Source organism: Fredinandcohnia quinoae, from assembly GCF_022427965.1.
GTDB classification, from domain to species: Bacteria; Bacillota; Bacilli; order Bacillales; family Bacillaceae_L; genus Ferdinandcohnia; species Ferdinandcohnia quinoae.
Map to the genome: position 1 here is coordinate 57,672 of NZ_JAKTTI010000005.1, position 99,279 is coordinate 156,950.

At 35.1% G+C, this 99,279-nt stretch carries 113 protein-coding genes, 1 pseudogene, 1 riboswitch and 1 other annotated feature; of the genes and pseudogenes, 22 read left to right on the forward strand and 92 right to left on the reverse strand.

Annotated features, from left to right (window positions below; genetic code table 11):
* Window positions 1-65: 65 nt before the first annotated feature.
* The 9 genes from mtrB to MJG50_RS05455 form a co-directional block, all read right to left on the reverse strand.
* Window positions 66-296: a trp RNA-binding attenuation protein MtrB gene (gene mtrB / locus MJG50_RS05415; RefSeq protein WP_240253430.1), complete on the reverse strand. Its 231-nt coding sequence runs from the start codon at window positions 294-296 to the stop codon at window positions 66-68.
* 69 nt (window positions 297-365) lie between these two features.
* A complete protein-coding gene (gene folE, locus MJG50_RS05420) occupies window positions 366-932 on the reverse strand; it encodes a GTP cyclohydrolase I FolE (RefSeq protein WP_240253432.1) in 567 nt (188 codons plus the stop codon).
* Window positions 933-1,058: 126 nt separating this feature from the next.
* On the reverse strand, window positions 1,059-1,331 hold the full coding sequence (locus MJG50_RS05425; protein ID WP_240253433.1) for an HU family DNA-binding protein: 273 nt from the start codon (window positions 1,329-1,331) through the stop codon (window positions 1,059-1,061).
* A gap of 306 nt (window positions 1,332-1,637) precedes the next feature.
* Window positions 1,638-3,116, reverse strand: coding sequence for a stage IV sporulation protein A (gene spoIVA, locus MJG50_RS05430; RefSeq protein WP_240253435.1), 1,479 nt, complete (start codon window positions 3,114-3,116; stop codon window positions 1,638-1,640).
* A 209-nt stretch (window positions 3,117-3,325) separates the two neighbouring features.
* On the reverse strand, window positions 3,326-4,045 hold the full coding sequence (locus tag MJG50_RS05435) for a YphF family lipoprotein (RefSeq protein WP_240253437.1): 720 nt from the start codon (window positions 4,043-4,045) through the stop codon (window positions 3,326-3,328).
* Between the two features lie 32 nt (window positions 4,046-4,077).
* Window positions 4,078-4,278 carry a DUF2768 domain-containing protein gene (locus MJG50_RS05440; protein ID WP_240253439.1) on the reverse strand — a complete coding sequence of 67 codons (201 nt, stop codon included), beginning with the start codon at window positions 4,276-4,278 and terminating at the stop codon, window positions 4,078-4,080.
* 347 nt (window positions 4,279-4,625) lie between these two features.
* Window positions 4,626-5,660 carry an NAD(P)H-dependent glycerol-3-phosphate dehydrogenase gene (locus MJG50_RS05445; protein WP_240253441.1) on the reverse strand — a complete coding sequence of 345 codons (1,035 nt, stop codon included), beginning with the start codon at window positions 5,658-5,660 and terminating at the stop codon, window positions 4,626-4,628.
* Window positions 5,661-5,686: 26 nt separating this feature from the next.
* Window positions 5,687-6,997, reverse strand: coding sequence for a ribosome biogenesis GTPase Der (der, locus tag MJG50_RS05450; protein WP_240253444.1), 1,311 nt, complete (start codon window positions 6,995-6,997; stop codon window positions 5,687-5,689).
* A 154-nt stretch (window positions 6,998-7,151) separates the two neighbouring features.
* Complete coding sequence (locus tag MJG50_RS05455; protein WP_240253445.1) at window positions 7,152-7,751, reverse strand: YphA family membrane protein; 600 nt, start codon at window positions 7,749-7,751, stop codon at window positions 7,152-7,154.
* Window positions 7,752-7,873: 122 nt separating this feature from the next.
* On the opposite strand from MJG50_RS05455, the gene MJG50_RS05460 reads away from it, so the two are divergent.
* Window positions 7,874-8,017 (forward strand): YpzI family protein, encoded by a 144-nt coding sequence (locus tag MJG50_RS05460; protein ID WP_240253447.1) that lies wholly within the window; start codon window positions 7,874-7,876, stop codon window positions 8,015-8,017.
* Window positions 8,018-8,063: 46 nt separating this feature from the next.
* Here MJG50_RS05460 and rpsA read toward each other — a convergent pair whose 3' ends face one another.
* The 7 genes from rpsA to prsW form a co-directional block, all read right to left on the reverse strand.
* Complete coding sequence (gene rpsA / locus MJG50_RS05465; RefSeq protein ID WP_240253449.1) at window positions 8,064-9,200, reverse strand: 30S ribosomal protein S1; 1,137 nt, start codon at window positions 9,198-9,200, stop codon at window positions 8,064-8,066.
* Window positions 9,201-9,339: 139 nt separating this feature from the next.
* Window positions 9,340-10,011, reverse strand: coding sequence for a (d)CMP kinase (gene cmk / locus MJG50_RS05470; RefSeq protein ID WP_240253450.1), 672 nt, complete (start codon window positions 10,009-10,011; stop codon window positions 9,340-9,342).
* Window positions 10,012-10,094: 83 nt separating this feature from the next.
* Entirely contained in the window at window positions 10,095-10,277 is a 183-nt protein-coding gene (locus MJG50_RS05475) for a DUF5359 family protein (RefSeq protein WP_240253451.1), read from the reverse strand.
* Window positions 10,278-10,342: 65 nt separating this feature from the next.
* Window positions 10,343-11,005: a flagellar brake protein gene (locus MJG50_RS05480; RefSeq protein ID WP_240253453.1), complete on the reverse strand. Its 663-nt coding sequence runs from the start codon at window positions 11,003-11,005 to the stop codon at window positions 10,343-10,345.
* Window positions 11,006-11,119: 114 nt separating this feature from the next.
* Complete coding sequence (gene ypeB, locus MJG50_RS05485) at window positions 11,120-12,466, reverse strand: germination protein YpeB (RefSeq protein WP_240253454.1); 1,347 nt, start codon at window positions 12,464-12,466, stop codon at window positions 11,120-11,122.
* A gap of 18 nt (window positions 12,467-12,484) precedes the next feature.
* Window positions 12,485-13,585 (reverse strand): spore cortex-lytic enzyme, encoded by a 1,101-nt coding sequence (gene sleB / locus MJG50_RS05490; RefSeq protein WP_240253455.1) that lies wholly within the window; start codon window positions 13,583-13,585, stop codon window positions 12,485-12,487.
* A 139-nt stretch (window positions 13,586-13,724) separates the two neighbouring features.
* Window positions 13,725-14,369: a glutamic-type intramembrane protease PrsW gene (prsW, locus tag MJG50_RS05495; RefSeq protein ID WP_240253456.1), complete on the reverse strand. Its 645-nt coding sequence runs from the start codon at window positions 14,367-14,369 to the stop codon at window positions 13,725-13,727.
* A 144-nt stretch (window positions 14,370-14,513) separates the two neighbouring features.
* Between prsW and MJG50_RS05500 the strand changes: the two genes are divergently transcribed.
* Window positions 14,514-15,482, forward strand: coding sequence for an asparaginase (locus MJG50_RS05500; RefSeq protein ID WP_240253461.1), 969 nt, complete (start codon window positions 14,514-14,516; stop codon window positions 15,480-15,482).
* 68 nt (window positions 15,483-15,550) lie between these two features.
* Here MJG50_RS05500 and MJG50_RS05505 read toward each other — a convergent pair whose 3' ends face one another.
* The 5 genes from MJG50_RS05505 to MJG50_RS05525 form a co-directional block, all read right to left on the reverse strand.
* The gene (locus tag MJG50_RS05505) at window positions 15,551-16,516 is read right to left on the reverse strand and encodes a YpdA family putative bacillithiol disulfide reductase (protein ID WP_240253462.1); all 966 of its coding nucleotides are present in this window, start codon (window positions 16,514-16,516) and stop codon (window positions 15,551-15,553) included.
* Between the two features lie 237 nt (window positions 16,517-16,753).
* The gene (locus tag MJG50_RS05510) at window positions 16,754-18,034 is read right to left on the reverse strand and encodes a Glu/Leu/Phe/Val family dehydrogenase (protein ID WP_240253463.1); all 1,281 of its coding nucleotides are present in this window, start codon (window positions 18,032-18,034) and stop codon (window positions 16,754-16,756) included.
* Window positions 18,035-18,285: 251 nt separating this feature from the next.
* Window positions 18,286-18,876 (reverse strand): genetic competence negative regulator, encoded by a 591-nt coding sequence (locus MJG50_RS05515; RefSeq protein WP_240253464.1) that lies wholly within the window; start codon window positions 18,874-18,876, stop codon window positions 18,286-18,288.
* A 113-nt stretch (window positions 18,877-18,989) separates the two neighbouring features.
* Window positions 18,990-19,793 carry a metallophosphoesterase gene (locus MJG50_RS05520; RefSeq protein WP_240253465.1) on the reverse strand — a complete coding sequence of 268 codons (804 nt, stop codon included), beginning with the start codon at window positions 19,791-19,793 and terminating at the stop codon, window positions 18,990-18,992.
* Between the two features lie 9 nt (window positions 19,794-19,802).
* The gene (locus MJG50_RS05525; RefSeq protein WP_240253466.1) at window positions 19,803-20,195 is read right to left on the reverse strand and encodes a hypothetical protein; all 393 of its coding nucleotides are present in this window, start codon (window positions 20,193-20,195) and stop codon (window positions 19,803-19,805) included.
* A 175-nt stretch (window positions 20,196-20,370) separates the two neighbouring features.
* Here MJG50_RS05525 and MJG50_RS05530 point away from each other — a divergent pair, with 175 nt between their 5' ends.
* Genes MJG50_RS05530 through MJG50_RS05540 form a run of 3 tightly spaced genes read left to right on the forward strand, consistent with a single transcriptional unit; the run spans window position 20,371 to window position 21,473 of the window.
* A complete protein-coding gene (locus MJG50_RS05530) occupies window positions 20,371-20,601 on the forward strand; it encodes a spore coat associated protein CotJA (protein ID WP_240253467.1) in 231 nt (76 codons plus the stop codon).
* Entirely contained in the window at window positions 20,598-20,858 is a 261-nt protein-coding gene (locus MJG50_RS05535; protein ID WP_240253468.1) for a spore coat protein CotJB, read from the forward strand. Before MJG50_RS05530 ends, MJG50_RS05535 begins: the two co-directional genes overlap by 4 nt.
* A 45-nt stretch (window positions 20,859-20,903) precedes the next feature.
* On the forward strand, window positions 20,904-21,473 hold the full coding sequence (locus MJG50_RS05540) for a manganese catalase family protein (protein WP_240253470.1): 570 nt from the start codon (window positions 20,904-20,906) through the stop codon (window positions 21,471-21,473).
* A 31-nt stretch (window positions 21,474-21,504) separates the two neighbouring features.
* Here the strand turns inward: MJG50_RS05540 and MJG50_RS05545 are convergent, their stop codons facing one another.
* The 5 genes from MJG50_RS05545 to MJG50_RS05565 form a co-directional block, all read right to left on the reverse strand.
* Window positions 21,505-21,972, reverse strand: a complete 468-nt coding sequence (locus MJG50_RS05545; RefSeq protein ID WP_240253472.1) for a YpbF family protein — start codon at window positions 21,970-21,972, stop codon at window positions 21,505-21,507.
* Between the two features lie 101 nt (window positions 21,973-22,073).
* Window positions 22,074-22,724 (reverse strand): LysM peptidoglycan-binding domain-containing protein, encoded by a 651-nt coding sequence (locus MJG50_RS05550; RefSeq protein ID WP_240253474.1) that lies wholly within the window; start codon window positions 22,722-22,724, stop codon window positions 22,074-22,076.
* A 30-nt stretch (window positions 22,725-22,754) separates the two neighbouring features.
* Window positions 22,755-23,330: a CPBP family intramembrane glutamic endopeptidase gene (locus MJG50_RS05555; protein ID WP_240253476.1), complete on the reverse strand. Its 576-nt coding sequence runs from the start codon at window positions 23,328-23,330 to the stop codon at window positions 22,755-22,757.
* A 5-nt stretch (window positions 23,331-23,335) separates the two neighbouring features.
* A complete protein-coding gene (locus tag MJG50_RS05560) occupies window positions 23,336-24,847 on the reverse strand; it encodes a RecQ family ATP-dependent DNA helicase (RefSeq protein WP_240253478.1) in 1,512 nt (503 codons plus the stop codon).
* Entirely contained in the window at window positions 24,834-25,940 is a 1,107-nt protein-coding gene (locus MJG50_RS05565) for a YpbB family protein (RefSeq protein WP_240253479.1), read from the reverse strand. Before MJG50_RS05565 ends, MJG50_RS05560 begins: the two co-directional genes overlap by 14 nt.
* Window positions 25,941-26,218: 278 nt before the next feature.
* Between MJG50_RS05565 and MJG50_RS05570 the strand changes: the two genes are divergently transcribed.
* Window positions 26,219-26,467, forward strand: coding sequence for a ferredoxin (locus MJG50_RS05570; protein WP_240253481.1), 249 nt, complete (start codon window positions 26,219-26,221; stop codon window positions 26,465-26,467).
* 189 nt (window positions 26,468-26,656) lie between these two features.
* Window positions 26,657-28,231 (forward strand): phosphoglycerate dehydrogenase, encoded by a 1,575-nt coding sequence (serA, locus tag MJG50_RS05575; RefSeq protein ID WP_240253483.1) that lies wholly within the window; start codon window positions 26,657-26,659, stop codon window positions 28,229-28,231.
* 47 nt (window positions 28,232-28,278) lie between these two features.
* Here serA and MJG50_RS05580 read toward each other — a convergent pair whose 3' ends face one another.
* The 17 genes from MJG50_RS05580 to MJG50_RS05660 all read right to left on the reverse strand — a co-directional run bounded on the left by MJG50_RS05580 (window position 28,279) and on the right by MJG50_RS05660 (window position 44,660).
* Window positions 28,279-29,091: a histidinol-phosphatase gene (locus tag MJG50_RS05580; protein WP_240253485.1), complete on the reverse strand. Its 813-nt coding sequence runs from the start codon at window positions 29,089-29,091 to the stop codon at window positions 28,279-28,281.
* A gap of 81 nt (window positions 29,092-29,172) precedes the next feature.
* Window positions 29,173-30,135, reverse strand: a complete 963-nt coding sequence (locus tag MJG50_RS05585; RefSeq protein WP_240253487.1) for a M23 family metallopeptidase — start codon at window positions 30,133-30,135, stop codon at window positions 29,173-29,175.
* 210 nt (window positions 30,136-30,345) lie between these two features.
* Window positions 30,346-31,593: a hypothetical protein gene (locus tag MJG50_RS05590; protein ID WP_240253489.1), complete on the reverse strand. Its 1,248-nt coding sequence runs from the start codon at window positions 31,591-31,593 to the stop codon at window positions 30,346-30,348.
* Window positions 31,568-32,119: an RNA polymerase sigma factor SigX gene (gene sigX, locus MJG50_RS05595; RefSeq protein ID WP_240253491.1), complete on the reverse strand. Its 552-nt coding sequence runs from the start codon at window positions 32,117-32,119 to the stop codon at window positions 31,568-31,570. Before sigX ends, MJG50_RS05590 begins: the two co-directional genes overlap by 26 nt.
* 201 nt (window positions 32,120-32,320) lie before the next feature.
* The gene (locus tag MJG50_RS05600; RefSeq protein WP_240253493.1) at window positions 32,321-34,105 is read right to left on the reverse strand and encodes an ATP-binding protein; all 1,785 of its coding nucleotides are present in this window, start codon (window positions 34,103-34,105) and stop codon (window positions 32,321-32,323) included.
* Complete coding sequence (locus MJG50_RS05605; protein WP_240253495.1) at window positions 34,102-34,818, reverse strand: response regulator transcription factor; 717 nt, start codon at window positions 34,816-34,818, stop codon at window positions 34,102-34,104. Before MJG50_RS05605 ends, MJG50_RS05600 begins: the two co-directional genes overlap by 4 nt.
* 227 nt (window positions 34,819-35,045) lie before the next feature.
* Entirely contained in the window at window positions 35,046-36,218 is a 1,173-nt protein-coding gene (ccsB, locus tag MJG50_RS05610; RefSeq protein ID WP_240253496.1) for a c-type cytochrome biogenesis protein CcsB, read from the reverse strand.
* 2 nt (window positions 36,219-36,220) lie between these two features.
* Complete coding sequence (locus tag MJG50_RS05615) at window positions 36,221-37,858, reverse strand: cytochrome c biogenesis ResB family protein (RefSeq protein ID WP_240253498.1); 1,638 nt, start codon at window positions 37,856-37,858, stop codon at window positions 36,221-36,223.
* 13 nt (window positions 37,859-37,871) lie between these two features.
* Complete coding sequence (gene resA / locus MJG50_RS05620; protein ID WP_240253500.1) at window positions 37,872-38,393, reverse strand: thiol-disulfide oxidoreductase ResA; 522 nt, start codon at window positions 38,391-38,393, stop codon at window positions 37,872-37,874.
* Between the two features lie 124 nt (window positions 38,394-38,517).
* Window positions 38,518-39,255: a 23S rRNA pseudouridine(2605) synthase RluB gene (rluB, locus tag MJG50_RS05625; protein ID WP_240253502.1), complete on the reverse strand. Its 738-nt coding sequence runs from the start codon at window positions 39,253-39,255 to the stop codon at window positions 38,518-38,520.
* Between the two features lie 121 nt (window positions 39,256-39,376).
* On the reverse strand, window positions 39,377-39,910 hold the full coding sequence (locus tag MJG50_RS05630; protein ID WP_240253504.1) for a spore maturation protein: 534 nt from the start codon (window positions 39,908-39,910) through the stop codon (window positions 39,377-39,379).
* Complete coding sequence (locus tag MJG50_RS05635) at window positions 39,907-40,506, reverse strand: nucleoside recognition domain-containing protein (RefSeq protein ID WP_240253506.1); 600 nt, start codon at window positions 40,504-40,506, stop codon at window positions 39,907-39,909. Before MJG50_RS05635 ends, MJG50_RS05630 begins: the two co-directional genes overlap by 4 nt.
* 1 nt (window position 40,507) lies before the next feature.
* Window positions 40,508-41,659 (reverse strand): D-alanyl-D-alanine carboxypeptidase family protein, encoded by a 1,152-nt coding sequence (locus MJG50_RS05640; protein ID WP_240253508.1) that lies wholly within the window; start codon window positions 41,657-41,659, stop codon window positions 40,508-40,510.
* 125 nt (window positions 41,660-41,784) lie between these two features.
* Entirely contained in the window at window positions 41,785-42,681 is an 897-nt protein-coding gene (locus MJG50_RS05645) for a superoxide dismutase (protein ID WP_240253510.1), read from the reverse strand.
* A gap of 143 nt (window positions 42,682-42,824) precedes the next feature.
* The gene (locus tag MJG50_RS05650; protein ID WP_240253512.1) at window positions 42,825-43,238 is read right to left on the reverse strand and encodes a hypothetical protein; all 414 of its coding nucleotides are present in this window, start codon (window positions 43,236-43,238) and stop codon (window positions 42,825-42,827) included.
* A 72-nt stretch (window positions 43,239-43,310) separates the two neighbouring features.
* Window positions 43,311-43,901, reverse strand: coding sequence for an SMC-Scp complex subunit ScpB (scpB, locus tag MJG50_RS05655; RefSeq protein ID WP_240253515.1), 591 nt, complete (start codon window positions 43,899-43,901; stop codon window positions 43,311-43,313).
* 6 nt (window positions 43,902-43,907) lie between these two features.
* Complete coding sequence (locus MJG50_RS05660) at window positions 43,908-44,660, reverse strand: segregation/condensation protein A (RefSeq protein WP_240253628.1); 753 nt, start codon at window positions 44,658-44,660, stop codon at window positions 43,908-43,910.
* Window positions 44,661-44,843: 183 nt separating this feature from the next.
* Between MJG50_RS05660 and MJG50_RS05665 the strand changes: the two genes are divergently transcribed.
* Window positions 44,844-44,939: a YjcZ family sporulation protein gene (locus tag MJG50_RS05665; RefSeq protein WP_240253516.1), complete on the forward strand. Its 96-nt coding sequence runs from the start codon at window positions 44,844-44,846 to the stop codon at window positions 44,937-44,939.
* A gap of 138 nt (window positions 44,940-45,077) precedes the next feature.
* Window positions 45,078-45,596 carry a DUF309 domain-containing protein gene (locus MJG50_RS05670; protein WP_240253517.1) on the forward strand — a complete coding sequence of 173 codons (519 nt, stop codon included), beginning with the start codon at window positions 45,078-45,080 and terminating at the stop codon, window positions 45,594-45,596.
* A 25-nt stretch (window positions 45,597-45,621) separates the two neighbouring features.
* Here the strand turns inward: MJG50_RS05670 and MJG50_RS05675 are convergent, their stop codons facing one another.
* From MJG50_RS05675 to MJG50_RS05700, 6 genes and pseudogenes are all read right to left on the reverse strand, one after another.
* Window positions 45,622-45,981: a GNAT family N-acetyltransferase gene (locus MJG50_RS05675; RefSeq protein ID WP_240253518.1), complete on the reverse strand. Its 360-nt coding sequence runs from the start codon at window positions 45,979-45,981 to the stop codon at window positions 45,622-45,624.
* 176 nt (window positions 45,982-46,157) lie between these two features.
* On the reverse strand, window positions 46,158-46,628 hold the full coding sequence (ribH, locus tag MJG50_RS05680; RefSeq protein ID WP_240253520.1) for a 6,7-dimethyl-8-ribityllumazine synthase: 471 nt from the start codon (window positions 46,626-46,628) through the stop codon (window positions 46,158-46,160).
* 37 nt (window positions 46,629-46,665) lie between these two features.
* Window positions 46,666-47,262 (reverse strand): annotated as a pseudogene (gene ribB, locus MJG50_RS05685) (3,4-dihydroxy-2-butanone-4-phosphate synthase); the annotation flags it as partial.
* 24 nt (window positions 47,263-47,286) lie between these two features.
* A complete protein-coding gene (ribE, locus tag MJG50_RS05690; protein ID WP_240253522.1) occupies window positions 47,287-47,940 on the reverse strand; it encodes a riboflavin synthase in 654 nt (217 codons plus the stop codon).
* A gap of 5 nt (window positions 47,941-47,945) precedes the next feature.
* Window positions 47,946-49,040 carry a bifunctional diaminohydroxyphosphoribosylaminopyrimidine deaminase/5-amino-6-(5-phosphoribosylamino)uracil reductase RibD gene (gene ribD, locus MJG50_RS05695; RefSeq protein WP_240253524.1) on the reverse strand — a complete coding sequence of 365 codons (1,095 nt, stop codon included), beginning with the start codon at window positions 49,038-49,040 and terminating at the stop codon, window positions 47,946-47,948.
* Between the two features lie 166 nt (window positions 49,041-49,206).
* Window positions 49,207-49,380: riboswitch (FMN riboswitch) on the reverse strand.
* Between the two features lie 228 nt (window positions 49,381-49,608).
* Window positions 49,609-50,043, reverse strand: a complete 435-nt coding sequence (locus MJG50_RS05700; RefSeq protein ID WP_240253525.1) for a peptidylprolyl isomerase — start codon at window positions 50,041-50,043, stop codon at window positions 49,609-49,611.
* Window positions 50,044-50,228: 185 nt separating this feature from the next.
* On the opposite strand from MJG50_RS05700, the gene MJG50_RS05705 reads away from it, so the two are divergent.
* A complete protein-coding gene (locus MJG50_RS05705; RefSeq protein ID WP_431307260.1) occupies window positions 50,229-51,110 on the forward strand; it encodes a DUF1002 domain-containing protein in 882 nt (293 codons plus the stop codon).
* Window positions 51,111-51,148: 38 nt separating this feature from the next.
* On the opposite strand, the gene lysA is transcribed toward MJG50_RS05705, so the two are convergent.
* The 21 genes from lysA to MJG50_RS05810 all read right to left on the reverse strand — a co-directional run bounded on the left by lysA (window position 51,149) and on the right by MJG50_RS05810 (window position 68,498).
* A complete protein-coding gene (gene lysA, locus MJG50_RS05710) occupies window positions 51,149-52,468 on the reverse strand; it encodes a diaminopimelate decarboxylase (protein WP_240253526.1) in 1,320 nt (439 codons plus the stop codon).
* A 157-nt stretch (window positions 52,469-52,625) separates the two neighbouring features.
* The gene (locus MJG50_RS05715) at window positions 52,626-54,098 is read right to left on the reverse strand and encodes a spore germination protein (protein ID WP_240253632.1); all 1,473 of its coding nucleotides are present in this window, start codon (window positions 54,096-54,098) and stop codon (window positions 52,626-52,628) included.
* On the reverse strand, window positions 54,085-54,663 hold the full coding sequence (spoVAEA, locus tag MJG50_RS05720; RefSeq protein WP_240253527.1) for a stage V sporulation protein SpoVABEA: 579 nt from the start codon (window positions 54,661-54,663) through the stop codon (window positions 54,085-54,087). Before spoVAEA ends, MJG50_RS05715 begins: the two co-directional genes overlap by 14 nt.
* A 6-nt stretch (window positions 54,664-54,669) precedes the next feature.
* Window positions 54,670-55,020, reverse strand: a complete 351-nt coding sequence (gene spoVAE, locus MJG50_RS05725) for a stage V sporulation protein AE (RefSeq protein ID WP_240253530.1) — start codon at window positions 55,018-55,020, stop codon at window positions 54,670-54,672.
* A gap of 3 nt (window positions 55,021-55,023) precedes the next feature.
* On the reverse strand, window positions 55,024-56,040 hold the full coding sequence (gene spoVAD / locus MJG50_RS05730) for a stage V sporulation protein AD (RefSeq protein ID WP_240253531.1): 1,017 nt from the start codon (window positions 56,038-56,040) through the stop codon (window positions 55,024-55,026).
* An 18-nt stretch (window positions 56,041-56,058) separates the two neighbouring features.
* Complete coding sequence (gene spoVAC / locus MJG50_RS05735; protein WP_240253532.1) at window positions 56,059-56,517, reverse strand: stage V sporulation protein AC; 459 nt, start codon at window positions 56,515-56,517, stop codon at window positions 56,059-56,061.
* Between the two features lie 30 nt (window positions 56,518-56,547).
* The gene (locus MJG50_RS05740; protein ID WP_240253536.1) at window positions 56,548-56,967 is read right to left on the reverse strand and encodes a stage V sporulation protein AB; all 420 of its coding nucleotides are present in this window, start codon (window positions 56,965-56,967) and stop codon (window positions 56,548-56,550) included.
* Complete coding sequence (locus MJG50_RS05745; protein ID WP_240253538.1) at window positions 56,957-57,577, reverse strand: stage V sporulation protein AA; 621 nt, start codon at window positions 57,575-57,577, stop codon at window positions 56,957-56,959. Before MJG50_RS05745 ends, MJG50_RS05740 begins: the two co-directional genes overlap by 11 nt.
* A gap of 124 nt (window positions 57,578-57,701) precedes the next feature.
* Window positions 57,702-58,460 (reverse strand): RNA polymerase sporulation sigma factor SigF, encoded by a 759-nt coding sequence (sigF, locus tag MJG50_RS05750; protein WP_240253540.1) that lies wholly within the window; start codon window positions 58,458-58,460, stop codon window positions 57,702-57,704.
* 12 nt (window positions 58,461-58,472) lie between these two features.
* Window positions 58,473-58,913, reverse strand: coding sequence for an anti-sigma F factor (gene spoIIAB / locus MJG50_RS05755; protein WP_240253542.1), 441 nt, complete (start codon window positions 58,911-58,913; stop codon window positions 58,473-58,475).
* Window position 58,914: 1 nt separating this feature from the next.
* Complete coding sequence (spoIIAA, locus tag MJG50_RS05760) at window positions 58,915-59,265, reverse strand: anti-sigma F factor antagonist (RefSeq protein ID WP_240253543.1); 351 nt, start codon at window positions 59,263-59,265, stop codon at window positions 58,915-58,917.
* A gap of 107 nt (window positions 59,266-59,372) precedes the next feature.
* Complete coding sequence (locus tag MJG50_RS05765) at window positions 59,373-60,536, reverse strand: D-alanyl-D-alanine carboxypeptidase family protein (protein WP_240253544.1); 1,164 nt, start codon at window positions 60,534-60,536, stop codon at window positions 59,373-59,375.
* A gap of 115 nt (window positions 60,537-60,651) precedes the next feature.
* Window positions 60,652-61,953: a pyrimidine-nucleoside phosphorylase gene (locus tag MJG50_RS05770; RefSeq protein ID WP_240253545.1), complete on the reverse strand. Its 1,302-nt coding sequence runs from the start codon at window positions 61,951-61,953 to the stop codon at window positions 60,652-60,654.
* A gap of 15 nt (window positions 61,954-61,968) precedes the next feature.
* Entirely contained in the window at window positions 61,969-62,790 is an 822-nt protein-coding gene (locus tag MJG50_RS05775) for a purine-nucleoside phosphorylase (protein WP_240253548.1), read from the reverse strand.
* Window positions 62,791-63,987 carry a phosphopentomutase gene (deoB, locus tag MJG50_RS05780; RefSeq protein ID WP_240253549.1) on the reverse strand — a complete coding sequence of 399 codons (1,197 nt, stop codon included), beginning with the start codon at window positions 63,985-63,987 and terminating at the stop codon, window positions 62,791-62,793.
* Between the two features lie 226 nt (window positions 63,988-64,213).
* The gene (xerD, locus tag MJG50_RS05785) at window positions 64,214-65,104 is read right to left on the reverse strand and encodes a site-specific tyrosine recombinase XerD (protein ID WP_240253550.1); all 891 of its coding nucleotides are present in this window, start codon (window positions 65,102-65,104) and stop codon (window positions 64,214-64,216) included.
* A gap of 6 nt (window positions 65,105-65,110) precedes the next feature.
* On the reverse strand, window positions 65,111-65,338 hold the full coding sequence (locus tag MJG50_RS05790) for a YqzK family protein (RefSeq protein ID WP_240253551.1): 228 nt from the start codon (window positions 65,336-65,338) through the stop codon (window positions 65,111-65,113).
* Between the two features lie 101 nt (window positions 65,339-65,439).
* A complete protein-coding gene (gene fur / locus MJG50_RS05795; protein WP_240253552.1) occupies window positions 65,440-65,910 on the reverse strand; it encodes a ferric iron uptake transcriptional regulator in 471 nt (156 codons plus the stop codon).
* A gap of 112 nt (window positions 65,911-66,022) precedes the next feature.
* The gene (spoIIM, locus tag MJG50_RS05800; RefSeq protein ID WP_240253555.1) at window positions 66,023-66,673 is read right to left on the reverse strand and encodes a stage II sporulation protein M; all 651 of its coding nucleotides are present in this window, start codon (window positions 66,671-66,673) and stop codon (window positions 66,023-66,025) included.
* A 96-nt stretch (window positions 66,674-66,769) separates the two neighbouring features.
* Entirely contained in the window at window positions 66,770-67,942 is a 1,173-nt protein-coding gene (locus MJG50_RS05805; protein WP_240253559.1) for an endonuclease Q family protein, read from the reverse strand.
* 4 nt (window positions 67,943-67,946) lie between these two features.
* Window positions 67,947-68,498 carry an NUDIX hydrolase gene (locus MJG50_RS05810; protein WP_240253561.1) on the reverse strand — a complete coding sequence of 184 codons (552 nt, stop codon included), beginning with the start codon at window positions 68,496-68,498 and terminating at the stop codon, window positions 67,947-67,949.
* Between the two features lie 118 nt (window positions 68,499-68,616).
* Between MJG50_RS05810 and MJG50_RS05815 the strand changes: the two genes are divergently transcribed.
* Window positions 68,617-69,522, forward strand: coding sequence for an aldo/keto reductase (locus MJG50_RS05815; protein ID WP_240253563.1), 906 nt, complete (start codon window positions 68,617-68,619; stop codon window positions 69,520-69,522).
* 217 nt (window positions 69,523-69,739) lie between these two features.
* On the opposite strand, the gene MJG50_RS05820 is transcribed toward MJG50_RS05815, so the two are convergent.
* The 4 genes from MJG50_RS05820 to MJG50_RS05835 form a co-directional block, all read right to left on the reverse strand.
* Window positions 69,740-69,988: a YqkE family protein gene (locus MJG50_RS05820; RefSeq protein ID WP_240253565.1), complete on the reverse strand. Its 249-nt coding sequence runs from the start codon at window positions 69,986-69,988 to the stop codon at window positions 69,740-69,742.
* Between the two features lie 90 nt (window positions 69,989-70,078).
* Window positions 70,079-70,735, reverse strand: a complete 657-nt coding sequence (locus tag MJG50_RS05825) for a CoA transferase subunit B (protein WP_240253566.1) — start codon at window positions 70,733-70,735, stop codon at window positions 70,079-70,081.
* Window positions 70,736-70,756: 21 nt separating this feature from the next.
* Window positions 70,757-71,446, reverse strand: coding sequence for a CoA transferase subunit A (locus tag MJG50_RS05830; protein ID WP_240253569.1), 690 nt, complete (start codon window positions 71,444-71,446; stop codon window positions 70,757-70,759).
* A 9-nt stretch (window positions 71,447-71,455) separates the two neighbouring features.
* On the reverse strand, window positions 71,456-72,649 hold the full coding sequence (locus MJG50_RS05835; protein WP_240253570.1) for an acetyl-CoA C-acetyltransferase: 1,194 nt from the start codon (window positions 72,647-72,649) through the stop codon (window positions 71,456-71,458).
* Window positions 72,650-72,820: 171 nt separating this feature from the next.
* Here MJG50_RS05835 and MJG50_RS05840 point away from each other — a divergent pair, with 171 nt between their 5' ends.
* From MJG50_RS05840 to MJG50_RS05845, 3 genes are all read left to right on the forward strand, one after another.
* On the forward strand, window positions 72,821-73,711 hold the full coding sequence (locus tag MJG50_RS05840) for a hydroxymethylglutaryl-CoA lyase (RefSeq protein ID WP_240253571.1): 891 nt from the start codon (window positions 72,821-72,823) through the stop codon (window positions 73,709-73,711).
* Between the two features lie 62 nt (window positions 73,712-73,773).
* A complete protein-coding gene (locus MJG50_RS22110; protein WP_275695515.1) occupies window positions 73,774-73,899 on the forward strand; it encodes a hypothetical protein in 126 nt (41 codons plus the stop codon).
* Between the two features lie 189 nt (window positions 73,900-74,088).
* On the forward strand, window positions 74,089-74,922 hold the full coding sequence (locus MJG50_RS05845; protein ID WP_431307261.1) for an alpha/beta hydrolase: 834 nt from the start codon (window positions 74,089-74,091) through the stop codon (window positions 74,920-74,922).
* A gap of 26 nt (window positions 74,923-74,948) precedes the next feature.
* On the opposite strand, the gene MJG50_RS05850 is transcribed toward MJG50_RS05845, so the two are convergent.
* Window positions 74,949-75,191 (reverse strand): DUF2552 family protein, encoded by a 243-nt coding sequence (locus MJG50_RS05850; protein ID WP_240253574.1) that lies wholly within the window; start codon window positions 75,189-75,191, stop codon window positions 74,949-74,951.
* The gene (locus tag MJG50_RS05855; RefSeq protein ID WP_240253576.1) at window positions 75,175-75,525 is read right to left on the reverse strand and encodes an iron-sulfur cluster biosynthesis family protein; all 351 of its coding nucleotides are present in this window, start codon (window positions 75,523-75,525) and stop codon (window positions 75,175-75,177) included. The genes MJG50_RS05850 and MJG50_RS05855 overlap by 17 nt, the downstream gene beginning before the upstream one ends.
* A gap of 165 nt (window positions 75,526-75,690) precedes the next feature.
* Between MJG50_RS05855 and MJG50_RS05860 the strand changes: the two genes are divergently transcribed.
* Together MJG50_RS05860 and MJG50_RS05865 are read left to right on the forward strand one after the other, a co-directional pair.
* Entirely contained in the window at window positions 75,691-75,897 is a 207-nt protein-coding gene (locus MJG50_RS05860) for a CDGSH iron-sulfur domain-containing protein (RefSeq protein ID WP_240253578.1), read from the forward strand.
* Window positions 75,898-75,982: 85 nt separating this feature from the next.
* Window positions 75,983-77,794, forward strand: coding sequence for a dihydroorotate dehydrogenase (locus MJG50_RS05865; RefSeq protein WP_240253579.1), 1,812 nt, complete (start codon window positions 75,983-75,985; stop codon window positions 77,792-77,794).
* Between the two features lie 23 nt (window positions 77,795-77,817).
* Here the strand turns inward: MJG50_RS05865 and MJG50_RS05870 are convergent, their stop codons facing one another.
* The 5 genes from MJG50_RS05870 to MJG50_RS05890 all read right to left on the reverse strand — a co-directional run bounded on the left by MJG50_RS05870 (window position 77,818) and on the right by MJG50_RS05890 (window position 83,244).
* Entirely contained in the window at window positions 77,818-80,403 is a 2,586-nt protein-coding gene (locus MJG50_RS05870) for an ABC transporter permease (RefSeq protein WP_240253580.1), read from the reverse strand.
* Window positions 80,400-81,083 carry an ABC transporter ATP-binding protein gene (locus MJG50_RS05875; RefSeq protein ID WP_240253583.1) on the reverse strand — a complete coding sequence of 228 codons (684 nt, stop codon included), beginning with the start codon at window positions 81,081-81,083 and terminating at the stop codon, window positions 80,400-80,402. Before MJG50_RS05875 ends, MJG50_RS05870 begins: the two co-directional genes overlap by 4 nt.
* A gap of 93 nt (window positions 81,084-81,176) precedes the next feature.
* Window positions 81,177-82,178, reverse strand: coding sequence for a sensor histidine kinase (locus MJG50_RS05880; protein WP_240253585.1), 1,002 nt, complete (start codon window positions 82,176-82,178; stop codon window positions 81,177-81,179).
* Complete coding sequence (locus tag MJG50_RS05885; RefSeq protein WP_240253587.1) at window positions 82,179-82,862, reverse strand: response regulator transcription factor; 684 nt, start codon at window positions 82,860-82,862, stop codon at window positions 82,179-82,181.
* Between the two features lie 25 nt (window positions 82,863-82,887).
* Window positions 82,888-83,244, reverse strand: coding sequence for a MerR family transcriptional regulator (locus tag MJG50_RS05890; protein WP_240253589.1), 357 nt, complete (start codon window positions 83,242-83,244; stop codon window positions 82,888-82,890).
* A 93-nt stretch (window positions 83,245-83,337) separates the two neighbouring features.
* Here MJG50_RS05890 and MJG50_RS05895 point away from each other — a divergent pair, with 93 nt between their 5' ends.
* Window positions 83,338-83,658, forward strand: coding sequence for a hypothetical protein (locus tag MJG50_RS05895; protein WP_240253591.1), 321 nt, complete (start codon window positions 83,338-83,340; stop codon window positions 83,656-83,658).
* A 47-nt stretch (window positions 83,659-83,705) separates the two neighbouring features.
* Here the strand turns inward: MJG50_RS05895 and thrS are convergent, their stop codons facing one another.
* Together thrS and MJG50_RS05905 are read right to left on the reverse strand one after the other, a co-directional pair.
* Window positions 83,706-85,622, reverse strand: coding sequence for a threonine--tRNA ligase (thrS, locus tag MJG50_RS05900; RefSeq protein WP_240253595.1), 1,917 nt, complete (start codon window positions 85,620-85,622; stop codon window positions 83,706-83,708).
* Window positions 85,623-85,861: 239 nt separating this feature from the next.
* Window positions 85,862-86,102 (reverse strand) — a binding site (T-box leader).
* Window positions 86,103-86,588: 486 nt separating this feature from the next.
* On the reverse strand, window positions 86,589-87,188 hold the full coding sequence (locus MJG50_RS05905; RefSeq protein WP_240253596.1) for a hypothetical protein: 600 nt from the start codon (window positions 87,186-87,188) through the stop codon (window positions 86,589-86,591).
* A gap of 219 nt (window positions 87,189-87,407) precedes the next feature.
* Here MJG50_RS05905 and MJG50_RS05910 point away from each other — a divergent pair, with 219 nt between their 5' ends.
* The gene (locus tag MJG50_RS05910) at window positions 87,408-88,055 is read left to right on the forward strand and encodes a DUF3885 domain-containing protein (RefSeq protein ID WP_240253597.1); all 648 of its coding nucleotides are present in this window, start codon (window positions 87,408-87,410) and stop codon (window positions 88,053-88,055) included.
* A gap of 141 nt (window positions 88,056-88,196) precedes the next feature.
* Here the strand turns inward: MJG50_RS05910 and MJG50_RS05915 are convergent, their stop codons facing one another.
* Entirely contained in the window at window positions 88,197-88,811 is a 615-nt protein-coding gene (locus MJG50_RS05915; protein ID WP_240253599.1) for a hypothetical protein, read from the reverse strand.
* Between the two features lie 173 nt (window positions 88,812-88,984).
* On the opposite strand from MJG50_RS05915, the gene murG reads away from it, so the two are divergent.
* Window positions 88,985-90,052: an undecaprenyldiphospho-muramoylpentapeptide beta-N-acetylglucosaminyltransferase gene (murG, locus tag MJG50_RS05920; protein ID WP_240253601.1), complete on the forward strand. Its 1,068-nt coding sequence runs from the start codon at window positions 88,985-88,987 to the stop codon at window positions 90,050-90,052.
* Between the two features lie 68 nt (window positions 90,053-90,120).
* Here the strand turns inward: murG and MJG50_RS05925 are convergent, their stop codons facing one another.
* The 4 genes from MJG50_RS05925 to MJG50_RS05940 all read right to left on the reverse strand — a co-directional run bounded on the left by MJG50_RS05925 (window position 90,121) and on the right by MJG50_RS05940 (window position 92,655).
* Window positions 90,121-90,570: an NUDIX hydrolase gene (locus MJG50_RS05925; RefSeq protein ID WP_240253603.1), complete on the reverse strand. Its 450-nt coding sequence runs from the start codon at window positions 90,568-90,570 to the stop codon at window positions 90,121-90,123.
* A gap of 131 nt (window positions 90,571-90,701) precedes the next feature.
* Window positions 90,702-91,022, reverse strand: a complete 321-nt coding sequence (locus MJG50_RS05930; protein WP_240253605.1) for a YolD-like family protein — start codon at window positions 91,020-91,022, stop codon at window positions 90,702-90,704.
* Window positions 91,019-92,275: a DNA polymerase IV gene (locus MJG50_RS05935; protein WP_240253607.1), complete on the reverse strand. Its 1,257-nt coding sequence runs from the start codon at window positions 92,273-92,275 to the stop codon at window positions 91,019-91,021. The genes MJG50_RS05930 and MJG50_RS05935 overlap by 4 nt, the downstream gene beginning before the upstream one ends.
* Window positions 92,276-92,277: 2 nt before the next feature.
* Window positions 92,278-92,655 (reverse strand): YhjD family protein, encoded by a 378-nt coding sequence (locus MJG50_RS05940; protein WP_240253609.1) that lies wholly within the window; start codon window positions 92,653-92,655, stop codon window positions 92,278-92,280.
* Window positions 92,656-92,781: 126 nt separating this feature from the next.
* Here MJG50_RS05940 and MJG50_RS05945 point away from each other — a divergent pair, with 126 nt between their 5' ends.
* Both MJG50_RS05945 and MJG50_RS22440 read left to right on the forward strand, forming a co-directional pair.
* A complete protein-coding gene (locus MJG50_RS05945; protein WP_240253611.1) occupies window positions 92,782-93,459 on the forward strand; it encodes an SOS response-associated peptidase in 678 nt (225 codons plus the stop codon).
* 33 nt (window positions 93,460-93,492) lie between these two features.
* On the forward strand, window positions 93,493-93,603 hold the full coding sequence (locus MJG50_RS22440; protein ID WP_490374911.1) for a YqzH family protein: 111 nt from the start codon (window positions 93,493-93,495) through the stop codon (window positions 93,601-93,603).
* A gap of 12 nt (window positions 93,604-93,615) precedes the next feature.
* Here the strand turns inward: MJG50_RS22440 and MJG50_RS05950 are convergent, their stop codons facing one another.
* From MJG50_RS05950 to MJG50_RS05965, 4 genes are all read right to left on the reverse strand, one after another.
* A complete protein-coding gene (locus tag MJG50_RS05950) occupies window positions 93,616-94,386 on the reverse strand; it encodes a MerR family transcriptional regulator (RefSeq protein WP_240253612.1) in 771 nt (256 codons plus the stop codon).
* 729 nt (window positions 94,387-95,115) lie between these two features.
* Window positions 95,116-95,961, reverse strand: coding sequence for a phosphotransferase family protein (locus MJG50_RS05955; protein ID WP_240253614.1), 846 nt, complete (start codon window positions 95,959-95,961; stop codon window positions 95,116-95,118).
* A gap of 124 nt (window positions 95,962-96,085) precedes the next feature.
* Entirely contained in the window at window positions 96,086-96,880 is a 795-nt protein-coding gene (locus tag MJG50_RS05960; RefSeq protein WP_240253615.1) for an SDR family NAD(P)-dependent oxidoreductase, read from the reverse strand.
* Between the two features lie 29 nt (window positions 96,881-96,909).
* A complete protein-coding gene (locus tag MJG50_RS05965) occupies window positions 96,910-97,866 on the reverse strand; it encodes an MBL fold metallo-hydrolase (protein WP_240253617.1) in 957 nt (318 codons plus the stop codon).
* A 479-nt stretch (window positions 97,867-98,345) separates the two neighbouring features.
* Between MJG50_RS05965 and proI the strand changes: the two genes are divergently transcribed.
* Window positions 98,346-99,191: a pyrroline-5-carboxylate reductase ProI gene (gene proI, locus MJG50_RS05970; RefSeq protein ID WP_240253619.1), complete on the forward strand. Its 846-nt coding sequence runs from the start codon at window positions 98,346-98,348 to the stop codon at window positions 99,189-99,191.
* Window positions 99,192-99,279: the final 88 nt, after the last annotated feature.

The following is a 99,279-nucleotide window of genomic DNA, read 5'->3' on the forward strand; positions in this document are numbered from 1 at the left end:
TTATAACATAGATAATAGGCTTTTGCCCATTTTCATAATGAAAAGCAGGGAATCAAACCCTGCTTTTATTTTCTTGTTTCTGATTCAATTTCTCCATGAGTAGTTTGGATGACTGCTTTTCCGCGTACTTTTATAGCAGATGTATGCTCGGTAAATTGAGCAATCATAACTTCACCCTTGTCTAGTTTTTCAGAATGGTGAAAACGTGTATCAGAGCCCCTTGTAAGTCCGATAACGTTGACACCATCTTCAATTGCTTTTATCACAATAAAATCTGGATTTGTATTATTATTCATTTTTTTCTCCCCTTTGCTTATACAACGAAAGGTAATCTTTCATTAATATCTCTTAATTTATACGTAATGTCAATTGTTAATTAGTGATAATACCTCACTTCTAGCAGCAGGATCCTTTTGAAATATTCCTCTAACAGCAGAAGTAACTGTTTTAGCTCCAGGTTTTTTAATGCCTCGCATTGTCATACACATATGCTCTGCTTCGATAATAACCATTACACCATGGGGATTTAAAGTTTCGATGATTGAGTCAGCGATAGTAGAAGTAATTCTTTCCTGCAGCTGTGGTCGCCTTGAAACAGCGTCTACTACACGTGCAAGTTTGCTAAGTCCAGTAACTTTCCCATCACGCGGAATATAGGCAACATGTGCATGTCCAAAAAATGGGACAAGATGATGTTCACACATTGAATAGAAGGAGATGTCTTTTACAAGAACTAGTTCCTCATGATCTTCTCCAAAAACCGTTTGAAAATATTCTTTTGGATCTTCATGTAGACCCGAGAAAACTTCAGCATACATATTAGCTACACGCTTAGGAGTTTCAAGTAACCCTTCTCGATTTGGATCTTCTCCAATCGCCTCTAATATTAATTTGACTGCATATTCAATCTGCCCATAATTAATCGGAGTCATAATAACCCCTCCTTCATTCCCACTATCAATAATTTCTGATTCTAGCATAAAAATGGATTAAAAACAAAAAAGAGTCGCTTGATACGACCCTTTTCTACAATTCTTGCACATAGCTTGTCTATGTAATTATTTTACTGCGTCTTTAAGTGCTTTACCTGGTTTAAATGCAGGAACCTTACTTGCTGCGATTTCAATTTCCTCACCAGTTTGCGGGTTACGTCCTTTACGTGCTGCACGCTCACGTACTTCGAAGTTACCAAAACCGATTAACTGTACTTTATCACCATTTTTAAGCGCTTCAAGAATTGAATCAAAAACAGCATCAACTGCTTTTGTAGCATCCTTTTTAGAAAGTTCAGAGCTTTCAGCTACTGCGTTAACTAATTCTGTTTTGTTCATGCTATTCACCTCCTCCCAAAAAATATAGCTCAAATTTAAAAGAAATAAATCTAACTTACAGGTATCATACATTTTAACTAAGATTTTGCTAATTCTATACAATTTTATGAACTAGTTAAATCCTAACACGCTAATATTAAACGATAATTTGACATTGTTCAATATATTTCAACAAAATTCTTTCCTTTTTAGGTATTATTACCCAAATATGCAGAGAATGATTGCTAAAAGATTATCATACTTCTTCTTATAAATGCAAGAAAGTAAATGAAAACAAAATAGACTCCCTTTTGAGGAGCCTAAAACCTACAATATTATTGCGATTAATCCACCGGAGCCTTCATTAATAATTCGCTCTAACGTTTCTTTTAATTTATATCTGGCATTCTCTGGCATTAATGATAGTTTTGCTTGAATTCCTTCTCGAACGATGGAACTTAGTGATCTTCCAAAAATATCAGAATTCCAAATGGATAGTGGGTCATCTTCAAAATCCTGCATTAAGTAACGTACGAGTTCTTCACTCTGTTTTTCTGTACCTATAATTGGCGCAAACTCTGATTCAACATCCACTTTAATCATGTGAATTGATGGAGCAACTGCTTTTAAGCGTACACCAAATCTTGAACCTTGACGAATAATTTCCGGTTCATCGAGACTCATATCCGAAAGTGCCGGTGCAGCAATTCCATACCCTGTTTGTTTTACCATTTTCAATGCATCTGCTACTTGATCATACTCTGCTTTTGCATAAGCAAAATCTTGCATGAGCTGCAACAAATGATCTTTACCGCGAATTTCAACTCCAACTACTTCCTTCAGTATTTGATCATATAGATCGTCCGGAGCATACAAATCTATTTCAGCTACTCCCTGACCCATTTCAATACCTGCCAAGCTTGCTTGTTCAATAAAATCATATTCACTAAATTGCCCAACCACTCTATCAACATCTCTTAATCGTTTAATATCTTGAACTGTGTCTTTAACAGCATCTTGATAACTTTCTCGTAACCAGTGATCCTCCCTTAAAACCATTACCCAACTTGGCAAATTCACATTCACCTCTAAAACTGGGAATTCATATAATGCTTCGCGAAGTACATTATATACATCGGAATCTCGCATACTTTCAACACTCATCGCCAGTACAGGGATATCATATTTTTCATTTAGCTTTTGTCTTAATGAATCTGTTTCTGGATGATGTGGGTGCACCGTATTGATCACCATTATAAACGGTTTACCAACCTCTTTTAATTCGCCGATTACTCTTTCCTCTGCTTCTATATAATCCTTACGAGGAATTTCTCCTATTGATCCATCGGTCGTAACCACAACGCCTATTGTGGAATGTTCTTGGATTACTTTTCTCGTTCCTATTTCAGCGGCTTCATGAAAAGGAATTGGTTCCTCATACCAAGGAGTGTTAATCATTCGAGGACCATTTTCGTCTTCATACCCCTTTGCTCCTGGAACGGTATATCCAACACAGTCAACTAAGCGAATATTTACATCGAGGCCCTCTTCAACATGTACAGATACCGCCTGATTTGGGACGAATTTTGGCTCTGTAGTCATAATGGTCTTTCCTGCTGCACTTTGTGGTAATTCATCCTGTGCACGCGCTTTATCTGCTTCATTACCGATATTCGGTAAGACTACTAGTTCCATGAATTTTTTTATGAAAGTAGATTTACCGGTTCTTACTGCGCCAACTACTCCTAAGTATATATCGCCACCAGTTCGCTCAGCGATATCTTTGAAAATATCTACCTTTTCCAAGTGATCCCCTCCTGATTTTAGAGTTCTTGGGATAATTTTATCCGTTTACTACATATTCTAGGACATTATATTTGTATGACGTTGTCCTATTTAATTATGACTATTTCTTTTTAAAAATTTCTCTATAATGATATGTACCATTACAGTCTCTCTTTTTGAATAAAAAAACCCTTCTTTTAGAGTTTATTCCTAAAAGAAGGGTTCATGACTTATTTAATTAAAAAAATTGGTTCATTATTATTATCAATTGTATATGACAATGAATTTGTGGGAACAAACATTGAGTTATTTACAAGAATGTCCCGAATATCATCACCTTTATTATATTTACTCTCGTACTTATTTAAATATTCATATAAATCCATTCGATAGTCGATAAATATTTCGCCAGTGTTCGAAATGACTAAGGGAAGATTTTTACCGGTGAAAGGACTAACAACAAACGGCTCCTCCTTATATCCCAGTTTTTTATAATCCAATGTAAAAACAGAAGTATCAATCTTATCTTTAAATGGTGGATATTCGTTCGATGATTTGTATATATCTACACGTAAATTTAAATCACGTATTTCTTCCGTTATTTTCAAATCTAGTAGCTTTACAGTTGGGTTAGTCTCAACATCTACTAGAACATAAATATATACCCCGCCACTTTCATATGCATTTCCCGGTGGTTCTGCCATGTATTTTGGTGATATTTTCTTAAAATCAATTGGATACTTTTGGTAAATAGGTGTTTCCATATCTCTTGTTTTAATTGGAAGTAAGCCGTTGCTTTCCTTCTGGTATTGGTCGACAGCTGATTGTACTGTGGCCAATTGGTCTTTATATGGGATTTCGTTTTGCTTTAATCGTTCTTCAGGATACAAACATCCTGAAAGCAAAAAAATAGTAGATATGATTATCAAAAACTTAATAGTTAACTTCATATTTATATACTCCATCCTAACGTTATGTATCCCTATTCATTTACTGGTCCACTAAAAACAACGAAAAAGATGATGATTCCTGCTAGAATCATAAATATGTATGCAATCGTTGCAATAAGCGGTTTCAGAAAGCCTTTTAACTTATATCTGCTAAAATAAATAGAAATGATAGCAATAAACATAAATCCCATTGCTGCAAGAGCAAACCACATTTTAATAAGCCCTGGTGTCAATATCCTCACCCCTTGTCCAACACTCACACTTTATATTCGTCAAGTATTATACCATAGAATTGATATATAAACTAAAAAAACTGAAGTAAAGAGGGGCATCTCTACTTCAGTTTCTAAAAACTAAATACTCCCTTGACCCGAAAAGTTCAACTCACAATGTAGTACGTTGCATTTTATGCGAAATAAGCAATAAATGTATCGTCTAATGCCCATATTTCAAGAATAGCACTGATTTTATCACATATTTATTAGTATCGGGGTTTTAAAATCGCTACACCGAGATTTCTATTCTCAGATTTATGATATGCATTGTAATTCAGGACTGTGAAGTATGTTTTAGCCTTCAATTAAAATTTCTCACCTAATATATTTGTAAGATCTTCCATTTCATTCGTCTTACCTCTAGACATAAGCGAATCAACAGCTACCTTTGTTTCTTTATCATTGAATAACACATCATACAGTGCAAATGTAATTGGCATACTAACATCCATCTTTTGCGCTAATTGATAAGCAGCTTTAGTCGTTCGAACCCCTTCTACAACCATTCCCATATTGTCCAGTACTTCTTGAAGGCTATGTCCTTTCCCTAATAGATTTCCAGCTCGCCAATTTCTTGAATGGACACTTGTGCAAGTAACAATTAAGTCACCTATACCTGTCAACCCAGAAAATGTTAACGGGTTGGCCCCCATCTTCGCCCCTAATCGAGCAATTTCAGCTAAACCTCTTGTAATTAAAGCAGCTTTTGCATTATCCCCATAGCCAAGACCATCCGTAATTCCAGCTGCTAGTGCAATGATGTTTTTTAGAGCACCACCAATTTCCACACCAATTACATCTGGATTCGTATAAACTCGGAAATGTTGATTAATAAATAAGTCCTGAATATACTCAGCGGCTTTCATATTCTTCGAAGATGCCGTTACGGTAGTAGGATGTCTTAAACTTACTTCCTCCGCATGACTTGGTCCAGATAAAACCACCACATCTTGTAATAGGTCTGGTGGCATTTCCTCTTCAATTATTTCACTAATTCTTTTTAATGAATCTGGTTCTATCCCTTTACTAACATGGACTACTGTTAATGGTAAAGTAGTTTCCTTGCAAATTTGTTGAAGAACTTCCCTAATTGCTTTAGTGGGAACAGCCAAAATGATTGTTTGTACGCCGGATAATGCTTCTTGTAGGTTTTCGAAGCCAATAATAGATTCCGGTAAATGAATGGATGGCAAATATTTCGAATTTGTATGATATGTATTAATTTCTACAATTTGCTCTTTTCGATGCCCCCACAGTCTAACCTCATGGTCATTATCTGCTAATACAAGCGCTAATGCAGTTCCCCAACTACCCGCACCAATTACGGTAATTTTCTCCATACTTTTCACAATCCTCCCCTACAAACTTATTTTCTTGCTCTGGCGATGAGTTTGATTGGAGTACCCTCAAAACCAAAAGCATCTCTAATTCGATTTTCTAAAAATCTTTCATAAGAAAAATGCATAAGCTCAGGATCATTCACAAAAACCACAAAGGTTGGTGGTTTGACAGCAACTTGTGTTACATAATAAATTCGTAGACGAACACCTTTATCTGTAGGAGCAGGATTCATAGCTACCGCGTCCATTACAACATCATTTAATACATTAGTTTGAACCCTCATCGCATGATTTTCACTTGCCAAATTAATCATAGGAAGTAATGTATGTGTACGTTTCTTCGTTTTAGCAGATAGAAAAGTAATTGGAGCATAATCAAGAAATTGGAAATTATCTCTAATTTTCCCTTCAAATTCCTTCATTGTTTTTTCATCTTTGTCAATTACATCCCATTTATTAACAACAATTACTACTGCCCTACCCGCTTCATGAGCATAACCAGCAATCTTTTTATCTTGCTCAATAATCCCTTCCTCAGCATTTAAGACAACTAGAACAACATCAGATCTTTCGATAGCTTTGAGAGCTCGTAAAACACTATATTTTTCCGTAGTTTCATAAACCTTACCTTTTTTTCGCATCCCAGCTGTATCAATTATTACATACTCTTGGCCTTCTTTTGAATAGGTTGTATCAATCGCATCTCTTGTTGTTCCTGCTATATCACTAACAATAACTCTTTCTTCTCCAAGTAACGCATTTACTAGTGAAGATTTACCTACATTAGGTCTACCAATTAAAGAAAATTTAATGGTTTCATCATCATAATCATCAATAATTCCTTCTGGAAAGTGTTTGATGACCTCATCTAATAAATCTCCTAATCCTAAACCATGTGACCCTGAGATAGGAATCGGGTCTCCAAAGCCAAGTGCATAAAAATCATAGATAGACTCACGCATTTCAGGGTTGTCAACTTTATTGACTGCTAAAACAACCGGTTTTTTTGAACGGTAAAGGATTTTTGAAACTTCCTCATCCGCACTAGTAACACCTTCACGACCACTTGTCATAAAAATGATAACATCCGCTTCATCAATGGCTATTTCAGCTTGATGTCTGATTTGCGCAAGAAAAGGCTCATCACCTATATCAATTCCACCTGTATCAATAATATTAAATTCTTGATTTAGCCACTCTCCAGAACTGTATATACGATCCCTAGTTACCCCTGGGACATCTTCTACGATTGATATTCTTTCTCCTACTACACGATTAAAAATTGTTGATTTCCCTACATTTGGTCTTCCAACAATTGCTACAATTGGTTTTGCCACAATTTTTCTTCCCTTCTAACAACTTGTCTTATTAGTTATATCACACAAATACATTTCTATGTAAAAAACCCTTCTAAAGAAAGAAGGGGTCTAGATATCTTAGTTTATCAAAAATGTATGTTTACAACAACGATAATCTACAATATAAGGTTCATTATCCGTGTTTCTGTTTCGAATTCTTTTGAAAAAGAAGATCAAAGTGTTTGAATAATTCCTCAAGACCAGTCCACATAATTATTATAAAAGCACTGATAGCTGCTACATCAAGAAATACAAAAGAACCAATTACATATTGAAACTGTAATTTACTTAATACAAATCCAAATAAAATATCACCTTGAATTGCACCAATTAACAAACCAATTATTCTGGATTTTATATCTTTAAAAATCATTAACGTAATATATATTAAAATGACAGAAAACATCCACTTTCGGTCAAAGAGTAACCATACAGGATCAAATAATTCAAATAATTGAAAACTTCCATACGCCATTGAAATTGTAAAAACACATATAAATATGTACAGTTGTTGTTTCATTGTTTTTACCGATAATTCTTTGTAGCAAAATAATAGAATGATGATGAGATTTACGTTTAATTTTGTATTTCCTATATCAATATAGTGTGGAGATAAAATAATTAATAGTAATAGCAAAATGGCTATATTCGTTCGTTGCTTTCCTTTATTCATAAAGAATGTACATATTACCCATGCCAACCATGAAATCCAATAAAAATAAGCCCCTTCCACATGACCACCTCCTGCTATCCCCAGTATAGGTAGAATTTATTAAAATTAATCCAGAAATGAGAAATGAATATGAAATTATCAATTACGACACAATAAGAATGATGAAAAGGAGGGCTCAAATCATGGGAAAGGATAGACAAATGAAAAAACTCAAGAAGTCACATAGGGTTGAATCAGATAGAGACCAATCTATTAACTATCCGGGAGCAACAACATTGGATACGCCTAAAGAAGCACGAGAAATAAATAAAGAAAATAATATTTAAAAAGCATACAAAAGGCTCTCACAAAAATGTGTGAGAGCCTTTATTATTATTTTAATTTATTCAACTGATCCCCAATCATTTCTCCAAGTTGAAATCCGGATGATTCTTCTTGTGGTTCATAGTTTCGATAATCTTCTTCCAAATTTTCTTCCAAGTCTTTAATGCTTAATGAGATTCGCTGGTCTTTTTCATTCACTTCAAGTACTTTAACCTTAACTTGTTCACCTTCTTTTAGCACCTCATGTGGGGTACCTATATGCTTATTTGAAATTTGAGAAATATGAACAAGTCCTTCCACTCCTGGTAACACTTCAACAAAAGCACCAAATGAAACAAGTCTCCTTACTTTTCCATCAACAATATCCCCTACCGAAAGCTTTTCGGAAATATTAGCCCACGGTCCTGGTAATGTTTCTTTTATTGATAAAGAAATACGTTCATTATCGCGATCGATTGATAATACCTTTACATTAACTAATTGTCCTTCATTAACTACATCTGACGGCTTAGAAACATGATCGTGTGAGAGTTGGGATATATGTACTAACCCATCAATTCCACCTAAATCAACAAAAGCACCGAAATCAGTTATTCTCTGTATCTTACCTTCTACTATTTCCCCAACTTTAATTGAAGCTAAAACTGCTTGCTTTTGATTTTTTTGTTGTTCCTCGACGACTGCTCTATGTGACAAAATAACTCTATTTTTCTCACGGTCTAATTCAACAACCTTTACTGTTAACACTCTGTCTTTATATCCCGAAAAGTCATCAACGAAATAGTTTTCTACTAATGATGCTGGAATAAAACCACGAACGCCAAGATCAATAACTAGACCACCTTTTACTACATCCTTAACAACACCTTCAAAAACCTCTCCTGATTGATATTTTTCTTCAAGCTCATCCCATGCTTTGTTCGCTAATACTGCTCTTTTAGATAAAATCAAAGCATTTTCTTCAACTTTTATAACAATTAATTCTATTTCATCGTTCTCTGAAACAATATCGCTTGCCTGCTCAACATGTAGGCTAGACAGCTCACTTATTGGGATGATTCCATCTAATTTACTATTTTCAAGCTCAACATAAACTTGTTTTTCTTCAATCTTTGTTACTTTACCAGTGATGACGTCACCTACGTTAAATTCTTTAACCTCTACTTGATTCATGTCCTCTGCCATTCCTATACCCTCCAACAAAGCAAATTATAAAAATATTCTTTTAATTAACTTCTAATAAATGATACTATTTGTCAAGTAGAAACTCCTAATCTACTTATTTTTTTAAGTTATTATTGAATCAAGGATAAACTCATATGTATCAATTTTTACCCTCAACAATTTCCATTATCCGCGATACAACCTCTTGTATACTAAGAGATGTTGTATCAATTTCTATTGCATCCACAGCTTTTTTTAATGGGGCAACTTCTCGTTCCGAATCTAATTTATCTCGAAGTGCAATTTCCTCTTTCAGCTTTTCTAAATTTGAATTGTACCCCTTTGCTGTATTCTCTTCGTGTCGACGTAGTGCTCTCTCATCAACTGATGCTAATAAAAATATTTTCACCTCAGCATGAGGAATGACATGGGTACCAATATCTCGTCCATCCATTACTACTCCACCATTTTTCGCAAAATTTTGCTGGCGACGTACCATTTCTTCTCTCACTTTACGATGTTTTGCAACAATTGAAACAGCACTTGTAACATCCTGATCACGAATTTTGTCCGTAATATTTTCTTGATTAATAAAAACAAGTTGCCCATTTTCACTCGGCTTTAACTCAATTTCAATAATTTGTAAAGTATTAATTAATTGTTCTTCACATTCCAAATCTAATGATTCCTGTATAGCCTTGTATGTTAAAGCACGGTACATCGCACCAGTGTCTATATAAATATAAGATAATTTTTCAGCAATAATTTTTGCAACAGTACTTTTTCCTGCTGCTGCAGGTCCATCAATTGCAATCGAAATTTTTTTACTCATAATTTCAAGTATTCCTCCTAAAAAAGTGACCATTAATTTTTACAACATATACGAAAAAAAGCAGGTTTCCCCTGCATTTTATTCTAATTGTTCTGATGAAATGTTTCAATTATTTCGGTAGACTTTGATTGATTAACTCCTTCATACTCAATCATTCGTGTAATATAAGGAGTTAGTGGACTATATAATAATAGAAACTGGGCAAGAAGTAAGAAGATTAACTGGATAATTGCAAGCTTTACTAAAATACGTTCAACCTTTTTCATTTTGCATAATCACACCCTAAAAAGCTTTTTATATTTATTATGCAAAATTAATGCAATATTTATTCCTAATTTTGAATTCCTCTTTTTTTCATTTCTAATTGCCTCTCAAAACAAAATCTAATTAATAGTTGTTGCTCATTTTCTGTTGTATCTATAAATTGGGTAGAAATTTTATTCCTTTCCCCTTTTTTCCCCTCCACCTTTCTGATAACTTTACTATTTAAAGTAATGTATTGGTTATCTTCAGATAATGAGGGCAATACAAATAGGGTTTTAATTACTGTTCCAGGCTCGACATCTACTTTTGTAGGTAAGATTAGCGATGCCCCACCAGCACTAATATCATGGGTAATTGAAACAAAAGGATTAAATTCATTTTGTATGCTTTCTATTGCAACGTCCACTGGTGTTTCAACTCTAACATATTGTCTCCGTTGAATACGGAATAAGCTTTCATCTTCAGGGTAAGAAATAACAATCATTGGAATACTCTGCTTTACTCTTCCTAAAACAGTTGTATCAAAAAAATATACAGATGTATTATTCTCTATAAAAAAGGCTTTTAATTGTGTTCCATTCAATAGATATACTGTTTTCCCTGTTTCCTCATTTATGGGATAGTCAATATATAATTTGTTATCTATTCTCTCAACTAACCTGCATTTGTATTTTTCACCACTTGGATTATAAATTGGCTCAAGGTTTATTGTATCTCCAATTTTCAACAATTTAATCACTCACTTTACAGAATAAAATCACTTGTTATACTTTAATTAAATCATTTTATAAAAAAAAGGGAAAGCAAAAGATTGCTTTCCCACTTTCAAATTTATTACTTAAAGTTACATTCCATCATACACACGTTCTGCATTTTTCAACTTCTCTACCTTTTCTTCAAACCCATTTTCTGCATTAATAAAAATTCTGTACGTATCATTTTCGATTGTTCCTAAAAATTCATAGCAAAGGACATCTTCATTTAATTCATTTGTGACAATTGCCAAACGATCTTCCATTATATCAAGATTTTGATTGAGTTGTTTTTCCGCTTCCGTCTTTGTAATTTTTGGTTTTGGGATAGAGTAATTTTCCTTTGCCATTAAATAGTCTCTAGCTGTAAATCCAATTATATTCCCATCATCAAGTGCTACCTTCATTTTTATTGAATCAGGATACACACGTACTCCATCAATTGATCTTACAAAATTAAACACTCCGATATTATCATATTGAGCGCTCTCGAAAAGCTCTTGATTCTCAAATTTATTTTCCTTCAAAAATTTTGATGCATTGTTTGATGCCTCATTTAAGCTTAACTTCCCATTTTTTACATCCCGATTCCTTAAAACCCATATTGGATATCCACCCTTTTTAGTGATATCCATATAAGTATCGATCTTCGTATCCGGCTCATTAATAGTTAAGCTGTAAAAATCATTTTCTGAGCCTTTTCCATTTTCAACAACAGATATTTCTACATTACTTTTTAGTCGAAGGAATTTTCTTGCAATTTCCTTCGCCTTTTCTTTGTCAATTGTTTCCCCCTTGATATTTGTAAACTTTCCATTGTTCTTCTTCATACTTGTAAATGTTGCTCCAAAATCACTTTCAGCATATGCTGCAACATTTTTTTCAACTGTTTTTAATCCATCAATTATAGTATTATCTGCCTGTTTTTCGCCTGAAGCAAGAGCCAATTCTACATCCATCCATCGTAAATTGTTTTTCATAACAAGATGTTGAACTGTACGAAGTTCCTTTTGAATATCCTCAGCATTTGTATATAACTGTTTTAAAGTTTTGTATTCCTCTTCTGATAGTGGTTCCTTAGAAAGATCACGTACAGCGGTTCGATAACTAAAGTCACCGATATCACTTAAAAACTCCTCTGTTTTATTAAATGGTAGAAGAGCAAGAGGCAATTGACCTACATCAGAATGTGCAGCTGACGTGATTCTCCATACTTCAGCTAATGCTGGAGAAAGTGAGTTTCTCGAGTTCATTGCTAATGTAGTACCGATCTTATCATGTAATAGATCCACTTGATAAGTTAAATCATGAAAAGCCCTTTGATAATTATTCTCTGCTTGAATTAGAACTGCATTCTTTTCTTGATGCTCCTTATAGCCCCAGTACCCAGTTCCAATAATTCCTATCGTAAGTATCGTGATTAAAATACCTCGTACCATAGTCACACACCTTTCAATCTATCTACAGAATATATGCTTTCCAATCCGCTTGATTTGAGGTCTACCCCAAATCCACTTACTTGTAGCTGTTGCAGGATTAAAATAGTAAGTAGCTCCCCCAGTTGGATCCCACCCATTTAAAGCATCAACAACTGCTTTTTCAGCTTTCTCATTAGGAGTCAGCCATATTTGTCCATCTGCTACTGCTGTAAAGGCTAGCGGCTCAAAAACTACACCTGAGACTGTATTTGGAAAACTTGGGCTATTGATACGATTTAATATAACCGCCGCTATTGCAACCTGACCAATGTAAGGTTCTCCTCGTGCCTCTCCATAAACGGCATTGGCCAACAGTTTTATATCATTTTGTGAAAATCCACCCGGCATATTTACTGCTGCTGGACCTTGTTTTTTTGGTTTCGTTTGTTTTTCTTGAATTTTTGCGGTAGGTTCTTTAACCGGTTGTTTTTGCTGCTTTTCGGTATTTTTTTGTGAATCTAGTTCTTGTTTTTTTTGATTTCGCTCTTTCAGTTGCTGATTTTGTTCTTTTTCTGGACTTTTCTTCTGTTGCAGATTATTTGTTTGCTTTTCATTTTGTTGTTGTTGATTATTTTGCGCTTGTTGATTTTGTGTCTGTTCCGGTATTATTAATTTCTTTTCAATTTCATTTTTTCTTTCTTCTGCACTAATCTTTGCTTTTTCTATATTTGCTTTTGAAGGTGCTGTTTGTATTTCCCACTGCACACCTCCATAATGGGTAAAACGATTACCCTTTTTTAAATTATCATACACAAACTGTTTATTATATTTCGTTGCACGTAATAACATTTCCTTTGTTTTCTCACCTACTAATCCATCAACTGCCTCTAGACCAAACGCTTTTTGAAAGTTTCTAACTGCCCAATACGTACTCCATCCATATACACCATCGATGATACCATGGTAATAACCGTTATATTGTAATCTTGACTGCAACTCGATTACATCATCGCCTGTTGCCCCTTTTTGAATCACTTGTCCCGTAAACGCATTGACATTACTATTGTCACTAACTCCAAAAATGATAGAGCTAAATAGAATTAGTAGTACAGGGAACATTACCATCTTTCTAATGTTCATAGCTAATTTACCTCCCTAACCATTTTTCTATATATACTTACAAGTATTTTCTGTAGAGAATGGTATTTTATTCAGAAGTTTATAATGAATAAATAGAAAAACGCCTAACATATAGTCAGGCGCATGATTCGAGATAAGATTATCTAGTATGATTGGCTAATTTGAGACGGCGCAGTCCAAACCACCATAAAAAAATCATAAATGGAACCATAAAATACATCCATTTTTCTTGGGTCATTAAAATATAGTCATATAAACCATGAAGAAAAAATGGAATCAATAGTGCAAGAAATATCCATTTTCTCCTTAATTCTAGCTTTGAAAACTTCCCCTTCCCTAAATAAAAGCCCATTATAACTCCGAATAGAGCATGGCTGGACACCGGGAGTAGCGCACGGCCTACCGCAAACTCAACACCATTTGCAAGTAAATATAAAATATTCTCTACTGTAGCAAACCCCAATGAAACAGCTGAGCCATATACAATTCCATCATATGGTTCATCAAACTCAATATGCTGAAAGACCGTATAGTATAAAATAAACCACTTAAAAAATTCTTCCAACAAACTTGTTGCAAAAAATGCTTGTAAAAAGCCTGATTTTACGATTCCTTCAACCTCTAAAATATATTGAATAAACATAATTGGAAACACAAGTATTGCACCAAATATAAAGATTCGAAAGACCATCACAAAGGGTTCTGTATCATATCTATCTTTCAAATAAAAATAACTTAATAAGGCGAGCCCTGGTGCAACTCCTGCGGCTATAACCGCCAACATATCTGTCCTCTTTTCTTCCCTCTATTAATATTTTTTTATGAGTCGCTTTTTCTTTTATCGTAACATGTTATTATTAAAATGAAAATATAAGAACAAATGAATTGGATGAATTTTCTATCTTAGAATTAGGGAGCGAAGAATACGATGAAAAAAATTCTAATAATCCATACTGGAGGAACAATCGCGATGATGGAGGATATAGATGGTACTGTTCACCCAGATAATCACAATCCTCTCCATCAATCCACAAAATTGCTTTCTTCCATCGCAAATATTGAAGTGAAGGAATTATTTCATTTACCATCGCCACATATTACAAGTAAAGAGATGCAAATACTAAAAGAGAGTATCGAATCAAGTATTATTCAAGATAAGATTGATGGCGTCGTGATTACACATGGCACTGACACACTTGAAGAAACAGCATATTTTTTAGATATAACTGTTCAATCTGATATTCCAATCGTTGTCACGGGTGCAATGCGGTCAAGTAATGAGCTTGGCGCAGATGGTCCATATAACTTAATTTCTTCTGTTAGGGTGGCTGCTTGTGATAGTGCAAAAGGCAAAGGGGTTCTAGTCGTTTTAAACGATGAAATACATACTGCGAAGAATGTTACTAAAACTCATACAAGTAATATTGCAACCTTTCAAAGTCCACAATATGGACCAATTGGAATCGTCTCGAAAAGAGGTGTTTCATTCCACCATATACCGATTGACAGAGACACATATGGTATTAAGAAAATTAAGAAAAATGTTGTTTTATTAAAGGCGTATGCTGGTATGGATGGATCAATTATTCAAGCTGTTAAAACGATGAATATTAACGGTCTAGTGATCGAAGCTCTAGGTCAAGGAAATCTTCCTCCAACGATGGTTAGTGAACTTAAAAAGTTGATTGATAGTGGTATACCTGTTGTTTTAGTATCTCGGTGTTTTAATGGTTATGTCCAAGATGTTTACAGCTATGATGGTGGTGGTCGACAACTAAAAGAACTTGGTGTCATATTCTCAAATGGGTTAAATGGCCAAAAAGCAAGGATTAAGCTCTTAGTAGCATTAGAAATTACAAATAATCATCAACAATTACAAGAAATGTTCTTAAGATAGATAGTTGACAAGTCTAGCTTATACGTTTGAAAATACATATCATACGTATAAGCTAGAAATTTATAGATTTATTCTTTGTCCGCAAGATATTCCGCAATTAAATCTCCATGGAATCTCCCGTTCTCGATGAAAATTTCGTTTGCATTATTACCCGCTGCAATGACACCTGCGATAAAAATACCACTTATATTGGATTCCATTGTATCTGGATTATAGGACGGTCTTCCCGATTCAGAATCAATTACTATATTCATTTTTTGGAGGAATGATTGGTCTGGGTGATACCCAGTCATTGCAAAAACAAAATCATTTTTAATTTTCTTTTCTTCATTATTTATCGAATACCGCACACTCTCTAATGTAATGTCTATTAATTGTGCATTAAATTCCATGGTGATTGTTCCATTCCGAACATGGGCATCAAACTCAGGTAAAATCCACGGCTTAATGCTTGGTGAATATTCTTTGCCTCGATATAATACAGTAACCCTTGCCCCCGCCTTTGTTAGTTCTAACGCTGCATCAATGCTTGAATTTTTACCACCAATTACTATTATATCTTTATCAAAATACGGATGTGCCTCTTTAAAATAGTGAGAAACCTTAGCAAGATTTTCACCTGGTATATTCATGTAATTAGGATTGTCGTAATAACCAGTTGCAATTACCACGTATTTTGAAATATATTGAGCTTTCGTCGTATTTACTTGAAAATGTCCAGTTGCCAGTTTTTGTACTTCTTGAACCTTTTCAAATGCATTCACCTTTATTTTTTTTCGTTTTACTACCTCGCGATAATAAGCCAATGCTTGATTTCTTACTGGCTTTCGATTTTCTGTGATAAAAGCGACATCACCAATCTCGAGCTTTTCACTAGAGCTGAAAAATGTTTGATGTGTTGGGTAATTATAGATGGAATTAACAATATTCCCTTTCTCTATGATAACCGGTTGGAAACCTTTATTTTGAAGTGCGATTGCCGCGGCCAAACCACAAGGTCCTCCACCGATAATAATGACTTCCTCAGTTTGCATATATTTATTCACTCCTAATTAGAAAAGCGCAAGCGCATGGTTTAGGCCCGACAAGCGAATGTTCTGATGCAAATAAGTCGCACTATGACTTTTCTTGCATCAGGTTATTTGACCTCGAGGGCCTAGGCGCTGGAGCTGGACCTTTATGTACATAAATTTTATACTTCTTTTCTTATTAAAAAAATCTCCTACCTTAAAAGGATAGGAGATTTTATTATTATATGCAAATGATATACCCTAAATCCAACCTCTGAAGCGAGAAGCTTCAGCCATTTTTCTAACCCCAACCATATATGCTGCAAGTCTCATGTCAACTCGACGATTTTGTGCAGTCTCATATATATTTTCAAATGATTTCACCATTACTTTTTCAAGTCTTTCCTCGACTTCTTCCTCAGTCCAGTAATATCCTTGATTATTTTGAACCCATTCAAAATAAGAAACAGTTACACCACCGGCACTTGCTAATACATCTGGTACTAATAAAATTCCGCGTTCAGTTAGAATTTCAGTCGCTTCCAAAGTGGTTGGACCATTCGCTGCTTCTACTACAATACTCGCACGAATATTATGGGCGTTTTCTTCAGTAATCTGATTTTCGATTGCTGCGGGAACAAGAATATCACAGTCTAACTCTAATAATTCTTTATTTGTTATTGTATTATTAAATAATTTCGTAACCGTACCAAAGCTATCACGACGGTCAAGCAAATAATCTATATCTAACCCATTAGGGTCATATAAGCCTCCATATGCATCTGAAATACCAATTACTTTTGCACCAGCATCATGCATAAATTTAGATAAAAAGCTTCCAGCATTACCAAAACCTTGAACTACGACACGTGCACCATTGAGATCAATACCTCTCTTTTTTGCAGCCTCTCTAATTACAAGTGTAACACCTTTTGCTGTAGCAGTTTCCCTTCCATGTGATCCGCCTAGTACGAGTGGCTTTCCAGTTATAAATCCAGGTGAATTAAATTCGTCAATTCTACTATATTCATCCATCATCCAGGCCATAATTTGTGAATTTGTAAATACATCCGGTGCTGGAATATCTTTTGTTGGCCCTACAATTTGACTAATCGCACGAACATAACCGCGACTTAATCGTTCAAGTTCTCGGAATGACATATCTCTTGGATCACAAATAATTCCGCCTTTACCACCACCATACGGTAAATCAACAATTCCACATTTTAAACTCATCCAAATAGAAAGCGCTTTAACTTCCTTTTCTGTAACATTTGGATGGAATCTAATTCCACCTTTTGTAGGTCCAACAGCATCATTGTGTTGTGCTCGATAACCAGTAAATATTTTAACTGAACCGTCATCCATTCTAACAGGAATCTTTACTGTCATCATTCGGATTGGCTCTTTTAGTAATTCATATACTTCTTCAGGGTACCCTAATTTTTCTAAAGCCTTATGTATTACTGTTTGTGTAGATTTCAGGACATCCAATTTATCAATATTATTTTGTGAGTTGTCCTTATTGTTTTCGGCTACCATTTGTAAACCTCCCAAGATTTTTCACTGTATTCCCAATAATAATAAAAAGGTGATACATCGAAAAAATTCCAGATACTATTATTGTCCACCTTTTCAGTCACTAGTATACACCTTCCAATTGTTTATGCAAAGATGAAAAATAAAAGAATTTGTTTTTAACATTAAATAATGAAAACGGTGCCAAAAAAATGTTTGTTTTATACAATAAATACCTATCCACTAAAGAAGAACCCCTATATAGTAGAGATCCTTCATCTTCGAATAAAATAATGATAGATATCTTTCATAGCATATTCTTGAAAAATAATCTTTCCATATTCATGAACCCTATGCTTTGTAATTGTAGCTGGATTTCCAAACTCGGCTAATATTGCAATTAAATTTTCAGTTATCAATTTTGAATCCTCTTCAATCAATAGATAAAACAAATTTTCAAATGAGTATAATCTTCCTCCTAAAATGGAGAGTTCAAATAATCTCGACGAAAGCTGGATTACATCTTCAAAAGTATGAAACTCGTAAAATATATCGTTGCTTTCATCAAGTGTAACTTGCATTTCTATATAATCATCAAGGAATTCTTCATCCTCTTCCTGTTCTGTAGAACCTTTCGTAACAATAATTACCATACCCTGTGCCTGTAATGAATACACTTCAACAGCGATAGGTCCGTCTGCTTCAAATCCAAGTTCAGAACTTGCTTCTTCAATCATATCCCGAAATAATTGATGGACTTTAAGTGAATCCGACATAAGATCTTCTCTACTCAGGCCGCGTTCAAATAAATCATCAAAAGTTAAAAATATCTTGATTTTATTATAGTTTAAGCGCTCAAGACGCATTAGGAACCCTCCCTCACCGTCACACATTGCATCCTTACTGTAGTTTATGAAAATTCAACGATATTGTTCTTAGATTTATTGATACATTCCTTTATATAGGCATTGTATATTGCTTAATGATGTAATATATCATTTTGAGATGGTCTAATCGTTATTAAATGTGTTTCAGGTTGAACACCTAGTCGCAAAGGCAGTCTTGATGTGCCATACCCGTTGCTGATGAGCATTGTTGTCTGTCCAAACTTTTCAATGCCACCTTTTTTATACATCCCTAAATTAAACAATCTTATTTGTCCACCATGTGTATGACCTGAAAGGATGAAAGATATTTGATGCTCAGGTTGAATAATTCTCTTTATTGCTGGATTATGACATATTAATATCCTAAATATGTTCTGTTCACTTGAATCGGATAGTGCAACATTTAAATTGCTCCTCCCGTATTTCAAATCATCTATACCGAGTAGCGCAAACTTTTCACCTTCTGCGGATTCAAATAATGCTGCTGTATTATCTAATATCTTAATTCCATGCTCCAGCATTAGTGAATCCAACATGTGATAATCTACCTCATAATCATTATTACCCCAAACAAAATAAGTTGGTGCAATCTTTTTTAATTGTAGAAGATTATCCTTAACCCGTTCAAATGGAACCCCTTTTTCTGTCAGGTCCCCTCCAATTACTACGATATCTGTCTTCCCTTTTACTTCTTGTACAATTTTTTCAGAAATCTTCCTTCTATGTATATCCGAGATAAAAAAAATCGATACTTCTTCAAAGCTTTTAGGAAAAGTATCAAACGATAAAGTATGTTTGCATACGTTATTTTGGTTTGCCATTCTCCACATATAATAAAGCAATGAACAGCCAATTAAAAATAATAAAATAAAAATGAATATAAAAAAGAGTATCATCTGTTCCCCCTACCCATCAATTCCAAATACAGTATCCTTTTTAAAATCTACTGATATGATACCATATATCAATGAAAAAACTAAAAGTAAAAATGTTTGCAACCATCCTAAAATAAATAAAAAAAGATAACTTATCAATACACTATAACACATTAATAATTGTGGAATTGAAACATTAAAACCCTTAAATAATTTATAAGTCCCCTCAATTATACCTTTGATTAAAATGGAGTTAGTAAGAAATCCAATCAAAAAGCAGATCATTACGATAAAAAAGAAGAATGGATTTACAATAAATTGAATAAATAAAGAGGAAAGTTTAAATGAGTGATCAATTGGAACAAATAAAATAAATAAATAACCTGAAATAAAGCCGATGATTCCATTAATTAATTTCCACACCACATTATCCTCCTCCCCTTAACAAAATATGAAAAAAGTTTGTATTTCATACAAAGTAAATGGATGGTACCATACATATTCTTAGTATAGTAGAAACATTGTCATTTTTTTGATGTATACACCATAAATTAGAATGACATCAATTTGTTATCAGACATCTAAGGGAGGTTTCAAAATGTTTACACTTAGAAAACAATGGTATCCATTTGTAGGACCATTTGATCCATGTAAGCCGATTACGTGCAAATCATACTCTACCCCACCTCAACTATATATAAACTTCCAACCCCCAAATCTACCTCAATTTTCCCCAAAAGAAGCACTATGTAAAGGTACGCTTTGGCCAATTTTTTACGATCCGTGGTATAACCCGTATGAAAAAGCTAAGAGGGAGGAGAAATTATGAAGCAATTGCCTCCTGAATATTACACGTTATTAGAGGAACTTCAGGCTGTTGATTTTGTACTTGTCGAGCTTACCTTATACTTAGACACCCATCCAAATGATTATGAGGCCATACAACAATTTAATCACTGTTCACAGCAGCGAAGGAAACTTGCAAAAGTATTCGAATCCAAATTCGGTCCATTGCTTCAATTTGGTCATAGTTATTCTAATTATCCTTGGGATTGGAAGGATGTACCTTGGCCATGGCAAGTTTAATTGTAGAAATCAAAAAATAGATTAGCAGAGGAGGAAGCTTCAAAAATGTGGATATACGAAAAAAAACTACAATATCCCGTTAAAGTAAGTACATGTAACCCAACTTTAGCAAAGTACTTGCTGGAACAATATGGGGGAGCAGATGGTGAACTTGCAGCAGCTTTGCGTTATTTGAATCAAAGATATACGATACCTAACAAGGTAATCGGGCTATTAAATGATATCGGGACGGAAGAATTAGCCCATCTGGAAATGATTGCAACAATGGTATATAAGTTAGTAAAAGACGCTACCCCAGAGCAAATAAAAGCAGCTGGCCTTGCACCACATTATGTTGATCATGACTCTGATTTATTTTTTCACAATGCGGCAGGTGCCCCTTTTACTGCTACATATTTCCAGGCCAAAGGCGATCCGATTGCAAATTTATACGAGGATATCGCTGCTGAAGAGAAGGCGCGCGCGACATACCAATGGATCATTAATATGAGTGATGACCCAGATTTGAATGATGGCTTACGTTTTCTACGAGAACGTGAGATCATACATTCAATGAGGTTCAGAGAAGCGGTTGAAATTCTGAAAGAAGAAAGAGACAAAAAGAAGTTCTTTTAATAATATATAAATAGCTGAACGGGATGTTCAGCTATTTGCTTTCATGGTACAGATTGACATCAAATTCACGCTTCATCATTTCAAACACAAACTCGCGTTCCTTCCATTGATCAGGCTGCTTCCAAAGATCTTTACTTTTATCAATAATTTCACATCGAATTGCATGGTATTTATCCTCTGCCTCGTCCTTCTTCTTATCTACAAATCGAATCCCACCATAAAGCCCCCCTATTAGTATAACTACAAAAAAGTGAAAACCATTATTCAGAAAAATACTAACAATATTACCAGCAGAGTGACTATTTGGTTTGATAATAGCAACCATTATATAGATAAGAAAACAAGTGAGTAAAAATAGAGTCAATAATTTCAAGTTAGTTGATCTTCTTTTTAGCATTTCGTATTTCCTTTTTCGTTTAAGTGAGTGTTGAAGCATATGTTTAGTCACTTCATCCGTACAATCATTAAGATCCTTAATTTGTTTCTCGATACGACCCACCCCTCTTCATAAAAGTTGTGTACTACTATTATTTAAAGTATGAGCCCGTCCATTTTTATATGTCACTCAAACGAAAAATCGAGAGTTAGCCTCTCGATTACTTAATTTCCACTTGAAATTTTTATCGGTATTCTCAATACCTGTCCTTCGTAAATTGTATCCCCATTAATATCATTCCACTGTTTAAGCAACTCTTCTCCATCCCTACTATTATAGTATTTCTTCGAAACTCTAAATAAGGTTTCATTTGCTTTTACTTTATGGTATTTTATTTCATATTCAACTTTTCGTTTTTCTTTTTTTGATTCTGGAGGAGTGCTTTTGGATACATCTACCTTTGGTTTCATTTGATTTTGATCAAGCAAATCTTCATCAAGCTGTTTATTTATATTTTCAACAGATGATTTCTCTATATCTTCGTCTTTTTTTACTCCATCGACCGGGACTACCTTTTCTTCATTTTTAGTATCCTCATCATATTGAAGGAGATCATTATTTTTTTCATAATCAAAACTCTCAAATGGTGAATTATCTTTAGGGATTGAGCTTTTCACCGTTTTATCATCATTCATATAAAAAAAGCTTAAAATAGCTATTGGCAATAATACAAAAAATAGTGCCAACAATCGTATAATCGGGTATTTGATTCGAAATTTTGTCTTTTTCTTGATATCCTTATGCACTTCACTTCTCGGTGGTAAGGATGTACGTTTTTCATGTATTTCTTCTTCTGTATGGTCCTGTTGTTCCAAAGTAAAGTCACCTCGTCCTTATGAATTTCTTCACCGGTTCTCCATCCTAATTTTTACAGCAAAAACAAAATCAATCATAAAATGTGCAAAAACAGTTATCGCCAAATTACCTGTAACCTCATAAATATATCCTAATAAAAAGCTTAAAAGAACTACCGAAATCAATAACACCCATTTATATAAATAACGTATATGTAGAAGTGCAAAAATGATACTAGCAATCATAATTCCGAAATGGGTCTGAATGACACCTCTAAATAATATCTCTTCGGCAAGAGCAATTAATAAACATAATCCAAAAATATGAGCGATCCCTCTATTTTGAAAAATACGTTCGTTAATTCCACCATCATCATACATTGATTTAGGAAGGTACTTCATTAACATAAAATCAATCATAATTACAATCACAGCTGTACTTCCGCCGACCAAAATAATATTAATATCCTTAAGGTCCCAGAGATTTAGAAACGAATCGATATTGTCAAATAGCAAATATCCTATTATAAGCGAGACAATCAATACCACTATTTGAGTAAGATATAAATGAAATAATACTTGCTTATCGGTTAATTCTTTTATAATGTCAGCTTGACGCTTCCCCATATCTTTCACTCATTTCTATGGAAAATATGATATAATTCTTGTCTCCAATTTGGCGGTTTCCAACTATCGTTATTTTCTATCTCTTTTCTGTATAGATCCCAATTAATCGTGCAGTGATCACAACATGAGCTTGGCTTATCCATCATCTCCTCATCAAAATAACGAAGCATTTCCTTACGCCTACAATTCTTTGTATGAATCCATTTCCTCATAGCCACTAATTTTTTTTGTTTATACAAATAACGTTCTTTTACTGCTTGCTCAATAATTATAAGTGCTGCCTCAATTGTAATTTCCTTATCGATTACGTTATTTAATTGTAAATAGTTCTTGATGAACCTCCATTGTGTTTCTGATAAACCTATGAAAGTAAGTAATTGTTCTTCTACAAATTTAGTTAATGTTACTGATCCTTCTAATTGTATTTGATGATTCAAATTTTCAAGTAATTGCTGAGTTTGCACCACTGTTGGTAGTTCATATTTTATCAAACTTTCGGGAATTTCATCATCGAATTCATTATAGAGTAGGATTGCTATGCTATCTTTTCCATCTCTGCCGGCACGACCTACCTCTTGCAGATAGCCTTCAACCTGACTTGGAAAATGAAAATGAATGACATAACGAATATCAGATTTGTTAATTCCCATTCCGAAGGCATTTGTACAACAAATTATCTTGATTTGATTATTAACAAATTGCTGTTGAATTAACATACGTTTTTCTTGTTCCATTCCACCGTGATAGAAGGCAACTTTATTTTGACCGTTTTCCCGTAAAAATTCAGCGATATTTTCTGCCCAGAGGCGACTCGAAAAATAAATTGCACCTGGTCCTTGTAATTGTTGGACTAGCTTCAAAAGTTCACTTTTCTTATCGTTAATTGTTTGTACATGTTTAACAACCAAAGCTATATTTTTTCGATCAACTGAGTAAATATGCATTTTCGTATTTTCAAGAAGGAGGCTTTTCTCGATATCTATAAGGACCTCTTTCGTAGCTGTTGCTGTTAATGCTAGGCAAGGCGGATTACCAAATTTCTTCCTAAATTGACCAAGTTGTGAATAATCGGGCCTGAAATCATGCCCCCATTGTGAAATACAATGGGCTTCGTCAACTACAAATAATGAAATTGAAATTGACTTTAGACCTTCATAGACACGTTTTGACTGAAGAATTTCGGGTGAAACAAATATATATTTATATGTATGAAGCTTGGCTAAAACTTCTCTTTTATCAAAATAGGGAAGGAAACTATTTAAAGCAATGACACTTTTTTCTCCCATTTTTTTCAGCTGTATGACTTGATCCTCCATCAACGCTATAAGTGGAGAAATAATGAGAACACTTCCCTCATTCACATATGCTGGAAGTTGATAGCATAACGACTTTCCACCACCAGTCGGTAACATTGCAATTACATCATGTTTTGATATAACATCCGAAATGATTTCTTCCTGCCCCTCACGAAATGAAGGATAATTAAATTTCTCTTGTAGAATCTTATTTAGATTCATGTACTACACCACATTTCGCTAAAACAAGTCTTATTTCAAAATACGTAATTCCGTCCCCCACCGATTCTTTTAATAATCTAAGTTGTTTCGTATCTATCTGTTGTAAGCTTGTTATAATTTTAAGTTCATGCTTTTTTGATACATACGGCTTTATTGAAAAGTTTGGTACATTATAAGTAATCTCAACTACATGATCTTCAATTGTATTTTTTTTAAGTTTACGAATACTGGCAATTTCCTCAATAGTCTTTCCTTGTAATAGAAAATGATAAGTTTTTCTAGTGGAGGATGTTAAGGTTAACATGTCGTTATGAGTCACAACTAAAAGAGAAAGGATGGAGAAATCCAATGTATTTTCTTCAATATAGGCTAGAATAGAATGAAGTGAATTGATAAAAAGCAAATGAAACCATGTTTCATCCTCACCATAAAAAGCACTTACCTGTTCTATTGTATAGCCAATTTTATTAGAACTCGTTAACCTCATAACAAATATACTTGCCTCTAGTTCAGTAACTTGTTCCAGACAAAGTAGACATTCGTTATACAGTTTTATTGCTAAATCAGCACGATTTAATTTTTGAGTTGCTAAAAAATGCTTCACCCATTCCAATAACTCTTCATCTTGTTGAATAGTAACATAATCTTTATTTGTATAAACTAAATTTGATAATACTTGAGTTAATAAAGATAGTCTCTTCCAAAATAAACTAGATTTATCGAAATATTTCCATCCGTTTAATTCCTTAGGTAAGGGCTTTTGGTCTAATATATCTGCCAGAATGTTTTCACCTTTGTTCGTTAGAGAATACTTATATGAATTTGGGTCAATTTCATAAATAAATGTATTCTTTAACAGAAAATCAGCACTCTCTTCAACTTGTTCTCTTGTAAGATGATTCAATGTACCAAATAAATGAGCGAGCTGATAAAGTTGTCCATCAGAAATTGTTTGTGATGATTTTTTTCCTACAAGTAAATGAAAGGCTCCAAAAATTGAACGTTCCCCGTTCAATTTTTGTAAACAATAGAGGATAATTAATGATCGATAATTCATGTCCACTTCATCACCCTTCACCTTTTCATTCGACAAATAAAAAGGAATTTGTCGAAGTAGTAACTCATTTCTATTCTAACAAATATTACAATAAAATGGTGATGTTTTCGTATGAAAGTAGTTTGCTTATCATTGTTTTATAAAACCCTTATATGATAAGCATTCTCACTGTATATTTCTATTGAAATGTTTGTCAAACAGTTTTACAATAGGAATGAGGAATTCGTTTCCATCTTACCGACATCAGTGGGATGAGGGACTTATACAAGATTATATATAAATAAAGGTAATGATATTTGGGAGGTAATTTATTCATGGCAAAGTATACGATTGTAGACAAAGAAACATGTATTGCTTGTGGAGCATGCGGAGCCGCAGCACCAGATATTTATGATTATGACGATGAAGGAATCGCATTCGTAACATTAGATGATAACCAAGGAATCATTGAAATTCCTGATGTATTAGAAGAAGATATGATGGATGCTTTCGAAGGCTGTCCAACAGATTCCATTAAAGTAGCTGATGAACCATTTGACGGTGATGCACTTAAATTTGAATAGAACGATACATTCATTGTCTAAAGCCCTTTTTAAAGGGCTTTTTTCTTTGTAAAAAAATATTTTTCATTAAACCGCTTACATCCCAAAAATGAGCTTATAACGCATTGACATGCAATTCTTATTATGTTAAATTATCAGAAATTTAAGAGTTCCGAGATAAAATAATTTCAACTGTTAGGAGTCGATTTGATGTTTCATGTATTAGTTTCTGATTCAATGAGTAATGAAGGATTAGCTCCCCTTCTAGAAAACCCCCACCTTCAGATCATTCAAAAAAATATCAATGAAGTTAGTGAATCATTACATCAATATGATGCACTAGTGGTACGAAGTGCAACAAAAGTAACTGAAGACCTTCTATCAAAAATGTCAAACCTCAAAATTATCGCACGTGCAGGTGTGGGTGTTGATAATATCGATGTTGAGGCAGCTACGAAACATGGTGTAATTGTTATTAATGCACCAGATGGAAATACAATATCAACTGCTGAACATACATTTGCAATGATGGCTTCCCTAGTGCGCCATATTCCACAAGCAAATATATCGGTTAAATCTCGAGAGTGGAACCGTTCTAGCTATGTAGGAACGGAATTGGCAGGTAAACACTTAGGAATCATCGGCTTTGGTCGTATAGGTTCTGAAATTGCAAAGCGTGCTCGTGCATTCGATATGCAGGTTCATGTGTTTGATCCATTTTTGCCAAAAACAAGAGCAGAAAAATTAGGTGTAGATATTTGTACACTCGAAGAAGTTTTAAAAATTGCTGACATTATTACTGTACATACACCATTAACTAAGGATACTAAGGGACTTCTAGGTAAAGAAAATTTGGCAAAAACAAAAAAAGGGGTATACCTCTTAAATTGCGCGCGTGGTGGAATTATTGATGAAAATGCGGTCATCCATTTCTTAGAAAGCGGCCATGTGGCAGGAATGGCATTAGATGTGTTTGAAATTGAACCACCTACTAATCAAAGATTAATAGAATTTGAGCAAGTAATTGCCACTCCACACTTAGGGGCATCAACTAAAGAGGCTCAGCTCAATGTCGCAAGCCAAGTTGCAAGAGAGGTTTCCGATTTCTTTAATGGAAAACCTGTCACATCTTCAATTAATTTACCTGCAATGTCGAAGGACGTATATGAAAAGATTCAACCATACTATGAATTATCAAAAAAGATGGGGTTAATTGTATCACAATGCATGAATGAACCAGTTCAAGAAATTTCGATTACCTACGCTGGTTCTGTTACTGATTTAGAAACCTCCTTTATAACAAGAGGTTTATTATCTGGATTCCTAACTACAAGAATTGATACGACTATTAATGAGGTAAATGCAGCGATGATTTCGAAAGAACTTGGAATTACCTTTGGAGATAAAGTATCATCAAATACGTATGGGTATTCTAATAGTATTACAGTGGTAGCCATTGGAGAAACTAAAACCTTTGAGATTCGCGGTACGTACGTTGCACACTACGGTGGAAGGATTGTTAGTTTAAATGGATTTAATATCGATTTTTCGCCTGAAGGAAACCTACTATACATCCAACATACAGACAGACCTGGGGTTATCGGAAAAGTAGGAAACATTTTAGGGGATAATGAAATTAACATTGCAACAATGCAAGTGGGCAGAAAGGAAATGGGTGGAGAAGCAATTATGATGCTTAGCTTTGATAAACCTATTCAAGAAAATGTCGGCCATGTTCTAAAAAATGTCGGTGATATAGTAAATATCCGTAAAATAGATCTATAAAAGAAAGCAGGCAAATGCCTGCTTATTTTTTTTAGATTAGATTGGATTTAGTCTAGTGGAACCTCTTTCCTGTCACCCTTATTGAATGTCATTAACGACTTATATCCTACACTTTTAGCAAGTCTAATGGCTTGGTCGTAATCTGCACCAACGTGTTCTGGCTTATGTGCATCAGACGACAAAACAATTGGGATCTTTTTGTCATAACACATTTGAAGAAGCCTTGGATCAGGATACAGCTTTCCTATCGGTTTACGTAAACCTGCAGTACTTATTTCAACACAAGTCTTAGAATTTGCAAGTGCTGTCGTTGCTCTATCGAACTGTTCTAACAAAAATTCTTCATCATCTGGGATATATTTAAATATTTTCACAAGATCTATATGACCGATAATATCAAATAAATTTGATTCAGCTAAAGTAACCACTTGATCATAGTATTTTTCATATGTATCGTGTAAGTCACGTCTGTCCCACTCTTTGCGAAATTCCGCCAAGTCAATCCCAAAATCATTAATCCAATGAATGGATCCTATTACATAATCAAAATTATATGAGCGGATAAACTGCTCCATTTCTTTATGTTTACCTGGTGTATAATCCATTTCAATTGACATTTTCACATCAATATTCCTATTCCAGGCATCCATAAACAGAGCCACGTAATCTTTCATGTCATAGTAACGTCTTTCATCCACCCAAGGATTTCGTAAAATATCCTTTGTCTGATAAAAATGATAAGCATGTTCTGAGATACCGAAATGTTCAATCTTTTTTTCATTTGCAGTGTTCACAAATTCCATTAGATAATCATTTGTTAGTGTTCCAAGCTCTAGGTGATTATGATAATCAGTAAGCATCGAACTCCCCCTCTAGTTTTTTATCATTATAACCGAATACTTACTATGAGGGAAAGGATAAGTTCTCCATAAATCGCAAGATTACGACTTTTCAATTATTAGGACTTGCATTGGGAAAATTAAATCCTCAGTTAGATTATTTAGTGCCTTTAATTCATTGACTGACATTCCATAATGATTTGCAATAACTGATAAGGATTCACCTTCTTTTACAACATATGTTTTTTCTTTGTTATGATATATATCCAGCGATTGTCCGACTAAAAGAAGTGAGGAATCTAGTTGATTCCATGTCATCAGAGAATCAATAGTAACATTATATTGTTTTGAGATATCCCAAAGAGTCTGACCCTTATCGATTGTAATATTTGTAACTGCTTCTTCATTGTTTTGCATATTGGCTACTTCAATATTTCCAACTAAAGTTTCTTCATTTTCAATATGATTAGGCTCCTGATAATTATAGCCTTTACTGAGTGTAAGTTTCAGTTGTGACTGTCTTTCCTTTTCTTCCTCAATCTTTGTTGTAATTAATACTGGTTCATCTGTTAAAATTGTTAATGGGTTAATCGCATTATTTCTTGCAGAATTCCATTCTCCATTATGTACTTCAAAATGTAAATGTGGACCTGTGGATCTTCCGGTACTTCCGATATCACCAATGATTTGTCCGCGTTCAACCATATCTCCTTCTTCGACACTTCTTTTACTTAAATGAGCATACACTGTTTCATACCCATTTGGATGCTCAATAAAAATGACATTTCCATATGATGAAGAAGAATAATAAGATTTTTTTACCTTACCTTCTATAACTGCATATATTTTATCTCCAAAAGGAGCTGCAATGTCTAAACCTCTATGTGAACCATGCCTTGAGCCGAAAGTATCTGTAATTGTTCCAATAACAGGCCATGCCCATTGTTCAGTATTTTCTTGATTGGAAATCGTTTCTGCGGATACATCATGACTTCCTACAAATAATAAACCTAAACAAGCCGCCATTACGACAACCACTACAATTCGCTTTATTGTTTCTAGCATCAATATCCTCCTCAAAGTTTCGCTTTGGTTGCTATGTATCTTATGTAAGCCCGTCTATGAATAGAACATGCATTAATTTGTTAGATTACACCACCTTTTTAGTTAAATGCTTTTATATAGAGGTTTTTACAAACACCTTTCTATTGTCTGAAATATATTCTTAAAATATGTAATAAAAATAAAATAAAAAAGAGACTAGATGTCTCTTTTTTATTTAAACTTTATTGGGTTGGGTGCTAATGGTACTGGTTCTGGCTTTCCGAATGTGACGTCACCAATTTGTTCTATTCCGCCATTGAATGTTACTGTTTCGTATCCAAATTCCTTTGCAGTCATCATAATGGCATCTAGCATTAGGATGCATGTGTCATTATTTCCAAGATTGGCATTTTCATCAAAGACAATTTCGAGACTACTTCCTTCGGGGTTAATCTCTTTAATTGAGGCTGAATCTGGTATTGTTGCATGATAATAATCACCCTCTTGTTGCCATTCACCTTCCTGTTGTCCCTTCATTCTTTCAATTGCATCCTGGATTGTTTCAAAAGAATTAAATGTTTGTGCCAATACTTTATAATCTGATCCTTCTTTCTTATAGTATAAATACGCTTTTTTGTTTCCTTTTTGAACTTCTATGCTGTCTTCAATAATTCCGGTTTGGCCTCTCGCGATCCCTTGTTTGTCACTCTGAAAAAATTCAACTTGCTCATAATCTGCACCTAATAAATTGAATGAATTGAGTGCAATATTAAAGGAAAAGGATTCAGCAGATGTAAAGGATCCTGTTTCAAGCTCACTTGGGATATCTATTCTAATAATCTTTGTTCCAGCAGGACTTGTTACCTCTGTGAAATCAGAGAAGTATCGGGTTGGAAACTCATCTATTCCCCATGTTATATGAGTACGAATAAGTTCATTGAATTGTGGTATATGCTTCTCAAATTGCTCAATGATGTTATTTCCATCTGATTTTACGATGATACTTACTATTGTGGGAAAGGACACCTCTTCAAGAGTAACACCGTATGTTAATAAGGTTTCATCTTCTTCGATATGACGTACAACATACTCCTGTTGTTCTTCACTATACTTAGCAATCTTAGCCTCACTTTTATTATCTTTATCCTCACCAGAGTCCATCTTTTTGCTTATTTCAATATTTTCATCTTTTTGAATCATTGTCTTCGCTTCTTCAAGCTCTGCGCTTTGATCGGCTGTATCATTTTCACTCGCTATATCTCTTGTCTGATCATTCATTAAGGGAGGAACTAATAGTAATAATAATAAAGCAACTGCTGCCGTTGCGAGAGAAGGAACAATCCAGCGCTTCTTCTTTGTCTTTTTGATCTTATAGGAAATATTTTGATAAATTTCGTGTGGATTTTGGCTGTCTTTTATTTGTGGCATTTGCGTAAGCAATTGCTCAAGCTGGTCATCGTTCCACTCTGATTTTCTCATCATCTACTCCCTCCCTTATCCCCATTTCTTCCATGTGTGCCTTCAATATCTTTAATCCACGATGCTGTGTTGTCTTTACCTTGCTTTCAGTCCAGCCTAGACTTTCCGCCGTTTCAACGATCGATAAAGACTGGATGTAGCGTAAGATTAACACCATACGCTGATCAACTGAACACTTATCCAAACAGTGATACATGATTTGTACTTGTTCATTTTGAAGCGCTATTTCCTCTGGAAGTGGTGCAAAATCTTTTACATCTTGTTTATTCCAATCAAAGGAATCTATTATTCTTTGTTTCCAGCCCTTTTGCTTTCGAAATGAATCAATCGCAACATGTCTTGCAATTGAGAATAACCATGTTTTCTCACTGCTTTTCCCTTCAAATCTATCATAAGATTTCAGCACTCGTATATACACTTCTTGAACGAGGTCCTCAGCTTGTTCACGATTTTTAACCATGTAAAACAAAAAGGAAAAGACATCGTGATGATATTTTTCATAGAGTTCTTGAAAAACGGTTTCCATACTGCTTCCTCCCGTTCAATTTATTAGTCGCATCTTTTTAAAAAAAGTTACACTCCTCATAATATAGTATGTTTTATATGAAAAAGGAAGAATATTTCAGTATATTCTTCCTTTTTCATTCTTTATTTAGTTTGAATTGATAAACAAATTAGTTCTGAATTGTTTCTTATGAAACAAGAATCTTCGCCATGATGCTTCAAATTACTCGTTATTTCGAGGTAAAAAGAATGTAAAAGTTGTTCCTTCATCAATTTTACTATGAACGGATATATTACCTTGATGTGCATCAATAATATTTTTTGCGATTGCAAGTCCAAGGCCAGTTCCTGACTTCCCACGTGTCCTCGCTTTATCCGCTTTATAAAATCTTTCAAATACAAATGGCAAATCATCTTCGGGTATTCCTGCACCCGTATCTTGAACATCAAGAAGTAACCCATTTTCCTGGGCTGTAATCCGGAGCTCTACTTTCCCGCCTTCTAATGTATGCCTGATTGCATTATCTATTAAATTGGTTAACACTTGTTCGATTCGATCTGGATCAAGTTGATATTGTCCAATATTCAAATTTTTAGAATAAGTGAGTGAAATGTTCTTTTCCTTTGCAAGTCCTTGAAATTTTCGAATTACTCTTTCTATATAATGATCAAAATCAATTTTTTCGATATTAAGTGTAATATGTCCGGCCTGAATTCTCGCTAAATCTAATAATTCATTGACCAATCGACCCATTCGAAGTGATTCTTCATAAATGACCTTGGCTATTTCCTTCTTTTCCTCTTCAGAGCTAGCAATATCATCGATTATTGCCTCACTATACCCCTGTAGCATTGCAATTGGCGTTCGAAGCTCATGTGAGACATTAGCAATGAAATCCTCCCGTAATTTATCTAATCGTCTCTCCTCTGTCATATCACGAAGAACTGCTACAGCTCCCCTAATATAAGTCTGATTGTATAGAGGACTCATCAAAATAACCCATGTTCTACCTTGAAGGCTAATTTCAACAAATTGTTCTTTTTCAAAGGATACAGCACGATGAAATAAATCTTTTACTTCTGGCGGTAGTTCTTCTCCAACTTCTTGATACATCCCTTGCTGATAATACCATGCTTGAAGAAAACGGTCTGCTGGTGGATTTGTAATTAAGATTGTACCGTCACGATTTAACGTGATTACACCATCAGCCATACTGCTAAGTATACTTGATAATTGCTCTTTTTCTTGATTGAGAGCATTAAGATTATACTTTAACTGCCTTCCCATTTGATTGAACGCCATCGCTAATTCACCTATTTCATCATGTGTGAGAATAGGAACTTTAGTATCGAACTTTCCTCTTGAGACTTCAAATGCTGCTTCTCTCATTTTTCTTAATGGGGCAGTTACTCGTGTTAATAAAAAGAAAGCAAATACAGTAGTTAACACTATTGCTATTCCTGCAGCTAATAAAATAAACTTAGTCGTATGCTTCGTAGTTTCTTGTACAACATCTAAGGATTGATAAAGAAATACGGCACCTTTTTTATCTTCTTCAATATGAAGAGGAGCACCTACTACAAATAATTCAGTTGGATTATTAATTTTTTGATTTTTATCAGGCAAATAGATTTTTTTACTCTCTCTCTTATCATTTGTAAAAACTTTTTGCAAATCTGAATCATTTGTTAATGTAGAAATAGGTATATTGGGGATTGAACCACGATCTGGTGAAACCCAATATGTTTTTTCGTCAGCGATAATAATTACCTTTGTAACCTTATCAACTAACTCCCACGATATTGATCTTGCTACATCCTTATCCTCATGCTCTTCCATAATTGTAGCAATCTTGGATGCTACCTCTTTTAAATTTGCCTCAGCTTCCTCATCATGGTAATTCTCGAAAAAACCTAATAGTAAAATAGTGAGAATAAATAGCACAAAAGAAATTAATAAGAGAATGGTAATCCATAGCTTACCAACTATACTTCTCCAAAACATCATCCTTGAGTTACCTCAAATTTATAGCCTACACCCCAGACTGTAACAATCATTTTTGCTGCATCGGGTGAAACCTTATTAAGTTTTTCACGCAATCTTTTAACATGTGTATCAACTGTCCGCAAGTCTCCGAAAAATTCATAATGCCAAACCTCTTTTAATAATTGCTCACGATCGAATACTTTGTCTGGTGATTTTGCTAAAAAGCATAGAAGTTCATATTCCTTTGGCGTAAGATTTACTTCCTTTTCATCAGCTGTAACTCGGTGAGCATCATTATCAATCATTAAATGTGGAAAAACAATTACATCCTTAGTTGTTGTTTCAGTTTGTAAATACGATGTATTTGAGGATCTTCTTAATAAAGCTTTTACCCGTAAAACAACCTCTCTTGGACTAAATGGCTTTACAATATAATCATCTGTTCCAACCTCAAATCCTTGTACACGATTAACCTCTTCTCCTTTAGCGGTTAACATGATAACAGGTGTAGATTTTCTTTCACGTAGTTCACTACATACTTGTAAGCCATCTTTTCCTGGCATCATAAGATCTAATAATATTAGATCATAATCTTTTTGTAATGCTTTCTCAAGTGCTTGTTCTCCATTTTCTGCTTCTTCTATTATATAATCCTCACGCTCTAAGTACATTTTAAGTAATCGTCGGATTCTTTCTTCATCATCAACAACGAGAATTTTTGCTTCTTTTTCCATCGTCTCATTCCCCCAATAACACTAATATTCAATATTTCTACTTAAAGTACATATTGTATGCTAACCATCATTCTACGAATACTATCTAAACTTCAACACTATCGTACATAAACTTGATTATAATATCTATACTATTTATCACAAGTATAAACTTTTTATCAAAGACTTCACAAATTAGACAAAAACCTTCATCAAAAAGATGAAGGCTTCGTAATTATATTTCATATTTAAGCATAGGAATGAAGGCCAGCAATAACAAGGTTTACAAATATCGTATTGAACATGATGATGAAGAATCCAACGACTGCAAGCCAAGCTGATTTTTCTCCATGCCATCCTTTTGATAGACGTAAATGGAGAAATGCTGCATAAAAGAGCCAAGTAATAAGGGCCCATACTTCCTTAGGATCCCATCCCCAAAATCTTGTCCAAGCGATTTGAGCCCATATCATTGCAAATATTAACGCGCCTAAGGTGAAAATAGGAAAACCTATCGTAACAGAACGATATCCAATTTCATCGACTAGGTCTAAATTCACCTTTTTAACTAAGGGCTGAAGTGCTGCAGAAATACGCTTACGTAATATTAACCTTAATAATCCGTACAAAATAGTACCAGCTAAAATTGACCAAATTACTGAATTCGTCTTCCTTGCACTTAAAATTGGCGGTAGCTCAACACTTGATGCAAATCTATCCTTCGTAAGTAATTCTCCCTCATTTGGGGTTACTAACGCTGGTAAATGGTACACCATCTCTACAGTTTTATCGTTTTTATCAATCCAAGTAAATTTCGACTCATATTGCATTGCACTAAATACAGAGGAAACTCCAACAAAACCAACGACTATAACTAAAATATACATAATTGTTTCTAGCCAGAATGTTTTTTTACTTCTTACTGTTTGGTCCACAACCTTAAGCAAGTATAAAATTCCAGCTACAAAGCTGATTGCTAATATCGCTTGGCCCAAAGCAGCTGTTGTTACGTGTATGTGAAGCCAATAACTTTGCAATGCAGGTATTAAAGGAGAGATTTCCTTTGGAAACATACTTGCATAAGCAATAATTAATAACGCGATTGGTAGAGCAAATACACCTAATACGCTTGTTTTATAGATAAAATAAATAATAATAAATGCTAAAACCAACATCATCCCAAAGAATGTAATGAATTCAAATAGATTACTAACTGGTGCATGACCTGCTGCAATCCATCTCGTAATAAAATAACCCAATTGACAAATAAAACCAATTATTGTGAGGACAATACCTACTTGTGACCAGCGATTCCTACCATTTGTACTTTTTTTATCACGGATGGCTCCGCCAAATACGAATGTAGAAATTAGGTAAAGGATGAAAGCCCCGAATAATAAATTACCACTAAGTTCAGCCACAATTATCCCTCCTTATGTTCCTTTTTATTATCTACCTGATCGATAGGTTCTGCTATTTTTGTATCTGTAAGTATGTTACGGATTTCATTTTTCAAGCCATACCAGTTTTTATTTGTATGTCCGGCAACCATCACTTCATTATCTTTCCTTTGGATCCAAATACGGCGATGGTTCCAATACATTCCTTGAATAACACCAATCATGAAAATCGCACCACCAAGGGCAATTATCCATAATGTGTAATCTCTTCTAACAGTTAAACCTGAAATATTTCTTGTCTCAATACCGGCAAATGACATCTTATAAGCATTATCTCCAAAAGGTTCAATATTTTGTTGAATCGCTACAAAGCTAATTTCGCCTTCCTTATTATCAGGTGTAACCATTTTAAAGACAAATGCAGGATTATTAGGTACTCTTGATTTTGTGTTTGGCTCCCCCTTATCATCAAAATAAAAATCAGGGAAATAGCTAGACATCTCAACTGAATATCCATTACCTAAATCATATTCTTTTTGTGGTTCATCTAAATTAATCGTAATCATTCCAAAATCTTTATCAGTTGCTTTTTCAACTAATTTAAATGACATCTTACTAATTTCATTTAATCGATAGTCTACTTGATAAAAAGCATAGTGATCATGTTTTAATGGCTCATTAACACGAATTTCGTGACTTTTAATTTTCTTTAATTCCGGTTCGGCCCCGAGAACTTTATCGTCTATACGTTCATACAAAGTTGCACTCGTTTGAAAGTTTTTAACAACCATACTGTTTCCAGCACGTTCAAGTGCATCATCGAATACATCTTTTTCATTTTCTTTATCATAAACATCCATTTGAAATTTATCACTATGTAAGTAATATTTTTCATTCGTACCTGGAACACTCTTTGTTTCACCTTCACGAAGCCATAGAGTCTCATCAATATACATTCCAGGAACAAATCTAAGCATAGCTCCTATTAAAAATATAATTAAGCCTACATGGTTTACATACGGACCCCATCGTGAAAAACGACCTTTTTCAGCTAATATATTTCCATTTTCCTCAAGTACTTGATAGTGTCTCTTTATTAGCTTTTGTTTTACATTTTCAAAATCTTCATCCACTTGTTCAACAATCGTACTACTATAAAGGCGTTGACGCTTTAAAAAACTTTCGTGACGAGTAACTCTTTGCCTTTTCAACGCTTTATATAGCGGAACGACTCTATCTATACTACAAATAACTAGTGAAATACCGAGTGAAGCTAATACTATCATATACCACCAGGAGCCATATAAATTATGAAATCCAAATTGATAATACAATCTCCCTGTTATTCCGTATTCTTGTTGATAATAATCTAAAGGATCAACATTGGGAGGGATATACATTTCCTGCGGGTAGATTGTTCCAATTGCTGATGCAACAAGAGTAATAACAATAATCCAAATACCAACCTTTACCGAAGAGAAAAAGTTCCATATTTTATCAATTATTGTCTTATTATACGTTTGGGAGCGCCTAGCACTACCTTCATAACGCATATCTAATAGCTTCTTATCTTTCTCTTCAACAATTGGTTTTCCGCATGCTTCACAAAAAATTGTACCGTGTGGGTTTACATGACCACATTCGCATTTTACATTTTCCATCAAAACAAACTCCCTATGGCTTTATTTGCTCCATATATTGTTGTATTACTTTTTCAGACATCTCACCTGTAATAATTTTAACAACTTTGCCATCTTTATCGATTAATAATGTAGTTGGTAATGGGTCTATTCCATATGCATTTTGCAACTGATTCCCTTTGTCAATTGCCACAGGGAATGTTAATTCATATTTTTTTATAAAGTTTTTCACATTAAATTCAGGTTCTCCTACATTAATTGCGATAACCTGTACACCTTGATCTTTATAATATTGATACATCTTATCAATGAATGGAAATTCTCGCTGACAAGGTTTACACCAAGTTCCCCAGAAATTTAAAAATACTCCTTGACCCTTATAATCCGATAATTGATGACTTTCACCATTCAAGTCAGTTACAACAAAATCTGGTGCTTTATCCCCTACTGCCACTTTTTCCTTATCACTAAAAATTGCATTATATAGTGTGTAAACAAGAGCAACAGCAAGTAAGAATAGAATAATTGTCCGTATAACTAAACGTCGCCTTTTCATTTATAAATCTCCCTTTTCAAAGGTACTTCAAAAAGTTCTGCACTAGTCATTATAGCATTTAATAACATGGTGATATTGTTAATATTATGAAGGTTATGTGACAATTGGTTCAATTAACCAATTTTTACACTAATCGATTTCCCTCTGTGCTAGCGAGGGCACGAAGTTGTTTTACTTCATGTGGTGTTAACTCGCGATGACCACCAGTATTCAATCCATTTAATGTTAAAAATCCGTATTTTTCTCTCTTCAATTTCAGAACATCGTGTCCAATCGCCTCAAACATTCTTCGAACTTGTCGATTTCTACCTTCGTGTATAGCAATTTCGATAATGGATGTTTGCTTACGTTTATCAGAAGAAAGTAATTTCACACGTGCGGGGGCAGTTTTCCCGTCTTCTAGCTTAATTCCTTTTTCTAATTGTTTGATCTTTTCTCTTATTGGGATTCCTTTTACTTTTGCGACATAAACTTTTTCAACCTCATATTTTGGATGCATTAAGACATTAGCAAAATCCCCATCATTTGTAAGTAATATTAGACCTGAAGTATCATAATCCAACCTTCCGACTGGATAAATTCGTTTTTTATTTTCGGGGAAAAAATCTGTGACAACCTTTCTACCTTTGTCATCACTTACACTTGATATTACGCCACGTGGTTTATAAAGCAAAAAATAAACAGGCTCTTCTCTTTCTAGAGGAATCCCGCTTACTTCAATTCTCTCGTTAGATCCTACTTTAGTACCTAATTCTTTTACAACTTTACCGTTCACTTTTACATGTCCATTAAGAATAAGCTCCTCTGCCTTTCTTCTTGAAGCCACTCCAGCATGTGCAATAACTTTTTGCAATCGTTCCATCAATGTTCACCTCATTAAACATCTTACTTCTTAATCTTTTATTTCACAAGTTAAAATATCATATAGTATTGCCTTAAAGCATTGTAATTAATAGAAAAAGGACCTTCCTTAATGGTAGGTCCTAGTAACCAAACACGATTGTAACTACAATAATTGAGATAATAATTCCAACAATGTCTGCTATCAATCCAACCTTAAGAGCGTCCCCCATTTTTCTTATACCAACAGCACCGAAGTACACAGTAAGCACATAAAATGTCGTATCCGTACTCCCTTGCATAATCGATGCTAATCTTCCAATAAATGAATCAGGACCATATGTGGCAATTAAATCTGTTGTCATCCCTAATGCTGCAGTACCTGAAATCGGTCTTATGAATGCTAACGGTGCAATATCCGCTGGAAAACCAATCATATCAAGTGCAGGCCTTAAAAAATCAACAATAAAATCCATTGCACCTGATGCTCTAAAAATTGAAATAGAAACTAACATTCCGACTAAATAAGGGATGATTGAGAATGCGATTTTAATGCCTTCTTTACCACCCTCTACAAATGATTCATACGTAGGAACTCTTTTAAATGTACCATAAACTAAGATAATACCAATGATTGATGGAATAAGCCAAAGGGAAATGCTATTAATAAGACTCATTTATCTGATTCACCTCTTTTTACTCTCCGATAGTAAAAGTAGCGGTCAATCATTATTGCTGCAATTGCTGATAAAATGGTCGTAATCAATGTTGCACCAACAATTTCAGTAGGATTATCTGAGTGATATGTCATTCTAATTGCGATTACAGTTGTTGGTACCAGTGTTATGCTCGCAGTATTAATCGCTAAAAATGTAATCATTGAACGACTCGCAGATATTTTACCTCCATTAAGCTCCTTTAATTGCTCCATCGCTTTAATCCCCATTGGAGTGGCTGCATTTCCTAGACCAAACATATTTGCAATCATATTAGAAAGCATGTAACCCATCGCAGGATGATTGACTGGAACTTCTGGAAAAAGCCTTCTAACAATGGGGTGAAATAGTTTTGATAATTTTTCTAACAGACCTGCTTCTTGTGCGATCCTCATTAAACCTAACCAAAAGACAAGAACACTAATAAGACCTATGCATATCGTAACTGCTTCTGTTGCTCCTTTAAAAATAGCCTCATTCACTTCATTAATTGTGCCGTTTATGAGCGCGAAAACAATACCAATAATTGTCATTAAAACCCAAATTAAATTAACCATATTACTTAACTCCTATAGAAATTAAAAAAATACTTTTTAATGTTTCCCAATAGGATAAATTAGGTTTCTTTCCTTTTCCATTTTGAAAATAGATTGGAATTTCTGTTATGGTATCATCAGCTAAGTTTACAGTCAGAGTTCCTACTATATCAGGTACATCGTTACGATCTTCCCAATCGTTTTCTTTCGGATTCATAAGGCTAATATGAACCTTGATATTAGCCCTTTCTTCCTCTGTAAGTGGGTATAAATAATCATGATCTATAAACACTTTATTTTTATAAAATTGTTGATTTATATTTTTTAGTTTTCCTTTTTTAACAATTTTCACAAGGTCATATGCTCCAAAGCCATGATTAAACATATTCATATGATCATTCCAATCATTTGAAGCATTTATTGTGACAGCAATCAAATCTAGACCATCTTTTGATGCCGTAGATACTAATGTTCGCTTCGCTCTTTTTGTATAACCAGTCTTTCCACCAGTACTATATGGGTAAAGTTTTGTTAATAATTTATTTTTATTTCTCCAAACACGATCCCATTTTTCATTAGGATTTGGTGACCGGTACACCTTTGTCCCAGATATCTCTCTAAATCTCTCATTCTTCATTGCATATCTCGTTAGAATAGCCATATCATATGCGGTAGAATAATGATTTTCATGATCATCTAATCCATGTGGATTTGCAAATTCTGTACTTCTCATGCCGATTTCCGCAGCTTTTTGATTCATTAAGAAAACAAACCCCTCTATACTCCCTCCAACATGCTCTGAAATTGCTACAGCAGCATCATTACCCGATCTTAGCATTAATCCATATACTAAGTCCTCAAGCTTGATTTTCTCATTTGGTTGTAAATAAAGGGAAGATCCTTCTGTTCCTACCGCCTTACTACTTACTTTTACCATATCTTCCATCTTTCCAGATTCGATTGCTAAAATAGCCGTCATTATTTTCGTGATACTTGCAATCCTCATTTTTGTATAGGCGTTCTTTTCATAGATAATTCTCCCAGATTCCTGTTCTATTAAGATAGCACCTTTAGCACTAATTGAACTGACGGCATTCACCCTTTGTGGTGTTAGTATTGCTGTGAGAAGTACAACTGTAATTACTAAGATGACTCGTTTTCTAAACAACGTCATTAGATCCCCGTCCCTTTTGCTGGTTTGTAAAAGTGTATGCATGACATGTCCACATATATGAATGAAAAATATGTTCAAATTAAAATACAAAAAGGCTGACCTTAGGATCAGCTCTACATCACTCTTTAGTATTCCTTCCAATTAAGCTTAGAAGCTTGTTGGAATCTGTGCTCTACCTCTTTCCAATTTACAATATTCCACCAGTTATTCACATATTCTTCTCGTCTATTTTTATATTGAAGGTAATAGGCATGTTCCCAAACATCCAATACTAGTAAAGGAATTGTATCCCATTGCGTCATAAATTGATGTCTTTCAGCCTGTAATATCTCTAATCGACCAGATCGAGGTGCCCACACTAAAATGGCCCATCCTACACCTTCTACCTTGTTTGCCGCTTCACTAAAATGTTTCTTAAATCGGTCAAAACTCCCAAAATCTTTATTAATTTGAGTAAGTAAATAACGACTAGGCATACCCCCACCTTCTGGACTCATTACATTCCAAAAAATAGTGTGTAAATAGTGACCTGAACCATGAAAGGCTGCTTCTCGTTCCCAATGCTTTATTAATTCAAAATCACCAGTTTCACGTGCCTTCTGCATCATTTTTTCTGCCTTATTTAAACCTTCAACATAGCTTTTATGATGTTTATCATGATGTAATTTCATAATTTCTTCTGAAATATATGGCTCTAATGCGTCATAGTTATATGGTAAGGGTGGCAGTGTATGTTCACCTATCTTCACTCTTCGATAATCTGTCTGTCTATCAATCGATTGCTCTGACATCATAAGTAAACCTTCATTATATAATGATTCCATATTCGACTTAAGACGTGACAATAGCTCTAGGTCCATATTGTCATCTAAGGATTCTAATAAAATGGAAAACTCATTTATTTTTTCTAACAATCTAGGACTATTATTTTCGTTCAATTGATTTTTAAATAATTTATCGATTTCTAAGAACCATTGCCTAACTTCCTCGATATATTCCCTATTCGATCCTTGATGAGTCATTTAAATCCTCCTTGAAATATAATCGACATATCCTATGCGCTTTATCCATATACGTGACAATGAAATAAGAAGTTATATCATGAATGAATCCAATCTACCGAATAATTAAGAAAACCACAGGTTTCTTAAACCTGTGGTTTTGATTATTGCTGGATAAAAGCTAATGGTGAAGCTAAATCATATTTTTTATTTTGTTCTAGATTCGCAAAAATATCAATCAGTTTATCATATTGAATTCCTTTAAAATATTCTTCAAATTCTTTTTGATTATTAATATAAACTCTTTTTCTGTGGCGAAATCCGGGATTTTTCAATAAACACACTAGCGCCACAATATCTTTAAAATGAACATCTCTTGAACCTACAGTGAAAATAGGATCATTTTCATATGGTGTAAAAGAAGAAAATAGTTCATCGAAATAACGAATATATAATACATGAAACGTCTTTTCTTCACCTTCTTCTAAAAAGGTTAATTCTGATCGGTTAAAAAAATCCTCAGATGTATTTGATTTTGCTTTCTCAAGTTCATAACCAATGCATTCTTTTACTATCATCATTCCACCTCTTTTATATATGCCGATATTTATATATTTTCATATTAACATATAACAGAAAGCATGGCATTCTTAATTTGATTCATCAAATGTATCTTGAAATCTTTCAAAAAATAAATCTGCTTCTTCCTGTACATATTCGTCCTCTAATTTTTCAGGTAGTGGTGGTAGTTCCTCAATTGTCTTAAGTCCAAAATACTCTAGAAATTCCTTCGTTGTTCCATAGAGAATCGCCCTGCCTGTACCTTCAGCTCGTCCCACTTCTTTAATTAATGCTTTTGCAGTTAATGTGTGGATTGGTCTTTCCGTTTTTACGCCCCTAATTTCTTCAACCTCTGTTCTCGTAATCGGTTGTCGGTATGCGATAATCGCTAGGGTTTCAAGTGCGGCTTGTGACAATGAAGTGTTCGAAGGTGATTCAACTAGTCTTTTTAAAAATCCTGCATGCTCTTTTTTAGTAGTTAGCTGAAATGTCCCCGCGATTTCGATGAGATGGATTCCTCGTTGTTTTTTTTGATAATCTGTCTTCAACTCATTCACTATATCCATAGCCGTACTTATTTTTATTTCTAGTACAGCCGCAATTTGTTTTAGTGTTAAACCTTCATCCCCTGCTGCAAAGAGCAAACCTTCAGTAATTGCCTTCCAATCTATAAGTTTCATTTAAGTTTAGCTCCCTTCCAGACTTGATATGAATATATCCGAAAAGTTGTTTTCCTGTTCAATTAAGATTACATTCTTCTTCATTAATTCAAGAATCGCTAAAAATGTAACAACAATGTGATTTTTTTCGGAGTATGGAAATAAATCTGTGAATCTCTTTTTACCTTTAAAACCATGTAATTCCTTAATAATTTCTTCCATTCTAGTTTCTATTGGAATTTCTTGTCGGGTAATTGTTGTTGCTAATGGTTTCTGTAATTTTTTTCGCCGTAACAACTTCTGAAATGCACCAAGCATATCATAAAGACTTACATCTAATGATTGATAGTCAGTCTTGATTTCCTTTGAATATTCACTCAAATCACTTGGAGGTTTCGTAAATATTTGCCCTCTTTCTTCTTCTAATAGTTTTAAATCTTGGGCGGCTTCTTTGTATTTTCGATATTCGATTAATCGTCTCATTAACTCTTCTCGAGGATCTTCTTCCAATTCAAAATCCATTTCTTCATCTATTAGTTCTTCCTCTTGTTTTGGAAGTAGCATTTTACTTTTAATGGCTAACAATGTTGCAGCCATTACTAAATATTCACTTGCTATATCTAATTGAAGTTCATTCATCGCATGTATATATAATAAATATTGTTCAGTAATTTCAGCAACTGGAATATCATAAATATCTATTTCTAAGCGATTAATTAAATGTAAAAGAAGATCTAAAGGACCTTCAAACGTATCTAACTTTACATTGTAATGTTCCAAATTCATCCCACCAACTAAAAATAACATCGAGCTTTTAATTTTATCAATTCATTGTACCACACTACTAACATTTTTCTAATAGAAAATTTGCACTTCACTTGTGTCTATAGCCCACACATCATTTTTTTATCCACATAAGATAACTGTGTATCAAAGATAATTGAAAATAAGGAGGTATTACTAATGGGTGAAGTCGGTTGTAATAATTTCGGAGGCGGTTTTGCGTTAATCGTAGTTTTATTCATTCTGTTAATAATTGTTGGGGCTTCTTGGTTTTAAAGAAAACCATAGGATCTATTAATTCAATAATTTATAGATAGTGTTCAGTATTTACTGGACACTTTCCTACTTTAACAATGAAATAGAATGCTAAACTATGCTACACTATTGTTACATAATATCGAGGAGTGTTCATTCATGTACCCAAAAGCATATGTTGATTTTCTCATACATTTCCATTGTGATCGCGATTATTTTGAATGCCATGAGATTTTAGAGGAGCATTGGAAGGCGGATATACGTCCAGAAAGAAAGCCGTATTGGGTCGGTTTAATTCAAATAGCTGTTTCTCTATATCACCATCGTCGCGGAAACTTTACAGGAGCATTAAAAATGATAAAAAGTTCAATTTCAATCATTGAAAATCAAAAAAAAGAGGTAAGCAAATTAGGTTTGCATGTTGACAATTTATTAAAAATACTCAATCAAAAATATGATGATATAAAAAATAAATTACCTTATAAGAGTATTGATTTACCTATAAATGATCATGAATTATTTACTACTTGCACTTCATTGAGTCAAAGTAAGGGAATGATTTGGGGGAAGCATAGTGCCATTACGGATCATGAACTTATTCATAAACATATCCTTAGAGATAGGAGCGAGGTAATTGCTGAAAGGGAAAGGCAATTACAAAAGCGTAAAATGAATTAAAAATAAAGGGACAGTAAATCTGTCCCTAGCAATCATGATCGGTAAAATCGCATCTTTCGAAAAAGGAAGCAGTATGCTCATTAGGCTGTAATTGTTTTCCAGGAAAAACTTCTTTAAGTGCTTTAATCATATTTTTACCAATCCCTTGATATCTGTGAGATGGATTAACACTTATATGCTGAATTTCTACTGTTTCCTCACCAAGAAGTGAGGTGCCAATAATACCTACTATATCGTCTTCCTTCCATAAGAAAAGCTGCATTGAATCCTCTACCTCGTATTGTTTCATCGTGGCTTGGAGATTCTTCAAGTCTTTCTCGGTCGGCATAAATGATAGTAGCCCCATAGCTATTTTCTCATAATTCTTTTTGTAACGAATTAGCATAAAAATCCCTCATTATCAAAAAACTTTCCTAGTGTTTAAATTTAATTCAATATAATAATTAAGAGTACCATGTTCTTTCACTTTTTACCATAGCCTTTTTCCATATCCTACTAATTAATCACTCTCAAATATACATTATACCCATTGATAGGTTGAATTAAACTTTTGTTTTGATTTTATGCTTCAAAGGAACGAGATAAATTTGCCATTTCGATAGCAGAAACTGCTGATTCCCAGCCTTTATTTCCTGCTTTAGTACCAGCCCTTTCAATAGCCTGTTCAATAGTATCTGTTGTTAAAACACCAAATATGACAGGCTTTCCTGTTGAAAGTCCTGTAGCAGCAACTCCTTTTGCAACCTCATTACAAACAAAATCATAATGTGAAGTTGAGCCTCTAATCACAGTTCCTAAGGCGATAATAGTATCGTATTTATTTGATTCTGCCATTTTTTTAGCAATTAGCGGAATTTCAAAGGCACCCGGCACCCAAGCAACCTCAACATCTTCATCCGCAACTCCATGTCGCTTTAATGCATCTAATGAACCACTAAGTAGCTTACTCGTAATAAATTCATTAAAACGTGCTACAACTATCCCAACTTTTAAACCAGTTCCAACTAAATGTCCTTCATAAATTTTATTCATCATAATCCTCCAATGTTCATTTATTTTATACTTTCATTTTGCTTCGATATTGTACTAAGTCTTTTATCGTGATCATTTTTAATCCTAATTCATCCGCAATTATCCTTAAATCAGGAACCCTAGCCATTGTCCCATCATCATTGATTATTTCGCAAATCACTGCTGCTGGCTCAACTCCACAAAGTCTTGCTAAATCAACTGCTGCTTCGGTATGACCTGCTCTTTGTAATACACCCTCATTTTTTGCTATTAAAGGAAAAACATGACCTGGTCTTTTAAAATCAGCTGCTTTTGAATTTGGATTTAATAACTCAAGAACAGTTGTTGACCTTTCGTATGCACTTATCCCTGTCGTTGACGATATATGATCGATACTGACCGTGAAAGCAGTTTTATGTGGGTCAGTACTGTTGGCAACCATTGGGTCAAGTTTTAATTTTTTTGCTAAATGTTCAGTTATCGGTGTACACACAAGCCCGCGGCCATGCTTAATCATAAAATTAATAACCTCGGGTGTAGCTTTTTCAGCTAGTGCGATAAAGTCTCCTTCATTTTCACGATCTTCATCATCACATACAATCACTACCCTTCCTTTATTTAGGTCATTAATTGCTTCTTCAATCGAATCAAACATGTCAAGCTCATCCCTTCGTTTTATTTATTTAAAACCGTGTTCCTCTAAAAAGCTTGCTGATAGAGATGATTTCTTACTGTCTTCGGTTTTTGTCTGTACAACAAATTGCTCTATATATTTTCCAAGTAGATCACACTCTATATTAACGATATCCCCAACACCCTTCTCACTTAAAATAGTTTCTGTCAATGTGTGCGGAATAAGAGAGATTGTAAAGGTATGATCTGTTAACTTAAAAATAGTTAAGCTCGTACCATCAACCGCTATTGAACCTTTCATAATCATATATTTGTGTAATACTTTAGGAACTTCTATTTCATAATAGATCGCATTTTGATAACGATCCTTTTTTACGATTGAGCCAATGCCATCTACATGTCCAGAAACAAAATGTCCACCAAAGCGCCCTTTCGCTGACATTGCACGTTCTAGATTTACTGAGCTATTTCGGCTTAATGTTTGTAGCGATGTTGTTCTTACAGTTTCTGGCATTACATCAACAGTAAATCCTTCAGAGGTATATGAAGTAACTGTTAGACAAACACCATTGACAGCAATACTGTCACCTAACCTTACATCCTTCAAAATTTCCTTTGCTGTTATGGACATTTCGATTGAATCTGTTGAACCACTCATTGACTTTATCTTCCCGATTTCTTCAATAATACCAGTGAACATTTAATTCACCCCAATCTTATTGGTTCAGATACAATTTTGATATCATCACCTAGCTGTTCTACTGACTTCACCGATAATTGGAATACATCAGCCATGTGTTCTATTCCATTTCCCCCTATTGATGTTGGGGCTCTTTTACCTCCAATTAACTTTGGAGCAATATAGGTTAATACTTGGTTAATAGCTCTTTCCTTGAGGAAGCTTCCGTTGATTTCTGCTCCCCCTTCTACAAAAACAGATGATATACCATTTTCAACTAATAGTTTTAAAACATTTTTAATGGATCGAATATCGTCTTGAATTGGAATAATCCTTATTCCCTTTTCTATGAAAGGTTTCATTTTTTCTTGTTTCACACTTTTATTCACAATAATCCAAGTGCTTGCTAGGTCATCTTGTATTACATTTGAATGAAGTGGAGTACGAAGTGATGAGTCTAAGATAACACGGATAGGATTTCTGCTATTCCCATTTGGTAATCTAGTTGTAAGACTTGGATTATCTGTTATAACAGTGTTTACTCCAACTAATATAGCATCATGTATTTGTCGATACATATGTACATCAAGCCTCGCACGTTCTCCGGTTATCCATTTACTTTCTCCTGTACTTGTTGCAATTTTTCCATCTAAGCTTATCGCTGATTTTAAGGTTACATATGGCATCCCAGTGTCCATATAATGATAATAGACGGGATTTAATTCGTCCGCTTGTAATTTCATTATACCTAAGTCTACTTCTATCCCTGCCTCTCGTAGTTTTTTGATACCTTTTCCAGATACTTGTGGGTTGGGATCCGTTGTTCCAATAACAACTCGTTTCACTTTACTTTTTATTAATAAATCTGCACATGGTGGTGTTTTTCCAAAGTGACTACAGGGCTCTAATGTTACGTATATCGTTGAGTTTTTTGCCTTGTCTCCGGCCATTTGTAATGCATGAACTTCTGCATGTGCTTCACCAGCTTTTAAGTGAGCACCTATACCTATTACTTGGCCATCGTTTACAATTACTGCACCGACAACTGGATTTGGATTTGTTTGTCCTATCCCTACTTTCGCAATATTAATCGCAAGTTGCATATAATCCTCATCTTTCATACCATCGACTCCTTTAAGATGAAGTTCAAAAAACCAAAAGACCCAAGGAACATTTAATTCCTTGGGTCTTTTAAAGAAAAGTTCACAACAAAGAAACCGGTAGCTTTACTATTTTTCTCATCACAAATAAACGGTATAATGTGTGATTTTTTTTGCATACCAATACTTTGTCCTTCTCCCATCCAGACTATACTGTCGGCCTCGGATTCTCACCAAGTCCACCACCCTAGGCTTACAAAGAATCAAGTAAAGTTACCTGATATGCTAGGATGGGTCACGGGCTTAGAAACTTTGTTTCATCACCGCCGGTTAGGAATTTCACCTGACCCCGAAGGAAAATATTAAATTTTGACCATTATATCATAATAGTATCTACTATTGTTGGATTTTGTTTTCATTAGACAATTACGCAATAAAGATCCAATAAACAACGCCCCATATAAGACATAAACCAAGAATAATTCCAAAAAGTGCCCAATCTTTTTTCTTCAAACCTATCCCACCTCTTGCTATGGTCCTAGAAAAAAGACACAACAAGAATTCATTTGTTGTGTCTTTTTATCCATACTTACTCTTCCCAAACTTTTACTTCCTTCATCACATCACCTTGATGAATGCGTAAAACTGAATCTATTCCTTCAATTACTTGTCCAAATACTGTATGTACGCCATTTAAATGTGGCTGTGGCTCATGAACAATAAAGAATTGGCTTCCACCAGTGTCTTTTCCAGCATGTGCCATTGAAAGAGCACCTGGGATATGCTTATGTGGATTTCCATTTGTTTCACATTTAATTGTATAACCTGGTCCACCTGTACCATTTCCAATAGGGCAGCCGCCTTGAGCTACAAATCCAGGAATAACTCGATGGAATGTTAAGCCATTATAAAATCCTTCATTTGCTAATTTTTCGAAGTTTGCAACCGTTCCCGGTGCTTCACTTGGATACAATTCAATAATTATTTTTTCCCCATTTTCAAATTCAATGCTAGCCTTTTTCATTTGAAACCTCCACTCATTTCTTTTCGTCAATATATATTGAACGGTTTTTATTTTACTATATTCACCATCAATTATCCAACCACAAGGGGGTATTTTTCAAAATTGTATTAAAAAAGATATATTTGGTAAGATTTACTGTATAATATGAATAATCGAATGCTTGTCTAAAAAAGGAGGTTGCTATTTTGAAGAATAAATGGATTCTATCATTTATACTAGTTTTCACTTTAATGTTTCCATCGCTTAGTCTTGCAGATGCTGTTCCAGGAGATGTCATTATTACTTTAGGAGAGGATCTAACCGAGGCTGAAAAAGAAAAAATTTTAAAAGAAATGAACGCACCAGAGAATCCCCAAATTGTTATAGTGACTAATAAAGAAGAACATGAGTATCTTGGCAACTATATTCCAAAAGCTAAAATTGGTAACAAGGCATTATCTTCTGCTTCTATTACAATTGGAGAAGAAGGCTCTGGACTAGAGATTGAAACAACAGATTATATTAAAACAATTACAGATGGCATGTACGTGAATGCTCTTATTACTGCAGGTGTAAAGGATGCAAAGGTTTATGTAACAGCACCAGGTAATGTCTCAGGAACAGCTGCATTAACAGGTATTATAAAAGCGTATGAACTATCCTCAGATGAAGCCATTCCAGAAGATGTCAAACAGGCTGCTAATGAAGAAATGGTTGAAACTACCAAGCTTGGGGAAAAATTTGGTGCAGAAGATGCAGCTGCATTAATGGCTAAAATTAAAGATGAAATTGCAAATAATGCACCAAAAAATGATGAGGAATTACGTAAAATTATTGAAAGTGCTGCAAATGATTTAGGTATTACATTATCCGATACAGATATACAACGTCTAATGGATTTATTCAATAAACTTATGGACCTTAATATTGATTGGAGCCAGGTTGGAGATCAATTAAATTTAGCAAAAGAAAAAATATCAAATTTTTTAGATTCAGAAGAAGGTCAAGGATTTCTTGCTAAATTGAAGGAATTCTTCGTCAATATAATCAATGCAATAGTGGATTTCTTTAAAAGCCTTTTTTCATAAGCAATAGGAAAAGCGAAGAGTTTCTCTTCGCTTTTTTATTATTTTATTACTTGTGTTTTTATTGGAATATCTAAACGTACGAGATCTTCATAGCTCTCCCGTTTGACAACTAATTGTGCCTCACCATTTTCAACAAACACGACTGCTGGTCTTGGAATTCGATTATAATTGTTAGACATTGAATAGCCATAAGCTCCCGTACAAAACACTGCTAATAAATCATTGGAGTTTGCTTTCGGCAAAGGCAAATCCCATATAAGCATATCTCCTGATTCACAGCATTTACCCGCGATCGAAACCGTTTCCTCTATTTCATCATTCACTCTATTTGCCAACACTGCTTCATATTTTGCTTGATATAGGGCTGGTCTTATATTATCACTCATCCCTCCATCAATTGCTAAGTATTGCCTAATATTAGGAACTTCTTTTCTGGATCCTACGGAATAAATTGTCGTTCCCGCGTCACCAACAAGTGAACGTCCTGGTTCAATCCAGATTTCTGGGATGTCAATCGATAGATCATCTGAATGTTTTTTAACTTCAGCAATTATCTCCTCAACATATTTTGAAACTGTAATTGGGTTATCATCCGCAGTATATCGAATGCCAAATCCGCCACCTAAATTCACTACAGTCGGAATAAAACCGTGTCTTTCTTTCCATTCCTTCATTTTCGTAAATATTCTCTCAGTTGCTAAAAGAAAGCCAGTTGTTTCAAATATTTGCGATCCAATATGACAATGAATTCCCAATAACACAATATTTTGAGATTCTAATGCTATTTCAACTGCTTTATCTGCTTGGCCATTAATAAGTCCAAATCCAAATTTAGAATCTTCTTGTCCTGTCAGAATATAATCATGTGTATGTGCTTCGATTCCTGGGGTTACTCGCAGTAAAATTTGTACATTCGTGTTATTTGCATTACATACTTCCTCTATTAATGATAATTCATAAAAATTATCAACAACAATACAACCAATACCATATTTTATTGCCATATCTAACTCTTCATAGCTTTTGTTGTTTCCATGAAAGTGAATCCTTTCTGGAGGAAAGCCTGCTTGTAATGCTGTAAATAATTCGCCCCCGGAAACCACATCTAACGACAGTCCTTCCTCATCTGCAAGTTGAACCATTGCTATAGTTGAAAAGGCTTTACTTGCATATGCAACTTGTGCGTTTATATTAAGCCTTTTAAAGGTTTCACGAAAACTTCTCGCTCTTTCACGAATTAACGCCACATCATACACATATAAGGGAGTACCGTAAGTGTTTGCTAAATCTACTGTATCAACACCACCAATTTCCAAATGATTTTGTTCATTTATTCGACTAGTCCCATGAAAATACATAAAATCCCCTCTTTTCGTATAAGTATGTAAATAAAACCCAAAAAAGCAGCTAATATGATAGTCATCAGCTGCTTTAAAACGATCATTTCTTTAGCACTGTGCTACATTAAAAATTCTTTAAAAACACATTAACACAACATTCTATATTGTGCAATATTTACTGCCGTTTCGGATCTTGAGGACGTACAATACTTGGTCTTAATTTCGCACCTGCAATCGGAGTACGAATTATGATCTGTAATAATGCCTTCGCATTGAATGGCAAAAATGGCCATAAATATGGAGTATTTAACGAACGGATACTAGCTAAAAATAAAACATACAAGGTAATTCCAATAATAAATCCTGGAGTTTTGAAAATAGCAACGATAATCAATAAACATAACCTGGCAATTTTATTTGCTTGCCCCAATTCATAGCTTGGAGTTGCAAACGTTCCAATTGCTGCAATGGCTACATATAGAATGACTTCTGGGACAAATAAACCTACATCAATTGCTATTTGTCCAATTAAGGCTGCTGCTATTAATCCCATTGCAGTAGACAAAGGAGACGGAGTATGAATGGCCGCCATTCTTAGAAACTCAATTCCTATATCTGCTAGGAAAATTTGAATGATAATTGGTATATTAGAATCTTTTTCAGGTCCAATATAGTTAATGGCTTCTGGGATTACATTAGGCTCTAATACCATTAATAACCAAAGTGGTAGCAGAAATAGTGATGCAACAATCCCTATAAAACGTACCCATCTTAAAAATGTTCCTATCGCAGGGTCCTGACGATATTCCTCTGCATGCTGTAAATGATGGAATATCGTTGTAGGAGTAATAATAACACTTGGCGATGTATCCACCATTATTATTACATGACCTTCAAGTAAATGTGTTGCAGCAATATCGGGGCGTTCTGTATACCTTACAAGTGGGTATGGATTAAAACTTTGTTTAACAAGAAACTCCTCAACCGTTTTATCTGCCATCGGCAAGCCATCTATACTTATATCATTTAGTTCTTGTTTAATAATTTTCACTAAATCTGGATCAGCAATATCTTTTATGTAAGCAATACAAACATCGGTTTTGGATCGCTCTCCAACCTTCATCATTTCATATCTTAATCGTTCATCTCTTATCCTTCTTCGCGTTAGTGCACAATTTTCTACAATATTTTCAGTATAACCATCTCTAGCGCCTCTAACGACTTTTTCGGTATCTGGTTCTTCAGGAGACCGTCCTGGATATGTTCTTACATCAACTATTAATCCTGTATCTTCACCATCAATTAAGACAATCATTAACCCTGATAAAAGTTGGTCTACAGCCTCATCTAATGTATTTACAGTGCTGACCTGTTGATGAACAAGTCTATTTTTGATAATATCTAACATTTTATTCGAAGGCTTTTCTTTTTCATTTAGATTTACAATTTCTTTAATGATTTGAATGATGAATACCGTATCATTTAAACCATTCAGAGAGTAAAAATGAACATCCTTTTCTAAAACTTTAACCTTCCTAACTCCAACATCAAAGTTTCCAGAGTCGAGTCCAATATGCTCTTTGAAAAATTCATAATTATCATTAATATTTGGAAAAACAGATTGTTTTGTTGATTTATTTTGTTCGATTGTAACCACTCCTTTCCAGGATAAGACTAACTGCTTTTTTAGTGATTGGGGATCCGTTTTTTAAATTATCCTTTCTTGCCATCTTACCAATATCACCGATACCAACGATAATGGGAACATTTAGTTCATCTAAGCAATAGACCGTATCCCCATTTATTCTTCCCAACTCATACTCAGCTATGCCACTTTTATCTACACCCTGTGCGGTAAGTTCACCATACCGATCAATACTTATATCCACTTTCGCCCATTCTATTTGGTGTGTTTTCGAAGCTACAGCAATAACACCAAGAACCTCAATTTGATGATGGTTCGCAACATACTTCAACGCTCTCTCTCCAGCGCCTTCACCAAGATAACCACTATCATCAAACATTACAATTACTGGTTCATTCGGGGTTTGCAGGATTAATTTTACAATCTCACTTCCTGTTAATGTAGTTGGATTCCCTTGTGATTTTGAAATACAGCGCCCACCAATTTCTTTTGCAACAAACTCTAATGTCTTTAGCGCATATTCATCTCCATCTGTTACTAGAATTACTTTTCTTCTAGTTTGGTTCATTGTAGATTATCCTTTCGGTTTGAAGATTAATGCGACGATAAAAGAAAAAAGGATAGCTGCTGAAATACCAGCAGATGTTAATTCAAAAATTCCCATTCCAATTCCGATGAATCCTTCTTCCTCTGCTTTCTTCATTGCACCATGTAGGAGTGAGTGACCAAAGCTTGTTATTGGTACTGTTGCACCCGCACCAGCAAATTCAATTAGATTATCATATAGATTAAAGCCATCAAGGATAGTCCCTAGTACGACAAAAATACTCATTACATGTGCTGGGGTTAATTTTGCAAAATCAAGGAGGAGCTGCCCCACTACGCATATTGCACCACCGACTATGAATGCTATTAAATATTCCATCCGTCATTCACCATCCTGTACACGTTCCATGACAACACCGTGTGCGATTGTAGGTATTGATTCTTTTTGCTGAATCATGATTGGACTTAGTAATGCACCTGTTGCAACAATAAAAATTTTATTAAGATTTCCTCGAATTAGTTCATTTACAAGATAACCATAGGTAACAACAGCAGAGCATGCACAGCCACTCCCACCTGCAAAGACATCTTGATCAGCACGATATATCATTAAACCACAATCATTATGTCTAGTTGTTAAATCATATCCTTCATCTTTCATTAATTCCTTTAAAATAGGACTCCCAATACCTGATAAATCTCCAGTTACAATTAGGTCATAATCATCTTCCTTACAATTCATGTCCTTAAAATGCTGTAGTATTGTATCTGCTGCTGCAGGCGCCATTGCCGACCCCATATCAAATGGGTTTGTAACTCCTAAATCTACAACACGACCAATTGTTGCAGCTGTTATTTTAACAGGGCTAGGTTCTTTACTCACCAAAGCTGTTCCCGCACCAGTGATTGTAAATTGAGCTGTATCAGGCTTTTGTCCCCCATATTCGGTTGGGTAGCGAAATTGACGCTCTGCTGTTGCATTATGACTGCTAGTTGATGCAAGAATCCGATTTGCAAATCCCCCATCTACTAATGCTGACCCTACGGCTAAGGTTTCCATTGATGTTGCACATGCCCCAAACATGCATAATAATGGAATTTGATTTTGCCTAGCTGCATAATTAGCGGTAACGTTTTGATTTAAAAGGTCGCCTGCAAGAAATAAATCGATATTTTCCTTTGAAATATTTGCCTTTCGTAAACATACATCAATTGACTCTTCCATTAATCTTCTCTCTGCAAGTTCCCAGTTGTCTTCCCCACAATGTAAATCTTCATGACAAATATCAAACTTATCTCCCAACGGACCTAATGCTTCCTTGGGACCAACTGCAGTTCCTGTAGAATTTATATAAATGTTATTTTCAAAAACCCATGTTTGTTTTCCTGTCAGTTTCATATTTATCACTTCCACTCGTTAAGAAAATGTAAGGCCGAAAAAATAGCGGATAATTCCTACAATATAAGCGGAAACAACACCGAATACGATTACACTACCTGCTAACTTAAACATATTCGTTGCAATACCTAGAACAATACCTTCACTTTTATGTTCTAGCGCTGCACTAGTCATTGAATTCGCAAATCCTGTAACCGGAACAGCTGATCCCGCACCTGCAAATTGCCCCAATTTATCATAAACCCCAAAACCTGTTAAAAGTGCAGCAATTAATATCAACGTCGCCACTGTTGGATTGCCAGCATCTTGCTTAGAAAAATCAAAAACAGATATATAAAAATTCTGGATACCTTGTCCAACCAAACAAATCGCCCCACCTATGAGAAATGCTTTGATACAATTAACAACATATGGTGTTTTTGGCTGATATTGTTTTACGCTATTTTTATAATCATCCTTAAGCTTTTTTTTTGCCATGAAAGTAACACCCCTACAACATGTAATCATTTATTCCACAAAATAGACCCATTGAAACAAAGAACCTACAATTTTCCCAAATACAATTGCCATTAATAAAATTGTGATTTTTCCATCTATCCCAATTCTTTTTGCTAAAATTGGTAAAACATTCAAAACCTCTGTTAGGGCTGCAGCTAACAAACCAATATAGATTCCACTAGCTAACCCTATGGGAATAACCCATATTTCCCATAGATTAAAAAAGATGTTATAAAGACTACTCCATCCCCCTGCAACTGCACCTAAAACAACACCCCATTCATAATAATGAATAAACTTCATCGTCTTTGTTAATTGGGTCAATCTGGGAATCACTCCTAAAACTGTTAAAAATGCAACGAATCCTGCACCTACTGCAAGTCCACTTGCGAAACCAATGAAGATAATTAGAAGTATTTTAATGATCATCGATTTGCTTCATACTCTCTTTATTTTCTGTCATAATTAAGTAATTATCTAAGTCTTGTTGATAGTTAAACATTTCTACCTCAAGTGGACTAGGCTCTTCATTAATTCGTTTTCTGAATATATGATTGAAAAACAAAATCATCCCTAAACCGAGACCCAATGAATAAGGAATTTGAAATAGAAGTGGTTTTTTTACTTCTTCTCCAGTGATCATAGAATAAATTCGCTGTTGTACTTCCCTCATTGAAACATCTTCATGAAAATTCATCATTGTTAAGGCTGCACCTATAAATAATAAAAACCAAACAGCCACAAAAAAGATGGGAGTAAATCGCCTTTTTTTAAATTTTATTTCAACGATTGTTTGGGCTGGACCAATTGATTGAATATCATGCTCCGGAAACTCTTCTTGAATTTGGAAAATGACCTTCATCACATCTATGATTACAATATTTTTATCGCTCATATTGATTTGATGAACGATAATCTTTTTAATTGCATCTGATACTTCATCTTCTGCGATAATTTGTGCGATTTCTTCAATAGTCACCGTATCATTCGGTTTGACCATTACGCGATGGCGCATTCGGATATATACTGATTTTTCCATCACATTCACACCCTATACAATTTTCCCTCGTATATGTAGTATGGTTTTTCTGTTTTATCTAATTCAAATAGACCATAAACTCCAGTACTTACCAAGTTTTATAAAGTTAAAAGACCAAATGGAATTATGCATCCATTTGGTCTTTCATTTGTTGTAATATCTTTTTTTCAAGCCGTGATACTTGTACCTGAGAAATACCTAGTCTTAAAGCAACCTCGGATTGGGTTTGATCCTTGTAATATCTTAAATATACAATTAGCCTCTCCCTCTCATCAAGTTCGCTTATCGCTTCTTTTAATGCAATCTTATCAAACCATTTCATTTCACTATTATCAGCAATTTGGTCCAATAAGGTAATCGGATCTCCATCATTTTCATAAACCGTTTCATGAATCGACGACGGGGCCCTGCTTGCTTCTTGTGCGAGAACAACCTCTTCCGGAGTAATCTCTAAAAATTCAGCAATTTCAACAATTGTAGGTACCCGACCAAGTCTTTTAGATAACTCATCTTTTGATCTGCGAATTTTATTTCCTGTTTCTTTTAATGATCGACTAACCTTTACGGTTCCATCATCTCTTATAAAACGTTGAATTTCACCAATAATCATTGGTACCGCATATGTTGAAAACTTAACATCATATGATAAGTCAAATTTATCTACTGACTTTAATAATCCAATACAACCAATTTGAAACAAATCATCAGGCTCATATCCACGATTCAAAAAACGCTGAACAACAGACCATACTAACCTCATGTTTTTTTGGACAATGAGATCCCTTGCTTCTTGATGCCCCTCTTGACTTTGTTTAATTAAGTTCTTTACCTCATTATCCTTTAAATACGTTTTACTATTATCGTTCTTGACCTCCACATCCATTGGCAAGTCTCCTTAATTGCATAACGCTTTACTCTTTGATAAATGCTTGGTTAACCTTAATGTTGTTCCCTTAGTTGTATGTGTCTCGATTTCGACTTCATCCATGAAGTTTTCCATAATGGTAAAGCCCATTCCAGATCTTTCGAGTTCAGGTTTTGTTGTGTACAATGGCTGTCTTGCCTCATCAATATTCGTAATTCCAATTCCTTCATCTCTAATTGTTAAATGGACAATACTATCTTCAATCATGCAAGAAATATAAACGATACCATTTGGGTCATTTTCATAACCATGAATGATTGAATTTGTTACGGCTTCAGAAACAACAGTTTTTATCTCAGTTATTTCATCCAACGTTGGATCAAGCTGTGTGATAAAAGCTGCAACTGTTACACGAGCAAATGATTCGTTTTGACTAAGTGCAGAAAATTGAAGGTGCATTTCATTCTTCATACTATGCCACCCCCAACGTTTCTAGCGCAAAATCTTCATTACGCTCTAATCGAATAATCTTAAAAAGCCCAGACATTTCAAACAAACGCTCAACTTGAGGAGAAATTGAGCATACTACCATTTCCCCACCAAGATTTTTTATTTGTTTATATCTTCCTAAAATAACTCCTAAACCTGAGCTATCCATAAAAGTTAGCTTTTCTAAATTAAGTAAAATGTGTTGAATTGTAGTACTGTCGAGCACCTTTGTGACTTTAACACGTAATTCTTCAGCTGTATGATGGTCAAGCTCTCCTGATAGCCGAATGCATAATACATGATGTTTTACTTCAAGTTCGATTGTTAGACTCACTTTACTTTGCCTCCTTTTTTGCGTATAGTGAGTCTTTTCGCTATTAATAATCAAGAATCCTTCTTAATGACAAAACTAGTGTTGATTCGGCAAAAGTATTTAATTTTCTATGATGATTTTGTAATTGAACCGACAGATCTTTTAAATAATTTCCACCAACTTGCAGCAGTTATTTCCTCACCTGCGACAAGAGGACTTTCGCTCAGAACCTTGCCATCTTTCTTAATAACTAACTTTCCAAGCTCTTCACCTTTTTTAATAGGTGCATTTACCTTTTTGTCCACAACTATTTCCTTTTGTATATGATCAATTTTCTCACCTTTTTTAGTTAATAGTGAGATAGGTTCAGATGTAACTAATTGAACTGTCTTTTTACTACCTTTACTAACCTTAACATCTGATACCTTCTGATTTCGCTCAAATAATGGATGTGTTTTAAATTGACTAAATCCGAAATCCAACATTTTTGTTATTTGCGCATTTCGATCCTTAGGTGTTGGCGCTCCATAAATTACACTAATCAAGCGCATATTATCCTTTTCAGCAGTAGCGGTTAAACAATATTTCGCTTCTGTTGTAAAGCCAGTCTTTAACCCATCTACACCAGGATAAAATTTAACAAGTCGATTTGTATTAACTAGCCAGAATTTATTTTCAGAGTTCTCCCTCAAATAATCGTCATATTTTCCGGTAAAATTCGTAATATCTTCATACTTTAGTAATTCTTTTGAAATAATTGCCATATCATACGCGGTACTATAATGGTTATTCGCCGGAAGACCTGTTGGATTTTGAAACAATGTATTTTTCAATCCTAGTTCCTTCACTTTTTTATTCATTAAATCGACAAACGCTTCTTCAGAACCAGCTATTTTTTCTGCCATTGCAACTGAAGCATCGTTTCCTGAACCAATTGCAATGCCCTTTAACATTTCCTCAACTGTCATTTCTTCACCTGGTTCCAAGAAGATTTGTGAACCACCCATTGATGCTGCATGTTCACTTGTACGAACTTTTTCATTGTAGGTAATACTCTCATTATCAAGCGCTTCCATAATCAATAGCAATGTCATCACCTTTGTCATACTGGCAGGTGGTAATTTTTCATTACTATTTTTTTCATAGAGTACTTTACCTGTGTCACGTTCAATTAATATTGCAGATTTCGCATTATTTGCTAATTCCACTGACGCTTCTTTTGCAGAAGCAAAGGGTGTGCTAACAGAAAATATCATAGTAACAAGAAGTAAACTAATTAAATAACGTTTCATCTCCAAACCCTCCATTCTTTATACTTTCCCATTTTTTCCAACAAATTAAAAATTATACAATTTCTTTAGTTTAAATTTAAAAAAGCTGAGGATATTTTTCTCCCCAGCTTTCCTTTTATATAATATTTTCGATAATTAATTTCGGTGCTTTAACTTCGCTTGAGATGATCTTCATACTACTTAGTAATCTTTTCTTTACCTCTTCGACATTTTCAAAGTTACTGTGAATCGTCACCAAACTTTCACCCTTTGCAACTTTGTCACCAATTTTTTTACGAAGTACTAATCCAACTGCTAAGTCAATTGTAGATTCTTTAGTCGCTCTTCCAGCACCTAATAGCATTGCAGCAGTACCGATTGAATCTGCCTCAATTTCGGAAATGAAACCTTCCTCCTCTGCGATTAGTTCAATTTGATATTTTGCTTGAGGAAGCCTAGATGGGTCATCAATAACACTTGCATCCCCACCTTGTGATGATAAAAATGTTTTAAAAGATTGTAATGCAGAACCGTTCGAAATTGCATCTTGTAAGAGTTTTCTTGCATCTTCTAGTGTAGTTGCTTTTTTCGCAAGTACTACCATTTGACTACCCAATGTCAAGCATAGTTCTTCTAAATCAGCTGGGCCATTACCCTTTAATGTATCAATTGCTTCTTTTACCTCAAGTGCATTGCCGATTGCAAACCCAAGTGGCTGACTCATATCCGAAATAATTGCCATTGTATTTCTTCCAACATTCTTTCCGATGTCAACCATTGTACTTGCCAAATCTTTCGCATCTTCCAAATTTTTCATAAATGCACCGGCACCCGTTTTTACGTCAAGAACAATCGCATCTGCTCCGGCAGCAATTTTCTTACTCATGATCGAGCTAGCTATTAAAGGGATACTATTAACAGTTGCTGTTACATCCCTTAGTGCATACAATTTTTTGTCAGCAGGAGTCAAATTACCACTCTGTCCAATTACCGCGACTTTATTTTGATTAACAAGCTGTATGAACTCTTTATTGCTAATTTCAACATGAAAGCCCGAGACAGATTCTAATTTATCAATTGTACCACCCGTATGCCCTAATCCACGGCCTGACATTTTTGCAACTGGTACCCCTACTGATGCGACAAGTGGCGCTAGAACAAGGGTAGTCGTATCTCCAACACCGCCTGTACTATGTTTGTCCACCTTAATTCCTTCAATTTCTGATAGGTCAATTGTATCTCCTGAGTTCACCATTGCCATTGTAAAATCAGCACGCTCTTGCTTCGTCATTCCATTAAAGTACACGGCCATTGTAAACGCACTCATCTGATAATCAGGGATATTACCCTTCGTATAACCATCGATTACAAAGCAAACTTCTTCATTTGTTAAGGCTTGACCATCTCTTTTTTTCTCTATCAAATCGACCATTCTCAACTATTCTTCACCTCTTTATTGATTTACTTTTTTTATTATTTCCTTAATGAAGTTTAAAAAGTTCTTTTTAACCTTTTCAGTCGTTTCAATCACTTCATTGTGTGTCAAAGGTTGATCCAAGATGCCTGCTGCCATATTTGAAATACATGATATTCCAAGTACCTTCATATTTGCATGACGGGCAACTATCACCTCTGGTACTGTTGACATACCAACAGCATCTCCTCCTAAGGTCCTTAACATCCTTACTTCTGCAGGAGTTTCATAGGATGGCCCTGTGTTTCCAACATATACCCCTTCTTTAATCTCAAGATTTAAGCTAGAAGCAACATCCTTTGCGATTTGACGTAATTCCTTGCAATACGCATCTGACATATCAGGAAACCTAGCTCCAAGCTTAGAATCATTTGGACCAATTAACGGATTTTGACCCATATTATTAATATGATCTGTAATAATCATTAAGTCTCCTGGTTGAAATGACTCATTCACCCCACCAGCAGCATTTGTCACAATTAAAGTAGATACTCCTAGTTCCTTCATTACCCTTACTGGAAATGTCACTTTATCTAAACTATAACCTTCATAAAAATGAAATCGTCCTTGCATGGCTACAACATTTTTTCCATGTAATGTTCCGAAAACGAGTTGACCTGCATGACCTTCTACTGTCGATACAGGAAATTCTGGTATCGCTTCATATGAAACTTTAATTGGATTTTCAATCTCATCAGCTAGAACCCCAAGACCAGATCCTAATATCAAACCAATCTTAGGAGTTTCTTTACTCTTCTCTTTTAAAAACTCGGCAGATTTCACAATCATTGAATTATCCATCTATTCTCTTCCCCCATTAATCGTAGTAAGAAAGCTTTCACCGTACTGTGGCATTTTTATGTTAAAATTCTCCGCTACCGTGGCACCGATATCAGCAAATGTTTTTCGTTGCGGTATTTCTTGGCCACCCTTCATTTGTGGGCTATATACCAGTAATGGGACATACTCTCTTGTATGATCTGTACCGTGGTGGACAGGATCATTCCCATGGTCTGCGGTTATGATTAATAAATCATCTTCTTTCATCTTCTCGAATAGTTCAGGGAGGCGTGCATCATATTCCTCCAACGCCTCACCATATCCTTTTGGATCACGACGATGACCGAATAATGCGTCAAAATCAACTAAATTTAAGAAACTTAAACCAGTAAAGTTAGATGCTGCTGTCTCGATTATTTTATCCATTCCATCCATATTGGATTTTGTACGCAATGTTTTTGTTACTCCTTCTCCGTCATAAATATCGGAGATTTTACCAATGGCAATGACATCCAAACCATTATCACTAAGTTCATTCATAACTGTACGACCAAATGGTTTTAGTGCGTAATCATGCCGATTCGCTGTACGAGTAAAATTTGCTGGCGATCCTAAAAATGGGCGAGCGATTATACGACCAACCATATATTTCTCATCAAGTGTTAATTCCCTCGCAATTTCACAGATTTTATATAATTCTTCTAAAGGAACAATTTCTTCATGTGCGGCGATTTGTAGAACAGAATCTGCTGAAGTATAGACAATTAAAGAGCCTGTTTTCATATGTTCTTCACCAAGTTCATCCAAAATTTCAGTTCCAGATGCCGGTTTATTACCGATAATCCCTCTGCCAGTCCGTTTTTCAATTTCATCTAATAATTCCTTAGGAAAACCATCAGGAAATACTTGGAATGGAGTTTCAATTTGTAGTCCCATTATTTCCCAGTGACCAGTCATTGTATCCTTACCATTTGATGCTTCTTGCATTTTTGTATAAAAAGCAAGTGGTTTCTCTGCTTTTGAGATCCCTTTTATTTCTCTAATATTACTTAAACCGAGCTTTGCCATGTTCGGCATATGTAAACCATTTTGTTTTTCAGCAATATGACCTAATGTATTTGAACCTTCATCACCAAACTTTTTAGCATCTGGCGCTTCTCCAATTCCTACTGAATCCATGACGATTAAAAAAATACGTTTGTATGAGTATTTTGACATACCCTTAACCTCCTATCGGATTATCTAGTATATTATTTTCTCCTACTGAAATGAACTTAACCAAAAATATATCGGACAACTTGTCAGAAGTCTGACAAGTTGAGTATAAAAGAGATGACCTTTTCATGCAAGTATATTTGTAATCGTTTTAAAAGATTACTTTATAATAATTTAGACACGATATTCAAAAATGCTAGACTTTCAATCGTCTAGCATTCTAGTAAACTTAAGCTCTTGGATGATATTGATTATACACATCCTTAAGACGCGCTTTTGTTACGTGAGTATATATTTGAGTTGTTGAAATATCTGCATGACCCAACATTTCTTGAACAGCTCGTAAGTCTGCCCCATTTTCTAATAGATGAGTAGCGAAAGAATGTCTCAACGTATGTGGCGTAAGTTCCTTTTGAATATTTGCTATCAATGCATTCTTCTTTAAATTTTTCCAAAATCCTTGTCTTGAAAGACGTTTTCCGTGGTGGTTTACAAAAAATGCATCTGTTTTGTTCTTTTTCACTAACTGTCCTCTTGCATGATTTATATAATTGTCCATTGCCTTTGTCGCAACACTTCCTAAAGGGACAATCCTCTCCTTGCTTCCTTTCCCTATGCAACGAATGAAACCCATTGTTAAATGTATATCAGCAATATTTAGATTAATAAGCTCACTTACGCGTAGCCCTGTTGCATATAATAATTCTAGCATTGCTTTGTCCCGAATTCCTAATGGGTTATCAGTTTTCGGTGCATCTAATAATGCTTCAACCTCTGAAATATTTAAAACCTTTGGTAAAGTCCTCTCAGATTGGGGAGAATCTATATGTACGGTAGGATCCGAATTTGTGACCTTTTCCCTCAACATAAACTGATGAAATGACCGAATTGAGGCAATATGTCTTGCTAATGTCTTCGAAGAATTCCCCTTCTCTTTTAATGTCTTTAAAAAATGAATGATATGAAGACGATTCACTTCATTAAATGATGTAAGATTCTCAACCTTTTTTAAATATAAATGGTACTGCGTCAAATCTCGCTCATAAGATATAACTGTATTTTTTGCTAATCGCCGTTCAACTACTAAGTAATGGATAAAATCGCTAATATGATCTTCCAATTCCCTCTACTCCCCATTTTGATAAAAATAGATTAATCTATTTAGTAGGCTGTCATTTTTCTCTTCAACCATCGATGTTACCTTCACTGATGAACCCTCTGGCTCATCATAGCGGTGATAATTTTGATACTCTTGATTAATCCATATAATACCATAATAAAACAAAACAGTGCAGCCAGTAAATAAAATAAACACCTTCATTGTATCGTATACAATCCGTAACCATTGTCTCATCTACTAATCCTCCAATATAACTTTCTATATTAGAAGATATGCCACATTTATTATTTTTTATACATAAAAATAAAAACCTTATCCAATGCGGAAAGGTTTTGCTAATTGCTGATTATATTTTCAGTGTCGGTTTCTTTATCATGGCAGCGATGGCAAATTCCATGGAAAGTAAGACGATGATCTTTTATTTTGAAATTCCAGTCACGCTCAACAATTTCCTCTACATCTCCAAGAAGATCTTGTTGAATCTCATCAACAGCACCACATTCAATACATACTAAGTGATGGTGGAAATGAGCAGCTCCTTCTTGTCTAAGGTCATACCTTGAAACGCCGTCCCCAAAATTAATTTTATCGACAATTTTTAATTCAGTCAGTAATTCAAGTGTTCTATAAACAGTTGCCAAGCCGATTTCTGGCGACTTTTCTTTTACGAGGAGGTATACATCTTCGGCACTTAAATGATCCTCTTCATGTTCAAGTAGTACACGAACAGTAGCCTCACGTTGAGGCGTCAGCTTATAACTTGATGAGTGCAACTGCTTTTTAATACGCTCAATTCGGTCTTCCATCTAAATTATTCCCTCCCTCGCCATTACTTCATTATTATAACAGAAGAAGGGAAAGTGTCCAAATAAAATTAATTATAAATAAGAAAAAATAACTTTTATCATTTAATAATCATTATTGTTTACTGATCGTATCGATAATTCCTTTCATTAGCGCTGGGGAAGCAAATGCCTCAAATGCCGATGCAGCTAGTAGAATGAAACTTACAGCTACCATAAGTAATGTATAACGTGTAAGTAAATGTAAAATCGGCTCATTCATTCTTTTCATAAATTGATTTCTAATCATTTTAAGTGAGAAAGCAACAGCTACAGTTCCCACGATAATAAATGTTGGAATAATTAATAGATTTTGAGGTAGAACCGATACAAATGAAAGTAAAAATCCACTCCAACCCATTTGGTTAACTAAAAATCCAACTGTGAAACCAACAACAACACCTTTTAAAAACAAAAGAATTAATATCACTGGAAGCCCAATTATTGAAATCCCTAATATCCACATTAAGCCTACATATTTAATATTATGGAAAAAACTTTGTTTAAACATATCACCTGCGTCTGCATATTTTCCTTCTGATACATCACCAAAGAAACGATTTAAGTAATATAATAGATCTTGCTTCTGATTAAAATTCAGACTATTAACGACAATTGCACCGAAGATAACTCCCATTAAAAATAAAACCGTAATAAATAAATATATGGACGAGTGCTCTCGTAAATGAGTTCCAATTACTACTTTTATGGATTGTTGCTTTTTCATCTATTTTTCCTCCTATCATTCTCTTACTAGATTCTATGTGAAACTAGTAAAAGGTATGACAGAAGAATACTATTTTTCTTATTGAAAAAACCCCTCTTATTTCGAGGAGTCTACTTTTCCATATTTTCCGCCGCCGCCTGCTTGAAGTGTTAGGGTTCCGCCTCTAGCATTCATGATTGCATCTACTATTTGGTCACTCACGACTTCTCGTAAAGCTTCTTCAGGCACCTCGTGAAGGATTGACATTTCAGTTCGGAAATGATCTCTTAATTTTCGTAATGTTTTGGGACCGAGTCCTGGGATAAATTCTAGTGGGACTTGATGTATATATGGTGGACGATTTGGACCTTTTTCTTCCGTATTTTTTAATTCTTGTAGTCGATCAAATACCCCTTTAACAATTTTCTTGTGACCACAGCTTGGACAAACCTCTTGTCTGACATCTTCAATTAAATGATAGCATTTTTCACATGTTGTCTTATGATATTTTCCAAGCAAGGGATCAAGACCATAGTTTGCAACAATTTTTCGACCCTCTTCATTTTTCAATGCTTTACGAAATTCTTCGAATGTAGGTTCCTCCATTTGGATAATTTGATATTCACGCGCAATTTTAGGTAAGGAGTGAGCATCAGAATTAGATACAAATGTGTAATTATGCAATTCTTGAATTTGATCAGCCATATCTGTATTCGAGCTCAAGCCTAGTTCAATTCCATCAATAAGCTTTTCATCAAAAACCTCTGTTAATGAATGCTTTACACCTCTTCCATATAAGCTCTTATATGGTGTAAAAACATGTGCTGGTATAAAAATCCCCGATAATTCTTTTACTTTACTTTGAAGTTCTCTCCCATCTGCATAAATGCGTTGGGAACTTAATGTTATATTCTTCATTTTGGTCGAAAGCCAATTTGAAAAGTCCTTCATTTTTTCAATTGTTGGAAGGAAGGCAAGTGTATGAATTGGGCCATGACAATTTTCATCATAGATTTCAATCTCTGAACCCAATAAGAGAGTTACATTTTTAAATCGTAATCCCCCTTCTTGATATGGAAAAACCTCACCTTTTTCAATCAGCTTTTCAAGCTCAAGAATCACTTCTGGAACGTGACAATCAATGACTCCAATCATATCCATTCCTTTTACATCTGTTGCTTCTTCCAATATATTCTCTATCGTTAATGTTTTCGCACCCGTTATTTTAACTGGTTTACCGGAATTTGTTCTTCCAATATGAATGTGCAGATCAACATAATAATTTTGCATATGGCTACTCTCCTAATGCTTGTTGTAATTGTAAATATTGTACAGCAAATGCCGTTTTTGCATCATGGATTTTCTGTTCTTTTATATATGTTATTGCCTGTTCAATCGTTAATTCAAGTACATCAACAAACTCATCCTCATCTAAGCTAGCAGGATTCTCTTTCTTTGATAATCCTTTCGCCAAGTATACATGTACGAGTTCATCCGCAAAGCCTGGTGATGTGTAGAAAGAAGTAAGTGGAGCAAGATTTTCACAAATATAACCAGTCTCTTCTTCAAGTTCTCTCCTTGCTGTGTCCTTAGGCTTCTCACCCTTTTCTAGTTTACCCGCAGGGATCTCTACGATCACTTTCTCCAATGCCTTCCTGTATTGCTGAACCATGACAATTTTGTTTTCATCTGTTATTGCTAGGATTGCAACAGCCCCAGGATGCTTAATTATTTCCCTTGTACTCGGTTTTCCATTCGGTAATTCGACCTCTTCTATATGTAAATCAATCACTTTTCCTTCGAAGATCGTTTTTTTTGATAAGGTTTTTTCGATTAAATGATCCATTATAACAGCTCCTTATTCTATTTAATCTACCCACTTTAGCTATTTTAACATATCAAGATATTTGAGGTTATCGATAGACAACGATAAAATGATATTAAAATCAAGGGGAGTGGATATAGTGAATAAAAGAAGAATTGGGACATCGAATTTGTATGTTAGTGAAATCGGACTCGGTTGCATGTCTATTGGTACTGATGAAAGACACGCTACTCACATTATTGATTCGGCACTTGATTTAGGAATTAATTACCTGGACACAGCTGATTTATATGATCAAGGGTTGAATGAAGAATTCGTAGGCAAAACCATTAAGGGAAAGCGTCAAAATATTATTTTAGCGACAAAAGTTGGGAATCGACTTGAAAAAGGGAAGGAAGGCTGGACCTGGGATCCTTCTAAAGCTCATATTAAAGAAGCTGTTAAAGAAAGCTTGATGCGTCTACAAACTGATTACATCGATTTGTATCAATTACACGGGGGAACGATGGAAGATCATATTGATGATACGATTGAAGCATTTGAAGAGTTAAAAGAAGAAGGAGTTATCCGGTATTATGGAATTTCATCGATCCGACCAAATGTCATTCGGGAATATGTAAACCGATCATCCATTATCAGTGTAATGATGCAATATAGCATTCTTGATCGACGCCCAGAAGAGCAAGTGTATTCTTTCTTAAAGGAACATAATGTAAGTGTTGTAGCAAGGGGGCCTGTTGCGAAAGGACTTCTTACAGATCGACTATCTGATAATCACAATGATTATTTAGAATACTCGGTTGATGAGCTTAAACACATTATCCCTCTTTTAAAAGAAAAAGTGGCACCGGGTCGCCCTTTAACAGAGCTTGCATTAAGATATTGCTTACACGAAGATGTCGTTGCATCTGTCGTAGTAGGTGCCAGTAAGCTTGAACAACTTCAACGTAATGTTGAAGCCGTTACATCTAAGCCTCTTACGGAGCTAGAGATTCAGGAGATCCGATCTATTACAAAAGCGTCTGTATATAAGCAGCATCGTTAATCATTAAAGGGGTCATCCCCTTTGATGATAGTGCTATTTAGATAATGACCGCAAATTTTAACTAATGGCCGTATTTCTGAAATAACGGCCGTATTTTCATAATAACGACCGTATTTTTGAATTAATGACCGTATTTTAAAAATAATAGCCGTAAAATCATAATTGAGGTCAGCCCACTCCGTTTAACTAACATATCCAATGAATTCAAACGTCTATTTTATTTGAAGTCAGACCAATTGAGATTACTTTCGCCTAATAATTCTTCAAATGATTTATTTTTTTCACGTAATCTTCGTTCTTCCCGCTGACGTTCTAGTTCTTCTTCCTGCTTTCGCTGTTCGACAGCCTTTAATTCGTCTTTTGTATTTTTTAGCTTCATTAATATATCTTCATTTAATAAATCGCCAAGACTAAGCTTGTCATCTTGTACCTTTTTTGCAGTAGGCTTTTGTTTTTTCTTAGCCATCATATTCCCTCCAGTAAGTTGGATTACTATGATTTATTATAACATATTTAAAAAAGCGAATAACCCATTTAGGGCTACTCGCTTCATATCTTAATAAGCTTCTAGTATGACGTGATCATCTACTATCAAATCAGGGTCGGTCGATGCTTTTATATCTTCGACAGTATAGCCTTTTGCGACTTCTACTAGTTTAAGTCCATTTTCTGTCACATCAACCACAGCCCTGTCCGTAATGATTCGATTGACTACACCTTTTCCGGTCAATGGCAATGTACATTCTTTCAATATTTTTGCTTCACCTTTTTTATTAACATGATCCATTATGACAATGATTTTCCTCGCACCATGAACAAGGTCCATTGCCCCCCCCATACCTTTTATCATTTTACCCGGTATCATCCAATTGGCTAAGTCACCTGTTTCCGATACTTCCATTCCACCTAGGATGGCAAGATTAATATGACCACCGCGGATCATTGCGAATGATTCAGAACTGTCAAAATAGGCTGCCCCGGGAATGGCTGTTACTGTTTCTTTTCCAGCATTAATCAAATCAGCCTCAACCTTATCCTCAGAAGGATATGGACCAATTCCTAGTAGCCCATTCTCCGATTGGAGTACAACCTGTTTATTTTCTGATATGTAGTTAGCGACAAGGGTCGGCATGCCAATTCCAAGATTAACATAATAACCACTTTCTATTTCCCGTTCAGCCCTTCTCGCAATCTTTTCACGTGTATTAGACATGGAGAGCCAACTCCTTTCCCATTATTTTGTTACAGTCAATCGTTCAATTCTCTTCTCTTGTTCTCCTACAATCAGTCCCTGAACATATATACTAGGCGTGTGGATTGTATTTGGATCAAGTTCACCAATTTCATAGAGCTGTTCAACCTCAGCGATTGTTATTTTCCCGGCGGCTGCAATCATCGGATTAAAATTGCGGGCTGTTTTGTTATAGATTAAATTCCCCATTTTATCAGCCTTTTCTGCTCTTACTAAACTAAAATCAGCTGTAAAAGCTTCCTCCAACACGTATTCCTTTCCATTAAAAGTACGCGTTTCTTTCCCTTCGGCAATTGGCGTACCTACCCCTGCTGGTGTATAAAACGCAGGTATTCCCGCACCACCAGCACGGATTTTTTCAGCTAATGTCCCCTGGGGAACGAGATCAACTTCAATTTCTCCAGAGAGAACTTGTCGTTCAAATTCTTTGTTTTCACCAACATATGAGCCAATCATTCTCTTAATCTGTTTATTTTTCATTAGTAGTCCAAGACCCCAATTATCAACACCACAGTTATTCGAGATGACTGTTAAATTATTCACTCCTGATTCCACTAATGCTAGAATTAAATTTTCAGGTATTCCACAAAGACCAAATCCACCAACCATTATCGTTGCACCGTCTTTAATATCCTTAACTGCTTCTTGAAAAGATGAATAAATTGGTTTCATTTTCACACCTCACTCTTTCATATTTTCAATAATTGTTGCGACACCTTGGCCTCCACCAATACATAAGGTTGCTAAACCATATCGTTCATTGCGACGCTTCAACTCATGAATTAAGGTAACGAGGATTCTCGCACCGCTTGCACCAATCGGATGTCCTAGTGCAATTGCTCCACCATTAACATTTAAAATATCCTGATTAAAATGTAGCTCACGATCTACCGCGATTGACTGTGCTGCAAATGCTTCATTTGCTTCAATCAGATTCATATCAGCTACACTAAGTTTCGCTTTCTCCATCGCTTTTTTAACAGCTGCTACTGGACCGATCCCCATAATACTAGGATCCACTCCTGCATTACCATTTGCTTTAATGGTTACAAGTGGTTCGATCCCAAGTTCTTCGCATTTTTTCTTACTCATAACCACAACCGCTGCAGCACCATCATTTATACCAGATGCATTACCAGCAGTTACAGAACCATCCTTTTTAAAAGCAGGACGTAGACCAGCTAATTTTTCAGCTGTTGTTCCTGCTCTAGGATATTCATCTGTATCAAAGATAATGCTTTCCTTTTTCCGTTGTGGGATTTCAACGGGTACAATCTCTTCCTTAAATTTTCCTGATTCGATTGCAGCAACTGCTCTTTGTTGACTTCTCGCTGCAAATTCATCCTGTTCTTCCCTTGTAATCTCGTATTTATCACATAAATTCTCTGCGGTTATTCCCATATGATAATCATTGAAAGCACAAGTTAAACCATCTGATGTCATCGTATCAATTAATTTCTGATCGCCCATTTTGAAACCATTTCTTGCACCCTTTAATATGTATGGTGCTTGACTCATATTTTCCATTCCACCCGCAACAATAACGTCTGCATCTCCTGCGAGGATCGCTTGTGCTGCAAGATGGATCGCCTTCAAACCAGATCCACACACTTTATTAATCGTTAATGAAGGAACTTCTTGTGGCAAACCAGCCTTCATCGCTGCCTGTCTAGTAGGGTTTTGCCCAAGGCCCGCTTGTAATACATTTCCCATAATCACTTCATCCACATGCTTTCCTTCTAACCCCGCTTTTTCTAATGCAGCTTTAATAACGACCGCTCCTAAATCCGGAGCTGATATATTTTGTAACGATCCTCCAAAACTTCCAACCGCCGTTCTGACAGCGCTTACAATCACGATTTCATTTGTAGCCATATTACCCTCTCCCTTTGTGTTTTATTTCTGGATAGTACTAATACAACAATACTATATATATTTCTAGTTTTTTTACAAAATCCCTCTTATTTTGTCACAATTTCTATAATTCTTGCTTTTCGCAAAATGATTCTACTAGAATAAAAGTAAGAATAATTAGGAGGATACTGTATGCAATTGCCAAAGCAAGTAACCATTATTGAAGTTGGGCCTAGAGACGGCCTTCAAAATGAAAAAAATATCATTTCGACTGAGGATAAAATTTCATTTATTCAAAAATTAAAGCAGTCAGGAATTCGTGAAATGGAGCTTACCTCCTTCGTTTCCCCAAAATGGGTTCCACAAATGAAGGATGCCACTGAAGTTATCCATGCATGCCTGGATGATACTCGTAATTTCGTATTGGCTCCGAATCGAAAAGGGATTGACCGGTTAAATGAAACGAATTGTAAAGCAGTTGCTGTTTTTGTGGGTGTAAGTGAATCATTTAATAAGAAAAATATTAATAAATCAACTAGAGAAAGCATGGAAGAACTCAGGCCTATTATTAAAGAATTAAAGGAAAAAGGTTATTTTGTGCGTGCCTGTATTTCGACTTCCTTTTATTGCCCTTATGAAGGTAAAATGAATGAACAATCTGTCATTGACCTTTGTTCAGAATTTGTTCATTATGGTGTAGATGAATTAAGTGTTGCAGATACGATTGGAAAGGCAAACCCTAAAGAGGTTTATTCTCTCTTTTCAAAATTAAAAGACGAGCTTCCTAACACTCTTTTAACAGGTCATTTTCACGATACACGTGGGATGGCGATTGCAAATGTGTTTGCTGCAATACAGGTAGGAATAAGTCGATTTGATACATCTGCTGGAGGACTGGGTGGTTGCCCTTTTGCTCCTGGTGCAACTGGTAATGTCGCGACAGAGGACGTTGTGTATATGCTTGAACAAATGGGAATTGAGACAGGGATTAATCTTCAAAAGCTTGTAGAGGCAATCGATATCATCCGTCCCCTTTTGTCCCGTCCATTAGAAAGTAAATTTTATAAGTTGCAAAATCTTTAGAAGTATATTCCTTCCTCAAATGTCACATCCTATCCTTGATAATAAAGGAATGGAGTGTCAAGATGTCAAAATCAAAACAACGTTCACAAAAAGGAAAGCCAAATTCAGATACAACAAATAATGTAATGGCAGCTGAAGAGATGGAGAAGGCCATTCAACCGACAAAACGTCAAAACGCAGAACAATAAGTACCGTAAACCGTACCAAAGAAAGGTACGGTTTTTCATATGCGATTTTCATCTTAAAATGGTAAAATTGTAAACGAATAACATACGGAGGAAACATACGTCATGAAAAATTTTAAAAAGCTATTTATCACGATTGGAGTTATTTTAGGCTATGTCATTACTGTTGGCACATTTTTCACGAATAAAGTAATGTATATTAAAAAGAAATCTGACGAAACCATTCTGAAACGTGAATTAACAGAAGGCAGATTTACTTTGAATGAAGTATCCGCCCTACAAAAGGAAGAAATTGAAGTCAACTCAAAATTTGGATATTTGATTAAAGGATGGTTTGTTCGAGCAACAAATGAAAATAAGAAGTTTATTATTATCTCCCATGGAGTAACGATGAATAAAATAAATTCTATCAAATATATGAAAATATTCTTAAGGTTAGGCTGGAATGTGATCATTTATGACCAACGTCGCCATGGTGAAACAGGTGGTAAAACAACAAGCTATGGACATTATGAAAAATTTGATCTGAAATCCGTCGTTGATTGGGTTAAGCAACAATTTGGTAATAACATTACTCTCGGTATACATGGAGAATCTATGGGGTCTGTCACAACCTTGCTTTACGCTGGCATGATTGAGGATGGTGCTAATTTTTACATAACTGATTGTCCTTTCTCAGACTTTGAAGCTCAGTTACGCTATCGCTTAAAGGTTGAATTCAAGCTTCCATCACTACTTGTTATGCCTTTTGCAAATTCCTTTTTAAAACTTCGGGATGGTTATACTATTAAGGATGTATCACCATTATCTGTCATAAAAAATATTAAAAACCCAGTATTATTTATTCATAGTGCAGAGGATGATTACATCTTACCTGAAATGACAAAAGAATTATACGATATGAAGGAAGGACCGAAAAAACTATTTATTGCAGAAAGAGGTAGACATGCATATTCATATGCAGAGAATAAAGATGAATATGAATATGTTATTAAAGAATTTTTAAGTCAATATGTAAAGGACTGATTGTTGAATGAATCAGTCCCTCTTACTTATCCCAGTACATCAGTAATTTCTTGCATGTTCTCACGAATCCATTGTAATGCCGCTTCCATTGTTTCGTATTCTTGTACATCGAATGTTACTTCATCTTGGATAAGCCAGACATCTTTTTCCTCTTGATTTGCTCCGGCGATTGACCAATGAAGCAAACTAAATGGGTGATTATCACTTAAGAAGGTTACCCATGTCTTGCTATTTGCAATTTCCTTAATCATGTTAAGCTTTTGATCCATTAGTACCACCTACTTCGATTAACCTCAGCCGGGGATTGAGAATTTGATTTGGGCTTTTCAGCATAAAGCAATTTGCTGATTCAACTACATCAATCGTCATTTCTTCGTCCATAAAAACCATTTTTGATTTTTCTAGTAAAATCGGTTGATAATTTGTCTCAATAATTATATCATCTTCATCTTCATCAATCGGATCAATTAGCCATAATGCTGTTACACCACTTAGAACACATCCACAGCCATCTGTTTCATATTTTAATTTTAGTAATTTATTTTTATTGGTATATGTCGTTTCTAGTTTTTTAACTGCTTTTCCTGTAAATTGAATCTTCACTGTTATTTCTCCTCTTTTCTTTGTATTGACTATTTTATCATAATTCGCCATCTATTACATAACGTACAATAAGTCAATATTTCGTATAGTATTTGTTTTTTAATCGTTCATATCTTATTATCAATATATGTATAGTGAAAATATTCTAAAAAGGAGAGTTATTAAATGTCTAATATAACGATAAAAGTAAATGATAACGGCTCATTACGCGTAACTGGCGATGTTGAATTAATTGATGGTGAAGGAAATAAAATTCAGACGAAACAAACTTTTTCTTTATGTAGATGTGGTTTATCGAAAAACAAACCGTTTTGCGATGGCTCACACAAAGGAAATTTTGAATCGGTTGTGCGTGCAGCGAAAGAGGAATAATTTAGAAAACCGAGCGGCTACGTTCGGTTTTTTCTTTGATAGTTGCTATCATCGTAATAATAGTTGAAATAGGAGGGAAATAATTATGCCTGATTGGTCATACCATTTATTATTCAAACCAATCTTGTCCCACCTCCCCACTTCTTTTTCAAGGGAATTTATTCATCGGGGGATGAATACGATTGCCTCTTTTCCTGGTGGAAATCACTTCATTAACTTCCTTGGTAGAGAAGAATCATCTCTACTATTGGAAAAAGAGATACAGGGAATGAAGTTTCATAATCCTGTTGGGCTATCTGGGAAAATAGATCCATTATTGTCAGGCACTAAGGCATTTTCAAATCTCGGATTCGGTTTTATTGAGATTGGACCTGTTACAACGAATGCACAATTAAATGATACAGCACCAGCTGTTAATCATAGAATGCAAATCATTGAATTTTCATCAAACTATGAATCAATTGGATTACATCAAACGATACAGAAATTAAGTAAACAGAAAATCAAGCAACCTCTTATCATTAGACTTGCTGGAACAATTGCAGAACAATTAGAAATGATTGCAGAATTAGATCCTTTTGCCGATGCTTTTATTATCGAATCTACACACACTTCATTTATAGGCAAAACGAATAAGCCTCTTTTTCTAGCAATAGCCACTGATGATGTTAGTCAATTATCACTTGATTCCGTCAAAAACTACTTCTCGGGTATTGTTTTGGATGAACCAATCCAGGTAACACCTAAAGAGAACCTTTCGAAATTGTTGGAGGAAATAAAATTTTTAAGGGAAAATCACTCCCAACTTCCTATTATTACCTCCGGTGGAATCTATGAACCAGCTGACGCATTAAAGCTACTTGATGCAGGGGCAAATCTTGTCATGTTGTCAGGAGGTTATGTATTTTCCGGCCCCGGCCTGACAAAACGGATAAATGAAGCAATTTTATCAGAGTTACAACCAAAATACACTTCTTACAAAGGCTGGGAATGGTACTGGTTATTCGGATGTTCGATATTCATTGGGGGCATTATTGCCTTAATAATAAGTTTAACAACCATTATTCTCCCCTATGATGAGCATTTTCTTGGGATGAACAGGGAATTGATTCTCCTATTCAATGAACGGATTTTGTTGTTTATGGCCCATGATCGAATGACCCTTGCTGGAACAATGATATCCGGTGGGGTTGTATACATGGCTCTTGCTAAATATGGTGTGCGCAATGGTTTGCTTTGGGCAAAACAAGCAATTGACCTTGCCGCAATTCTTGGTTTTTTTGGGATCTTTCTGTTTATTGGATATGGTTATTTTGATTGGCTCCATCTTATCTTTTGGCTTGTTTTATTACCGATGTTCGTGATTGGTTTCCTTAAAACAAAACATCTCCGTGGCACACCTTCTTCCTTAAATAGGAGGAATCATCAGACTTGGAAACGGAGTTTAGTTGGCCAACTTGCATTTGTTATACTCGGTTTTTCATTTGTACTTGGTGGGATTATTATTTCTTTGATTGGTGTTTCGAATGTTTTTGTTTCAACAGATATTCTCTATCTTTGTATGCCTCCTGAAATGCTAGATTCATTTAATGATAAACTCATTTCTGTTATTGCCCATGACCGTGCCGGATTTGGCAGTGCACTTTTGAGTGTCGGATTTTTAGTTCTCATGCTTTCGCTTTGGGGATTTCAACAAGGTAATAGATGGGTGTGGTGGACGCTTCTTTTTGGTGGATTTCCTGCCTTTATAGCAGGAATTTGGATTCACTTTGCAATCGGATATACGACCTTTATCCATCTGCTACCCGCTTATTTTGCGTTATTTTTATATGTTATCGGTCTGTTAATGTCTTATCCATTCTTTCATAAAAAAGAAGATGAGCACTATATTATATAGTAGTTCATCTTCTTTTTCTTCATTTAAATACTCTCCTGCTTTAATCCATCGATTATATTTTCCTTTTTCACCTTTGAACTGGAATAGAGCATCGCGATACTCACGATAACAAACACTCCAGTGATGACATAAAGAATATTTAACCACGGAATTGCAAAGCTAAAACTAAAGCTATTCATTAATGCCATATGGATCAAATACATCACAATAATACTGATGGGTAGTCCAAATAACAATGATTTGATTCCATAAAAAATACTTTCATAATTAATCATTTTATTGAATCCTTTTGGTGTCATTCCCACTGATTTCAACATGGCGAATTCACGCTTTCGAAGTGAAATTGAGGTGGAAATTGTATTAAAAATATTTGCTACCGATATTAAAGTTATTAGCGCGATAAAACCATAAACAAATACTGACATTAACAAAAGTAATTGTTCTTCATTCTGTCTTTGTTGATAGATGTTATAAACTTGGATGCTGCCCTTCATTTCCTCAATTTTTTGTTGAGTTTTCAAAGGGTCAGAGCTTTTTAGATAGAGGTACGAATGAATATCGTTTTGATACTGATTCTTTACTAATTGCTTTAGTACTTGTTCAGATACAATGACATTCAACCCACCTACCCCTGCAGAATGAACACCCATTGGAAATGTATCTGTCAATGCAGCAATTTCTACCTTGTTTAAATCGTCTTCTGCTCCTGTCTCCCAGTCTTGGTAGTAAAGAGGAAGAGATTTGCCAACCTTTGTATGAATCGCCTTTCTTTCAACAAATTTTCCAGAGTCCCCATCTTCATATTGGATTGTATCAATGATGATTGCAGATTGCTTGCCAGAATCACCTGTTAGTTGATGGTAATCTACTCCAATTTCTCTCGCATACTTTTGCAAACTCTTTTCATCTAATGCTGTAAGAGTAATAAAGTATTGATATTTACCGTCTTTTAAGCTACTTTCATCATAAATCTCTAATTCATCAGCTATATCTTTTTTGTCAATCCATGATGTCAAACTAATTTCCTTCAACCACGTATACTCTGCTACATCCTCTAAAGATGCAATGGATTTGAAAAGCTCTAGAGTGTTTTCTTCTTGTGTGGAAACTTGAATATCATAATTTACACCAGCCTGTGAAAGCTCCATTGATTTTTTTATATTCGATGTAAAAAAGGATACTGACAAAAATAGGATGATACTTATAACAAGCGAGAAAACAGTTGCTTGATATCTTCGCTTATTTCTTTTTAAATTTTTCAAGCCAATTTCTGCTTCAATACCAAATAACTTCCGGATGAACGTTGATGTTTTCACTGTTTTTCCAGTTAACTTAATATCTGTTGTTTGTCTGATTGCATCAATTGCCGAAACTCTTGATGCTTTTAAGGCAGGTAGATAGGTTGAAATAAAAATCGTTAACATTGAAATAACACAGGTAATTATGATGGATAAGGGGGTAACCGACAATGTTAATTTTTCAGTAACTCCTAATGCACCTTCAATAATCGTGTTAATGAATAAAAAGGTAATCCCAATTCCTATAAGACCACAAATAATTCCAATCGGGATACTAATGAGGCCAATCACCATTCCCTCAAAAAAGACTGAATTCCGTTTCTGTTTCTTGGTCGCCCCTACACTTGAAAGCATGCCTAAATGGCGTGAACGTTCGGAAACAGAAATGGCAAATGCATTATAGATTAATGAAATGGACCCAATCATAATAACCGCCATAATAATAGCCGTTAAAGAATAGAGTGTGGTACGCAGACTACTATTATTGGTTAAACCGTAGTATCGTAATAATTCATTATTAAATGCTACAGATTCAATCTTATTTTTCTTTGCTAATTCTTCTGCATGGGTGAATAAAGATTTATTGACTTTATTCAAGACAACCGTCGCATTTACTGTATCATTTGCCTTTATCATTTTTTCATCCAAATAGGTTAGAATGGTATATCCTGGTGCCCATGCTGGTTCCCATGTCGGCCGTTTCATTATTCCTACAATGGTGAAGGACCTAGTTTCGGTCTTTTTTAATGTTTCAGTTCGACCATCATCATCTGTTTGTAGTGGTCGGGACTGATCAAGAATGGTATCCTGCCCTTCACTATTCTCTTGAATTCGTTTTCCAACTTGGATAGTTAATTGGTCGCCTATTTTGTACGTAACTTTTGCATTTTTATCAATTGCTTCTGAAATAAGAAGTTCATTTACAGACTTTGGTAATCTTCCCTCGCTTACCTCAATTGGAAATTGTTTGAAGCCTTGTGTATTATATTCCTTTACAAATAAGTATGGCTTATTTTCATTTTGACTACCATCCAACATGGCATAGCCAATATCACTCGAGATCACAAGTTTTTTTGTTGCTTCATCATTTTTAACTGCTTCAAGTTGTTCCTTATTTACATCCTTATATAGAACATGCCATTCTCCTTCTTTTGCAATATTCTGCCTCTGCATTAATTCTAAAAAGGAAGTGCCAAGAGTTGCAACTGCAGTGACCATCGCAACTGAAATAATGACGCCAATGATTGTCACAAGCGTCCGTCTTTTGTTTTGCTTCAAATGTCTAATCGTTAGCTTGTTTACAATATTCATGGACGGATCACCTCATCCTTAGCAATCCTTCCGTCTTCGATTGAAATAATTCTATCAGCCTGTAGTGCAATTCTTTCATCATGTGTGATGACGATTAATGTTTGATTGTATGTTTTATTAAACATTTTTAAAAGATCAATGATTTCACCACTGTTCTTGCTATCTAGATTTCCAGTTGGCTCATCCGCTAGCATAATCGCAGGATTATTCATAAGTGCTCTGCCGATGGATACTCGTTGTTGCTGTCCACCTGAAAGCTGGTTCGGCAAATGCTGTAAGCGATTTTGTAAATTTAAGATTTTTACTATCTCTTCAAAATGCTTCAAATCGACCTTATGTTCGTCAAGTAATAATGGTAAAGTAATATTTTCTTCAACTGTTAGTACGGGTATGAGATTATAAAACTGATAAATTAACCCGATTTGCCTTCTTCTGAAAATAGCTAACTGGGTTTCATTAAGTTTATAAATATCGGTATTGTCCACAAACACTTTTCCACTTGTTGGTCGATCTACCCCTCCAAGCATATGAAGTAAAGTTGACTTCCCTGACCCTGATGGCCCAATGATTGCGATAAATTCTCCTTTCCTTACAGAAAAAGAAATATCATCAAGTGCCTTCACTGCCGTTTCACCTTTCCCATAAATTTTAGACAGATTCTCTATTTTTAAGATTTCCATGTAAAAACCTCCATATTGTGCTGTTGGTTATAGTTTATCTGCCCAAAATGACTATGAAGTGACTACTAAGTGACATTTTAGTCACATAAGACCTTAGATTATTTGTTTATAAAACTTGATTCGAAACTGCGTACCTTCGTTTTCTTTACTTTTAACTTCAATATCTCCATTCTGACTCGTAATAATGCTATGGGCCATCGCAAGACCAATACCAACACTCTCCTCACTTGCATGTTCCCCTTTATAAAAACGCTTAAATATGTAAGGTAAATCTTTTTTAGGGATTCCCTTCCCATTATCGGATATAAGAATTTCTGTAAACAGGGCATTCTCTGAATACGAAATTTGGATTCCACCCCTATCTGGAGTATGTTCCACACAGTTTTTCAAAATATTAATCAATGCTTCAGTTGTCCAATTCAGATCGCCTTGAAAGGTAACCGATTGTTCACCTATTATCGAGAGAGTCTGTTCTTTAATGTCCATTGGGATAAGAACAGGTTCCAATGCTTTTTGGATAAGTTTGTCCACAAATAATTGATCTTTTTTGAACTTGATCGTTCCTGCATCAATTTTTGAAAGCTTTAATAAAGAAGAAACAAGCCATTCAATTCGTTCTAGCTGAATTCGAATATTACTAGTGAATTCGATTCTTTTTGGTTCAGAAAGACTAGCATCACTTAATAAATCTGCCATCACGACCATTGATGTCAGTGGTGTTTTTAATTGATGAGATATGTCTGAAATGGCGTTTGTCAGATTGACCTTATCCTTTTGCAAATATAAGCTTTGTTCTGATAGCATTTGTGTCACTTTATAAATATCATTTTTTAAAATACTAAGCTCACCTTCATGATTTTCACGTAGATCAAGGGAATAATCGCCATTACTAATTTGACGCAAATAACTAGAAAGCTTTTTGATTTCACGATATCGCCACCTTGTAAATAGGAGGTAGCTTCCGATTAGTAGAATCGTAGTAAATAGCATTAGGACAGTTGCAGCTGGAGAGATAAAAGCTGCTATTATTGTTCCTACTATACTTATTGTGCACATCGTTAAGACTAGAATTTGAATCTCTTTGTTGCGCAGCATTTAATCACCAACCTTATATCCCATACCTCGTACTGTTTTAATAATCGTCGGAGCTTGTGGATTTTCTTCTAATTTTTCGCGGAGCCTTTTTATGTATACTGTTAACGTATTATCATTGACAAAGTCACCAGCAACATCCCATATCTGCTCTAACAGTTGATTCCTTGAAAGAATCTGACCTAGATGATTGGCAAAGATGAGTAATAAGCGGTACTCCAGTGCGGTCAATAGAATTTCTTCGTCATTCTTATACACCTTGCCTTCAAGTGTATTAATCCGGATATTTTCTATTACAATTGTTGTTTTTATAGGGGGCTGCCTATGATATCTTCGTAGAACAGACTTAATTCTTGATAAGAGCTCACGAATTCGAAAAGGCTTTGTAATATAATCATCTGCCCCCATATCAAGTCCCATGACTACATTTCCTTCATCATCAATTGCAGTTAAAAAGATGACAGGAATATCACTTCGTTCCTTCACCATTTTACATAAATCATAACCACTTCCATCTGGGAGTGATAGATCAAATAAACATAGGGAAAGTTCCTCTAATTCCTCTGATATGACTTTTTTTGCTGTTGTAGCATTATGGCATACAACTGTGGAAAAATTGTCCTGCTGGAGTGAATATTCAAGCCCTGCTGCGATTGTTTTATCATCTTCTACGAGTAGTATTTTCATGTTCTCATCCTTTTTGAGCCTTCACTTATAAAAAAGCTCTCAACTTTTCTACTTCTTGTTGTAATTGAGTACGTCTATGATATATTTCTTCCTCTTCCTGACGAAACTTCTCAACATGGTTTTTAAGTTGATGATACACCTCTTTCACTAACATATGATCCCCACATCCAAGAGCTTTCTTTAATTCAAATAATAATTGAATATCTTTTAAACTAAGCCCCATCGACTTTAATTCTACAATAACCTGAAAATCTAAAATATCTTTCTCTCCATACTCTCTATAATTACCCTTTCTTATCGGGGTAAGTAAATTTAATTCTTCATAATGACGGATTGTGTCCTTTGTTGTATTTAATAGAGTAATAAATTCTCCTATTCTCACTTTTTCCACATCCTTGAATAATAGTTATTGACATGGGGTTAACCCCACAGAATTTAATGAAGACAATATTAAAATTTTTGGAGGGGTTTTCTTATGATTTTTATTTGGATTGCAAACACAATAGCTTTTGTCTATGGAATGATGTCAGTAATTGCCGGGATTGTCCAATTCAATAAAAAGGAGATTCCGAGGTGGTCAGCATTAGGGTTTGTGTTGGCCGGATTGATTCTCCCTATTTCTGCTTTATATATTGTCAAAATTCCTAATCTGATTTTTGTAATCATCGTGTGTCTCTTAGTCTTGCATATATTGGCGATTATCAATGGGTTTTATTTGCATGGCAAGCTTAATATTCGTCACCATATTTTTCGCTTTACTTTGTCCATGTTAATGATCTTATTTTATATTCTATAATTGTTAGACTAGTTCTGCCAAATGTAGAACTAGTCTAACTTTGAATTTTAAAGACTTCTATCTTGAATAACTTGTTTGAGACGTGAGATAAACCCTTCAACTTTTTCTTCATTCGATTCTTCCTGCCCATATCTTCTTACATGAACAGTTTGATTGTCACGTTCTTGATCTCCAACAACAAGTATATACGGAATTTTCTTCATTTGTGCTTCTCTCATTTTATAACCAAGTTTTTCTTCCCTCAAATCAAGCTCAACCCGTATCCCTTCCTGCTTCAATCGTTCTGTTACTTCTTCAGCGTATGCATGGTGAATATGAGCTGCGATCGGGATTACTTTAACTTGTACGGGTGCTAACCAAGTAGGAAAGGCGCCGCCAAAATGTTCAATCAGAATACCAAGGAATCGGTCAATTGATCCAAATACAGCACGATGAATAACGACAGGACGAACTTTTTCGTTATGTTCATCGATATAATGTAAATCAAATTTCTCTGGCATTTGAAAATCAAGCTGTACTGTCGCACACTGATGACTTCTTTTCAATGCATCTTTAATATGAATATCAATTTTCGGCCCGTAAAATGCACCGTCACCTTCATTGATTGTAAATGGATAATCAAGCTTATCTAATACATTCTTTAATGCATCCTCCGCTCTGTTCCATAAAGCAAGATCTCCCATATAATCATCTGGTCTTGTTGATAATTCAATGCTGTACTGAAAGCCAAATGTATTGTAGACATAATCAATTAATTGTAATGCTGAGGAAATTTCATCTTCAATTTGATTTTGTGTCACAAAAATATGGGCATCATCCTGACAAAATGTCCGAACTCGTAACATACCATTCAATGCACCACTAAATTCATGGCGATGCACCTGTCCAAACTCTGCCATCCGAATCGGTAGCTCCCGATAAGAACGGAGCTTATCTTTAAAAATAAGCATATGCCCTGGGCAGTTCATTGGCTTTAAAGCAAAGCTTTGGTCATCTACCTGAGAAAAATACATATTCTCTTTGTAATGATCCCAATGTCCTGACTGTTCCCATAGTTTTTGATTCATCATCATTGGTGTACGGACTTCTTTATAATCATAGGAATTTTGAAGCTTTCTCAGGAATCCCTCTAGCTCATTTCGAATAACTTGGCCATTTGCTAGATAAAATGGCATTCCAGGTGCTTCCTCAGAAAACATAAACAGTTCTAATTCATTTCCTAATTTACGATGATTTCGTTTTTGTGCTTCTTCCACAAAATAGAAATATTCCTCTAAATCAGCTTTTGAAGAAAATGCTACACCATAAATGCGTTGTAGAACCTTATTTTTGCTGTCTCCTCGCCAATATGCACCAGATACATGAGTTAGCTTGAATGCTTTGACATATCCTGTTGATGGTAAATGGGGGCCACGACATAAATCACGAAAATCCCCTTGACGATATACTGTTATTACATCTTGTTGCGGTATATCCCCAAGCAACTCTAGCTTTAATGGATCACTGCTGAACATCCCTATGGCCTCATCACGACTTATTTCAAGGCGACTAATCTCTAGATTTTCAGAGATAATTTTATTCATCTCTTTTTCGATTTTAGCTAAATCATTGATTGTGATTGTATTTTCTAGATCAAGATCATAATAGAAACCATTTTCAATGACTGGTCCTATCCCTAGCTGTACATTGCCATAAAGACGCTTTATCGCTTGGACTAGTATATGTGCTGCTGTATGCCGCATGATTTCAAGTCCCTGATTTGATTGTAAATCGAATAATACAATTTCAGCATCCTCATAAATTTCTCTTCGGTAATCAAACATTTTTCCATTAACCATTCCAGCTATAGATTTTTTTCGTAAACTTGGGCTAATTGAACCTGCAATTCCCTCTAAAGATACACCTTTCGAAAACCTCTTTTCATTGCCATTTGGAAATTTGATTACTATTTCTTTTTGTTCCATCGTTGAACACTCCTTTTTTTCATAGCTCTTTTTAGGTCTATTGTTGATTTCCACTCCAGGTGGACGCTTTCCGCGGGCGGTCCGTGAGCCTCCTCCTCGCTACGCTCGTGCGGGGTCTCACTTGGACACGCTTTTCCCGCTGGAGTCGCCACCTTCCGCTGCAATCAACTGGGTCTGCAAAAATCAATATTGAAATATAACCGAGCCTTTTTTAAATAAAAAACACACCCGCCCCTGTAAATAGGGACGAGTGTGTGTCATTTACCCGTGGTTCCACCCGACTTTCCATCCTTCTTTCTTTTTTGCAAGAAGAATAGCTTCGTTTAATGCTGTATCGTAGCATATACGGTACTGATTACTATTCATTCACCAGTACTGCTCCAAGGGGGTAAGTCATTCTTCGTATTGGGAAGGTTCCAGCCCTGCCTTCCCTCTCTGTAAATCGGTTAGAATTCCTCTTATCCTTTTCATTGCATATCGTTATTCAATTGACTGTTCATGTTCAATACTGATTTTAGCCTTGTGTGTATGAGTGAACGGGTTTTATTCGGTACGAATAACGTAGTGAATCCAGACACATAAGGCGATTTAGGAATCAACAATCAGATAAAACAAAAACACACCCATCCCTTATAAAAAGGGACGAGTGTATGTCATTTACCCGTGGTTCCACCCAGCTTTCCATCCTTCTAATGTCGAGAAGGACAGCTTCGTTCAATGCTGTATCGTAGCAAAACGGTACTAATTACTAATCTTTCACCAGTACTGCTCCAAGGGGGTAAGTTATTCTCCGTATTAGGAAGGTTCCAGCCTTGCCTCCCCTCTCTGTGAATCGGTTAGAATTCCTCTTGTCCTTATCATCGCATCGTTTATTTTAAATTATTTATTAATATATAGAATTACTTTCGGTTCGTCAATAGATTTTAAAAATTCGACTTTAAAAGATCCGTGTTTTACAATAAAATTTCACTCACTGATGGAATTATTCACGTCACTCGGAAAAAGAGAAGCCACATTATCAGTAATGTTCTTATTTTCTTGATTATAAAAAGAGTAAGATGCCTTATCATAAAGTTTTTCCACCTTCATTAATCCTACAAAAAAGTCTTGTCCTGGATAAAATGTTTTACTTTTTCCTAAATATTTAACTTGGAAGGAATGGACATTTGCTTTTCTATTATCCATTAGTAAAATTAGGTATTTTTGCCCATTTATTTTTTTGTGTCTGTCGGTTATTGGATAATTAGAAATACTACTGCCTGAAAAATGATAATAATCTCTAATGGTTTTGTCGAAAAATGCTATTCCACTGCAACTTTTACAAAAAGATTCCTGTGGTGTAAAAATAATAATTGATGTTTTTGTATCTGGAATATGTTGATAACTTTGGACCGTTGGAATAATTGTTTCAAGATCATCCACCTGAATAGCATCTTCTAATATTGATTGTAGTCGTTCCATTTCAAAATTTGGTATTTTATAATGATCATTAAAATATCCAGAATTGTATAGAAAGAAACTAAGCAAACCGAAAATTACTATAGCAACTACTATTATATTCTTCATGCTTCTGTTTCTCCTCTTCCAGTTCCTCTTTTATTTTCTACTTCATTAAAATTTGAATTTTGAAAACCCTAATTATATCATATCCAAAATATAAATAACTATCATAGTCGCTTGAAAGGTTTGTTATCTAACAAAGTAACTTTTATAATAGATTATGATTATTTACTTTTCAGTTGTCATAAATAACTATACAAAGTAAACGAAAGAGGAAATGTGTAAATGAAGATAATCGATTATTTGAAGGAAAAGTTTCCAAGTCTTGAATTAGTTCCTAGTATTTATTATCAATGGGACATCGGTATTCACTTTTCTCTTGGAGGAGATATCTATCAATTCAAAGAAAATGATGAACTAAATCTTGAGAGATTTCAGCTTGTATATACACAGGCTTCCACAATTTTTGATGAATTATTTGATCAAGACGATGACCTGTTCCTTGTAGCTAATATGTATAAGCACAAAACCAATGAGAAATGTATAAGAAAATTGAAGGTGTACCATCCATTTATTAAGTGTAAGAGTAATTTAAATCGTATACAGGTGAAAACATATCCCTATCCATTCGAAGGTGATGGAGCAGTAGAGTACGAGATGCAGCAATTTTCCTTATTATGCAAACCTGGTGACCTTCGAGTAAATAAATTACTTAAAGCAGCCTGTAATGAAGATTTTCCATTAAAACCAAGATTTGGAGGGTACAGCATTTCTTATCCCGATGTTTTCTTTGTGAACATCACAAAAGATATTATTTTCTTTGTCTATGATGACCGTGGGTGTGAAGTTATAGCCCTCGATGCCGAACAAATACATCCACTTTATGAAAATCATCGAGATTGGGTAGAAGAAGGTGACAAAAAACCAATCTAATTATCGTATTCATAGAGTCTATTTGTATTATTACCATTTCCAGAATTGACAAAAGGGATAGTACAAACATATTTTCAACGTTCGATACTATCCTTAATCATCTATATGAAAATAATAAAAATACCATATTATTGTTTAAACCTAAACTATCTTTTCACCTGTATAGCAGATTAGAACGACAGGCTCTTTATCTGTACCTCGCTTAAAGTAGGATTCTCCCCATGAAATTTTCCCTATCATTATTTCCTTATATATAGGTAATATCCTAGTGAAACTAAGGTTGGGGAATCCCGAAGAAAATATACAAAGCTCCTCTAAAAGACTAAAAAGTGCAGACGTTTCAATGCTCTTCTTTGAAATTAACAAATATGTGCTCCAGATTAATTCTATATCTTCCACATACACAAATTCTTTTAAATATATATTCTTTTGATTTTTAAAGGAAACCCAATTCTTCATTGTCTTTTCTCTTTCAAAAAGAATTCTCTGAACTTTTGACATACAATCGACTTCGCGGCGACAATCAGAGGCACAATATATTTTGTAGCCATTTGTAAATAACCACTGTATAAATCGGGGCGTTTCCATATTATTTTGTTTTACTTCAATTATATATCTATTTATTTTCGATAATTGTGATGTAACGCCAGAATCTAGACTATCAATAAGATTTCCCTCTTCGTCAAACCAATTAAAATCCTCATCAGATGCTGGTTCATGTTTTTCGAGAAACATATCTTGTTGTTCTCCTTCCATTTTGGAAATGCGGTGGGTAGTTCAATATATCTTTCCATCAAGTAATATAATTTTGTATTGTTATCATATCTATATCCTAGAGCATTAAAGATTAACCGCATCACTTGATAAAGATAAATATGTTAGAATGATTAGCAATTGAAACTGTATTTTTGAAAAAAGTAGGAGGATCTATGTCGAAAAAAACGATTGTATTTACCGGTGGAGGTTCGGCGGGTCATGTCACACCTAATATGGCAATAATCAGTGAAATCGGTAAGGATTGGGACATCCATTATATTGGTTCAAAAGCAGGAATTGAAAAAGAATTAATACGAAAAATCAACGTTCCATACTATGGAATTAACAGTGGCAAACTTAGGAGATATGTAGACTTTGAGAACTTCGTGGATTTATTTAGAGTCATGAAAGGCTGTATTGAAGCAAGGAAAATTCTTAAAAAGTTAAAGCCTAATTTGGTCTTTTCCAAGGGTGGATTTGTTTCGGTACCGGTTATTTTAGCCGCTAAGTCCCTAAAAATTCCTATCTTCATTCATGAAAGTGATATAACCCCAGGTTTAGCGAATAAAATTTCGATGAGATTTGCAACTAAAATTTTTACTTCATTTGCAGAAACAAAAAAGTATTTACCAGCACAAAAAACAACTGTGATTGGTTCCCCTATTAGAAAAGAAATACTTAACGGCTCTAAAGACAAGGGGAGAGAATTTCTTGGTTTTACTAATGATCGTCCAATTTTAACTATCATGGGTGGAAGTTTAGGGGCAAAAAAAATTAATGAGGTCGTCAGAAATTCATTAAATCTGCTGGCTGAATCTTTCCAAATTGTCCATTTATGTGGGAAAAGCAATATCGATACTAATTTCGTTATGACTCCTGGATATCGTCAATTTGAATATGTCCATGAAGAGTTGCCTGATATACTAGCTGCTACGGATATCGTTTTAACAAGAGGTGGTTCAAATGCAATTTTTGAATTTTTAGCATTAAATATCCCAATGCTAATCATACCTCTAGGATTACATCAAAGTAGAGGAGATCAAATCTTGAATGCGCAAGCCTTTCAAGAAAAAGGATACTCCCTTACGTTGGAAGAAGAAAAACTAAATAGTGAAACGTTGATTAAATCCCTCGATACACTTTATAAAAAAAGGGAGGATTTTCAAAGAAATATGAAAAAACAGCAAAACGGAGATGCTATAAAAACCCTTTTAGTGGAAATTAATAAATGTTATAGATGAATTTTGAATTGGCTATTAAAAACAGCAGAAGTTTTATACTTTACTGCTGTTTTTTAATGAAAACCACACTATAACGAAAGTAAATATTGTTTAATCATATTCCGAATGAGTGGACTTAGTCCCTCTGGTAATTCATTGACTTTGAAAAACTTTGCTTCTAACGTTTCCTTGCTGTCTATTTTTATCGTGTCATTTTTAATATCCTTTGTCACATAGGCAATCGTAACTGGATAGAATTCATCACCATTCGGTAATGTAACATGATGCTGTTTTCCCGAAAAAACACCTACTAAATCAAGATTCCCCACTTCTATTCCCGTTTCCTCAAATACTTCTCTTCTTCCCGCTTCTTCAGTTGATTCTCCTAATTCCATGAAGCCGCCTGGAACTCCCCATACTCCGTCGGAACGCTTTTGCAATAAAATTTGATCTTTGTCATTGATGACTGCAACAGCAACTCCAACTAGAATTAACGGTTGATTTCCGACAATTTTACGCAAATTTTCAATATATCCCATACTGACCTCCAAACACTATAGTTTTATCAATAGTCAATATATTTCGATATATCTAGAAAATTCTCCTTCTTTTTTCAACCTGAAAACCGTATATTAATTAATACACATCCTTAAATTAGGGCCAAAAGGAGTCACTTAACAGAACATTCATGAATAAGGTTACATTTAATCCAGTCATCATGAATTTTAATACATTGCTTTACTCCATCTAGATGCGTAATGATTCCGGTCACATCATTAAATTCCTTTTCATGAAAATAACTGATTTTGATTTCCAAGTTTTCCTTAAAAGCCTGTAAAAGAATCCGATTAATTTCTTCTTGTTTTTGTTCATCAACGACCGGCATCTGTTCATGTTTCGATTCCATGCTTCGATGAATAATGGCATCCCGATGTTCCATCAGCATCATTCGACTACTTTCCCATAAGCCATTTCCTTGTAGTTTTTTCATTTTATATGTCCTCCAATTTTTTGAGCTAAGAATTTTGCTTGCCCAGCTCGTGTTAATGAAGAGGCGAAAAAAATAGAGGTCTCTCCAAATTTTTGTTTGATTGTATCCATACTTTTTTCTAATGATAGTTGTCTTTCTCTATTTTCGAACAAGGACAGCTGCAAACGATCATCTGTCTGAAATTGACTAAGTGATACGAATACCTTCCGGACAGGAAGCTCATTCCAATGCTGATGAAAGAGCATTTTAGCCGTTTCAAATACCTCACTCGTTAGACAGGAAGGGTGCTGTAACTTCTTTTGTCGATGAAATCCAGTTGGCTTTTTAAAATCAGCTCCTTGCACACCAACATGAACAACTGTCCCCATATACCCCTTATAACGGCTTCTTTGACAAATCAAGGAAGAGAGTTCTAAAAGGACTACCTCAATATCTTTTGCTTCATAATAGTCAATCGGAAGAGTGGTTTGGCGTCCTATTCCTTTTTGCAAAGAAAATGCATCTGGAGTAACCGGGGAATAATCAATGCCATTAGCCGTGGACCATAAGACTTGGGCCAAAACATCACATTTTTTACCATGATACTTTTGTAACCTCTTCTTTAGATCAGCTATATTGGTTTTCGCTACATCACCGATAGTTCTTAAACCAATTTGATGAAGATGGTAAAGTGTTTTGGAACCAACACCGAACATTTTATCAGGTGCTAAAGGCCACAAATACTCGGTTATATTCTGTTTCGTTAATTCAAAAATTCCATCCGCATTTTTCTTAGCAAAGTTGTCACAGGCCATCTTCGCCAAAACCTTATTTTCCCCAATACCGATCCGCATATATATGCCTGTTTGAATGAGAATTCGTTTTTGAATATGACGCGCCATATCTTGAGGCGATTCAAAAAAGTGAAGAGAGGCAGTGACATCCAAAAACTGTTCATCAATCGAGAAGGGCTCCACAAGATTCGTATATGATTCCAGAATAGAAGTAATCTGTAAAGAAATATTTACATACTCCTGCATTCTTGGTTGAATCGCTACCAGCTGAGGACATTTATCGAATGCTTCGCGAAGTGATTCTGCAGTGGAAACACCGAAGCCTTTAGCAATTGGGCAAGCTGCCAAAATAATTCCACTGCGCCTTTTCGGGTCTCCAGCGACCGCTAATGGTTTCTTGGCATATTGAGGGTGGGTAGCCTTTTCTACTGAAGCATAAAATGACTGACAATCAGCTAAAAAAATTACTTTTTTTTTCATAATTAATCAATCTCCGTTAAATCAATTTTTAAGTACTCACTGAGAATGATAGTAATTTGGGCATGAATAAAACCGTGTAGTAAACTAATCTCATGTTCGTACCCTCTACATAGAAATTGAGTAAATAAGCCGTTAGACTCATGTTGTTGGGATAAAATCTTAATCCCTCTTTGTTTCATTTGCTTTTCTAATTCTTTTAACTCCCTTTTTATTGCACTTCCTATAGATTTGAGGTGAGCGTTATATACTAACCACATATGTAATTTATTTTTTTGTAATACAGCTAGGTCTTGGTCTAAAGATTTTAGTAAAATAGGAAGAATAATAACCCTCTTAACCAATTCAATTTCCTTGAATTGCAGATAAGGTGCGGAAGCCATGAAAGAATCACTCCTATAGAAAAGAACGTTTGTTTCTATTTTATGCTTATAATAACAGAATATACGTTCGTATTCAATGTGTGAAAATTTTCCAATGTTCATTTGATTAAAACGGAGGTTTATGAGATGTGTGGACGCTTTACTCTAACAATTACGTTTGAAGAATTAGTAAAAAGATATGAGATTGAAAATCAAGAAATCCCTTTTCATCGCCCTAGATATAATGTGGCCCCCATGCAGCAAGTGCCAGCGATAATCAATGATGGAAGTAAAAATCGTCTAGGAGAACTAAGATGGGGGCTAGTTCCATCTTGGGCCAAAGATGATAAATTTGCTGGAAAAACGATTAATGCAAGAGGGGAAACTTTGCTAGAAAAACCATCCTTTAAGAATTTAATATATCGAAAAAGATGTATCATCCCCGCAGACTCCTTTTTTGAGTGGATAAACGTGGAAGGGCAAAAAAGACCGATACGATTTTTGAAAAAAGATTACAGTATTTTTAGTATGGCAGGGCTTTATGATACTTGGATTAATCCAATAACAAGAGAAAAACTGAGCACATGCACAATAATTACAACCACTCCGAATAAACTTGTTTCACAAGTCCATGATCGGATGCCTGTTATTCTGAAGAAAGAGGATGAACAAACATGGCTTCAAAGAAATGAAGTAGATATGAAAGAATTATTGAGATTAATCATGCCTTTTCCTACAGAAGAAATGCAGGCATATCCTGTTTCCACACTCGTTGGAAATGTTAAAAATGAAGGACTAGAATGCATTGAAAAGATCAAAATATAAAATGTTATTTTACCCCTAAAATGAAAAACAAATATAGAATATGATGAACTACAGCGAAAAGTTAAAAAGCTGATAGAACACAATCCATCAGCTAATCTACATGATATTATCAATAACATTGTGCATGAATACTTAACGAATTAAACTAAAGAAATCTTATTTCCCATCCAGTTCGTACATTCCATTTTGAATCATATAATGCTCCATTGCCTGATTCAGCCATTCTTCCTCCTCTTTTGTATATGGTGATGGAGCCATTTTCTCTAGCTCATCTGTGTCTATCGATTCTAAGTCAGCAAACGCATACATGGCCTCATCGCCTACAAAAGAAAGAGTCATCTTCATTTGTTTATCAACCATTGCCTGTACTTCCGGATCATCAAAGGGTCTTCCAACAAGGCGTTTTACTTCCTTCGAAAATTGAATGAATTCCTTATCCAACGCAAGCTTGTCTTCTTCTGTCTTATTAAAAAGATGTTCAATAACTTCTTCAGTTGTATGCTGCTCCAACCAGAGACGTTGATCCTTTTCTGTTTGAATATTATTAATTAAGCTCATTAAGATTGTGCTATCTACCTCACCCTCTTCCTCAAGTAAAGTAATCGTTCGATTAATTGCTGTTAATGCAGCATCGATATGTTCTTTTTTCTCCTCGAGGGTCCTTTTTTGCAGTTGTAATGTATCATTGAGGCTAATATCGAAGCTAGATAGATTCATCATCTCTGAAATTTGTTCAAGACTATAACCTAAGAATTTGAAGCATACTATTTTTTGTAATGCCAATACATCTTGATCCGTATAAAGTCGATGCCCTGAACTAGGATTCTTATCAGGTTTTAATAATCCGATTTCATCATAATAATGTAGGGTTCGTATAGATGTTCCAGTTCTTTCGGAAAACTCTCCGATTGAATATGTTTTGCCCATTTTGTCCTCCTCCTTTAAAATTCCAATTTTAACTTTCACCACGTGGTTACGTTAATCATACATCCTCACGTTACTGGAGGTGCAAGGGGGAAATGCAGCAACAATGAAAATTAACAAAGCTTAAATTCTCGGTGAGGCGATTCACACCTATGCACATCACCATTTTCCAAGTTTTCACTCCCGGTGAGGCGATTCACGCTCTTGCGCATCACCATTTTCCAGGTTTTTACTCTCAATGAGGTGATTCACGCTCTTGCACATCACCATTTTCCAAGTTTTCACTCCCGGTGAGGTGATTCACACTCTTGCGCATCACCATTTCCCAAGTTTTTACTCCCAGTGAGGTGATTCACGCTCTTGCACATCACCATTTTCCAAGTTTTTACTCTCACTGAGGCGATTCACGCTTTTGCACATCACCATTTTCCATGTTTTTACTCTCGATGAGGTGATTCGCGCACTTGCACATCACCATTTTCCATGTTTTTACTCCCGGTGAGGCGATTCACGCTCTTGCACATCACCATTTTCCATGTTTTTACTCCCGCTGAGGCGATTCGCGCTCTTGCACATCACCATTTTCCAAGTTTTTACTCTCACTGATGCGATTCACGCCCATATACATCACAACCACCTAGTTTCTTACATTCCATAATAAGATTGGTGCCTATTCACATCACTATTCCCCTATTTATTTACAGCGAATAAGATGACCAGACCTTTTAATAGTTACAGCTCCCCGCCATCCTGTTTCATCCAATGATTCACCCATTGTTTCATTCTTTCAAAATCAGCATCAGATCGTTTTCCTACTAAGTCCCGCTCCATCCGAAGCCCAGCCCATGCATTAAATAATGATAAAGAATCAATTTCCCCAGCTGTTGCTGAATAACCTTCAAGCCAGCCTTTTTCGAAATCCAAAAGAATATTTTCAAAGCTTGGACCAAGTCTTGGTCCTTCCAAACGAAGTATGGACAGAGTTCGTGCTATGTCAAAGCGTGCATCCCCAGTTGAAGCATTATTCCAATCAATGACCGCTGTAACCTGTTGTCCATCTGTTAGAACATTAAGTGGGTGAAAGTCTAAGTGGAGTAAAGAAGATGGTATGCAACTTTTTCCCTGTATTTTATTAAAAACAGCTATTTCAGCTTCACCCTTAGGTTTTAGCCAATCTGATTCCGTATTAATAACAAAGTCTTCGATGGAAATCTTATGTATTGCAGCTAAGACTTTCCCGCATTCAACACCTAATCTATATGCGATTTCTGGTTGCTCCTGAAGTTCTTGAAGAAGCGTATGACCTGTTGCCCATTCCATTAACATCACGGTATAGTCCTCACACAAAATTACCGAAATAACTCTTGGAACCTGTATACCTTGTTCACCCACAAATTTAATAATTCTTTCCTCACGAAGAAATTGCTCATGTCTATCCCTTGGTAATATACGCAATGCAAAGCAAGAACCTCCTTTCGTCTCAATCCTCCAAACAGAGCTATCTTCTCCGCCTAAAACCTCCGAATAAGAGGTAAAAGAATGTATCCCCACTTCAAATAAAATTTTCTCCAGATTCATAAGTCTCTCCTTTGCACTTAAAATTCCTTATACTCTACTATTTCTAGTAAAAAATAATGAATCCTTTATCAAAAATAAAAAGCGTTCCCCATGACAGAGTAACGCCTTCTATGTACAATCAATTTTACTTCTTAAAAAACGCCTTACCCCCAACCTTTTCGACAAGCCTAGGAAAAAGGGTATAAAACACGCTCCCCGCATTCATCCAGCCTGGTAGATTAAGCTCCCGCTTTGAAGTAAGCATGGCTTTTACAATTTTCCAAGCTACTTTATCTGGGTCCAACATGAATTTATCAACATTTTTAGCATAATTCCCTGATTCATCAGCAATGTCAAAAAAACGGGTTCGAATTGGGCCAGGATTTACCGCGGTTACATGTATATTTGTTTCCATTAGTTCAAGTCGCAAACTATTTGTGAACCCTAGAACCGCATGCTTTGTTGCCGAGTACACACTTGATTTTGGTGTAGCAATCTTGCCAGCCTGTGAAGCGATATTAATCACATGACCAGAATTTTGCTCAATCATACGCGGAAGCACCATTTTTGTACAGGCTATTAGTCCAAAAACATTTACCTCAAACATGCTTTTCATTCGATCAAGATTAGCATCGACAACATTTTCAAAGACGCCAAATCCAGCATTATTAACAAGGACATCAATTGTTTGAAACCGATCCAATATCTCAGTAAATACAGCTAAAACACTCTTAGTGTCACTAACATCAACCTGATAAAAAAAGCAATCGTTATTGTACCGGTTCTTTATGGCCTCTGCAATGCTAGCTAATTGATCATATCTGCGAGCTAACAGAATCGGAGTTGCCCCTTGCTCAGCAACTAAATAAGCAATTCTCTCACCAATCCCGCTGGAAGCACCTGTTATAATAACGTTCTTGCCCTTAAGTCTTTCATTCATGTGCATTGTCACCTCAAAAATTTCTCCACCTAAACATGATAGATAAATTGTCCATCAGATACGTTAATCTTAATTTCCCCTAATTCCTCCAAGAAGTCAAGCTGGCCAATTGTTTCTGACATTGTAAGAAGAGGTTCCTTCGCAAAAATCTTTGGGAATAACTGCATACAGGTTTCAAACGCAGTCATTGGTTTTTCGCGGATCATTGTTAGAACATGATAGGCTCGTTCTTTCTGAGCACCTAATCGTTTGTGAATAAGTTCATGTGCGTGTAAAATGTCATCACCATGTCCAGTAACTACCACTGAAATATCTAGTTCCAATAGTTTTTTCAATGAATCATTGTATTGAAGCAACGGCTTAGGTCTTACAGTTTCACCAAATTGTGGCGGTTCTAACAAAGGATTAGGTGAAATCTTAGCCAGCAACTGATCTCCACCGATGACAAGTCCATCTCTCTCACGATATAAAACGATATGGCTCTGTGCATGTCCTGGCGTTTCGATAATCCTCCATTCAGACAATCCAGAAATCACATCCCCTTCTACAACTGCTGTCGTTAACGAACGATGGCAACCGTAGCGAAGTGTTTTTCTAATATCCGTAACATACTTAACAAACCCTGGCTCAATTCCTAACTGGGTAAAAAGATCTACAAAAAACTGCTCATTACTAGTGAAAAACTGCTCATCTTGACTAATCCAGGGTTGATTTTTAGGATGACCTATGATCGGTAAGTCTTCTCTAAAATAATCAAGTAAACCGACATGGTCCGGATGATGGTGTGTAATCACTGCTTGTTCAATATCTGATGGTACATAGCCCAATTCCTTAAGTTGACTAATTAAACTTTGCCAAGCTTCATTTGTCTTTACACCCGCATCAACTAAAGTCAACACATCTCCTTTGATTAAGTATGCATTAACATCCCCTACTGGAAAGGGAGTTGTAAACGTAAATTTAAAAACATCTTGTGAAATCGTCATAATTATGAAATTCTCCTCTTTACTATTGTTATATAATCAATCCACAATAATTTTCATAGATATAATTTTAGTTTACATCTATTTTTCATATTTGTCATTATATTCAAATAATTTATAACTTATGTGTATAAAATTATTATTTAATTCTTACACTTCAACACTTGACAATACAATCAATCCAATGCATAATGACTAACAATATCTAAATACAACAAGCGAAGAATAGGACTAATAAATCAATTAATGGCAAGAAGAGAGTGAGATTCACCGGCTGAAAGATCTCATAGCCCCCTTAATGATTGAACCTACCTACGAGCTGTTAGGCAAACCTAACCGTCCCCCACGATACGGGTTCGAGAAGAATAAAATGTGGAAGAACTTCCTCATTTTATTAACAAAGGTGGTACCGCGGATCCATTCCGTCCTTTTATTAGGATGGAGTGGATCTTTTTTATTTTAAAAAAAACGGAGGGATTATGATGGAAAACAAACAAAAGGTTGTGTTTGTAGGTGCTGGCTCAATGGCAGAAGCGATGATTTCAGGTATGTTACAAAAGGAGCTATTTGCACCCAGTCAGATCACTGTGATCAATCGCTCCAATACTGAACGAATCGACTATTTACAAATGACATACGGCATTCATACAACGCAAAATAAGGAGATCACTCTTAAGAATGCCGACATTATGATACTAGCCATGAAACCTAAAGATGTTGTCGAAGGAGTTACAAATATAAGGGAGTTCGTGAACAGTCGACAATTAATTATTTCTGTTTTAGCTGGTGTCGCAACAACAACAATTACTGATTTGCTTCAGACAAAAGTAGCTGTTATCCGAGCGATGCCAAATACATCTGCAACTATTGGAAAATCGGCAACTGCTCTATCTGTTGGAAAATATGCAACCGAAGAAGACCTAAATATTGCACATCAACTATTTACGACAATTGGTATTGTGACAACGGTTGCCGAAAAAGATTTACATGCTGTTACAGGTCTTTCTGGTAGCGGTCCCGCTTATGTATATTATTTAGTCGAAGCAATGGAAAAGGCCGCAGATGAAATCGGCTTAGAAAAGAAAATTGCGAAGGAATTAATATTACAAACAATTATTGGAGCTGCGGAAATGTTAAAGACATCGACGAAGCAGCCTGCCATTTTACGCAGAGAAGTCACAAGTCCTGGTGGTACAACGGAAGCTGGGATTAAAGTACTTGAACAATTTCACTATCAAGAGGCAATGATCTCATGCATTAAACGGGCTACAACTAGATCATCCGAATTAGGTGAAGCGTTAACCCAGTCCACTGCTTCACAGGATTAAGAAAGCTCCCCAAATCCAAAAGTATGTTTTACCATAAAAACTAACATGATTAAATTTTTACTCCCAACCCAGGCATGAAAATGGTTAA

Excerpts from the sequence above, each read along its gene's own strand:
- mtrB (WP_240253430.1), bottom strand. The coding sequence starts at position 296 with ATGAATAATAATACAAATCCAGATTTTATTGTGATAAAAGCAATTGAA.
- folE (WP_240253432.1), bottom strand. The coding sequence starts at position 932 with ATGACTCCGATTAATTATGGGCAGATTGAATATGCAGTCAAATTAATA.
- MJG50_RS05425 (WP_240253433.1), bottom strand. The coding sequence starts at position 1,331 with ATGAACAAAACAGAATTAGTTAACGCAGTAGCTGAAAGCTCTGAACTT.
- MJG50_RS05435 (WP_240253437.1), bottom strand. The coding sequence starts at position 4,045 with ATGAAGTTAACTATTAAGTTTTTGATAATCATATCTACTATTTTTTTG.
- MJG50_RS05445 (WP_240253441.1), bottom strand. The coding sequence starts at position 5,660 with ATGGAGAAAATTACCGTAATTGGTGCGGGTAGTTGGGGAACTGCATTA.
- MJG50_RS05460 (WP_240253447.1), top strand. The coding sequence starts at position 7,874 with ATGGGAAAGGATAGACAAATGAAAAAACTCAAGAAGTCACATAGGGTT.
- rpsA (WP_240253449.1), bottom strand. The coding sequence starts at position 9,200 with ATGGCAGAGGACATGAATCAAGTAGAGGTTAAAGAATTTAACGTAGGT.
- cmk (WP_240253450.1), bottom strand. The coding sequence starts at position 10,011 with ATGAGTAAAAAAATTTCGATTGCAATTGATGGACCTGCAGCAGCAGGA.
- MJG50_RS05475 (WP_240253451.1), bottom strand. The coding sequence starts at position 10,277 with ATGAAAAAGGTTGAACGTATTTTAGTAAAGCTTGCAATTATCCAGTTA.
- ypeB (WP_240253454.1), bottom strand. The coding sequence starts at position 12,466 with ATGGTACGAGGTATTTTAATCACGATACTTACGATAGGAATTATTGGA.
- sleB (WP_240253455.1), bottom strand. The coding sequence starts at position 13,585 with ATGAACATTAGAAAGATGGTAATGTTCCCTGTACTACTAATTCTATTT.
- prsW (WP_240253456.1), bottom strand. The coding sequence starts at position 14,369 with ATGTTGGCGGTTATAGCCGCAGGAGTTGCACCAGGGCTCGCCTTATTA.
- MJG50_RS05500 (WP_240253461.1), top strand. The coding sequence starts at position 14,514 with ATGAAAAAAATTCTAATAATCCATACTGGAGGAACAATCGCGATGATG.
- MJG50_RS05505 (WP_240253462.1), bottom strand. The coding sequence starts at position 16,516 with ATGCAAACTGAGGAAGTCATTATTATCGGTGGAGGACCTTGTGGTTTG.
- MJG50_RS05510 (WP_240253463.1), bottom strand. The coding sequence starts at position 18,034 with ATGGTAGCCGAAAACAATAAGGACAACTCACAAAATAATATTGATAAA.
- MJG50_RS05515 (WP_240253464.1), bottom strand. The coding sequence starts at position 18,876 with ATGCGTCTTGAGCGCTTAAACTATAATAAAATCAAGATATTTTTAACT.
- MJG50_RS05520 (WP_240253465.1), bottom strand. The coding sequence starts at position 19,793 with ATGATACTCTTTTTTATATTCATTTTTATTTTATTATTTTTAATTGGC.
- MJG50_RS05530 (WP_240253467.1), top strand. The coding sequence starts at position 20,371 with ATGTTTACACTTAGAAAACAATGGTATCCATTTGTAGGACCATTTGAT.
- MJG50_RS05535 (WP_240253468.1), top strand. The coding sequence starts at position 20,598 with ATGAAGCAATTGCCTCCTGAATATTACACGTTATTAGAGGAACTTCAG.
- MJG50_RS05540 (WP_240253470.1), top strand. The coding sequence starts at position 20,904 with ATGTGGATATACGAAAAAAAACTACAATATCCCGTTAAAGTAAGTACA.
- MJG50_RS05555 (WP_240253476.1), bottom strand. The coding sequence starts at position 23,330 with ATGGGGAAGCGTCAAGCTGACATTATAAAAGAATTAACCGATAAGCAA.
- MJG50_RS05560 (WP_240253478.1), bottom strand. The coding sequence starts at position 24,847 with ATGAATCTAAATAAGATTCTACAAGAGAAATTTAATTATCCTTCATTT.
- MJG50_RS05570 (WP_240253481.1), top strand. The coding sequence starts at position 26,219 with ATGGCAAAGTATACGATTGTAGACAAAGAAACATGTATTGCTTGTGGA.
- serA (WP_240253483.1), top strand. The coding sequence starts at position 26,657 with ATGTTTCATGTATTAGTTTCTGATTCAATGAGTAATGAAGGATTAGCT.
- MJG50_RS05580 (WP_240253485.1), bottom strand. The coding sequence starts at position 29,091 with ATGCTTACTGATTATCATAATCACCTAGAGCTTGGAACACTAACAAAT.
- MJG50_RS05585 (WP_240253487.1), bottom strand. The coding sequence starts at position 30,135 with ATGCTAGAAACAATAAAGCGAATTGTAGTGGTTGTCGTAATGGCGGCT.
- MJG50_RS05590 (WP_240253489.1), bottom strand. The coding sequence starts at position 31,593 with ATGAGAAAATCAGAGTGGAACGATGACCAGCTTGAGCAATTGCTTACG.
- sigX (WP_240253491.1), bottom strand. The coding sequence starts at position 32,119 with ATGGAAACCGTTTTTCAAGAACTCTATGAAAAATATCATCACGATGTC.
- MJG50_RS05600 (WP_240253493.1), bottom strand. The coding sequence starts at position 34,105 with ATGATGTTTTGGAGAAGTATAGTTGGTAAGCTATGGATTACCATTCTC.
- MJG50_RS05605 (WP_240253495.1), bottom strand. The coding sequence starts at position 34,818 with ATGGAAAAAGAAGCAAAAATTCTCGTTGTTGATGATGAAGAAAGAATC.
- MJG50_RS05615 (WP_240253498.1), bottom strand. The coding sequence starts at position 37,858 with ATGGAAAATGTAAAATGCGAATGTGGTCATGTAAACCCACACGGTACA.
- resA (WP_240253500.1), bottom strand. The coding sequence starts at position 38,393 with ATGAAAAGGCGACGTTTAGTTATACGGACAATTATTCTATTCTTACTT.
- rluB (WP_240253502.1), bottom strand. The coding sequence starts at position 39,255 with ATGGAACGATTGCAAAAAGTTATTGCACATGCTGGAGTGGCTTCAAGA.
- MJG50_RS05630 (WP_240253504.1), bottom strand. The coding sequence starts at position 39,910 with ATGAGTCTTATTAATAGCATTTCCCTTTGGCTTATTCCATCAATCATT.
- MJG50_RS05635 (WP_240253506.1), bottom strand. The coding sequence starts at position 40,506 with ATGGTTAATTTAATTTGGGTTTTAATGACAATTATTGGTATTGTTTTC.
- MJG50_RS05640 (WP_240253508.1), bottom strand. The coding sequence starts at position 41,659 with ATGACGTTGTTTAGAAAACGAGTCATCTTAGTAATTACAGTTGTACTT.
- MJG50_RS05645 (WP_240253510.1), bottom strand. The coding sequence starts at position 42,681 with ATGACTCATCAAGGATCGAATAGGGAATATATCGAGGAAGTTAGGCAA.
- MJG50_RS05650 (WP_240253512.1), bottom strand. The coding sequence starts at position 43,238 with ATGATAGTAAAAGAATGCATTGGTTATGAACTTGAGAAAGCAAAATCA.
- scpB (WP_240253515.1), bottom strand. The coding sequence starts at position 43,901 with ATGAAACTTATAGATTGGAAGGCAATTACTGAAGGTTTGCTCTTTGCA.
- MJG50_RS05665 (WP_240253516.1), top strand. The coding sequence starts at position 44,844 with ATGGGTGAAGTCGGTTGTAATAATTTCGGAGGCGGTTTTGCGTTAATC.
- MJG50_RS05670 (WP_240253517.1), top strand. The coding sequence starts at position 45,078 with ATGTACCCAAAAGCATATGTTGATTTTCTCATACATTTCCATTGTGAT.
- MJG50_RS05675 (WP_240253518.1), bottom strand. The coding sequence starts at position 45,981 with ATGCTAATTCGTTACAAAAAGAATTATGAGAAAATAGCTATGGGGCTA.
- ribH (WP_240253520.1), bottom strand. The coding sequence starts at position 46,628 with ATGAATAAAATTTATGAAGGACATTTAGTTGGAACTGGTTTAAAAGTT.
- ribE (WP_240253522.1), bottom strand. The coding sequence starts at position 47,940 with ATGTTCACTGGTATTATTGAAGAAATCGGGAAGATAAAGTCAATGAGT.
- ribD (WP_240253524.1), bottom strand. The coding sequence starts at position 49,040 with ATGAAAGATGAGGATTATATGCAACTTGCGATTAATATTGCGAAAGTA.
- MJG50_RS05700 (WP_240253525.1), bottom strand. The coding sequence starts at position 50,043 with ATGAAAAAGGCTAGCATTGAATTTGAAAATGGGGAAAAAATAATTATT.
- lysA (WP_240253526.1), bottom strand. The coding sequence starts at position 52,468 with ATGTATTTTCATGGGACTAGTCGAATAAATGAACAAAATCATTTGGAA.
- spoVAEA (WP_240253527.1), bottom strand. The coding sequence starts at position 54,663 with ATGAACCAAACTAGAAGAAAAGTAATTCTAGTAACAGATGGAGATGAA.
- spoVAE (WP_240253530.1), bottom strand. The coding sequence starts at position 55,020 with ATGGAATATTTAATAGCATTCATAGTCGGTGGTGCAATATGCGTAGTG.
- spoVAD (WP_240253531.1), bottom strand. The coding sequence starts at position 56,040 with ATGAAACTGACAGGAAAACAAACATGGGTTTTTGAAAATAACATTTAT.
- spoVAC (WP_240253532.1), bottom strand. The coding sequence starts at position 56,517 with ATGGCAAAAAAAAAGCTTAAGGATGATTATAAAAATAGCGTAAAACAA.
- MJG50_RS05740 (WP_240253536.1), bottom strand. The coding sequence starts at position 56,967 with ATGATCATTAAAATACTTCTAATTATCTTCATTGGTTTCGCAAGTGGA.
- MJG50_RS05745 (WP_240253538.1), bottom strand. The coding sequence starts at position 57,577 with ATGGAAAAATCAGTATATATCCGAATGCGCCATCGCGTAATGGTCAAA.
- sigF (WP_240253540.1), bottom strand. The coding sequence starts at position 58,460 with ATGGATGTGGAGGTCAAGAACGATAATAGTAAAACGTATTTAAAGGAT.
- spoIIAB (WP_240253542.1), bottom strand. The coding sequence starts at position 58,913 with ATGAAGAATGAAATGCACCTTCAATTTTCTGCACTTAGTCAAAACGAA.
- MJG50_RS05765 (WP_240253544.1), bottom strand. The coding sequence starts at position 60,536 with ATGAAACGTTATTTAATTAGTTTACTTCTTGTTACTATGATATTTTCT.
- MJG50_RS05775 (WP_240253548.1), bottom strand. The coding sequence starts at position 62,790 with ATGGATAATTCAATGATTGTGAAATCTGCCGAGTTTTTAAAAGAGAAG.
- deoB (WP_240253549.1), bottom strand. The coding sequence starts at position 63,987 with ATGTCAAAATACTCATACAAACGTATTTTTTTAATCGTCATGGATTCA.
- MJG50_RS05790 (WP_240253551.1), bottom strand. The coding sequence starts at position 65,338 with ATGAGACAATGGTTACGGATTGTATACGATACAATGAAGGTGTTTATT.
- fur (WP_240253552.1), bottom strand. The coding sequence starts at position 65,910 with ATGGAAGACCGAATTGAGCGTATTAAAAAGCAGTTGCACTCATCAAGT.
- spoIIM (WP_240253555.1), bottom strand. The coding sequence starts at position 66,673 with ATGAAAAAGCAACAATCCATAAAAGTAGTAATTGGAACTCATTTACGA.
- MJG50_RS05805 (WP_240253559.1), bottom strand. The coding sequence starts at position 67,942 with ATGCAAAATTATTATGTTGATCTGCACATTCATATTGGAAGAACAAAT.
- MJG50_RS05810 (WP_240253561.1), bottom strand. The coding sequence starts at position 68,498 with ATGGATCATTTAATCGAAAAAACCTTATCAAAAAAAACGATCTTCGAA.
- MJG50_RS05820 (WP_240253565.1), bottom strand. The coding sequence starts at position 69,988 with ATGGCTAAGAAAAAACAAAAGCCTACTGCAAAAAAGGTACAAGATGAC.
- MJG50_RS05825 (WP_240253566.1), bottom strand. The coding sequence starts at position 70,735 with ATGTCTAATACACGTGAAAAGATTGCGAGAAGGGCTGAACGGGAAATA.
- MJG50_RS05830 (WP_240253569.1), bottom strand. The coding sequence starts at position 71,446 with ATGAAACCAATTTATTCATCTTTTCAAGAAGCAGTTAAGGATATTAAA.
- MJG50_RS05835 (WP_240253570.1), bottom strand. The coding sequence starts at position 72,649 with ATGGCTACAAATGAAATCGTGATTGTAAGCGCTGTCAGAACGGCGGTT.
- MJG50_RS05840 (WP_240253571.1), top strand. The coding sequence starts at position 72,821 with ATGCAATTGCCAAAGCAAGTAACCATTATTGAAGTTGGGCCTAGAGAC.
- MJG50_RS22110 (WP_275695515.1), top strand. The coding sequence starts at position 73,774 with ATGTCAAAATCAAAACAACGTTCACAAAAAGGAAAGCCAAATTCAGAT.
- MJG50_RS05845 (WP_431307261.1), top strand. The coding sequence starts at position 74,089 with ATGTATATTAAAAAGAAATCTGACGAAACCATTCTGAAACGTGAATTA.
- MJG50_RS05850 (WP_240253574.1), bottom strand. The coding sequence starts at position 75,191 with ATGGATCAAAAGCTTAACATGATTAAGGAAATTGCAAATAGCAAGACA.
- MJG50_RS05860 (WP_240253578.1), top strand. The coding sequence starts at position 75,691 with ATGTCTAATATAACGATAAAAGTAAATGATAACGGCTCATTACGCGTA.
- MJG50_RS05865 (WP_240253579.1), top strand. The coding sequence starts at position 75,983 with ATGCCTGATTGGTCATACCATTTATTATTCAAACCAATCTTGTCCCAC.
- MJG50_RS05870 (WP_240253580.1), bottom strand. The coding sequence starts at position 80,403 with ATGAATATTGTAAACAAGCTAACGATTAGACATTTGAAGCAAAACAAA.
- MJG50_RS05875 (WP_240253583.1), bottom strand. The coding sequence starts at position 81,083 with ATGGAAATCTTAAAAATAGAGAATCTGTCTAAAATTTATGGGAAAGGT.
- MJG50_RS05880 (WP_240253585.1), bottom strand. The coding sequence starts at position 82,178 with ATGCTGCGCAACAAAGAGATTCAAATTCTAGTCTTAACGATGTGCACA.
- MJG50_RS05885 (WP_240253587.1), bottom strand. The coding sequence starts at position 82,862 with ATGAAAATACTACTCGTAGAAGATGATAAAACAATCGCAGCAGGGCTT.
- MJG50_RS05895 (WP_240253591.1), top strand. The coding sequence starts at position 83,338 with ATGATTTTTATTTGGATTGCAAACACAATAGCTTTTGTCTATGGAATG.
- thrS (WP_240253595.1), bottom strand. The coding sequence starts at position 85,622 with ATGGAACAAAAAGAAATAGTAATCAAATTTCCAAATGGCAATGAAAAG.
- MJG50_RS05905 (WP_240253596.1), bottom strand. The coding sequence starts at position 87,188 with ATGAAGAATATAATAGTAGTTGCTATAGTAATTTTCGGTTTGCTTAGT.
- MJG50_RS05910 (WP_240253597.1), top strand. The coding sequence starts at position 87,408 with ATGAAGATAATCGATTATTTGAAGGAAAAGTTTCCAAGTCTTGAATTA.
- MJG50_RS05915 (WP_240253599.1), bottom strand. The coding sequence starts at position 88,811 with ATGGAAGGAGAACAACAAGATATGTTTCTCGAAAAACATGAACCAGCA.
- murG (WP_240253601.1), top strand. The coding sequence starts at position 88,985 with ATGTCGAAAAAAACGATTGTATTTACCGGTGGAGGTTCGGCGGGTCAT.
- MJG50_RS05925 (WP_240253603.1), bottom strand. The coding sequence starts at position 90,570 with ATGGGATATATTGAAAATTTGCGTAAAATTGTCGGAAATCAACCGTTA.
- MJG50_RS05930 (WP_240253605.1), bottom strand. The coding sequence starts at position 91,022 with ATGAAAAAACTACAAGGAAATGGCTTATGGGAAAGTAGTCGAATGATG.
- MJG50_RS05935 (WP_240253607.1), bottom strand. The coding sequence starts at position 92,275 with ATGAAAAAAAAAGTAATTTTTTTAGCTGATTGTCAGTCATTTTATGCT.
- MJG50_RS05940 (WP_240253609.1), bottom strand. The coding sequence starts at position 92,655 with ATGGCTTCCGCACCTTATCTGCAATTCAAGGAAATTGAATTGGTTAAG.
- MJG50_RS05945 (WP_240253611.1), top strand. The coding sequence starts at position 92,782 with ATGTGTGGACGCTTTACTCTAACAATTACGTTTGAAGAATTAGTAAAA.
- MJG50_RS05950 (WP_240253612.1), bottom strand. The coding sequence starts at position 94,386 with ATGGGCAAAACATATTCAATCGGAGAGTTTTCCGAAAGAACTGGAACA.
- MJG50_RS05955 (WP_240253614.1), bottom strand. The coding sequence starts at position 95,961 with ATGAATCTGGAGAAAATTTTATTTGAAGTGGGGATACATTCTTTTACC.
- MJG50_RS05960 (WP_240253615.1), bottom strand. The coding sequence starts at position 96,880 with ATGAATGAAAGACTTAAGGGCAAGAACGTTATTATAACAGGTGCTTCC.
- MJG50_RS05965 (WP_240253617.1), bottom strand. The coding sequence starts at position 97,866 with ATGACGATTTCACAAGATGTTTTTAAATTTACGTTTACAACTCCCTTT.
- proI (WP_240253619.1), top strand. The coding sequence starts at position 98,346 with ATGGAAAACAAACAAAAGGTTGTGTTTGTAGGTGCTGGCTCAATGGCA.